This window comes from Microbacterium sp. 05N427 (assembly GCF_056397105.1).
Window position 1 is genome coordinate 300,206 of the sequence record NZ_JBFTMT010000001.1, and the last position, 114,247, is coordinate 414,452.

Here is a 114,247-nt window from a genome sequence, read left to right on the forward strand (position 1 = left end):
CTCGGGACGCTGGTTCGGTCTCGCGGTCACGGAGGCGCGGAACCACGGAGGCGCGGAACCACGGAGGCGCGGAACCACGGAGGCGCGGAACCGCGTAGCGTATCAACGTGAACCAGCCCGCCTCCCGCCGCGTCTTGGGGCTGTCCGTTCAGGAGTGGGCCCTTGTCGGGATCACCGTCATCTGGGGCGGCACGTTCCTCGTCGTGCACACCGCGATGCAACACTCCGGGCCGTGGTTCTTCGTCGGATTCCGGTTCCTCGCAGCGGGGCTGTTCGCCGTCGCGGTCTTCTGGCGCTCGCTGCGCGGCATGACGTGGCGCGAGCTCGGCGCCGGCGCGGCCATCGGCGCCGCGATCTACGGCGGCTACGGTCTGCAGACCGCGGGCCTGCAGACGATCGACTCCAGCACCAGCGCGTTCATGACCGCGTTCTACGTGCCGCTCGTGCCGCTGCTGCAGTGGCTCGTGCTGCGCAAGCCGCCGCGCGCGCTGACCCTCGCCGGTGCGGGCCTCGCGTTCGTCGGCCTGCTGCTGGTCGCCGGCATCGGATCCCGCGGGATCCGGCTCGGCGAAGGCGAGATCCTCACGCTCATCAGCACTCTGCCGATCGCGGGCGAGATCATCCTGATCAGCCTCTTCGGCAGGCGATTCGACGTGGGCCGGCTGACCGTCGTGCAGCTGCTCACCGCGGCGCTCCTCGGCTTCGCGACGATGCCCGCCGTCGGCGAGAGCATCCCCGCCTTCGACCCGGTCTGGCTGATCGCGGGTCTCGGTATGGGCCTGGCGAGCGGCCTGATCCAGCTCACCATGAACTGGGCGCAGCGCTCGGTCTCCGCGACCCGCGCCACCATCATCTACACCGGCGAACCCGTGTGGGCGGGCGTGGTCGGGCGCATCGCGGGGGAGCGGATCCCTCCGCTCGCCATCCTCGGAGCGGCCCTCATCATCGCGGGCACCCTGCTCAGCGAACTGCAGCCGCGGCGAAAGGACGGCCGCACCGTCGAAGATCCGGATCCGGGAGTCGAAGATCCGGATCCGGACGCCTCGGAGCTCGGTTCCCGAGCAGGCGCCTAGGATCCCGCGCGTAGACTGGCAGGGTCCGCCCATCCATCAGGGCGGCCGTAGAACCCGTCGAAGCGGTTGCTGAGGCTTGGTCCCTGAGGCCGCTCGAAGGGCTCGAAGCACAGGGACCCGAGGATCCGTCATGCCCGCCACCCGCACGTTCCAGCTGCGCCATGTGCAGCTCGCGCGCGCCGCCTTCGCCGCGGTCGCGGCGCTCATGATCACCTTCTCGGCGAACCACTCCGCGATCGTGGGGCTCGCGGTGTTCAGCGGATTCGCCCTGGTCACCGCGGTGATCCAGGTGCTCGCCGCCTGGCTCGTCGCGCCTGCCGGATGGCGCTGGCCGCACGTGCTGCTCGGCGCGATCGCGATCCTCACCGGCATGGCCAGCAGCATCCCCGCCTGGCGCACCACGCCGCTGTTCTTCGTCGTCGTGATCGCATGGGGCGCGCTCGGAGGGCTCGTCGAGCTCCTCGCCGGGATCCGCGCCCGTCGCCAGGCCCGCGCCGGGACAGCGCCGGCCGTCGTCGCCGACGGCGCCCGTGATGCGATCCTGATCGGATCCCTGGGCCTGGCCCTCGCCGTCGGCCTGCTGTGCGTGCCGACGACCTACGCGCTCAACTACTCCATCGCCGAGGCCGGCTCGTTCACGCTGACCGGGATCACCCTGGCCGTCGGGATCTTCGGCGCGTACGCCGCCATCGTCGCGGTCTTCCTCGGCATCGCCGGGCTCAGCCCTCGCGCCCGCACCACTGGTGCCGGCATCGACACCGCCGGCACGGCGCCGGCCGAGAACGAAGGATCCGCATGACCGAGAAGACCAGGCGCAGGGATCTGCTCCGACCGTTGCAGCTGGTCGGACTGTCGCTGCTGTGCGGCCTCTTCGCCGGTGTCGTGACGCTGATCGCCACGGGCGCGTTCACCGACAAGGTGATGCGCATGGTCGACAAGGGCACCTACGCGGCCATCCCGCCGTGGAATCTCGCGTTCATCGTGACGGGCGGGATCTTCATCGCCGCCCTGCTGATCCTGTCGATCCTGATCCTCGCCGTCGACCCCGCGGACTTCACGAAGACGCACGACCGCCCTGTGCTGTACGACGACGTCGACGAGTCCGTGGAAGCCGCGGCTGCCGGAGCGGCCGGAGCGGCCGGAGCCACCGACGCCGCGGACGCCGGAACGACCGGAACTGCCGAGTCCGCCGCCCCGTCGGGCGCCGCTGACGACGACGCACCCGGATCCGGGACGCCCTCCGCATCCTGACGCGCCCCGAACCGGCGGATCACGCCCCGATCCGGGCTCGGCGGGAATAGCCCGCACTCCGCACGGCTTGTCACGAGGGTGAGCATGACGATCGACCGCGCCACGGTGGGCTTCCGTTCCGAGCGCGGACCGGTGCTGCTCTCGCTCATGCTCGCGATGGGCCTCATCGCGATGGACGCCACGATCCTCGCCACCGCCGTGCCGAGCGTGGTGCGAGACCTCGGCAGTTACCAGCAGTTCCCCTGGCTGTTCTCGATCTACCTGCTCGCGCAGGCCGTGAGCGTGCCGATCTACTCCAAGCTCGCGGACACGGTCGGACGCAAGCCGATCGTCCTGATCGGAATCGCGCTGTTCCTCCTCGGATCCATCCTGTGCGGACTCGCGTGGAGCATGCCGTCGCTCATCCTCTTCCGACTCCTGCAAGGCCTGGGTGCCGGCGCCGTGGGCCCGATGGTGGCGACCATCGTCGGTGACATCTACACCCTGTCCGAGCGGGCGGTCGTGCAGGGATACATCGCGAGCGTCTGGGCGCTGTCTTCGGTGGTCGGCCCCGCACTGGGCGGAGTGTTCGCCCAATTCGACGCGTGGCGGCTGATCTTCTTCATCAACATCCCGCTGTGCCTGATCGCGGCATGGATGCTGCTGCGGCACTTCCACGAGCAGATAGAGAAGCGCCGGCATCGGATCGACTACGCAGGCGCCGTACTGCTGACGATCGGTCTCACCGCGATCATCGTCGGCGTGCTCGAGGGCGGGAACGCCTGGGCCTGGCAGTCGGTGCCGAGTCTGGCCTGCTTCGTCGGCGGGGTCATCGCCCTCGTCGCGTTCGCGCTCGTGGAGCGAAGAGCCGCCGAGCCGATCATCGACCTGCGGCTGATCTCGCGACGCCTCATCCTCACCACGACGCTCGCGTCGCTCGCGATCGGCGCACTGCTGACGGGCATCACGAGCTTCGCGCCCGCCTACCTGCAGGGCGCGATCGCCGTGCCGCCGCTGCTGGCGGGGCTCGCCGTGGCAGCCCTCACCCTGGGCTGGCCGCTCTCCGCCGCCAACGCGGGACGGGTGTACCTACGGCACGGATTCCGCTTCACCGCACTGATCGGAGCGTCGATCGCGACGCTCGGTGCGATCGCGCTGGCGCTTGTCGGGCCGTATCCGAACGCGTACACGCTCGCGGCGGTCGCCTTCGTGATCGGCTTCGGTCTGGGCTGGACGGCGGCGCCCACCCTCATCGTCGCGCAGGCCTCCGTCGGCTGGGGCGAGCGCGGCGCGGTGACCGGAATGAACACGTTCGCCCGCTCGGCGGGCAGCGCCGTGGGCGTTGCCGTGTTCGGAGCGATCTCGAACGCCGTCATCGCCTCCGGCGGCGGATCCGGGGATCCGGCCACGGTCGTGCGCGCCTCGACGTGGGTGTTCATCGCCGCGGCGGTGACCGCCGCACTCGTGCTGGTCGCCGTCTTCGCGATGCCGAAGGACCGCGCGGGCGACCACGCGGACGCCCCCGCTGCGGTGCCGCCCGACGCCTGAGCCCGGTTCAGAAGGCCTGCACGAGGCCGATTCGGTGTCCGTTGACACCCCGGAGCGGTCGATGCGGGCCTCGTTTGCAGCCGATGAACGGCACCGGTCGTACCGTTCTCAGGATGAAATCACCGGAAACGCTCGGATCGGCCGTGAAGAGGCGGCATCTGCACAATCCATCCTGAGAACGGTACGCGTCGTGCCGAAGAACAGCGCGCGCGGGACGCCGTGCCGGCCGAAGACCTACTTCGCGAGCGTCTCCGCAAGCCCCACGTAGGTGGCCGGGGTCAGGGCCAGCAGACGCTGCTTCGCGGCGTCGCCGATCTCCAGGCCCTGCACGAACTCGGCGAGCTCGGCAGCGCCCACGCGGTGACCGCGAGTGAGTTCCTTCAGCAGGGCGTACGGGTCCTGGATCGTGGAGCGCCCCGCGACGACCTCGGCGCGGATCGCGGTCTGGATCGCCTCGCCGAGCACCTCCCAGTTCGTGTCGAGGTCGGCGAGCAGCACGTCGCGCGAGAGCGAGATCTCGTTGAGGCCGCGGCGCAGGTTGTCCAGGGCGAGCAGGGAGTGCCCGAAGGCGACGCCGATGTTGCGCTGCGTGGTCGAGTCGGTGAGGTCTCGCTGCAGGCGGCTCGTGACGAGCGTCTGCGACAGGGACCCGAGCAGGGCTCCTGCGAGCTCGAGGTTCGCCTCGGCGTTCTCGAAGCGGATCGGGTTGATCTTGTGCGGCATGGTCGAGGATCCGGTCGCGCCCTCGACGGGGATCTGGGCGAAGTAGCCGAGCGAGATGTAGGTCCAGATGTCGGTCGCGAGGTTGTGCAGGATCCCGCCCGCGTGACGCACGTGGTCGTACAGCTCGACCTGCCAGTCGTGAGACTCGATCTGGGTCGTGAGGATGTTGAAGTCGATCCCGAGACCTTCGATGTACTCACGGGCGATGCGGGGCCAGTCCGCGTCGGGTTCTGCGGCGAGGTGCGCCGACCAGGTGCCGGTCGCGCCGGAGAACTTCGCGAGGTACTCGGATCCCTCGATCCGCGTGACCACGCGCTCCAGACGCCAGGCGAACACGGCGAGCTCCTTGCCCATGGTCGAGGGCGTCGCGGGCTGGCCGTGCGTGCGCGACAGCATCGCGGCGTCGGCGTGCTCGAGCGCGAGTTCGCGGAGCTTGGCGATCACGTCCTTCAGGGCGGGCAGCCACACCCGCTCGACCGCGCGCTTGACGGTGAGGGCGTAGGAGGCGGAGTTGATGTCCTCGCTCGTGCAGGCGAAGTGCGTGAGCTCGGCGATCGCGTCCAGGCCCAGGGCCGACAGGCGGTCGCGGACGAGGTACTCCACGGCCTTCACGTCGTGGCGGGTCACCGCTTCCTTCTCGGCGAGCCAGTCGATCTCGGCCTGGCCGAAGTCGCGATAGAGGCCCCGCAGGCGCTCCTTGTCAGCCTCGGTGAGGGGAGCGGTGCCGAACAGAGAGCGATCGGTGAGCGCGATCAGCCACTCCACCTCGACCTCGACGCGTGCGCGGTTGAGTCCGGCTTCGGAGAGGTAGTCGGCGAGCGGAGAGACCGTGGAGCGGTAGCGCCCGTCAAGAGGGCTGAGGGGCTGCACAGGAAGCGAGGCGGTCACGGGAGTCCTCCGGGAAGAGTCGTGGATCCGGACCGCCGGTGTCACGGACGTGACGGTCGGATGGCGGGTTCGAGCTGACGGAAGAGGCCGTGGCTCGCGCTCTCGATCATACCGAGCACCTCATCGAACACCCGGGCGTCGGCGTAGTAGGGGTCCGGCACGTCCAGCACGGAAGGGTTGTGCTCGAACGAGAGCAGCAGGGTCACCTTGCCTTCCTCCGACTCGTCGCGCGCCCATTGCTTCAGGATCCGCTCATGCGTGCGGTCCAGGGCCACGACGAGGTCGTTCCCGGTGAAGGACTCGTAGGTGAACTGGCGGGCGCGGTGCTTGGTCCCGTCGTAGCCGCGGCGGGCGAGGGCATCGATCGTGCGGCTGTCGGCCTGCTCGCCCACGTGCCAGTCGCCCGTGCCGGCGCTCGTGGAGACGATCCGGTCGCCGAGTCCCTGCTTCGCCGCGATGTCGCGGAAGACCACCTCCGCCATCGGGGACCGGCAGATGTTCCCCGTGCATACGAAGATGACGCGGAACGGATCCGACTCGGTCATCCCTCCATTGTGCCGCACCGGATCCGCCGCACCGTGCGCGGATTCCCGCCGTGGTGCCGGATCTCGCGATGCGCGGTGCGGTTCGTCCTCCACAAACCGGGGCGTGTCCCTGGTCCGCACGGGTTGCGCGATGCGGCCTCCGCGGCGTTGCGGCGGCAGGCAGGCTGGCGGACATGATCACCATCGCACCGGCCGCCGCACCGGGATCCTGGCGGCTCGCCGAGGCTCTGCTCCGCTGCGAGAGCGCCCGCGAGCGCATCGAGGCGACCGTCGTCGCGCTGCGGGCGATCGAGGCGGACTCCGGATGGAGCTCGAGGAGTGTCGAGTTCCTGCAGCGGGAGCTGGAGGCCCAGCGCCGGGCGCTCGCCGCGGCACGGGAGTCGCTGCCGTCGATCGACGCGGCGCTGCGGGTGGGGGTGAGCGCGGATGGCCGATGAGATCGAGATCACGCACGGCGGGGTGATCGCGGTCGATCCGGATCGGCTGCGGACGACGGCGGGCCGGGTGCGCGCCGAGGCGTGGGAGGTCGCGTGCGCGAGGCAGGATCTGCTCGAGATCCCCGGTCTCGTCGACGAAATCCCCCTCGCCGGGGGGATCCCTGCGCTGTGGTCGGCCGCGGTGCAGCTCCAGAACGTCGAGGACGCGCTGGAGCGGCTCGCCGGCGGGGTCGGCACGATGGCCGACGTGTACGAGCTGGCCGATCTGCGCGCTCGGCAGGCCATGCTCGGCGCGGGCGATGTCGCGGCCGCCCGAGATCTCCGCCGCCGCGAGGAGCGGCTTCTGGCCGGCGACGCGAGGGTGTCCGCGATCCTCGAGCGACTGCAGCAGAGCTGGCGACGGGACGTCACCGAGGGCTTCGTGCCGGAGGGCGAGCCCGGGCCGCTGCGCGGGGCGGGGGATGCGCTGCTGCTCGGGCTCAGTCCGGCACTGTTCCTGCTCCAGAGCCTGCGCGGGTGGAACGCGCGGGTGTGGGCCGAAGGCGCGCAGCGCCTCATGACCTCCGTCGCGGCCGAGAACGGCGTGGTGCGTCCGACGCCGCTCGCGCCGACGCCCGGTCTCGCGCTGATGGCGGACGGACGAAGCCCGGCGGGCGTCCGACCCCGACCGGGCGACGTGGTGATCGCTCGCGCCCCCGCCGCCACGATCTCGGCCGGTCCCTCGACGCTCGCAGGCGCGGTGTCACGCATCCCGTACGCGCGATCGTCGCAGGTGCGCGTCGAGACCTATCGGATGGAGGACGGCACGCAGCGCTTCGTGGCCTACATCGACGGCACTCGCGGCGGATCGGCCGAGGAGCCGTGGTCGTACGCCTCGAATCTGCGGATGTACTCCGATCACGCGCAGGCCGACTCCTACAAGGCTGTCGCCGAGGCGCTGCGCGATGCGGGCGCCGGTGCGGAGACCCCGGTGGACCTGGTGGGGTACTCGCAGGGCGGGATGATCGCGGGTCTGGTCGCGCAGTCCGGCGAGTTCGACGTTCGGGGTGTCGTCACGGTGGGATCCCCGTTCGAACCCGTGCTGCCGGACGACGTGCTGAGCGTCGCGATTCGTCATACCGACGATCCCGTCGCCGGCCTCGCGGGCGGCGGCAGTCCGAACGGCACGGGCTCGTCCGACAGTCTCGTCATCCGCCGCACGGTCGCTCCCGGTCACGGGGCGGACCCTCAGTTCCCGGCGCACCTGCTCGACGGCTACCTGGAGACCGTGCGCGGTGCCGAGGCTTCGGGGGATGTGCGGATGGCGAAGATCACCGAGCACTTCGCGGTGCTCGACACGGCGACGTCGATGACCTCGACCGACTACACCGCCCGACGGGTCACGGGATGAGGAAGGACTCTCGCAGGGCGGCTTCAGCGATCGCGGTCGCGCTGTCGCTGCGGACGCAGGATCGCGTTGAAGACCGCGTTGATGATGGCGATGAGGAGAGCTGCGACGATCGTCCAGCCGAAGCCGCCGAGCGCCAGGCCCCAGCCCCAGAAGCCCGTGATCCAGGCGGTGAGCCAGAGCAGGAAGCCGTTGATCACGAGCGAGATCAGTCCGAGCGTGAGGATGTACAGCGGGATCGCCACGATCTTCACCACGGTGCCGACGATCGTGTTCACGATCGCGAAGACGGCGCCGATCGCGAGCAGCGTGACGAGCAGCGGGACCATGCCGCCGGGCGGATAGGGGGTGACCGTGACTTCCAGGAGGGTGATCAGGCTCACGACCCAGATGGCGAAGGCGTTCACGATGACGCGAATGAGGAACCTCATGGTGCCGATTGTCGCATCCGCACCCGGGATCCACCCAGGAATCCGCCGGGGCGTTCCGCGAGGCGGATCCGATGTCGGAACCGCAGGGCCGGAACAGCGCGGGGCGCCGGATCTAGACTCGACGCGTGAGCGAAGAGATCCTGCCCCGCATCCGTGAAGAGATCGCGGCCCTTCCGCCGTACCGCCAGGGCAAGCAGGCAGGTGCCGACGCGTTCAAGCTGTCCAGCAACGAGAACCCGTTCGAGCCGCTGCCCTCGGTCCTCGCCGCGCTCGCCGACGCGACGCCGATGAACCGTTATCCGGATGCGACCGCGGGTGCGCTGCGCGCGCGCCTCGGCGAGCGGTACGGCGTCGCGCCCGATGCGGTGCACGTCGCGTCCGGCAGCGTCGCGATCCTGTACCAGCTCGTGCTGGCCGCGGCGACCGTCGGCGACGAGGTCGTCTACGCGTGGCGCTCCTTCGAGGCCTACCCCGGGCTGCCGCTCGTGGCCGGCGCGACCGGGGTGCAGGTGCCCCTCACCGCCGACGCCCGCCACGACCTCGATGCCATGGCGGCCGCGATCACCGAGCGCACCCGCGTGGTGATCGTGTGCACGCCCAACAATCCGACGGGCCCGATCGTCACGAGCGCCGAGTTCGCGGCGTTCGTCGAGAAGGTGCCGCAGGACGTGCTGATCGTGCTCGACGAGGCCTACGCCGAGTTCGTCACCGCGCCCGATGCCGTCGACGGCCTGGCCGAGCGGATCTTCGAGGCGCACCCCAACGTCGTCGTGCTGCGCACGTTCTCCAAGGCCTACGGGCTCGCGGGTCTGCGAGTCGGCTACGCGATCGGGCACCCGCGCGTGCTGGATGCGGCCCGCACGACCGCGATCCCGCTGTCGGTCACCGCCGCCGCCGAGCGAGCCGCGATCGCCAGCCTCGACGCCGAGGACGAGCTGCGCGCCCGCGTCGCGGTGATCGTCGAGCGTCGCACGGAACTGGTCGACGGCCTGCGCGCACAGGGCTGGGATGTCCCGGACGCCCAGGGCAACTTCGTCTGGCTCCCCACCGGCGAGGCGACCGTGGATGTCGCCGCCGCGTTCGAGGAGGCCGGCCTGATCGTGCGCGCGTTCGCCGGCGACGGGATCCGCATCTCGGTCGGCGAGGCGGAGTCGCAGCCGCGCGTGCTCGCCGTCGCCGCACACCGGGCCTGACGGACTCGCACCGCCCCTCGGGCGCGTGCGCGTGGTCGTGGCGCGTGGTCGTGGTCGCGCGACGGACGCACGACCCGGCGACGGATGCACGACCGAAGCGGCGGATCCGTCGTGCATCCGTGTCGAGATCCTGCATCCGTCGCACGGCTCGCCATCGAAGGCCGTGCGGATGCAAGGCGTCCCATGTAAAAAGCTAGGGGGACCTGGCATTAATGCATGGGACACCTGCATATCCGCGTGCCCGCATGCATCCGTGGGGATCGTCACAGCGCCCCGGTGATCGTTTGTGCGCACCCTCCACTGCAAAGGCGGAAAGCTCGGTTAGCGTAGACAAGGTGACCGACGCCGATATCCCCACCGTCCGCGTCCTCGATGCCGACGGCCGCTTCGCACCGAACCCCGCCGCGGAGGAGTACCTGCCCCTCATCGAGGCTCTGCCCGACGGCGACCTCGAGCAGTTCTACCGGGACATGGTCGTGATCCGCGCGATCGACACCCAGGCCACGAACCTGCAGCGCCAGGGCCAACTCGCGCTGTGGCCGCCGAGCCGCGGGCAGGAGGCCGCCCAGGTCGGATCCGCCCGCGCCGCCCGCCCGCAGGACACCCTCTTCCCCTCCTACCGCGAGCACGCCGTCACCCGCATCCGCGGAGTGGATCCGGTCGACATCATCAAGCTCATGCGCGGCACGTCGAACAGCGGCTGGGATCCGACGGATCCCCGCAACGGCAACACCCGCATCTACACGCTGGTGCTGGGTTCGCAGACCCTGCACGCGACGGGCCTCGCGATGGGGCTCGTCTTCGACGGCAAGTGCGGATCCGGCGACGTCGATCGCGATCAGGCCGTGATGGTCTACTACGGCGACGGAGCCTCCAGCCAGGGCGACGTGCACGAGGCGATGGTGTTCGCCGCGAGCTACCAGACGCCCGAAGTGTTCTTCCTGCAGAACAACCACTGGGCGATCTCGGTGCCGGTGAAGACCCAGTCCCGGGTTCCGCTCGTCCAGCGCGGCACCGGCTACGGGATCGAGTCGATCCGCGTCGACGGCAACGACGTGCTCGCGAGCTGGGCCGTGACCCGACGCGCGCTCGACGAGGCGCGCACCGGCGACGGTCCGCGCGCGATCGAGGCCGTCACGTACCGGATGGGCGCGCACACCACGAGCGACGACCCCACGAAGTACCGGGGCAGCGACGAGGAGCACGAGTGGTCCCTGCGGGATCCGATCGCCCGAATGCGCGCATTCCTGGAGAACCGGGGAGCCGCCGGATCCGTCTTCGCGGACGTCGAGGCCGAGGCCGCGGACGCCGCCGAGGATCTGCGTGTGCGTACGCTCCAGCTGGTCTCGCCGACCGCCGAGGCGATCTTCGACAACGTGTACAGCGACCCGCACCCGCTCATGGCGGAGCAGAAGGCCTGGCAGGCGCAGTACGAGGCTTCGTTCGGGGCTGAGTCGTGAGTGCGCGGTTCGTGTCCGTGTCGCCGCGACCCGTTCTCAGGACGGATTCCGAATTCTCGGCGGTAACGACGCGAAAGACGGTCTTTTTCAGAATCCATCCTGAGAACGGGAACGGGGAGCGCGCATGACCATCACCACGACCGGCGCGGAGGCGGACGCCGCCGAAGCCCGCATCGAGACGATGCCCTTCAGCAAGGCGCTGAACGCCGGCCTGCGCAAGGCGTTGGAGGATGACCCGCGCGTGCTCCTCATGGGCGAGGACATCGGCAGTCTCGGCGGGGTGTTCCGCGTCACCGAGCACCTGCAGCGCGACTTCGGCCCGCAGCGCGTGCTCGACACCCCGCTCGCCGAGTCGGGCATCGTCGGAACGGCGATCGGCCTCGCGATGAGCGGATTCCGTCCGGTCATCGAGATCCAGTTCGACGGCTTCGTCTTCCCCGCCTTCGATCAGATCACCACGCAGCTCGCGAAGATGACGGCCCGTCACGAGGGTCGGATCTCGATGCCGATCGTCATCCGGATCCCCTACGGCGGCCACATCGGTGCGGTCGAGCATCACCAGGAGAGCCCGGAGACGTACTTCGCGCACACTCCTGGCCTGCGCGTGGTCTCGCCGTCCACCCCGAACGACGCGTACTGGATGATCCAGGAGGCGATCGCCTCGAACGACCCCGTGATCTTCCTCGAGCCGAAGAGCCGGTACTGGCCCAAGGGCGAGGTCGACCTGTCCGCCCCTGCGCTGCCGTTGCACGCCTCGCGGGTCGTCCGCCGCGGATCCGACGTCACCCTCGTCGGACACGGTGCGATGGTCTCGACGCTGCTGCAGGCCGCCGCGCTCGCCGAGGCGGAGGGCACGAGCTGCGAGGTCGTCGACCTGCGTTCGCTGTCGCCGGTCGACTACGGACCGCTCCTCGACTCGGTGCGCTCGACGGGCCGCATGGTCTACGCGCAGGAGGCGCCGGGGTTCGTGAGCCTGGGCAGCGAGATCGCCGCGACCGTCATGGAGCGCGCGTTCTACGCGCTCGAAGCGCCCGTGCTGCGCGTCTCGGGCTACGACACCCCGTTCCCGCCCGCAAAGCTTGAGAGCACCTACCTGCCGGATCCGGACAGGATCCTCGAGGCCGTCGACCGCTCGCTGGCGTACTGATGTCGATGACCGGAGCCGTTCCGGTTCCTGGGCGAGGAGCGCAGCGACGAGACGAAGGACGCCGCCGTCGTGTGAAAGGATCCCGACCATGAGCACCCAGACCTTCACCCTCCCGGACGTCGGCGAGGGACTGACCGAGGCCGAGATCGTCACGTGGCGGGTCGCCCCGGGCGACGCCGTCGCGGTCGACGACGTGATCTGCGAGATCGAGACCGCCAAGTCGCTCGTCGAGCTGCCCTCGCCGCACGCCGGCACGGTCGGCGAGCTGCTCGTGCCGGAGGGGAAGATCATCGATGTCGGCACCCCGATCATCACGTTCGTGACGGAGGGCGCCACCCCCGCCGCGACCGCCGCCCCCGAGGCACCGGCCGCGGAGGAGGGATCCGGATCCGTCCTCGTCGGCTACGGCTCCGGTGCGGAGGCCACGTCGCGCCGCCGCCGCCCCGCCGAGCGCCCGGTGCGCTCCACGGCCGGCGTGATCGCGAAGCCGCCGATCCGCAAGCTCGCGCGCGACCTCGGCGTCGACCTCACCCAGGTCGCCCCGACCGGTGCGGACGGCGAGGTCACCCGTGACGACGTGATGCGTCACGCCGAGCAGGCGAGCGTGTTCCGCAACATCCAGACCCCGGAGTGGGGCGACGTGCGCGAGGAGAAGCTCCCCGTCCCTGAGCGAGCGTCCTTCGTCTCGCCTTCGGCTCGCTCGGCAGCCGACGAAAGGCCCGTCGGCCCCGCCCGCGGGCTCTCGCCCGCCCCGGTCGGCGCGGATGAGAGCCGCACCGAGTCCATCCCGGTCAAGGGCGTCCGCAAGGCGACCTCCTCGGCGATGGTGCAGAGCGCCTACTCCGCGCCGCACGTGACCGTGTGGAAGGAGGTCGACGCCTCGCGCACGATGGAGCTCGTCAAGCGCCTCAAGGCCTCGCCCGACTTCGCCGACGTCAAGGTCTCCCCGCTGCTGATCATGGCCCGCGCCGTGATCTGGGCTGTGCGCCGCACCCCGATGGTCAACGCCGCCTGGATCGACACCGCCGACGGCGCCGAGATCGCGGTGCGCCACTACGTGAACCTCGGCATCGCCGCCGCCACACCGCGCGGCCTGCTCGTGCCGAACATCAAGGATGCGCAGGATCTCGGCATGCGCGACCTCGCCCGTGCGCTTAACCGGCTCACCGCGACCGCGCGCGAGGGCAAGACCACGCCCGCCGACCAGCAGGGCGGCACCATCACGATCACCAACATCGGCGTGTTCGGCATGGATGCGGGCACCCCGATCATCAACCCCGGCGAGGCCGGCATCGTCGCCATGGGCACGATCAGTCAGAAGCCGTGGGTCGTCGACGGCGAGGTGCGCCCGCGCTGGGTGACGACCGTGGCCGGATCCTTCGACCACCGCGTCGTGGACGGCGACGGCATGAGCCGCTTCATCGCCGACGTCGCCGCCGTGCTCGAGGAGCCAGCGCTGCTGGTGGACTGAGACCGGGGATCCCGGCCTCACAGCCGGTCCCCGACCCCGCGTCGGTCGCTGAGCCTGCCGCGGTTCGTGAGTTTTATCGAAGGACCCAACCCACAGGGAGCTGGGGTGCTTTGCGCGTCAGCATTAGCGAGCTCTTCGAGGAGCACTCAAAGGCAGTTCTGCGCGCTGATCTCAGCCTCGGAGCTGGCCATGACATGCAGTCCTCCCGTTGGCCGCGACACGGCGGAGTCGCCCAGTCGAATGGAGTCGGCCACGTAGCCTTGGAGAGTGTCTCCGCTCAACCACGATCAGCAGCTCCTCGCGCGCCTGTGTGCCGAACGGCAGGAGCTGGGCTGGTTGGAGTTCAAGGAGAACCTTGCCGATCCTGGGCAGATCGGGGAGTACATCAGTGCGCTCGCGAATTCTGCCGTCCTGAGCGGCACTACCCATGGCTATCTGGTGTGGGGTGTGCGAGACAGCGATCATGTGGTCGTCGGGACTGACTTCGATCCTCATTCGGCGAAGGCCTCTGGTAACGAGGACTTGATTCCGTGGCTGACGCGGATGCTCAACCCGCAGGTCTACTTCGAGTTCCGTGTGATTGCAACAGGCGTTGGAGTGAACGCAGTCATTGTGGAAGTCGACGCCGCACGATCGACGCCGGTCGCGTTCAAGTCAGTTAGATACTTGCGGGTCGGTAGCTACAAGAAGCGGCTGACGGAGTATCCGGAGCACGAGAGCCGACTGTGGGACCTGCTGCGCGGCGGCAGCTTTGAGACCGGTATCGCGGCGAGCAATCTGACCGAAGGCCGCGCGCTGGACCTGATCGATATTCACTCGTATTATCAGCTTCTCCATGCGGATCTCCCCGAAACCAGACAAGGCATCGTCAACCAGATGGTGCGCGAAGGACTGCTCGGACGAACAATCTCGGGCGACTTGTTCATCACGAATCTTGGGGCGGTGCTGTTTGCGCGAGACTTGAGCTCGTTCGCTTCTGTGTCGCGGAAGGCCGTTCGCGTTGTGCGTTATGAGGATGCTTCTCGTGCGGGCGGCGTCGAGCAGCAGGTCGGCGCCCGCGGCTACGGTAGCGGATTCAGCGGTCTGTTGGACTATGTCCAGGCGCGCGTGCCGGGCATTGAGACGGTCGAGCGAGGGATCCGTAGCAACCGACAGCTCTATCCCGAACGCGCGGTGCGAGAGCTTGTCGCGAACATGCTCATACACCAGGACCTATCGATCGCCGGCAGTGGTCCGATCATAGAGATCTTCTCCAATCGGATCGAGTTCACCAATCCTGGAGTGCCCCTCATTGACGTCCGGCGGTTCATCGGACAACGCCCTCCCTCGCGCAACGAAGCTCTGGCATCCTTTATGACACGTGTCGGCATCTCCGAGGAACGTGGCTCTGGATGGGAGAAGATCGCGGTCGAGGTTGAGATGAACCAGCTCCCGGCGCCCAAGATCTCGGCCGATTCCCATCACACGAAGGTCACCCTGTACGCACCACGTCCGTTCGCAGAGATGTCGCGAAGCGAGCGCATCGACGCGGTCTATCTTCACACCGCTTTGCGATACGTCTCGGGCGAGCCCACCACGAATGCGTCGATCCGTACCAGGTTCGGAATCGCCGAACAGAATAGCTCCCAGGCGTCGCGTCTGCTCGCCGATGCGCTGGATGCTGGTCTCATCCTGATCGAGGATCCGGGGGCGGGGCCGCGCTCACGTCGGTACGTCCCGTTCTGGGTGTCTGACGTTTCTTGATGGTCGTTTGATCGAGCGCTGACGGCACACCGCCTTGCAGATTGGATGTTGGTTGAAAAGCCTGTCTGACCAGGAGATCAAGCGGACGCGCGCGTTCGTTGCTTTCTTGATCGTCGTTTGACTGGGTGGTGCCCGTGGCCGAGCAGTGATGCTTCGGGGATCTCCAGGCCCGCGCAGGATTTCAATCCCGCGTTCAACAACCGCGGCAAGCAGCAGCAAAACGGCGTATCTGCTCCTCGGACGGCACCATTCGGATATTCGTGTCCGGACGAAGGGTCCGTCCGCGGCGTCCTCGCTCAACGACCCCGGGATGGGCCTCGCCTCAGCCGTGCAGCCGCTGCGCCACGAGCCGCGGCAGCCCCACGGTCCTGGCTGAGGCCAGGGCCGTGGAGACCGCGCCGGCGAGCACGATATCGGCGCCGAGGTGCGAGCGCAGGATCGTCGGCGCCGGCAGGTCGAGCAGCGGGCGCAGCACGTCGCGCGCCGCGTCGAGCACAGGCTCGATGTCCTCGGCGATCGCGCCGCAGACGATCACGCGCTCCGGATCGTACGTGCTGCCGAGCACCGCCACGACGCGGGCGAGGTACTCGCCCGCCCCGCGCACGACCTGCGCCGCGTAGGGATCTCCTGCGGCGGCGAGGGCGAGGATCCGCTCCGGGTGCAGGCCGTTCGAGGCGAGATCGGCCAAGGCTCCACCGGCCGCGACCTCCCCTGAGGCCAGCAGCTCCCGGGCGATCCGCGTGATCGCGGGCCCGAGCCCCTCGGCGGAGCCCACGCCGCGCACGTGGTCCAGCAGCACCATCTCGCCCACGCCGCCGTGCGCGCCGTGCAGGATGTGACCGTCCACGACCGCGCCGGCGCCGAACCGCTCACCCGCGATCAGCGCGATGTAGTCGCGGCAGTCCGCGGCCTGACCGAGGTCGCCCTCGGCAGCGGCGGCGAGCACGGCGTCGTTCTTGATCTCGACGACGGGCGCCCACCCGGCCAGCAGCTCGGCGAGGCCGGGGTTGGTGCGCTCCCAGAAGCCGTCGGGGTGCGGCGGTGAAGAACCGTTCCGCGCCACCGGGGCGGCGACTCCCGCGCACAGCGCGAGAACGCGGTCGCGGGGCACGCCGCTCGAAGCGAGCGCCGCGTCGAGGTGGCGCAGGATCGCCGTGCGGCGCTGCCCCACGGTGTGCTGCGGATCCAGGTCGGCGCGCACGTGTGCGAGCGGGGTGCGCGCAAGGTCCGTCACGGTCACGCCGAGGTGCGTGTCGCCCGCGTCCAGGGCGATCACGGCGCCGAGGTCGGCGGGCAGCTCGAACCGGCGGGCAGGGCGCCCGCCTGAATACTCGCCGGCGTCGCGGGCGTTCGCGAGTTCGCGCACCACGTCCGCCCCGACGAGGGTGTCGATCGCGTCGATCGTGGTCGAACGGGTGAGCGAAGCACCGGCCATCGCCTCCGTGGCGGTGAACGGTCCGCGGCCCCACGCGAAATCGAGCACCTGGCCGAGGCTCGGTCGGCTGACGGGGGACACGGCGGAACCCACGACGGTGGAACCCACGACGGCGGCGCCTGCGTCGGCGGTGACGTCGGGTGCCGTGTCGGGCGCGGCGGCTCTCGGCATTCGTGCTTGACCTCTCGGGTGGACCTCTGTCAGAGTATCCCTTGTCCGAGTTAATTCGGGAACAAAATCTAATTTCCGGAACAAGGGTCCGCATCGCCACCTGCCTCAGGTCGCGGGAGCAGCGGATCCGCCGGAAGGGACGAGGACGATGGTGTCTGGGAAGAGAACGCGGACGGCGAGAGTGCTCGCCGTCATCACGGCATTGACCATCGCGGGAACCGCCCTTGCAGGCTGCGCGCCTGCAGACGGTCGCGAGACGGTCCGCTTCACCTTCAGCAAGCGCGAGGCGATCGACTTCATGACCAAGGTCGTGAACGACTACAACGCCTCGCAGAACAAGGTGCGGGTCGAGATCGACACGTCGGGCGTGGACGTGGTCTCGGCCAGCTTCGTGCGCGGCAACCCGCCAGACCTGATGCTGGCGAACTACAACTTCGAGGTCGCCCGATTCGTGCAGCGTTGCGCGCTGACCGACCTGTCGGACACGGAGGAGGCAGGACGCATCCGCAAGGATCTGCAGCCGCTGTTGGACCAGTACGGCGTCTGCCCCGGCAAGACGACGGTGCTGCCGTACTCGGTGATGGCCGCCTCGGTGATCTACAACAAAGAGATCTTCGCGAAGTACAGCATCCAGGTGCCGAAGACCTGGGACGAGCTGATCGCCGCGAGCGACACCCTGAAGGCGGCTGGGGTCACCCCGTTCTACGGCACGTTCAAGGACAACTGGACGATCGGTCAGGGCTGGTACGACTACGCCGTCGGCGGCGAGGTGCCGGTCGTGGACTTCTTCACCAAGATGAACGAGGAGGGCACGAACGTCGGCCCGAACTCGCAGACATCCTTCTCCAAGGACTTCGCGAAGCCGGTCGACCAGATGACGCAGCTCATCAAGAACTACACCCAGCCCAACGCCGGGAGCCAGGCCTACGTGGACGGCAACCTCGCGTTCGCGAAGGGGCAGGGCGCCATGTACCTGCAGGGGCCGTGGGCGTTCGGCGAGATCGCCAAGACGTCCCCAGACCTGCAGCTGGGCACCTTCCCGCTGCCGATGACGAACGATCCAAAGGATCTGAAGGTCCGCGTGAACATGGACCTCGCCGCGATGATCCCCACGGGATCGAAGCACCAGAATGCCGCACGCGACTTCCTCGCCTACCTCTACCAGCCGTCCGTGATCGACGCGTACAACGCCGCGCAGCTCGGCTTCGCACCGACCACCGACGCCACCATGCCGGACGATCCGCGGATCGCCGGGATGATCCCGTACTACGACGAAGGCGCGGTCTATCAGGGGGCTTCGGTGCTGGTGCCGAAGACGATCCCGGTCTTCAACTACGTCCAGGCGATCGCCCTCGGGGGCAACGTCAAGGACACCCTGAGCACGATGGACACGGACTGGGCGCGCGCTGCCTTCCTCGCCCCGAAGCTTCCGAGCGACACGAAGGGCACCGCGAAATGAGCACGACAACAACCATCGTGACGGGCGGTGACCGGAAGATCCGGCGCAGCAGCCGCCGGATCGAGCCGATCTACTATCTGTTCCTGCTGCCAACGCTGGTGCTGTTCACGCTGGCGATCACCGTGCCGGCGGTCATGGGCATCTTCTTCAGCTTCACCGACTCGATCGGAATCGGCACCTGGAGCTTCAACGGGTTCACCAACTACATAGCCGCGTTCAGCGATCCGGCCATTCTGCAGAGCTACCTGTTCACGTTCGGGTTCTCGATCGCGACCGTGATCGTGGTGAACGTGCTGGCCTTCCTGCTGGCCGTCGGGCTCGTCTCGAGGATCCGTTTCAAGACCGGCCTGCGGGCGATCTTCGTGATCCCGATGGTGATCTCAGGCATCATCATCGCGTACGTGTTCAACTTCTTGTTCTCCAACTCGATCCCGGCTCTCGGGACCGCGACGGGCATCCCCTGGCTGTCGACGAGCATCCTGGCGAATCCGGATCTGGCCTGGGTCGGCATCGTGATCGTGACCGCCTGGCAGGCGATCCCGGGCACGCTGCTGATCTACATCGCCGGCCTGCTCTCGATCCCGGGAGACGTGTACGAGGCGGCCAGCATCGACGGGGCGGGGAAGTTCCAGCAGCTCACCCGGATCACGGTTCCGCTCGTGGCCGGGTACTTCGTCATCAACATCGTGCTCGGGTTCAAGGGCTTCCTGAACGCGTACGACATCATCAAGGGCCTCACCGACGGCGGCCCCGGCACCTCGACCCGCAGCGTGGCGATGACGATCATCGCCGGCTTCAACGGCGGCGACTACGCCTACCAGATGGCCAACGCGACGATCTTCTTCATCGTCGCGATCCTGATCTCCCTGCTGCAGCTGTCCGTGACCCGCGGAAGGAACGCACTCTGATGTCCACGCAGACCGTCCTCACCACCGAGGCCATCACCACGTCGGGACGCAGGCCCCGGGTCCGTATGGAGCGCGTGAACTGGTCGGGCACGATCATCCTGATCCTGTGCACGGTCACGGTGCTGATCCCGCTGTACGTCACGATCTCGATGGCGTTCAAGACGTCGAAGCAGGCGGTCGACGGCAACGCGTTCTCGCTCCCGACCCCGTTCAGCTTCGACGGGTTTGCCCAGGCCTGGGACCTCACCAAGTTCCCGGTCGGCGCCGGGGTCTCGCTGCTCGTCACCGCGGGCACCGTGTTCCTGACCGTGCTGCTGGCCGCGTTCGCGTCGTACGCGATCGTGCGCAACTGGGACCACCGGCTGTTCCGGTACTCCTTCTTCTACCTGCTGGCGGCGATGTTCATCCCGTTCCCGGTGGTGGCGCTGCCGCAGATCCAGCTCACCGGGCTCACCCACCTGGACAATCCGTTCGGTGTGATCCTGCTCGCCACGATGTTCCAGCTCAGCTTCAGCGTGCTGCTGTTCACTGCGTTCCTGCGGTCGATCCCGCTTGAGCTCGAGGAGAGCGCCCGGATCGACGGTGCGAGCACCTGGCAGACGTTCTGGCGGATCATCTTCCCGCTGCTCGGCCCGATGAGCGCCACGGTCGGCATCTTCGCCTTCCTGTACGCCTGGAACGACTTCATGATGCCGTCGCTGATTATCTCGGATCCGGCCCTGCAGACCCTCCCGGTGCGGCAGAACCTGTTCCAGAATCAGTTCAGCAGCAACTACAACGTCGCCTTCGCCTCGTACTTGATGGCCATGGCTCCCGCGATCGTCGCCTACCTGTTCACGCAGCGCTGGGTGATGGAGGGCGTGACCCAGGGCGCCGTCAAGGGCTGACCCCGTGCGGTCCCGTGCTTCGGCAGGCTCAGCAACCGGCACCGCCCCGCGGGGCTTGCCCGGTCCCTGAGCTCGTCGAAGGCCTCGGCACCCGAACCGACCGAACCCCGAACCCCAGAAGGGAACCCCATGACCGATGCAGTCCTCGCGGCCGACACCCTCGTGACCGGATCCGCCGATGCCGCCTGGTGGCGTCAGGCCGTCGTCTACCAGGTCTATCCGCGCAGCTTCTCCGACACGAACGGCGATGGCCTCGGAGACATCCGTGGCATCGTCGAGAAGGCCGACTACCTCGCAGGGCTCGGCGTCGATGCCGTGTGGCTGAGCCCGTTCTACCCGTCCGAGCTGGCCGACGGCGGATACGACGTCGCGGACTACCGCGACGTGGATCCGCGTCTGGGCACCCTCGCCGACTTCGACGACATGATCGCCGCCCTGCACGGCCGCGGCATCAAGGCGATCGTCGACATCGTGCCGAACCACTCCTCGGATCAGCACGCGCTGTTCCAGGCGGCACTCGCCGCGCCCAAGGGCTCGCCCGAGCGCGACCGCTACATCTTCCGCGACGGGCTCGGCGCGAACGGCGAGCTGCCGCCCGCCGACTGGACGAGCGTATTCGGCGGCGCCGGCTGGGAGCCGGTCGGCGACGGCCAGTGGTACTTCCACTTCTTCGCCACCGAGCAGCCCGACTTCAACTGGGACAACCCCGACGTGCACGCCGAGTTCCTGACCACGCTGCGGTTCTGGTCGGATCGCGGGGTCGACGGCTTCCGCATCGACGTCGCGCACGGCCTGAGCAAGGACCTGCCTGAGGTGCTGCCGAGCCAGGCCGAGCTCGACGCGATGGACACGACCGACGGGCAGCACCCGCTGTGGGACCGCGACGCCGTGCACGACATCTACCGCGAGTGGCGGCGGGTGTTCGACGAGTACGACCCGGCGCGCATCGCGGTGGCCGAGGCGTGGGTGGCCACGGCCGAGCGTCGCGCGAAGTACGCGACTCCTGAGGGGCTCGGCCAGGCGTTCAACTTCGACCTGCTCGAGGCGGACTTCGACGCCGCGCAGTTCCGGCACATCGTGACCGACAATCTGGCGCAGAGCGAGGCGACCGGATCCAGCTCCACCTGGGTGCTCTCGAACCACGACGTGGTCCGTCACGCCACCCGCTACGGGCTGGAGCCGCTGAACGGACGCGACGTCAAGCAGGGGTCCGCGTGGATCCTCGCCGGCGGGCCTGCGGACCAGGTCGACCTGGAGCGGGGCGGACGCCGCGCGCTCGCCGCATCGCTGTTCCTCCTCGGCCTGCCCGGCAGCACCTACCTCTATCAGGGCGAGGAGCTCGGGCTTCACGAGGTCGCCGACATCAAGGCGGAGGACCGGCAGGATCCCGCGTTCTTCCGCGGCGCCGATCCCGACCGCGACGGGCTCGGCCGCGACGGCTGCCGCGTGCCGCTGCCCTGGGCGCGCTCCGGATCCTCGTTCGGGTTCGGCGCCGCCGGCGCCCACATCCCGCAGCCCGACTGGTTCGCGGACTACGCGGTCGAGGCCGAGGATGCGGATCCGGCGTCCTCGCTGAACGCCTACCGGCGCGCACTCGCCCTGCGCCACGAGCTGCAGACCGGCGAGAGCCTGGACTGGATCGAGACGGGCCGCGACGACGTGCTCCGCTTCGTGCGCCCGAACGGATGGCAGGTCGTGACGAACTTCGGCACCGAGCCGTTCGCGCTCGCCGCCGGCGCGGAGCCGGTGCTCGGCACCCTCGTCGACGGCGCGGTGGCCGGCGAGAGCACGGTCTGGCTGCGCGGCTGAGCGGATCCGCTTCCGAACGCCCCTGCGCTGCGGGACGAGCCACCGGAGGCGGGCGGACAGGGGAGGGGCCGACGCGAATGTTCGCGTCGGCCCCTCCCTTCGTTCAGCGCGAGCGCCCGCCCAGCGGTGCTCGCGTCGCGGAGACGCCGCTGTTCGTCTCGAAGGACACGGCCAGCACCGGAGAGGCGGGCGTGCCGGTGAGGCTGTCGCCCGTGCCGCTCGCGGTGGTGCGGACCGGGAAGCCGACGTCGGTCCGCCCCGAGCCCACGGCCTTCTCGGTGCTGCCGAGGACCTGCGCGCCGTCCCAGAGGAACACCCGGGCCGTCCCGGCCCGCGGCGTCTGCAGCGCGACCTTCGCGATGCCGCCCGAGACGGAGGACGAGAGCACCTTGAGCGCGTGGTCCGCCGGGGACGAGCCGCCGAGGGGCACCTGGTCGCCGGCGGACTGCAGGATCGACTGCGGCGAGGAGACCGACCGCGCCGCGGTGTCGGGCAGCGTCGGGTCCTTGGGGCTGGCACCCGCGTCGGCGATGCCGTCGAGCGTGATGATGCCCCAGCGCCACGGGTCCGCCCGCATGCCGGGGAACGTCGACCAGCCGACGCGGTTCTGCGCGGCCTTGTTCTGGGTGTCCGAATCGTTCACGACCACGTTGAACCCGACGTGGGCCGGGTCGAGGTTGTCGGGCAGTACAGAGAACGGGATCTTCACCTCGAGGTCGTAGCCGGCGTACTCGGCGGCGGTCTGCGCCATCCGGACCGCCACCTCCATGCCGGGGGCGGTCACGGCCGCCTGGCCCTGCCAGTTGTCCCTGTCCCGTCCCACGCCAGGGGCGCCGGTCATCGTGTCCATCGAGGGCATGATGCCGCCGATGAACGTGTGTGCGGTGTTGGGCGCGTCCCCGCGGGGATCGACGTAGATCTCGACCGAATCGGTGCGGCGCTGGCGCTTGTTGTCCGCGGCCGGGAGGATCGTCCCCCGGATGTCGTCGGCGACCGAGATGAACAGGTAGAGGTTCGCGTCGTCGTGGGTGATCCAGGTCTTCGCGCTGATCGAGGCGGTGGTGCCGCCCATCGGGGATCCGTCCCAGATCGTCTCCACGGGGATCGGGTCGCCGGGGTACTCGTCGTCCCGGCGGATGCCGTCCAGCACGGGGGCGACGTCGGCGCGCTGCACCGCATAGGCGGGCACGAGGTTCATGGTGACCGATCGGGCGGCGGTGCCGGCATCGCTCACCGCGCGGACGGTCACGGGCCAGTTGCCGCCGTTGCTCGCACGGTTCGCGGTGGGGATCGCGGTGTCGGTGTTGGCGACGTCGAAGGTGAGCGTGGCTGTCGCCCCGGCCCCGAGCCCTGCATAGGGCAGCTCGGCCGGCGATGCGGAGAACCCGGCGGGGAGCTCGAGCGAGACCGAGCCGGAACGGACCTGGTCGGAGAAGTTCTGCACGACCACGTCCAGCGGACGCGTGCGGCCCTGTCCGACGGGGAACAGCTCGGGGACGAGCACGTCGAGGTGCTTCATCCCGAGTCCGGCGGTCCACTCCCGGAACAGGCGGATCTCGGGCAGCGGGCTGATGGTCGCCTCGACCGCCCCGGCCACGCGGAGTTGCGCGAACGTGGTGCCGGAGGCGCCGCCCGCGGTGAGCGTCGCTTCGACGCGCGCCTGGGTGCCCACCGGGTCGGATCCGGCGGTGACCTGGAACGTGAGGCGCTGGGAGCCGCCCTTCTTGAGGGCGCGCACGGACTGGGATCCGCTCACCGTCCACCCGCTGGGGACCGCCAGCGTCACGGCGCCGCCGGCGAGCTTCGCATCATCCGGCGCGGTGATCGTCACGTCGACGGCGAGGCTCTGACCCGCGACCGCCTCGAATCGCGCGGGGCGCACGTCGATGAGGGTGCCGAAGGGGAGGCCGCCGTCGATCGGCAGCGCCGCACCGCGCAGCGCGGCGTCGCCGCCGGAGCGGGGATCCGCGAGCGGGGTGCGGGAGTGGATGACCGTGAACCACGAGGTGGAGATCTTGGCGGGGTCGGTGGGGCTCGCGGCCATCTCGGCCCAGCCCTGCGTGACATAGGCCCAGCGCGCGAGGTCGAGCATCTGGGACCAGCGGCGGCCGTTGCGGGTGCTGGGGGTGCCGTTCCAGCAGCCGAAGACGACGTCGGATGCGACGGACGGGGTGTAGCCGGCGGCGACGCCGCCCTCGCCGTTCGCGCCCGTGCCGTTCGCGCCGGCGCGGAGGATGCGCCGCGGCTGCCAGGCCGCGAAGCCCTCGGCGAGATGCTCGGGGAAGCGGCCGGGGTCGCCGGCCGCGAGGTAGGCCTCGACGGCGAACATCGCCGCCTGCTGGTGGTTGCCGTGGTTGCCTTCGACGGCGGACGGGTTCATCGTGACGATGACATCGGGCCGGGTCGCGCGCACCACGCGCACGATGCGGCCGAGGACCGCGTCGCCGCCCCAGACCTGATGCGACAGCGGAGCGCTCGCGGTGTAGTAGAAGTCCAGGCCGTCCAGGTTGAAGACGTGCTCGATGCCCGCGTATCCGACGGCCTTGCGCTCCTCGGCCTCGCGCATCATGCCCAGCGGCGGCCCCTCCTCGAGCCCGACGGCGTTGCCGCCGCCCTCGCCGCGGGTGACCGTGATCACGCCGGCCTTCATGTCGAAGAACTCGTTCCACTGACCGAACACGCCGAGGTTGCCCGCCTCGTCGTCCGGGTGCGCCCCGATGAACAGCACGTTGAGCTTCACGGCGCCGCCCGGGGCCGCGAGCGCCTGTTCCGCCGCGCTCAGCGGCGAGACCTGGAAGGCGGCGCCGGCCGCTGCGGCGACGCCGAGCACGCCTCCGGCCTTGAAGAGGGTGCGGCGGGACATCGCGCGCTGGGTCAGGGGGAGTCGATCGTCCATGAGTCGTCCTTCCGCGCGAGCGGACGTCGACGTCACGTCCCGCGCATTCGGTGGAGAGGGGAAGCGGTACTTTCTTTCTGTGTAGAAATAACCGCTAACAGCAATTCCACAGGTGCCGGGGATGGGCGTCAACGCCGGAAAATATCTCCGCCGCCGCGTCCCTTGCGGAACGGGCGGCGGAGGTCACGCCTCTACGGCGTCGTCCGCGAGCATCACCGCGCCGCGCAGCGACGCATCGGGCCCGAACTCGGACAGCAGCAGTTCCGGCGCATAGGGGAGGGCGGCGTCAAGGCGCTCCGACAGCGGCTGGAACAGGGCGGATCCCGCCCGGGTCATCCCCCCGCCCACGACGATCCGCGACGGATCGCAGGTGAGCGCCGCGGTGATGAGATGCCGGGCGATCTCGTCGACCGTGCCCGACCACATCTCGTCGGCTGCGGGGCTCGTGCCGAGCGCCGCGATCAGTCCAGGGACGTCGGAGGCGGGCACGTGACCGTCGGCCGCGACCCTCCTCTCGAGACCGCTGCCACCGGCGAACTCCTCCAGGGTCGGGACGCCCGCGCGCCACTCGGACACCGCGCCCACGATGCCGTATCCGATCTCGCCCGCGGCGCCGTGGGCGCCGCGGAGCACCCGGCCGTCCAGCACCGGGGCGATCGCGATGCCGGTGCCGAGATTGACGTAGAGCCCGACCCTCGTGCCCCGCAGCGCGCCGTCTCTGGCCTCCGCCAGGGCGGCGGCCTTCACGTCGTTCTCGATCGCGACCGGGACGGCTCCGAAGGCGTCCCGGAAGCGGCCGGCGAGGTCGAGCTCGGACCAGCCGACGACGTTCGGGGCGAGGTCGACCCTGTCGTCGAACACGATCCCCGGGGTCGACACCCCCACCGCGTCGACGACGCCTGGCTCCGCCAGGCGCGCGGCGGCCGCGAAGGTCCGCTCGAGCACGCTGACGGCGGGCTCGTCCTGGCCGATCCGCAGGCGCTCGTCCCTGCGCGAGCCATCAGCGGACTCCACGCGGAGCGCGACCTTGGTGCCGCCGAAGTCGATTCCGAGAACGCTCATCCGGCGCGACATCCGCCCGATCACGCCTGAAGGGCGGCCGTCGCCTCGACCAGCCGGTCGGCGACGGCGTCGAGGTGATCGCGCTTGGCGTCGCGCCAGCGGCGCAGCTCCTGCTCGGTCTCCTGCCGGGCTGCGGCCATGCGGGCGACCTCGCTCGGGGCGGCGCCACCGGTCGAGGTGCGCACGGCGACGAAGTTGTCGGCGTCGAGCGCACGGGCGACGTCGTCGGTCGTGAGGGAGACCTCGCGACCCGTCACCTCCTGGGCGACCTCGCGCACGCGGTCGGTGGAGACGGATCGCACGTCGGTCATCCCCGCGGCGTCGGCCTCGCGGACGATCCGGGAGACGACGGTGTGCGCCTGGGTGAAGGTGAGCCCTCCGTCGCGCACGAGCGTGTCGGCCAGCTCGGTGGCGTTCGCGAACGACGCCAGTGCGCGCTCGCGCATCACGTCGGTGTTCACCTGGATCGTCCCGAGCACGCCGGTCAGCAGGTTCAGGACGTCGGTGAGGGTGTCGACTGCGCGCCACGCGTAGGGCTGGAGGTCGTCCTCGGTGTCGACGATGTCGCCGAACGGAGTGTTGTGCATCATCGTGAGCACGGTCGCCGCGCTCGCCGACGCCGCCGACAACAGGGACCGCGAGTGCTCGATGGAGACCGGGTTGCGCTTCTGCGGCATGATCGACGAGATCTGCACGTAGGGGGCCGCGACCCGGTACAGGCCGAACTCCGCTGTGCACCAGGTGAGGAAGTCGACGCAGCTGCGCCCGGTGTCGATCGCCATGAGCTGCAGCGCGATCGCGGAATGCGCGATGTAGTCGGTCGCGGCGACGGCGTCGTAGGAGTTCTCCACGAGCCCGCCGAAGCCGAGCAGGCGCGCCATGTTCTCGCGGTCGATCGCGAAACCGGTGCCGGTGAGCGCCGCGCCGCCCATCGGGGAGAAGTCGAGGCTCTCGTACGCCTGCTCGACGCGGCGGATGTCGCGCCCGAGCACGTCGGCGATCGCCAGGAAGCGGTGCCCGAGCACGGAGGGCTGCGCCGGCTGCGTGTGGGTGTGCTCGAGGGTGAGGGTGTCGGCATGCTCGGCGCCGAGCCGGATCAGCGTCGCATAGAGCTCGCCGGCGGCGTCGAGCACCTTCAGCAGCTGGCGCCGCATGACCATGCGGTACAGGGTCATGCCCATGTCGTTCCGGCTGCGCGCCGTGTGCAGGCTGCCGGTGACCTCTCCGCCGATCCGCATGAGCTCGTGCTCGACGGTGAAGAACAGGTCCTCGAACTCGCCGGTGTACTCGCTGGCCGCGAGGGCGCCCAGGTCGAGCCCGTCGATGGCCGACGCGATGGTCGCGGCCTCCGCATCGCCGAGGATGCCGGCGTCGTGCAGCATCACCAGGTGCGCCCGGTGGATCTGGATCATGGACGGCAGCAGCATCCGCTTGGCCTCGTTGTACGCGGGGCGCAGCACGGCCGTGGTGTAGCTCTCGCCGGGGAAGGATGCGCCGTCGCGCTGGACGATCTCGTCGCGGTTCATTCTCTATCTCTCTCTGAAGGGTCTGTGGGCGGCGGTCAGAAGGCGGGCGTCGCCGCTTCCCTGGCTTCCATGCGCCGGGTGACGATCAGCACGACCAGCACCAGGAGGACCTGGATCATGCCGTACACCGAACCGGTGCCGATGTTGCCCTGGTAGTTCTCGTTGTTCACCGCGATCGACAGGGGGATCCACTCGGGCGTGTAGATCAGGATGCTCGCCACGAACTCGCCGACGCCGTCGACGAACGCCAGCAGCGCGCCGGCCATGATGCCGCGCGAGATGAGCGGCAGCACCACGCGGCGGAACGCGTACCACCAGCTCGCGCCGAGGCTGCGGGCCGCATCCTCCAGATTCGGGTCGAGCTGCGAGAAGGACGCGACGGTGGATCGGAAGATCAGCGGGTTGAACCGCACGAAGTACGCGAGCGGCAGGATCGCGAACGTGCCGACCAGCACCTGCCCGAAGGCGAAGGGCGAGGGACTCGAGAACGCGGTGATGAGGTTGATGGCGACCACGGTGCCCGGCAGCGCCCAAGGCAGCATGATCGCGATGTCGAGCGCGAGCTTGCCGCGGAACCGCATCCGGCTCATCACGTAGGCCGCGCCGGCGCCGAGGATCATGGCGCCGCCGACGGCGATCACGCTCATCAGCAGGGAGTTGGTCACCGGGCGCCAGAACTCGAAGCCGCTGAACAGCTGGCCCCACCACTCGAGGGTGTACTGCGTGGGCAGCGCACTCATCCGCCAACCGCCCTTCGCCGTGACCGAGAGCACCGCGATCATCAGGATCGGCAGCACCAGGAACAGCGTCACGGGGACGGCGACGACGAAGAGCAGCACCCGGAGGGGCGTGGAGGCCACGGTCGACCGCTTGCGTCCGCCGCCCTTGGACTGGGTGCGGTACACCTTGCGCTGCTCGTAGGAGCGGATGATCGCGAGGAACACGATCGAGATCACCGCGAGCGTGGTCGAGATGATCGACGCGAGCCTCATGTCGCCGTTGGTCTTGGCGATCACGATCTGCTGGGTCATCACGTCGGTGTACTGGAAGAGCAAGGGGGCGGTGTACGACGACATCGCGGACATGAAGGTGATGAGCGAGCCCGCGACCAGCGCCGGCGTGAGCATGGGCAGCACGACCTTGGCCCAGATGCGCGCGGTTCGCGCCCCCATCGAGGCCGCCGCCTCCTCGAGCGACGCGTCCGAGTTCGCGAGCGCCGCCGAGACCGTGAGGAAGAAGTAGGGGTACATCGTCATGGCGTGCACGATGAGCACGCCGGCGACGCCCTGCAGCCAGAAGGCCTTCTGATCGACGCCGAAGAGCTCGTGCAGGGCGAACGGGATCCGTCCGCCGACACCGAACAGGAGCTTGAACGACCACACGCCCATGAGCGGGGGCAGCGCGATCGGGAGCAGCGCCAGCACCTGGAACACGCGTCGGCCGGGGAACTCCCAGCGCGTGAGCAGGATCGCCACACCGGTGCCGAGCACTCCCGCGCACAGCACGGACAGCAGCGACAGCACGATCGATCCGCCGATCGCGGAGGTCTGCGTGGGGTTCGCGAAGAAGTCGCCCCAGGCCTTGAAGGAGAACCCGAGGATCTCCGCCTTGTCCTGCGAGACGCTGCGTCGTGCGGTCGCGATCATCGGCCCGATGACGTAGCCGAGCAGGACGACGAGCAGGAGGGCGAGGGTGAGGGCCGTCGACCAGCGTCGGCGGATCCAGGACGGGCGCTTCGACGGCCCTACGAAGCGCTGGGCGTTGGTGAGCGTGACCATCAGCTGTCCGCCGGTACGCAGTACGCGGCGTCCTCCGGCAGCACCACCCGCAGGGCGTCGCCGCGCGTGGGGCGCATGTGGGACCCGGTGAGGTCGACCTTGATGCGGCCCACCGCGGTGTCGAGCTCGCAGGAGAGCGAGTGCCCGATGAAGTCGACGTCCGCCACCGTGCCGGAGACGGCGTTGGCGTCGTCGGCGGCGCCGGCGAGGCGGACGTTCTCGGCGCGGATCGTCGCGATCACGTCCGATCCGACGGCGAAGTCGACGCCTGGGGCGGCCGAGCCGGTGCGCACCGCGAGAGTGCTGCCGTCGGACAGCGTGAGCTCGGCGCGGTCGCCGTCGCTCCGGCGCACGGTGGCGCGGAGCAGGTTGTTGCGTCCGAGGAATCCGGCGACGAACGCGGTGAGCGGCCGGCTGTACACCTCGTCTGGGGTGCCCACCTGGTGCACGACGGCCGTGTTCATGACGGCGATGCGCGTGGACATCGCCAGCGCCTCCGCCTGGTCATGGGTGACATAGACCGAGGTGATCCCGGTCTCGGCGTGCAGGTCGCGCAGAGCGCTGCGCATCTCGAGCCGCAGCTTCGCGTCGAGGTTCGACATCGGCTCGTCGAGCAGCAGGAGCTGCGGACGGAAGACGAGCGCCCGGGCGAGCGCGACGCGCTGCTGCTGCCCGCCCGAGAGCTCGTCCACGCGTGCGTTCGCCTGGGCCGAGAGGCCCACCTGCTGCAGGACGTCGGAGATCCGACGGGCGGCCTCGGCCTTCTGCACCCCGCGCACGTCCAGCCCGAAGCCGACGTTGCGGCTCACGGACATGTGCGGGAAGAGGGCGTAGTTCTGGAACACCAGGCCCACGTCGCGCTTGTTCGCCGGAGCGTACGTCACATCACGATCGTCGAAGTGGATCGTGCCGCTGTCGGGTTCCTCGAACCCGGCGATCATGCGCAGCGTCGTCGACTTGCCGCAACCCGACGGGCCGAGGAGGGTGAAGAACTCCCCGTCGTCGATCGTCAGGTCGATGCCGTTCACGACGGTGCCGGAGCGGGCGAACGATTTGCGGAGCTGGTGCAGAGAGACCGAGACCATGCGTCAGATCAGCCCTTGTCCTTGATGTTGTCGGCCCAGTAGGTCATCCACTCGCTCTGGTGGTCGGCGAACACCTTCCAGTCGATCTTCATCTCGTTGATCTTGAACTCCTTCATCCAGGTCGGCTGCTTGTCCTTCGGGATGTCCATCGCGGGGATCTGGTAGTAGTCGGTCGCGAGCTTCGCCTGCATTCCGGGCTCCATCAGGAAGTCCATGAACGACTTGGCGGCGGACGCCTGCTTCGTGTTCTTGATGATGCCGACGCCGTCGACGAGCACGGGAGCGCCCGACTTCGGCATGATGTAGCCCCACGGGCGGTTGTTCTTGAGCGGCTGGATCAGCGCGTCCTGCATGTTCCAGACCGTGACCTGACCGGTGCCCTGGTCGAGCTGGGTGTACATGTCGTCGGGGTTGGCGGCGTACGAGACGGTGTTGGCGTCGATCTTCTTCAGGAGGTCGTAGCCGGCCTCGGGCTTGCCGTCCTTCGCGAACGCCGAGTAGACCATCGAGGCGTAGATCGTGCGCATCGTGCCGGAGGGCATGACGTCGCGGATGACGATCTTGTCCTTCCACTCGGGACTGGCGAGATCCGCCCAGTCCTGCGGAGCTGTCTTCTCGGTGAGGAGGTCGGAGTTGTAGATGATGACCTCTGGCAGCAGCATCTCCGCCGTCCAGCGGTTCTCGGGGTCCTTGTACTTGTCCGGAACGCCCTTGTCGTTCTTCGGCGTGTACGCGTCGAGCAGCCCCTCGGAGGCGGCCTGCTCGAACTGCTGCTGGGTGCCGCCCCAGAGGAAGCCCGCCTGCGGGTTCCCCTTCTCGGCGCGGACCCGGTCGAGGTTGTCCTGTGCGCCGGCGATGACCGTCTGCACCTTGCCCTTGTATTCGGGGAACTTCTTCTCGAACTCGCCCACGACCCAGGCGACCTCGTCCTTGTCGCGCCCGGTGTAGATCGTGAGGCCTTCGCTGGGCGCATCCGTGGCGGACGCCGTGGTCTGGGTCGGCTTCGCAGCGCTGACATCGCCGGCGCAGCCCGAGAGCAGCAGTGCTCCGGCGGAGGCGAGGCCCGCGGCGGCGAGCAGGGGTCGGGTGATCTTGTGTGCCTTCATTTGTCTTCCTCGTCGAAGTGGTGCGGCGGGTGCCGCGGATCGGGTGGGTTCGGGGGAATGGGGGATGCGATCAGAGGCCTCCCGTGAGCAGCTGCTGCCAGCAGCGGTTCACCGCCGAGTCGAGCACCGCGTTCGGATTCGCGCGGGCGGCTCTGACGTCGGGGGCGAACGGGAGATTCCTGCGGACGGGCTCGAGCATCTCCGCGTGGTCCTCCGGACGGAAGGCCCGCGCGTGCCCGCCGAGCAGGATCACGTGCGGATCGAGGATGGCGGTGATGACCGCGATCGCGTGGGAGAACGAGGCGAGGATCTCCGTGCGGAGGGTCTGGGCCGCGGGGTCGCCGGCGTCCGCCAGCGCGAGCAGGCGGTCCACGGCCTGGCCGCCGACGTCGTGGCCGGCGGCCTCGAGCCGTGCCGCGATGGCGATCGTGGAGGTGGAGTCCTCGAAGTCGGTGCGATCGGTGGCGCTGAGCGGGAACAGCCCGATCTCGCCCGCGGCGCCATGGTCGCCCTCGATGAGACGGCCCCCCGCGATGATGCCGGCGCCGATGCCCCGCTCGCCGAGGTACAGATAGACCGCGTTGCGACCGGCGCGCACATCGAGGCTGCGGCGCTCGGACGCCATCATGAGGTTCACGTCGTTGTCGATCGTGACGACCGTCCCGAAGCGGTCGCGCAGCATGGTGCGCAGCGGCACCACCGACTCCCAGCCCAGATCGGGAGCCGCGCTCACATCGCCGGTCTCGGCATCGACCACTCCTGGCACGGCGACGCCGATGCCCAGGAGGTGCGGCGTGCGCTCGACCAGGCCCGCGACGAGCTCGATGATGGCGGCGGGGTCGACCCGGCCCGACGTCGCGGGGGAGACCGTCTCGGCGATCACGCCTCCGTGCAGGTTGATGCTGCGCGCCCGCAGCGAGTCCGAGGCGCACGAGACGGACAACAGGGCGCCGTAATCGCGGACCACTTCGAGCTGCACGGGCGGCCGGCCGATCGTCTGGGACTGGTTGCCGACCTCGCGTACCACGCCGTCATCCAGAAGGCTGCGCACGAGACGGGTGATGAGGGACGAGCTGACGCCGAACTGCTCGACGAGGTCGGTGCGGCTCTTGCGCTGCTCGTGCAGGGCGCCGACGATGCGGGCCCGCTGCGTGCGGCGGTCGTCGAGGGCGAGCGTGGGGCGCGCCATCATCGCGCCGCCACGGGGAGCAGCTCGGTCTCGTAGTCCGCGGACGTACGGTGCCCGCCCTTCACGCGGATGAACCATTCGCGATCCTGGATCCGCATCCCGCGTCCGGAGGCCAGCACCCAGTACGGGCCCTTCACGGTGAGCTGCGTGCGATGGCAGTCGAGGGCGGCCGCCTTCGCGTCGAGGTGCGCGGAGACGTCGAACTCGACGTCGATCTCCTCGTCGTCGTGCACGCCGTCGGGATACTCGGCCGGATCCGGATCGACCCACAGCCCGAGCTCGTCGGCGTGCCCGGCCAGAGCGGTGAGCTCGTCGACGATCAGGCGGCGGGGCACGGCCGTCCAGTAGACGGAAGGCACGTCCCAGATCGGGCCGTCCAGGGCGGTGCCGGGGTCGGCGGCGAGCTCGACGCCGCGCATCGCGACGCGGTGCGTCTGGATGTGGTCGGGGTGCCCGTAGCCGCCGTTCGGGTCGTAGGTGATCACGGCCTGAGGGTGGACCTCGCGGATGATCTCCGCCATCAGCAGGCCCGCCTCGTCGAGGTCGGCCTGCCAGAACGCGTCGGGGCGGTCGTTGGCGGCGATCCCCATCCGCCCGGAGTCGCGGAAGCGCCCGGGCCCGCCGAGGTAGCGGTGGTCCTGGACGCCGAGCGCGGTCATCGCGGCGGCGAGTTCGCGCGCACGCTCCGGGCCGAGCGCGTCGTCCTGGTCGACGTGCAGATGCGCCAGCTCCGCGACGGCGATCCTGCCCTGCTCGCCCTGCGTCGATGTCACCACGGTCACGCCGTGCCCTTCGGCGACCAGCCGCGCGATCGTTCCCCCCGTCGCGCAGCTCTCATCGTCGGGATGAGCGTGCGCGAGCAGGACGTGGGATCCGTTCGCCATTGGTGATCTCCTCTGATCTCGGGCCCTGCGTCGTCGGCCAGGCGAATTAGATTCTGACAGCAAGAATCAAAGTGGAGCCAGACCGGAAAATAAGTCGGAAGCCCACCCCGACCCGTTTTGATAATGATTCTCATTTAACGTAAGGTCGAGGGCATGACCAAGCCCCTCGCCGCCCTCGCGCTCGCCGCCGCCTCGCTCCTCGCCCTCACCGGATGCTCCGCGACGACGGATCCCGGGTCCTCGGGTGCGGCGGGCGGGAAGATCGCCGTGACCGCGGGCACCAACGTGTGGGGCGACGTCGCGAAGGAGATCGGAGGCGACCACGTCGAGGTGACGTCGATCATCGCGTCGCTCTCGCAGGATCCGCACGACTACGAGGTGACGGCGGCCGACCAGCTCAAGGTGAAGAACGCGCAGCTGATCCTGGAGAACGGCGGCGGCTACGACGCCTTCCTTCCGGACATCGTCGCCAAATCCGGGAACAAGGCTCCGGTCGTCTCTGCGGTGACGTATGCGGCGACCTGGCCGAAGGGTGAGGACGGGGCGAAGGCGGTCGACGGGTTCAACGAGCACGTCTGGTACGACACCGCCGTCGTGGAGGAAGTCGCCAAGAAGGTGGCCGGCGAGCTGACCGCGATCGACCCGGCGCACAAGGCCGACTTCGAGAAGAACCTCAGCGCGTTCGAGGGCGGGCTGAAGGGCCTGAACGACGAGCTCACGGCGGTGCGCGGCAAGCACGCGGGAGCCAAGATCTTCGTCACCGAGCCGGTGCCGCTGTACATGACGGAAGCCGCCGGTCTCGTCAACGTCACGCCGGAGGAGTTCAGTCACGCCGTCGAGGAGGGGCAGGACGTCCCTCCTGCGACACTGCTCGCGGCGACGAAGCTGGTCCAGTCCGGCGACGTCAAGGCACTGTTCGCCAACGCGCAGGCCGGCGGCGCGGAGACGACCAAGGTCATCGCCGTGGCGAAGGAGAAGAGCGTGCCCGTGCAGGAGGTCACTGAGCTGGTCCCTGACGGCAAGACGTACCTGGCCTGGATGAAGGAGAACATCGCGACCATGTCCTCTAACCTCGACAAGTGACTTCTCCCGCTGACACCCCGGCCGCGGCGCCGCTGCTGCGGATCCGGGGAGCCGCGATCCGACGGGACGACCGCGAACTGTGGAGCGGCCTGGATCTCGATGTCGTCCCCGGGGAGCTCGTCGCGGTCCTCGGCCCGAGCGGATCCGGCAAGACCACCCTGCTCCGCGCCATCCTCGGCCTGCAGCAGCTCTCCGCAGGCGTGATCGAGGCGCTCGGCCAGCCGGTGCGCCGCCGGGGCAGCCGCCGGATCGGTTATCTGCCGCAGGCGCGCCCGCTGCCCGCGGAGACGTCGATGCGCGGGCGTGACCTCGTGGCGCTCGGGGTCGACGGGCACCGGTTCGGCTTCCCGATCCCGCGGCGCGGCGACCGGGCGAAGGTCACCGCCCTGATCGAGTCCGTGGGGGCCGCGTCCTTCGCGGACCGTCCCGCGGGCACCCTCTCCGGCGGCGAGCAGCAGCGGCTGCGCGTCGGGCAGGCGCTCGCGGACGATCCGCGGCTGCTGCTCTGCGACGAGCCGCTGACCAGCCTCGACCTCGCCAACCAGCAGGCCGTGGTCGGGCTCATCGACGCGCACCGGCGCACGGGCGCCGGCGTGCTCCTGGTCACCCACGACATCAACCCCGTGCTCGAGATCGTCGATCGGATCCTGTACATCGCGAACGGCCGGTTCACGCTCGGCACCCCGCTGGAGGTGCTGACCACGACCGTGCTGTCGGATCTCTACGGGGCGCCGGTGTTCGTCTCGAAGGTCGGCGGCAGGCTCGTCGTGGTCGGTGCGCCCGACGCGGAGAGCGCCGCGCACTATCACGACGGCACGGCGCACGACGGTGCAGGGGAGCTCGCATGAATCTCGGCGACATCGGGCAGGCCATGTTCGGCGGCCTGCCGCAGTACGGGGAGATCCTCGCGCTCGTGATGAACTCGGTGTGGGCCGGCGCCGTGCTGGGCCTCGTGGGCGGACTCATCGGCGTCTTCGTGATGCAGCGCGACATGGCTTTCGCCGTGCACGGCATCAGCGAACTGTCCTTCGCCGGTGCCGCCGCTGCCCTGCTGATCGGCGTCGATGTGGTCCTCGGCTCGATCGTGGGATCGCTGATCGCGGCCGGGATCATCGGCTGGCTCGGCGCACGTGCGCGCGATCGCAACTCGATCATCGGCGTGCTGATGCCCTTCGGGCTCGGCGTCGGGATCCTCTGCCTCTCGCTCTACAGCGGTCGCGCCGCCGGGCGCTTCAGCCTGCTCACCGGGCAGATCGTGTCGGTGCAGTCGGAGCAGCTGGGCTGGCTGATCGCGATCTGCGCGATCGTGCTGATCGGGCTCCTGCTCATCTGGCGTCCGCTGCGGTTCGAGTCGCTCGACCCGCAGTCCGCGGCGGCCCGCGGCGTGCCTACCGTGGGCGTCTCCTTCGCATTCATGCTCCTGCTCGGACTCGTGGTCGCCGTCGCGGTGCACATCATCGGCGCCCTGCTGGTGCTGGCCCTCGTCGTGACGCCGGCGGCGGCCGCCATGCGGGTGCGCTCCGGCCCGGTCGCTGTGCCGGTGCTGGCCGCGGTGTTCGGCATCGTCTCGGCGGTCGGCGGCATACTGCTCGCCGTGATGGGCACGCTCCCTGTGAGCCCGTACATCACGACGATCTCGTTCGCGATCTACCTCGTCTGCCGCATCGTCGGCGCGCGTCGGGAGCGCGTGGTGCGCCTCGCGCCCCGCGCCGCGGAGAGGGTCGCCTGAACCCCTGTCCGTCGTCGTCCGCCCCGTCGTCGCCGAATGCAGGACGACGCCGCCATCCGTAGGAGCGACTGACGCGCTGAGCCGTGTTTCGCGCGGGATGCGGCGGCACAGAGGGCGTCGTCGGCAGGCCGGTCCTGCGGATGGCGGCAGGCTCCTGCATCCGGTCGGCGGATCGTCGAGGAGGAGTGGTCGTCAGGCCCCGGCGTCGCCGTACATCGCGGCCACGTCCTGCGAGCTCAGCCAGCGGGAGTAGGTCGGATCCTGCGGCCAGCCGTCCGGCACGTCCTGCCACTGCTCCTGCCGCCCGTACGGGAGCACGTCGGAGATCGCGAAGGCGACGCTGAACCGTTCCGCGCCGCGGCCGTTCGTGTGCCATGTGCGGTAGACGTCGTCGCCGTCGCGCAGGAACACATTGAAGCCGAAGCCCTCACCGGGTCCCGAATCCATGTCGGCGCCGAAGCTCGACTCCGAGGAGGAATACCAGGTCATCCGATTGCCGACGCGCTTCTTGTATGCGAGGACCTCGTCCATCGGCCCGTTCGTGATGAGGACGAAGCGGGCGTCCTGCACCTCGATGTGGCCGGTGCGGGTCCACTGCGAGGTGAGGCCGGTGCAGCCGGGGCACTGCCAGCCGGCGCCGTCGGTCCACATGTGGTGGTACGCGACGAGCTGACTCTTGCCCTCGAAGACGTCGGCCAGGCTCACGCGGCTGCCGTCCTCCGCGATCAGGGTGTACTCCGGGAGCTTGACCGCGGGCAGGCGGCGCCGCGCGGCGGCGATCGCGTCCTGCTCCCTGGTCGCCGCCTTCTCGCGCACGCGCAGCTTCGCGAGCTCGTCGCGCCAGGTCTGCTCGTCGACGACAGGGGGCAGAGCGGTCATGACATCCTCCGATGGTCGGTTCCGGTCGATACCGTGACGCCGATGTTCACGACGTCCACATCTGCTATGTTCACACCGTACACATCATGTGGAGTCGCGACAAGAGGGGGATCCGATGGCCTATCACCACGGGGCTCTCGCGACGGCCCTCGTGCAGGCCGCGGTCGAGCTCGCCCGGGAGGGCGGTCCCGCCGCGGTGACGATCCGCGAGGCCACCCGCCGAGCAGGTGTCTCGCCGAACGCCGCCTACCGGCACTTCCCGAACCGCGCCGCACTGCTCGACGCGACCGCTGCGGCGATCCAGCAGGGACTGGCGGTCGCGATGACCGACGCCCCTGATCGCTCGGCCGCAGAGCGGCTGCACCGGATCGGCGCCGCCTACGTCGACTTCGCCCTGGATGAGCCCGGCTGGTTCGCCGTCGTCTTCTTCGGAATACGCCCTCCGGATCCCGCGACGGTGCGGCAGGCGCCTGCGTTCCTCGCGCTGGCCGCCGCGCTCGACGATCTCGTCGCCGCTGGTGACCTCGCCGCAGCGGGCCGCGACGACGCCGCCTGGGCGTGCTGGGCCACCGTGCACGGCTTCGCGGAGCTGTGCCTGCGCGGACCGCTCGCGGGCGTGGAGCGGGCGGAGCAGCGCCGTCGCGGAGGCGTCGCGATCCGCGCCGTGATTGCCGGGATTCGATCCGGCGGCGCCTGACCCCCGGCGCGTACGGGCATCCGGACGCGGTGCCGACGAGGCATGCGATCAACGGCACGATCGTTCCGCGCCCTGCCGCGTTCTCGCCCTGTCGGCTCCGCGGAACCGCGGGTTAGGATCGTCAGGACTCGCGCGGATCGCGGCCCCCGCACCCAGGGACGCCGGACGACGCGATTCTCCCTCCGCATCCATCCTTCCCGGCGCCTCCCCCCTGCCTGGGAGCAGGAGGGGCGAACAGAAAGGCGCGGCACGTGGCCGAGGCAACTGAGGACCGAGCAACCGAGGACAAGGCGCAGCAGGGAGATTTCTTCGACCAGCTGCTGGACAACCCGACGACGCAGCAGTCCTTCACGGTCGGCTTCCGCGGCTATGACAAGACCGAGGTCGACGCGCACCTGACCGCCCTCAAGGAAGAGCTGCGCCGCGCCGCGGAGTCCGGAGCGAAGACCGACGCGCACCTGCGCAGCGAGCTCGACAAGGCGGCGGAGAAGCACCGCCAGGAGCTGGCGAAGGCCACCGCCGCGCACGACAAGCGCGCGACCAAGCTGGAGTCCGACCTCGCGACGGCGAACGCGAAGGTCACCGAGTCGGCGCAGCAGATCCAGTCGCTGAGCACGGCGCTCGCCGGATCCCAGGAGGACATCGACGAGGCCACCTCGCGCTCGCAGTTCGAGACCGTGCTGCGCGTGGCGGAGGAGCAGGCCAGCATCCTGATCCAGAACGCCGCGGTGCAGGCGGAACGGCTGCTCGAGGCCGCCCGCGACGAGGCGGCCGCGAAGCGTGCCGAGCTCGACGCGGACGTTGCCCGGATCACGGCGCAGGCCCAGCGCGACGCCGACCAGGTGCGCCTGAAGATGGAGACCGAGTTCACCGCGCACACCGCGCAGGTCGAGCGCGAGGCCGCGCACGCGGCGGAGAAGGTGAACCACGCCGAGCAGGAGGCTCACTCGATCCGCACCGAGGCGGAGAAGGGTGCGGCGGCTCTGCGCGCGATGGTCACCCGGGAGACGACCGATCTGCGGGTCTCCGCCGAGCGTGAGGTGCGCGAGATGAACGCCCGCGTGCTCGAGATGGAGGAGTCCCTCACGCGCCGTCAGGACGATGCGCAGCAGGAGTTCCTGGTGCTGCACAACCAGGCTGTCGCGCACGCGGAGCGGATCACCGCCGACGCGAACGAGCAGGTCTCCTCGTCGCTCGCGCATGCCGAGCGGATCTCGGCGAAGGCCGAGGACTACGAGCGTCTGATGCGCTCGCAGGCGAGTGCGATCGAGGCGGAGGCCCAGGTGCGGGCACGTGAGACCCTCGACCGTGCCAGGACCAAGTCGCAGAAGATCGTCGACATGGTCACCGCGCACACCGCGAACGTCGTGCGCGACGCCGATGACCGCGCGCGTCAGCTGCGCTGGCAGCAGCAGCAGCTCACGAGCTTCATGGCCGAGGTGCGCGAGCTGATCCGTCCCGACGGTGCCCTCGGCAGCGAGGCATCCGGATCCGCTCCTGTGGAGGCCGAGGCCGAGGGGGCCGAGGCAGAGGGGGCCGAGGGCGAGCAGGACGCCGCGGCTCCGAAGGCTCAGGCCTGACCTCACCCGATCGACCGGAAGGCCGCATCTCCTCGCGGGATGCGGCCTTCCGCGCGTCCAGCGACGGGAGAAGCTGCTCCCAGCCGCGGGCCAGGGGGCGGCTCTAGACTCGGGGCATGGCCCAGCGGAACACGTGGCAGCGCGAACGCGTGCGCGAGGAGCTCTCCGACGCGCGCGGATTCGTGAGCGCGCAGTCTCTGCACCAGGCCCTGCGCGAGGCCAACACCGGCATCGGTCTGGCCACCGTCTACCGCGCCCTGGCCGGACTCGCGGCCACCGGTGAGGCCGATTCGCTGCAGAGCCCGGAGGGCGAGGCGCTCTACCGGGCATGCAGCAGCGAGGGCCACCACCACCACCTGATCTGCCGCTCCTGCGGGATGACCGTCGAGATCGAGGCCACCGACGTCGAGCAGTGGGCCCAGCGCACCGCGGCCCTGCACGGCTTCCGCGATGCGGAGCACGTGGTCGACATCTTCGGACTGTGCGCGAGCTGCGCCGACGCCGCCGCGCAGGAGTGATCGTCGCGTGACCCTGACGACACCCGGCCGCCGCGCGACCGCCACGCGAGAAGAAGCGGCGACTCCGCACGCGCTGCGCACGCCGCCGCCGCGGCTGTCCGGCCGTACGGCGCTCATCGGCGCGGCGATCGGCGCTGCCGTGGTGGCCGTCCTCGTCGCGATCGACGTTTTCGCGCCGCAGCTGTTCTCCGCCCGGCTGCCCAACCGGCTGCAGGACGGGCTCACGCTCTCCCTGAGCGTGCTGTTCGAGGCGCTGCCGTTCGTGATCCTCGGCGTCCTGCTCTCGATCGTGGTGCAGGTGTGGCTGCCCGCGGGCGTGATCGAGCGGATCCTGCCGAAGCGCGGCTGGGCCCGGCGCGCCGTGCTGTCGCTGCTGGGCATGCTCATCCCGGTGTGCGAGTGCGGCAACGTTCCTTTCGCGCGCGGACTCATGATGCGCGGCCTGGGTCCCGCGGAGGCGCTCACCTTCCTCATCGCGGCCCCCATCGTCAACCCGATCGTGATCCTCACGACGCATGCGGCGTTCGGCTTCGACGGTGGGATCCTCGTGGCCCGTCTCGTCGGCGGCTACCTCGTGGCCAACCTGATCGGCTGGGTGTACAGCCGGCATCCGGATCCCGACGCGCTGCTCACCGCACGCTTCCGCGACACGTGCGAAGTCGTCGTGCACGAGCAGGGATCCGGTGTCCGCCGGAGCCTGGCCCAGTTCCTCGTCGAGCTGCGCGCCGTGATGCCCGCGCTGATCATCGGGTCCGCGCTCGCCGGCGCGGTGCAGGTGCTCGTGCCGCGCGACGTGCTGCTCGCGATCGGCTCCAACCCGCTGCTCTCCGTCGTCGCGATGATCGCCCTCGCCATCTCGGTGGCGATCTGCTCGAACGTCGACTCGTTCTTCGCGCTCTCGTTCGCCTCCACGTTCTCGCCGGGCGCGATCGTCGCCTTCCTCCTGGTCGGTCCACTGGTCGACATCAAGATGATGGCGCTGCTGCGCACGACCTTCACCGCGCGCACCCTCGCCGGGATCGTCGGCATCGTGATCCTGTTCGGCTTCGCTCTGGGAATCGGGGTGAACGTCTTTGCCTGAGACGACCACCGCGCACCGGCCTTCCCGCGCACAGGCGCTCAGCAGCCGCTGGCTCGGGGCGGGCCTCGCCGCCGGGCTCGCCGTCGCCACGCTGGTGCTCGCGTTCTCCGGGCGGCTCACGCTGTACATCAGCCCCGAGACGGTGTGGTTCGCCGTCGCCGCCGCGATCGCGACGCTCGTCGGCGCGGTGTGGTCCTGCATGCTGCCGCTCGGCGCGGAGCAGGATCACGGGCACGACCACGGAGACGCCGGACACGACCACGATCACGCGCCCGCCGCATCCGGCCGCCGCATGCTGGGCGTCGTGGTGGGGGCGACCGGCGGGGTGATCGCGACCGGCGTCGTCGCCGGTGCGCTGCTGCTTCCGCCCGCCTCGCTCTCGGTCGACATGGCGATGCAGCGCGCTCCCGTGGGCAACGTGCTGTTCGCCGGCGCGGACAACGTCGCGCTCGGGGCGAACACCGACACCCGCACGTTCGGCGTGGGCGGCTGGGCCAGCGTGTTCGCCACGGGCAGCCGGCCGGAGAAGTACGACGGATCCACGGTGACGCTCACGGGCTTCCTTACGCCCAATGGATCCGCGAAGGATCAGGCGCACCTGACCCGCATGGTCATCACGCACTGCGTGCTCGACGCGCAGCCGGCGTCGGTGCCGGTGCAGATCAGCGGGTGGCAGGGCCAGTACGCTGTGGGCGACTGGGTTCAGGTGAAGGGGACGGTCCGCGCGACCGCGGACGGAAAGCTCTCGATCGTGCCGGCCAGTGTGTCGAAGATCTCGGAGCCGAAGGACCCCTATGAGCACTGACGACGCGGATCACCCCCTCACCCGCGCCGAGCTGCGCGCCCGCCGCGCGGCCGAGGAGGCAGCGGACGCCGTCGAGTCGGCCACGCCGGGGAGCCCGGAATCGGGAGAGCCCGCCGCGCCCGATGCTCCGAGCGCGGCCGAGGTTCCGCCCGCCGCAGAGACCCCGAGCGCGCCTGAACCCCCCGAGGCTCCGCGAGCCGCGGGGGCGCCGCCCGCTCCGGGCGTCCCCGCTGTGCCGGCCGCTCCGGGCGTCCCCGCCGTGCCGCCCGCGGATGAGCCGGTCACGCGCTCTGCCGCGCCCGCGGAGGTCTTCGACCGGGCGCCCGGTCCTCGGCGCACGCCGAACGGCGGATCCGGCCCGTCGAGCGTCCCTGCGGGCGCCTCCGGGTCCGACGTGGACCTGAGCCCCGTGCCGGCCGCAGAAGCGATCGCGAGTTCGGAAGCCGAACCCGTCGCGGCGGACGCGGTCGCCGACGCCGCGCCGGATCCTCGGCTCGAGGCGCCGGAATGGCAGCCGCACCCCACACCCGCGACAGCCACGCGCCGCCGCCGGTTCCCGCTGATCCTCGGCGCGGTGATCGGGGTGCTCGTCGTCGTGGTCGCCGCGTTCGGCGTGATCACGCTGCTGCAGGGGCCGCGCGTCAGCAGCGTGAAGATCGACGCACAGTCGGCGATCGACGCCTCCGGCACCCGCATGATCATCACGGCCAGCCAGCCGCTCGCGAAGGTGGACCCGAAGCAGGTCTCCGTGAGCCCCCACGCGCCGTTCACGGTCGACACGTCGGGGCGCAACCTCGGGATCCGCTTCACCGTGCCGCTCGACGACGATACGAACTACACCGTCACCGTGAAGGACGCGACAGGCACCGACAAGCAGCGTCAGAGCACCCTGCAGGCGAGCTTCCAGACGCCGAAGTCCACGATCTTCCTGCTGCAGCGCAAAGCCAAGGGTGACGACACCATCTTCATCACCGACCTGGGCGGCAAGAATGCCGTCCCGATCGTGCAGCACGAGAAGATCGACGACTTCCGCGCGACCGCGGATCATCTCGTGGTGGCGACCGAGAAGGACGGTATCTCGGAACTGCTGGTGATGGACCGGAAGGGCAAGAATCAGCGTGCGCTCACGCTGCCCGGCCCCGGGTTCCTGTCGAACCTGCAGGTGTCGGAGCGCGGCAACCTGGTCGGCTACACGTTCACCGACAAGGGCATCAGCGCGACCAGCGGCCGGGCGAGCATCCTGGTGACGCAGTCGCTCACCGGCGACGGGGAGCCGCAGACCGTCAAGGTCGGCGACAAGATGCCGAGCATTTCGCAGTGGGCCTTCGTGCCCGACTCCTCCTCAGTCCTGTTCATCGACTTCAGCGGCGCCCTGTACGTCGAGGATCGCGCCGACACGAAGGCGGCTCCGACCGCGCTCGGCTCCGCGCAGACCGTCGAGGGCATCAGCCGCGGCACCTACACGGCGATCGTCAGCCGCGGCAACGACCTCGTCGAGCTGAACCTCGCCGACGGATCCGAGAAGCCCCTGGCCGCCTCCACACCCGACTTCGGGGTGCCGGGCACCATCGCACCGTTCCCCGGAGGGACGCTGCGCCAGGTTGCGACCCGCGACGCGACCGGACTTCCGACGGGGCAGATCGTCACTCGCGTGAGCGACGACGGCAAGGCCACGAAGCTGTTCAGCGTCACCGGATCCGATGCCATCATGCAGGCCTGTCCCTCGCCGAGCGGGCAGTACAGTGCGATCGTGGTGGCTCCGAAGCTCGTGAAGAACCCGTACGACCAGTCGCTGCTGCCGTTGCCGACCACGTTGCAGACGCACATCATCGACACGGAGACCGGCAAGGAGCTCGTGGTGCTCGCCGGCTTCGACCCGTCGTGGTGTGCGCAGGCGCCCCACCGCTGATGACGGACGCGCGGATCCCCTCCGCCGGCGACGGCCTGCGCGCCGCTCGACGGGAGGACCTGCTGGCACTGCCGCTCGAGGTGGCGCCACGCCTGCTCGGCGCCCGGCTGCGCACGGTCGTGGACGGCGCGGAGGTGCAGCTGCGGATCACCGAGGTCGAGGCCTATCACGGCAAGGACGCGGGCCCGGTTCCCGACCCCGGCTCGCACGCCAGGATGGGCCGCACCGCACGCAACGCCACGATGTGGGGCGAACCGGGGCATCTGTACGTCTACCTCAGCCACGGCATCCACTCCTGCGTGAACGTGGTGTGCGGGCCCGACGGGGTGGCCGGGGGTGTGCTGCTCCGGGCAGGCGAGGTGGAGCTCGGCATCGACGTGGCGGCGGAGCGGCGGGGGATCCGTCCCGCCGCTGGTCCCGCCGCTGGTTCCGAACTCAGTCGATTCGGTATCGAGCGGCCGGGAGTGAGCGCGAACAGCCACGTATCGACTGAGTTCGGAACGCTGTCCGGCCGTGAACGTCGCGATCTCGCCCGAGGCCCTGGCCGATTCGGTCAAGCCTCGGGGCTGCGGCACCCCCGCCACGACGGCATCGACGCGCTCACGGGCGCCGAGTGGGCGGGAGCCCGCGCCGAGCTGTGGCTCGCGGATCCGCTCGACGAGGTCGCATCCGGCCCGCGGGTGGGCGTCGCCGGCCACGCCGGAACCGACGCATTCCCGTGGCGGTTCTGGATCCCCGGGGATCCGACGGTGTCCCCGTTCCGCTGGGGGCGGGGCGCCGCCGAGGCCGCCGCAGAGGCCGACACGCCCGGTATCGGATCCGTGCTAAAGTAGCTCTTTGTCTGCGCACACTCCTGTGCGCAGTTCGTATGCCTCCTCCACTTTCGGTCCCTGAGCTTGTCGAAGGGCGGCGAGGAGAGAGGCGTGCAGACAAGGGATCTTGGGTGGGGCCGTCCGGCCTCACGGTAGAGAAGGAGTCATCATGGCAGCAGTGTGCCAGGTGACCGGTGCTGTTCCCGGCTTCGGTCACAACATTTCGCACTCGCACCGCCGGACGAAGCGCCGCTTCGACCCGAACGTGCAGAAGAAGACGTATTTTGTTCCGTCGCTCGGTCGCAAGATCACGCTCAACGTGTCCGCCAAGGGCATCAAGGTGATCGACGCCCGTGGCATCGAGAAGGTTGTCGCTGACCTCCAGGCGAAGGGTGTGAAGCTCTAATGGCCAAGAAGGCACAGGACATCCGTCCGATCATCAAGCTGCGTTCGACGGCAGGCACCGGTTACACCTACGTGACCAAGAAGAACCGTCGCAACACCCCCGACCGCCTCGTGCTGAAGAAGTACGACCCGGTGGTTCGCAAGCACGTCGAATTCCGAGAGGAGCGTTGATCCATGGCTAAGAAGAGCAAGATCGCACGCAACGAGCAGCGCAAGGTCGTCGTCGAGCGTTACGCCGAGCGTCGTGCCGAGCTGAAGAAGACCCTGGTCGACCCGAACGCGACCGAGGAGGCCCGCGAGGCCGCCCGCGTCGGCATGCAGAAGCTTCCGCGCAACGCGTCGCCGGCCCGCGTGCGTTCGCGCGACGCCATCGACGGTCGACCCCGTGGTGTCCTCACGAAGTTCGGCATCTCGCGTGTCCGCTTCCGTGACATGGCGCACCGTGGCGAGCTGCCCGGCGTGACCAAGTCGAGCTGGTAAGCAGTCTTCTTCCCTGAGCCTGTCGAAGGGTTCAGGGAATCAGGGGCGGGGATCTTCGGATCCTCGCCCCTTCTGCGTGCCCGGATCCAGAGAGCCCGATCGGCGAGTGGAGGATCCAACGTGTGACTGGAGTGACGGATGAGGCGCGACACGCCGCCGTAAAACGTCAAAACCCGCGAAATGACGCGGAAAACCAGGGTTTGGTTGATACATTCAAGGCGGTCGTTCGACCAACGGGGGGCATCCGCCCATCCGGAACTCTGATACGAAGCGACGGGATCCCGTCGCTGGAGGATGAAATGGCTGACAAGTCCATCACCAAGACCGAGCTCGTCGCGAGCATCGCCAGCGCCACCGGCCAGAGCCAGGCTGCCGTCTCCGGCGTTCTCGACGCCCTGTTCGCCACGGTCTCGGACGCTGTTGCCAAGGGCAGCAAGGTCTCGATCCCGGGCTGGATCTCCTTCGAGCAGGTCGCGACCGCTGCCCGCACGGGCCGCAACCCGCAGACCGGCGCCGAGATCAAGATCCCGGCCGGCAAGCGCGTCAAGGTGACCGCTGGTTCCAAGCTCAAGGCTGCCGTCAAGTAATTCCGGCCTCGCCTCGAAAGGCCGTCCCTCCCTGGAGGGGCGGCCTTTCGCGTGCCGTGCCTCCGGTTCGGGGCGTACTTCTCCGTTTTGGGGCGCACGGCGACCATGGAATCGGGGATGCCGCGCCCCAAAGCGTAGGAACGCGCCCCGAACTCGAGGCGCCCAGCCCCGTCCGGGTCCTTGGGCCCCTGCTCCCGGCGGACCCCGAGCGACACCGGAATAGGGTGGAGGGGTGAATCGCCCCGCCACCGGGGTCCGCCCCGAGACCGGGTCGGATGCCGCCCGCTCAGCCCTGCCCGCCGGATCCCCGACCCTGCGCATCGCCGGTCCCGTGATCCTCGTCGGGGCCGCGATCCTCGCGGTCGTCGCCGGCCTCGCGTTCGGCGGAGGCGCGGCACCGAACCTGCTGCTCGACCCCGGTCCTGTGGTCCGCTGGGGCCTCCCCGTCGTCAAGGCGATCAGCAACCTGGGCGCGGCGGCGATGCTCGGATCCCTCGTGCTCGGGCTCTTCTCGCTGCGCAGCGGGGCCCGCTCTTTCGAGATCGCCCTGGACACCGCCTCGATCGGAGCCGCGGTCTACACGATCGCGAGCGCCGTGGCCGGTCTGTTCACGTTCCTGCAGACCCTGGGAGTGAAGCTCAGCGCGGGGCCGGAGTTCGGTGCGCAGCTCGGCCGCTTCCTGCTCGAGCTCCCGCTCGGTCAGGCATGGCTGATGACCGTGCTCGCGGGGGCCGTCATCACGATCGCCGCCTTCGCCTTCCGCGGCTGGACCGCCACGCTGCTCACGGCGATCCTCGCCGCCGCTTCCTTCATCCCGCTCGCCACGCAGGGCCATGCGGGCGAGCTCAGCGGCCACGATGCCGCCGTGAACTCGCTGTTGCTGCACACGATCGGCGCGGCCGTGTGGATCGGCGGCCTCGTGCTGCTGATCGTGCTGCGCGGATCCCGCAGCGAGCTCGCCGACACCGGCCGCGCGAACGCGAAGGCTGCGAAGACCCCGAAGGGACCGAAGAAGACGAAGGGCACGGTCGGCTTCGCAGACGTCGTGCGCCGATACTCCTCCCTCGCCCTCGCCGCCTACGTCGTGGTCGCCGTCTCCGGCGTGGCCCGCTCGATCGTCGCCGTGGGCGACTGGGCCGGCCTGCTCACGCCGTACGGCGGCCTCATCATCGCGAAGGCGGTCGTGCTGATCCTGCTCGGCGCCCTCGGCGCCCGCTACCGCACGCGCCTGATCCCGAAGCTCGACGCGGGCGGATCCGGTCCGTTCTGGACCCTGGTGCTGCTGGAGCTCGCGCTCATGGGCATCGCCTCTGGCCTCGCCGCCGCGCTCTCGCGTACCGCCCCGCCGACCGGGCTCGAGGTGGCGACCGTGCGCACGCCGGCCGAGATCCTCACCGGATCCCCGTTGCCGCCCGAGCTCACCCCGCTCCGCTGGATCACCGCCTGGAACCTCGACCTCATCTGGGTGACCGCCGCTGCGTTCGGGATCGTGCTGTACGCGGTCGGCGTGCTGCGCCTGCGCGCACGCGGCGACGCCTGGCCGATCCATCGCACGGTCTTCTGGATCCTCGGCCTGCTGGGGCTGGTGTGGGTCACCGGTGGCGCGATCAACGCGTACCAGGAGACCCTGTTCAGCGTGCACATGCTCGGGCACATGATGCTGTCGATGGCGATCCCGCTGCTGCTCGTCGCCGGAGCGCCCGTCACGCTCGCCCTGCGCGCGATCGACAAGCGCGACGACGGAACCCGGGGTGGCCGGGAGTGGATCCTGTGGGCTGTGCACTCGCCGTTCTCGCGCGTGGTCACCAACCCGTTCGTGGCGGCGGCGATCTTCGTGCTGTCGCTGTGGGCCTTCTACTTCACCGACCTCGTGCGCTGGGCGATGACCGATCACATCGGGCACGAGTGGATGACGATGCACTTCCTCATCTCCGGATACCTGTTCGTGCTCAGCCTGGTCGGGGTGGATCCGGTTCCGCGGCGGCTGCCTTACGCGGGAAGGCTCATCACGCTCATCGCCGTGATGGCCACGCACGCGTTCTTCGGCATGGCGATCATGATGCAGTCGGGGCTGATGGTCGCCGAGTGGTTCGGGGCGATGGGGCGCACGTGGGGAGCGACGCCGCTGCAGGATCAGTACGTCGGCGGCGGCGTGGCGTGGTCGGTGGGGGAGATCCCGACACTGATCCTCGCCATCACCGTCGCGATCCAGTGGAGCCGCAGCGACGCGAAGGTGCAGAAGCGTCAGGACCGCGCCGCCGATCGCTCAGGCGACGCCGAACTCGGCGAGTACAACGCGCGGCTCGCCGAGCTCGCCGAGAAGGACCGCCGCGCCGCCGCCCGCGGGCGCTGAGCCCGCCCTTCGTCTCGCTGCGCTCGCTCAGGGACCGGCGGCGGTCCCTGAGCGAGGAGCGGAGCGACGAGACGAAGGGCGCTGCGCTCGCTCAGGGACCGGGGTGCGGCGGGGTCGGCCCTTCGTCTCGCTGCGCTCGCTCAGGGACCGGGGTGGGGGCGCTGCGCTCGCTCAGGGAGCGGCGGCGGGGCGGCGGGGTCAGCCCTCGGAGCCGGGCGGGGGAGCCGATTGTTCGGGCGAGGTGATGCTGATCGAGGCGGATCCGTCGGGCAGGAACCGGATCGTGCCGTCCACGTCGAACTGCACGTCCTGGTCGACGTGCGACACGGATCCGTCGTACAGCGACTTCACCTCGAGCTGCACGTGCGCGGTGGCAGGGGCAGCCGCGATCTTCCAGCCCTCGCCGTCCGGCTGCAGGGCGATGTCGGGGCTCTTGACCAAGCTCCAAGTGGGGCCGTCGATGACCCGGTTCGAAACGCTGATCCCGAAGGGGCAGCCGGTGGGCTGCAGCACCTGCTGCGTCGTGCACTGGCTGAGGAATTCGTTCACGCGCTGCTGCACGACCTTGACGAAGGCCTCGGTGGGCATGGCCTGCACATCCAGCGGTACGTCGGCGAGCGGCTTGTCGGACAGCACGCCCATGCCTTTCGCGGTCGCCGTCGACGTCGTCACCGACACCGAGTAGAGCCCGGGGGAGAACACGAGCATGGGCACCGGATCGAGCGGCGACGACTCCACGCCCTGCGCTGCGACCTGGCGGCGGTCGATCTCGAAGCCGTTCACCGAGAACCGGTCGGATCCGCGCACGGTGAGCGAGATGACGGCGAGCGGGCTCTGTGCGAACGCCCACGCGGGGGCGACGCCGATCCAGCCGTCCTGGGCGACACGGAACGTGGAGGATCCGACGTGCCCCCCGGCCTTGTACTGCACGGTGACCGACGTGACATCGCCGTCGGGGTGCTCATCGGTCACGGTGATGTCGGTGAGCGTGCCGAGGGCGTCGCGACGCAGCAGCGCGTCGGAAGCGGAGCGGAACGCGTCGCTGTCGAGGTCGCCGTGCGAGAGTGCGACGCCCGGCAGCCGCAGCGCGTCGGCGGCGCGTCCCTCGCTGAGCAGCGTCAGATAGCGGGTGACGAACGCGGAGGGGCTGTAGAACTCGCGATACGCGGTGAGCCCGCCGGCCGCGAGAGCGGCCACCAGCACGGCGCCCACGACCGCGAGCAGTGCGAGGTCGGACCAGAGCGGGGCGCGGCGTCGCGCAGCCCGCGCCCGGCGCGACCGCGCGCCTGGCGCCTGCACCCCCGCCGACTGCACCATGGCGCCAGTCTACGAAGAGCAGCCTGCGGGAACCCCGAGTGGCCCGGCTTCGTCTCGAAAAGGACCGGTAGACTCCGTAGACCGTGAGCACGCCGACCCTCTCCGCCGAACAAGAAGAACTGTTCCGGCTGATCGAGGACACCCGCGAGCACGTGTTCATCACAGGGCGGGCCGGTACCGGCAAGTCGACCCTGCTGCAGCACTTCGCCTACAACACCCAGAAGCAGATCGCCGTCTGCGCACCCACGGGCGTCGCGGCGCTGAACGTCGAGGGGCAGACGATCCACTCGCTGTTCCGGCTGCCGATCGGTCTCATCGCCGACGGTGAGATCGACCAGTCGGATGCGACTCGCAAGATCCTGAACGCGATCGACACGCTCGTGATCGACGAGGTGTCGATGGTCAACGCCGACCTGATGGACGCGATCGACCGATCGCTGCGCCAGGCGCGAGGGCGCAGGGCGGAGGCGTTCGGCGGCGTGCAGGTCGTGATGTTCGGGGATCCGTATCAACTGGCACCCGTGCCGCCGCGCGGAGACGAGCTGCGCTACGTCCAGGATCACTACCGCTCGTTCTGGTTCTTCGACGCGAAGGTCTGGACCGGAGGCTCAGGGACCGACGACGGGCTGCTGGACATCGGGACGCACGGCGCGACGCTGCATGTGCGCGAGCTCGTGCACATCCACCGGCAGTCCGACGCCGGGTTCAAGGCGATGCTGAACGCCGTGCGCTACGGCCGGGTGACCGCCGAGATCGCCGGGGCGCTCAACGACGCAGGCGCGCGGACGCCGCCGGATCCCGCGCCCGGCGAGATCCCGATCATCACGCTCGCGACGCGCAACGACATCGTCAACGGCATCAACGCCCGCCATCTCGCGGCCCTGCCCGGCAAGGTGCAGAAGGCGAAGGCCGACATCTCCGGCGACTTCGGCCGGGGCGAGGCGAACTACCCGGCCGACCAGGAGCTGCAGCTCAAGGAGGGGGCGCAGGTGATGTTCCTGCGCAACGACATCTCCGCGATGCCGGATCCGCCGCGCTGGGTGAACGGCACGATCGGGACGGTCGTGCGGATCCTCGGTGATGCCGTGCGCGTGGAGATCGACGGCGAGGAGGTCGACGTCGAGCCGGCGGTCTGGGAGCGCTACCGCTACATCTACAACCCGGGCACCAAGACGCTCTCGCGCGAGGTGGTCGCCGAGTTCACCCAGTTCCCGCTGCGGCTCGCGTGGGCGGTCACGATCCACAAGTCCCAGGGCAAGACGTACGACAGGGCCGTCGTGGATCTCGGATCCGGTGCGTTCGCCCCCGGGCAGACCTACGTCGCGCTGTCGCGGCTGACCTCGCTCGACGGGCTGTATCTGTCCCGCCCGCTGCGCCCCCGCGACATCCGCGTCGACGAGGACGTGCGCCGCTTCATGCGGGCCGCCTGGGAGGCCCGTCAGGGCGACTCCACGCCACAGCTGCCGTAGCGTCCTGAAGGAATGGTGGGGTTCGTGTCGTCGAAGGGGGCAGGCGTGACCGATCGCGCACGCGCACGCGGCCGCATCGGTGCCGCGGTCGCCATCGTGATCGGCGTGCTGGCCGCGCTGCTGGTGGTCTGGCCCCAGGCGTTCGGCGCGCAGCGCCTCTTCGGCGTCGCGCAGCTGATCGCTTTCCGTGCGCCACTCGCGCTCGGGCTGACGCTCGTCGCGGTCGTCGTCGGATCCATCGTGCTGCTGCTGCGCCGGCGCGCGGCACGGGTGCGGCGCGCGTTAGGGGTGCTCGCGATCGTCGTCGCGCTCGCCGCGGGCGGGAACCTCGCCGTGCTCCTCGCCCGCGGAGAGGCTGAGGCCGGGACCGCCGGATTGCGCGACGGCGATCTCACCGTGCTCGTCTGGAACGCCCAGGGCGGCGCGACCTCGCCCGCCCAGGTCGCCGAACTCGTGCTCTCCGTCCGCGCCGACGTGGTCAGCCTGCCCGAGATGGACGACGACGCCGTGGCAGAGGTCGCGACGCGGGTGGGCGCCGGCGGCATCCGCATGACGGCGGGCACGACCAGAGCCGTTGCGGAGACCTCGACCCCGTCGTGGATCCCGACCTCGCTGCTCGTCGCCGATCGCCTGGGCGCATACCGTCTCGACGCCTCCGCAGGCACGACCCAAGGGCTGCCGAGCGGCGTCTGGCGTCCGGTCGACGGAACGGGGCCCACGATCATCGCCGCCCACCCCGCCGCACCGCTGACCGACGGCATGGACGACTGGCGCGCGGGGCTCGACTGGGTGGGCGCCCAGTGCCGCTCGCCGCAGCCCGACCTGATCCTCGCCGGTGACCTCAACGCCACGGTCGACCACGTGAATCTTGGCGGATGCCGCGACGCGGCTGTCGAGGCCCGCGCGGCGGCGACGGGCACGTGGCCATCCATGGCCCCGTCCTGGCTCGCGGCTCCGATCGACCACGTGCTCGTCGGTCCGGCCTGGGGCGTTCGCGAGGTGCGGGTGATCGACGCGACCGGGGGCACCGATCACCGTGCGCTCGTCGCGGTGCTGTCGAAGGGCTGAGCTGGACGGGCTCGCCGTCAGCCCCTGACGTGCGCCGCGAGGGACTCGGCGATCTCGCGGAGGTCGAGGCGGCTCTGCGCCGTCCCGAGTACGAGGTCGAATGCGGTCTCGGTGTCCATGTCGATGCGGACGCCGTTGAGCTCGAGGAACGTCAGCGTGAGGATCCACGAGAATCGCTTGTTGCCGTCGTAGAGCGGATGGTTCTGGGCGAGAGAAGACATCAGCGCGGCGGCCTTGACCTCGATCTCCGGGTACGCCTCGACGCCGAACATCGAGCTCGCGGGGCGGGAGAGGGCGGAGGAAAGCAGCCCGATGTCGCGGACTCTCAGTCCGAGCGCGTCGAGGACTCCCACGGCCTGAGGGAGCTCGACGTATCGGATCATGCGTCCTCGAGCTTCGTGATCAGCTCGGCGTAGCGGTCGGCGACGCCGAGCGCGATCGACACGGCCTCTGTGGTCGTGACCTCCTCGCGCACGAACCTGTCGGCCGCTTCGATGAGCAGCGCGTGCTTGGAGGTGTGACGCTGTGCCGCGAGCTCGCTCAGTTGCGCGTCCAGCTCTGCCGGGATCCGCACTGTCATGGCCATACCAGAATGGTACCATCGCTCCACGGCCGCGCCGATGGCCGGATCTCCACCCGTCCACCCGAGGATCTCCACCCGCGGGTGGTGCCGGCGGATCCGGGATCCGAGGAGCATCGAGGACATGAACCTCACGCTCCTCTCCAACGTCCTGCTGATCCTCGTCGCCGTCGGCGTGATCGCCGTGCGGCAGATGACCTGGCGCCCCGTGCTCGGGGGCCGCGATTGGATGTTCCCCGGCCTCGCCGCCGTGGTGGGCGCCGCGCTGCTCCTGCAGTCCCTGAACGGACGCGCGCTCGGCGTGATCGATGTCGTCGCATTCCTCGTCGAGGTCGTGATCGCTCTCGGAGTCGGCCTGGGGATGGGCGCGATCGCCCACATCCGGCCGATCGCCCGTCCCGCCGGATATGCCGCCGACGCGTCGGGTCTGTCAGGGAAGGCGGCGGCCAGGGCGCTCGCCGATTTCGAGACCCGTACCGGGGCGTGGGGACTCGCGCTCTGGATCGTGCTGATCGGAGTGCGGGTGGGCCTGACGTTCGCCTTCGAGAGCCTCGGATCCCACCTCGGCATCTCGACCGGGATGATCCTCCTCGTTCTCGCCGCGAACCGCGCCACCCGGATCCTCGTGCTGCACAACAGGGTGGAAGGTCTGCGCCGCACTCACGCGCAGGGCGGATCCGCGCGCATCATGGTCTCGTGAGCTCGTTCCGCCTGCCGCCCGTCGCGGCGACGACCCCCTGGAGCGCCGGCATCAACCTCGCCGGCGCTCTCGCCGTGACCTACGGGCTGTGGCGCGGTGCCCCGCACCTCGCGCCCTGGGTGGTCGCGGCCGTGGCGGTGGGGCTCGTCGCGTGGGTGGCTCGCATCCTGCTCGCGACGCGGTGGGGAGCGCGGACAGACGGCGTCCGCGACCTGGAGCCCGCCGCCGCGCCACGGGGGCGGACCCGCGCACGCGCGCTCGGCGCGAGCCTGTTGGCGGTGATGCTGCTCGTGGGCGCGCTGACCGCGATCCCCACGCAAGGGCTCGGCGTCGCGCTCCTCGTCGTCGCGGTGCTCGTCGTGACCAGCGACCCCGCATCGGCGCCTCTGGTCTGGGGCACGGCAGTGCTCGCCGGAGCCCTCGGGATCGCTGTCGGAACGGTGCTCGTGCTCGTCGGTCTCGGAGGACCCGGAGAGGTGAACGTGCTCGGCCTGCTCGCGGTGATCGCCGGGCTGGTGCTCGCGGTGTTCGTCGGGTTCGGACGCCGGGCGCAGCGCGTGCTGCTGGCGGAGCGGGAGCGCGCGAGCGCCGAGGCGCTGCGGGCGCAGGCCGCGGCCCACCGCATCGCGATCGCACGCGACCTGCACGACGTGCTCGCGCACAGCCTGGGCGGCCTCGTAGTGCAGCTGGATGCGGTCGAAGCCCTGCTCGACGCAGGTGACACCGAGAAGGCGTCCGCTCGGGTGGCGGCGGCGCGCGGACTCGCGGTCGAGGGGTTGGGCGAGGCCCGCGAGGCGGTACGGGCGCTGCGCGAACCGGAGCCCGAGACCGGATCCGTCTCCGCGGATCCGGTCGCGCCGGCGGCCGTCGAGACGCGGATCCGCGCGCTGGTCGGTGCGCATCAGGGCGTCCGGCTCGACGTCACCGGCGTCTCGCATCCCACGTCCGCCGCGCTCGCCGAGGCGCTCGTCCGCGCGGTGCAGGAGGGGCTCAGCAACGCGCGCAAGCACGCGCCGGGCGCAGCGGTGCGAGTCGGACTCGTCTGGCATCCTGACCATGTGGAGTGCACGATCGAGAACACCGTCCCCGCGGCACCGGCCGAGGACCGCGGGCTCGCCGCGACCGGGGGCGGCTACGGGCTGCGCGGTGTGCGCGAGCGCTTCGCCGTGCTCGGGGGCACGGTCCAGGTTGGCGTGGTGCCCGGGGCGTCGAAAGGCGCGGAGGCTAGCCCGGCGAACGATCCTGACACCGACGCCCCCGACCGTTTCGTGCTGCGGGCGGAGGCTCCGGCATGACCGCGCGGATCCGTATCGTGCTGGCCGATGACCAGGCGATCATCCGCGACGGACTGGAGACGGTGCTGAACCTCGTCGAGGACTTCGAGGTGGTCGGTACCGCTGCCGACGGAGCCGAGGCCGTGGCGCTCATCGCCGCCGAGCACCCCGATGTCGCCCTCATGGATCTGCGGATGCCGGTGCTGGACGGAGCGGCCGCGACCCGGCGGGTCACCGCCGAGACGCCGGAAACCGCCGTGCTGGTGCTCACGACCTTCGCCGATGACGCCGACATCGTCGCCGCGCTGCGCGCCGGTGCGCGCGGATACCTCACCAAGGATGCGGGACGCGCGGAGCTCGCCGCCGCGATCCGCGCGGTCGCCGCCGGGCAGTCCACGTTCTCCGCGCCGGTGCGCGACGTGCTGCTGGGACGGATCGACGCCGCCGCAGCGGGGACGAATGCCGCGGGGGCCGAAGCGGCAGAGACGCCCGCCATGGAGCCGGGAACGACCGCCGTCACCGAACACGACGCGGATCCCGCCTCGGCGGACGCTCTCGCTGCGCGCTTTCCCGCACTCACCGCGCGGGAGCGCGAGGTCTACGCCCTCATCCTGCAGGGGCGGTCGAACGGCGAGATCGCTCAGACGCTCTACGTCGGGGTCGCCACCGTGAAGACGCACGTCAACGCGCTCTTCGCCAAGCTCGGTGTTCGCGACCGCGCGCAGGCGATCGCGAAGGGGCTGGGGCGCGCCTGAGACGGCGCGAGCACTCGGAGATCCGACATCACGATCTTCACCCGATATCCGAGATCATCCTCAGGGATGACGGCGCCCTGAGAAGGGCCGCTTACAATCGTGAGGAATGTCAGGGGGGCGAATGCGTGGGATCACAGGGCGTCGAGTGGGGGCGCTGGTCGCTGGTGTCGTTGCGGCGACGCTCGCGCTGAGCGGCTGCTCGGGCAACGCGGAGACCCCTTCGTACACCCCCAAGCCGCAGGTGCAGGGCGAACTGCCGTCCGACATGAAGGACCAGATCAAGGCGGCGGTCACGCGCGCCATGGCGCAGAGCGGCTCGAGCGGCGCGATCGTCGGCGTGTGGGCGCCGTGGGGTGGTTCCTACGTCACCGGCCTCGGCACGGTGTCCGCTGAGGACAAGTCGCCGGTGAGCGCGGACATGTCCTTCCGCATCGGCGACGTCACCCGGCTGATGACGTGCGATGTGCTGTACGCGCTGGCCGACACGGACAAGGTCAAGCTCGACGCCTCGATCACCGAGTACGTCTCCGGTGTGCCGGATCTGCAGGACGTCACCCTCCTAGACCTGTGCAACGGCACCGGCGGGATCGGGTCTTCTCAGGCGACGGCGATGCCGATGATGCTGAGCAACCCCGAGCGCGAGTGGGATCCGAAGGAGCTCGCCTCCTACGGCCTCGCTCAGAACCGAACCCCTCCGCACACCGGCTACCGCGATTCCGACGCCGGCTACCTGCTGCTCGGCCAGGCGCTCGAGCGCGCCTCGGGGCAGACCGCCGCACAGCTCATCCGACAGTATGTGACCGCCCCGCTCGGGCTGAACTCGACGTCGCTGCCCGGATCCAGCGCAGCGGCCCCCGCTCCGTCGCCCGCTCTGAACGGGTCGTACACCGCCCAGGTCAACGGCGCCTACCAGTGCGGGAAGCCCACCGACATCACCGTGAGCTCGTCGAGCAACGGCTACACCGACTCCGGAGCGGTCTCCACGATCGAGGATCTCGGCCGGTACGTACAGGCCGAGGCCGCGCAGGCGCTGCGTCTGAAGAAGACGCCGAAGCGCTTCGGCACGCCGCTTCCGATCGCCGACGGCGCACCGAGCTGGTACCAGTCCACCGGCGGGGCGAAGCTGGTCGGATCCATGATCGGCCAGCACGGCGGCACGCCAGGCTATCTGACGGCGGCGTACTCCGACCCGACCACCGGCTTCACCATCGCCGTAGTGCTGAACGACTCCACGGCCGGCGACACGTTCATCGGAGATCTCGCGTTCGAGCTCGCAGCGATCGCCTCCAAGGCGCCCGTCGGCAAGGGCGGGACCGCACCGGAGTTCGCGCTGCCGTTCACCTCGGACGACTACGCTAAGGCGGTCGACGGCGCGGCCATCTGCCCGCTGCCGCAGGGCTGACCGGTCCGCTCGACGCCTCCCCGCGCTTCGGCGGCCACGCAGGCCCAGGCACGCGCACGACCCGAGGAGCAGCCATGGCGATCGTCGACAACGGCATCTATGTGGACGGCGTCCGCACCGACACCCCGCACACGCTGGATGAGACCTTCGAGCTCCTGCACGCCCGCGAGGGCATGGGCTGGATCGGGCTGTACCGCCCCAGCGAGGAAGAGGTGCGTCAGGTCGCCGCGGAGTTCGGGCTGCACGAGCTCGCGGTCGAGGACGCGCTGACCGGGCATCAGCGCTCGAAGCTCGAGCGCTACGGGGAGACGCTCTTCATCGTCCTGCGCCCCGCCCGCTACCTCGACGTCGCGGAGGAGGTCGAGTTCGGCGAGCTGCATGTGTTCGTGGGCCCCAACTTCGTCGTCACCATCCGGCACGCCGAGACGCCCAGCCTGAGCCGGGTGCGCGGACGGATGGAGCACGATCCGGAGCTGCTCGCCCGCGGCCCCGAGGCCGTGCTCTACGCGATTCTCGACGAGCTCGTCGACGAGTACTCGCCGGTGCTCGCGGGCCTCGAGAACGACATCGACGAGATCGAGGCGCAGCTGTTCCTCGAGGAGTCCGACGTGACCCAGCGCATCTACGAGCTCTCCAGCGAGGTCATCGACTTCCAGAAGGCGACCCAGCCGCTGCAGCCGATGCTGGAGAACCTGCTGCGCGGATCCGCGAAGTACGCGGTGGACTTGGAGCTGCAGCGCTACCTCCGCGATGTGCTGGACCACATCCTGACCCTGTCCGAGCGGGTATCGACCTTCCGCGCCAACCTCGACAACGCGCTCACCGTGGAGGCGACGATCGTCGCCCGGCGCCAGAACGAGGAGATGCGCCGGATGACCGAGGAGAGCGTCCGTCAGGGCGAGGAGGTCAAGAAGATCTCCAGCTGGGCGGCCATCTTCTTCGCGCCGACGATCGTGGCCGGCATCTACGGCATGAACTTCGAGGTGATGCCGGAGCTGAAGTGGGCCGCCGGCTATCCGATGGCGATCGGGCTCATGGTCGGCGGGGCGTTCGTGCTGTACCTGGTCTTCAAAAAGCGCGGCTGGCTGTAACCGGCAGCCGTCCATCCCGGGTTCAGGTCGCGATCTCGGCGCCAAGCGACGCCGGGAAGCGCCGAAGTCGCGACCTGAACGGGAGCATCGCGACCTGAGCGGCGGCGTCCGAACCCTGTCAGCGCCCGAACCCGGTCAGCGCGATCACCGCGAGGGCGGTGGCGGTGACCAGGATCCACAGGATCGCGCCGAGCACGAGCGGCCGCCAGCCGGCTCGGCGCAGCGCGGTGACGTCTGTGGACAGGCCGATCCCGGCCATCGCCGTCGCGATCAGGAATCCGCTGGCGTGCACCATGGCTTCGCGAGGACCTGCCGGGATCAGCCCGAGGGATCCGATCACCGCGACGACGAGGAATCCGACGAGGAACCAGGGCACGAGTCCGATCGCTCCGCGCAGCGTCATCCGTCGCCTCTCGGCGGCACGTCGCGACTCGATCACCGAGAGCCCGATCGAGATCGGGATGATCATGAGAGTGCGCACGAGCTTCACCACGACCGCGTAGCCGAGCGCCGCCGCGCCGAAGACGCCGGCCGCCGCGACGACCGAGCTCGTGTCGTTCACGGCGGTGCCGGCGAGCAGCCCGAAGGTGTGCGGATCCATGCCGAGAGCATGGCCGAGCAGCGGGAAGAGCACCACGGCGAGGATGTTGAAGACGAAGATCGTCGACACCGCGTACGAGACCTCGGCGCTCAGCGCACCGATCACGGGCGAGACCGCCGCGATCGCGGAGGCGCCGCAGATGCCCGTGCCGACGCCGATCAGGGTGCGCAGGCGCCGCGGCACCCGCAGGGCTCTCCCGATGATCCACGTGCCGACCAAGCACACGGTGAGGGTCGACAGCATCACCGGCAACGACTCCGCCCCCACGCGCAGGATCGCGTCGAGCGACAGCTGCGCGCCCAGGAGCACCACCGCCACCTGCAGCAGGAACTTCCCGGAGTACTCCACTCCGGGCTGGAAGCGCGCGCCCGGCCGGCGGATCACGGCGACCACCACACCGATCACGATCGCGGGAAGGGCGGATCCGAGCACCGGGACCGCCGCGCCGATCAGGGTGGCGACGGCGGCGATCGGCACGGTGAGCGCCAGTCCCGGCAGCACGTCCGCGCCCCGCAGCGCGAGGCGGAGCGGGAACGTGCGGGCGGGGCGGAACATCATGGATCCAGCCTCGTCCGCGCTCTGCGCCCGCGGTATCCCGCGGCACTCGATAGGGGTACAGTCAAGAACTGTGGCGAGTACGGTGACAGACGGATCTATGCCGGACATCGGATCGCTCGAGCTGCTGGTCGCGGTCGTGCGCACCGGCTCGATCTCGGGTGCGGCGCGGGAGACCGGCGTGACCCAGCAGTCGGCGTCCGCACGGCTGCGCGCGGTGGAGCGCCAGCTCGGGCTGTCGCTGTTCCACCGTGCTCCGTCGGGCACACGGCCCACGCTCGAGGGCGAGGTCGTCGCCTCCTGGGCGGACGACGTGCTGGCGGCGGTGGGACGATTCCGCGCGGCGACGCGCACACTGCGCGGCGAGAGCACGGCACGGCTCACGGTCGCCGCGAGCCAGACGGTCTCGGCGCGCCTGCTGCCGCAGTGGCTGGTCGCGCTGCGGCGGCGACAGGTCGCCGCAGGGCGCACCCCGACGGCGGTGCAGCTGCTGTCCGGCAACAGCACGGATGCCGAGGCCCTGGTGCGCGACGGGCGGGCCGACCTCGCGTTCATCGAGTCGTCCGAGGTGCCCACGGATCTCGGCGCCACGACGGTCGACCACGACGAGCTCGTGCTCGTCGTCGCCCCCGAGCGGGCGTGGGGCCGGGACGGACCCGTGCCCTTTGAGGAGGCCGCGGACGAGGCGCTCGTCGCGCGCGAGCAGGGCAGCGGAACCCGGCGCGCGTGGGAGGACGAGGTGCGCCGAAGGATGGGCCGGGATGCGGCGGAGCCCGCGGTGGTGCTGCCGACCTCGGCCGCGGTGCGCTCGGCGGTCGCGGACGGGTTGGGTGCCGCCGTGATGTCCCGCCGCGAAGCCGCCGACGACATCCGGCTCGGCCGGCTCCGCGCGGTGCGGACGACCGGGGAACCGGTCATCCGCCCGATCACGGCGCTCTGGCGCGGGGGATCGCGGGATCTCTCCGTCGTGGGCCGGGAGCTGATCGAGGTGGCGGTGGCGACGGCACAGGAACAGGCGGCGCCCTTCGTCTCGCCTTCGGCTCGCTCAGGGACCGGCCCGACACCACCTGCTGGCGGCCGCTCGGCACGGTAGTCTCGCCTCGTACTCGGGAGGAATCGGATGCCGCCGTTCGTGCTCATCGGCCTTGCGGCCGTGATGCTGTGGTCTGTGGTCTCGCACCGCTTCGAGCGCTGGGGCGTGGCGGGTCCCGCCATGCTGCTCGTGCTGGGTGCCGCGACGACGGTCTGGAACATCGAGGCCTACGGGGCGGCGATCGACTCGCCGATCACAGAGAAGGTCGTCGAGATCATTCTCGCGATCCTGCTGTTCGCAGATGCCACCGAAGTGCGCGGCGGGATCTTCGGCGGTGAGGGTCGGGTCATCGCGCGCCTCGTCCTGATCGCGCTGCCGCTGTCCCTCATCCTCACGGCGATCGCCAGCGGCTGGCTGATCCCGGAGTCGTTCGCCGTGATCGGCGTGATCGCCTGCGTGATCATGCCGACGGACTTCGCACCCGCGACGCGTCTGCTGCGATCCCGGCTGCTGCCCGAGCGGATCCGGTCGATCCTGAATGTGGAGAGCGGCTACAACGACGGTCTCGTCTCGCCGATCTTCGGTATGGCGCTCCCGATCGCCGTCGTGCTCTCGCCGATCATCCGCGGCTTCATCGAGACCGGATCCGACACGCTCACGATCGAGGACAAGGATCTGGGTCACAGCGTCGACAAGTTCCTCGAGGCGTTCCTCAATGCGGTCCCCGCGACGCTCGTGGCGGTGGCGATCGGAGTGGTGCTCGGAGGCCTGGTCGGGTTGGCCCTCCGCGTCACGCGCGCCCGGGGAATCGCGGACGAGGGCGGGGCGCGCTTCGCGATGGTGCTGCTGCCGCTGATCGCCTATGGCATCGCGACGATCCCCGTGCTCGAGGCGAACGGCTTCGTGGCGGCGTTCGTCGCGGGGCTCATCTACCGCGTCACCCGCACGCGCGGCATGGAGGAGCGCGTGATCCCGCACGCCGAACTGCTGCTCGTGGAGGAGGTCGGCACCCTCACCGCGAACTTCGTCTGGTTCATGCTCGGCGGCGCCGCCCTCATCGTCTTCACGACGCCCTTCGACTGGCAGATCGTGCTCCTCGTCCTGCTGGCGCTCACGGTGCTGCGCCTCGGGCCGGTGTACCTGTCACTCCTGCGCAGTTCGGTGTCCCGCGTCGACCGCGTCAAGATCGGCCTGCTCGGCCCGCGCGGCACCGCCACGATCGTCTTCGGCCTGCTCGCGTACAACGCACTCCCCGAGGAGGACGGCAGTCTCGTGCTCACGATCATGGTCGTCACCGTGGTCGGCAGCATTCTGCTGCACGGCGTCGCCGCCCCGTTCGCCCTGCGTGCTCTCGATAAGCGACGCGTGGCGCGAGCCTGACCGGCGGGAGATCCGCCCGGTCAGGGGGCCGAGAGCCCGAGGTGCTTGTAGAGAAGTTCCATCGCGGGCGGGATACCGCCGGACAATGCGCCGCTGACATGTTCCGCGCCAGGGACCACAAAGTACGACGTTGTGAAGCCGGCCTGCTCCGCGAGCGTCTTGTTCTTCTCCACTCCAGGCGTGAACGCGACATCCCTCGCTCCGACGGTGAAGACCGCGAGGTGGTCCGCGTAGGCCCCCGGATGCTCCGCGATCCCGGCGGCGGGCTTGTTCGCGTCGAACTTCGCGAAGTCCCCGTCGAAGATCTTCGCGATGCGATCACGCGATTCTTCGGCGCCAGGGTAGACGTCGGGGGATATCGCGATGATGTTGGTCCAGAGATTCGGTTGATGAGTCGCCCAGGTGAAAGCGCACGCGCCGCCGTTCGAGTAGCCCATGATCGTCCAGTCCTTGTGGTCGAGCATGACGTTGAGGTTCTTCGTCGCGTAGGCGGGGATGTCGACGTTGAAGTAGGTCCACACTCCTCCGATCGCTGTGGAATCGACGCACATGGGATCCAGCCCTGAGGTGCCCAGCTGGTCGGCCACGATGACGATCGGCGCCAGTCCGTTGTTCTTCGCGGCCAGCGCGTCGAGGCTCGCCGCGAGATCGGTCGCATCCGGATATCCCGGGTAGCCCATCATCATGACGACGAGGGGGAGGCGCGGGGGTGACTTCGTCTGCGCCGCCGGCGGCAGGTAGAGAATTGCCGGGCGGGCGGCGAAGTTCCGGCTCGACGGGATCGCCTTGTCGCCCGCGAGTTTCGAGACCGTGCCCTTCTTCGGCATGTCAGCCGGCGGCTTCCAGGTCCGGTACAGCGGGCCAGCGATCGGGGTGGTCGGTGCGGGTTTGGGGAGGTTCTTGGCATCCTGAGCGGTCGAGAACCCGAACATCGAGCCGATCGTCCGGTTGATGCCGAAGGCGGCGTTGACACCCAGGGTCGTGGTCAGAAGCGACAGGATGATCACCAGCACGGCGACGACCTTTCGCCACGCGCTGCGCTCCCACACGGACACGATGCCGATCAGCGTCGCGGCGAAGCCTGCGGGGACCCAGAAGGAGCAGGCGAACGGCAGCTGTCCGCCGAAGGCGTTCGTGGCGTTGGCCCAGAGCACCAGCGCCACTCCGCCGCCGATCCCCGCGGCGAGTGCGAGGACGATGCGCCACAGCCAGGCGGGCGTGGGGCGGCGGATCAGGAGCACGACGACGCCGACGACGGTCAGGCCCCAAACGATGAGGGGGAGCGGCCCGTCGATGACGGCGAGCGCGAAGAACCAGTTCATCGAAGGCTCCTTGTCCAGTGGCCGATATGTCAGGGCGAGGCAGCAGTGACTATAGTCGCCGGATTTCGCACGCTCCTGTGCCGTCCCAGCGAGGTCAGCCCGCACGCCGGACGGAGCCCGCGGTGCTCAGCTCTCGGAAGGCTGCCGCGTGTACACCCCGCGCACGAGGGGGGAAGGCTCCGCATCGGCGGGTACGGCGGTGTCCAGCTCGAAGGCGAGCCGATCGCCGTCCGCACGCAGCCGGGTCACGGTGCGGCCGCGATCGGAGCGGCGCTCGAGCACCAGGGCATCGCCCTCCCAGGTCGCGGTGCCAGGGGTCGCGGGCGTGAAGCCGTAGGTGTCGAACCACCAGAATCCTGCTCCGGCGACCACTGCGTGCGCCACGAGCGGCGCGTCTTCGGCCCCGTCGCGCGATTCGACGTAGTCAAGGAGGATGCCGTCGGGGCCGGGCTCGACGCTCAGGGCGCCGCGGGCGGATCCCGCCGAGGTCCAGGCCGTCGGGAAGAGCTCCTCCGTCCCCGTCCAGTCGCCGAGCAGTCCCCTGAGCCGTGGATCCGGTGCCATGTCTGCGAGCCTACGCGGTGCCCGTACCGCGTTGCCAGGGCGCAAAGAACCGCGAATCTTTGCGCGTAAGATCGCGAAAAGCCAAGGGTCTCCGCCGCCCATCTCAGTACTCTGAGCAGGTTGTCCGGGCGAGGTCGCCTGGAGTCCCGTCATTGCAGACGGGTACAGAGGAGGTAGCTATGGCAGTCATCGGCATCGTGCGCGAGCCTGCGGGCGAGTCGCGCGTGGCCGCGACCCCGGCGACGATCGCGTCGCTGCGGAAGCTCGGTCACGACGTGGTCGTGGAGCGCGGAGCAGGATCCGACGCGTCGTACCCCGACGAGGCCTACGCGGCCGCGGAGGCGACGCTGGTCGGGCGCGAACAGGCGTGGGGAAGCGAGATCGTCCTGGCGATCACGCCACCCGATCCGGAGCGGATCGCCCTGCTCTCCGACGGGGCGACGTTCATCGCGCTGCTCTCGCCGGCGCTGCGCCCCGACCTCGTGGAGTCCCTCGCGCAGCGCGGCATCACCGCGCTCGCCCTCGACGCCGTGCCGCGCATCTCGCGCGCGCAGTCGATGGACGTGCTGAGCTCGATGGCGAACATCGCCGGCTACCGTGCCGTGGTCGAGGCCGCGCACGAGTTCGGCCGGTTCTTCACCGGCCAGGTGACCGCCGCCGGCAAGGTGCCGCCGGCCAAGGTGCTCGTTGCGGGAGCCGGCGTCGCCGGCCTCGCGGCGATCGGCGCCGCATCGAGCCTGGGCGCGATCGTGCGCGCCACGGATCCGCGTCCCGAGGTGGCCGACCAGGTCACCTCGATCGGCGGCGATTACCTGCCGGTCGACGTGGCCGTGTCGACCTCCGCCGACGGCTACGCCAAGGCCACGAGCGAGGACTACGACCGCCGCGCCGCCGAGATCTACACCGAGCAGGCCGCCGACGTCGACATCATCATCACCACGGCCCTCATCCCGGGACGCGCCGCGCCCCGGCTGATCACCGCGTCGGACGTGGCCGCGATGAAACCGGGCAGCGTGATCGTCGACATGGCGGCGGGCCAGGGCGGGAACGTGGAGGGATCCGTCGCCGGGGAGCGCATCGTCACCGGTAACGGCGTGATCATCCTCGGCTACACCGACCTCGCCTCCCGCCTGGCCGCCCAGGCCTCGCAGCTGTACGGCACGAACGTCGCCAACCTCGTCGCCCTGCTCACCCCGGGCAAGGACGGCGTGCTCACGATCGACTTCGATGACGTCGTGCAGCGTTCGGTCACTGTCGTGCGCGACGGCGCCGTGACCTGGCCGCCCCCGCCCGTGCAGGTCGCGGCCGCCCCCGCCAAGGCGGGCGCCGCGGCGCCCGTCGAGATCCCCGCCAAGAAGAGCATGTCGGCGGGGCGCAAGGCCCTGCTCGTCGTGCTCGGCATCGCCGCGCTGTTCGCGGTGAACGCGTTCGCTCCCGCACCCCTGCCGCAGCACTTCACGGTGCTGACGCTCTCGGTGGTGATCGGCTTCTACGTGATCGGCAAGGTGCACCACGCGCTGCACACACCGCTCATGTCGGTGACCAACGCCATCTCCGGCGTCATCGTGGTCGGCGCCATGCTGCAGATCACCGATTCGAATCCCATCGTCCAGGTGATCGCGGCGATCGCGGTCCTGCTCGCGTCCATCAACATCTTCGGAGGGTTCGCGGTCACCCGCCGCATGCTCGCCATGTTCACGAAGGGCGGCCAGAAGTGACCGTCGGGGCTCTCTCCACCGCCGCATACATCGTTGCGGCCCTGCTGTTCATCCTCAGCCTCGCCGGTCTCAGCCGGCACGAGACCGCGCGTTCCGGCGTGATCTTCGGCATCTCCGGCATGGCCATCGCCCTCGTGGCGACCGTGTCGCTCACCGTCGCGCACGCCTGGTCCGGCGGCGCCGTGATCGGCCTGGTCTTCCTGCTCGTCGCGGTGCTCGTGGGGGCCGGGATCGGCCTCTGGCGCGCCAAGGTCGTCGAGATGACGGGCATGCCGGAGCTCATCGCGCTGCTGCACAGCTTCGTCGGTCTCGCCGCGGTGCTGGTCGGCTGGAACGGCCACCTCGCGCACGCGGAGATCGCACCCTCGCTGGTCGGTATCCACAACGCCGAGGTGTTCATCGGCATCTTCATCGGAGGCGTGACCTTCACCGGATCCATCGTCGCCTACCTGAAGCTGTCGGCGCGGATCTCCTCCAAGCCGCTCATGCTGCCGGGCAAGAACCTACTGAACGTCCTGGCACTCGTCGGGTTCCTGGTGCTCACGGTGTGGTTCGTGATCGATCAGCAGCTGTGGTTGCTCATCGCGATCACCGTGCTCGCGTTCGCACTGGGCTGGCACCTGGTCGCCTCGATCGGCGGTGGCGACATGCCGGTCGTCGTCTCGATGCTGAACAGCTACTCCGGCTGGGCGGCGGCCGCCGCGGGCTTCCTGCTCAACAACGATCTGCTCATCGTCACCGGTGCGCTGGTCGGATCCAGCGGTGCCTACCTCTCGTACATCATGTGCAAGGCCATGAACCGCTCGTTCCTGTCCGTCATCGCCGGCGGCTTCGGGATCGCGGCCCCCACGAGCTCCGACGAGGAATACGGCGAGCACCGCGAGATCACGGCGGAGAGCGCGGCCGAGATGCTCACCGCGGCGAAGAGCGTCGTGATCACGCCGGGCTACGGAATGGCTGTCGCGCACGCGCAGTATCCCGTCGCGGATCTCGTGCGGCGTCTGCGCGAGCGGGGTGTCGGCGTGCGCTTCGGGATCCATCCCGTGGCTGGCCGGCTTCCCGGCCACATGAACGTGCTGCTCGCCGAGGCGAAGGTGCCGTACGACATCGTGCTGAGCATGGAGGAGGTCAACGACGATCTCGCGTCGACCTCCGTCGTACTCGTGATCGGTGCGAACGACACGGTCAACCCCGCGGCATCGGAGGATCCGGGCAGCCCCATCGCCGGGATGCCGGTGCTGCGCGTCTGGGAGGCCGAGAACGTGATCGTGTTCAAGCGTTCGATGGCCGCCGGTTACGCGGGCGTGCAGAACCCGCTGTTCTACCGCGAGAACGCGCAGATGCTGTTCGGCGACGCCAAGCAGCGCGTCGAGGACATCATCGCCGCTCTCTGATTTCGGTTCGACGTGCGCACTTGGCCGCATCTGCCCGTCCGATGCGGCCAAGTGCGCACTTTCACCCAGGAGCGTTCCTGAGAGAAGTCGATGGATCCGGTGAACGGATCGGGAACCTTGGCCGGGGGCCCTTTCGCCAGGGAGCGCGCGGGCCTACCGTCGGTGCGGGACCCGATGCCGGGAGAGCCTGGCGTCCTCCGCGGCACCGAGGCCCCTTCCCCTCACGAAAGGCTCCTCGATGTCCCCTTCTCGACTCGGCACGGCCGGGGCGCTCGGCGCTCTCGTCCTGGCCGTCGCGGCCGGCGTCTCGGCCGGCGCCCTGCCCGCCGCCGCCTCCGCGCACCCCGCTGCTGCGGCATCCTCCCCGATCCAGCACGTCGTCGTGATCTTCGGTGAGAACGTCTCCTTCGACCACTACTTCGCCACCTACCCGAAAGCCGCGAACACCGCGGGCGAGACGGTTCAGGGTACGGGGGCCGCGGCCTCTTCGTTCACGGCGGCCAAGAGCACGCCGTCCGACATCGCCACGCTCGCGAATGCCGGCCTGCTCGCACCGAACAACCCCAACACGGCGCAGCCGAAGCGGCTCACCCCCGGTCAGGCCGTCACCTGCGACCAGGATCATGAGTACCTCGCCGAGCAGAAGGCGTATAACGGCGGTGCCATGGACCGCTTCGTCGAGAACACCAGCACTGACACCTGCGGAAACCCGGGCGATCCCCGCTACGCGACGCCGGGCATGACGATGGACTACTACGACGGCAACACCGTCACCGGGCTGTGGAACTACGCCCAGCACTACGCGCTCAGCGACAACAGCTTCTCCGACACGTTCGGCCCGTCCAGCCCCGGTGCGCTGAACCTCGTCTCGGGCCAGACGCACGGCGTGATCAGCGTGGATCCGTTCACCGGAGCGCAGACCGCGGTGCCCGACGCCTACACGGTGAAGAGCCCGAACGCGCAGGGCGTCGGCACCATGACGGAGGATCCGGATCCCGCCTTCGACGACTGCTCCGACAACAGCCATGCGAAGAGCTACGCGCTCGCCGCGATGCAGGGCCGCAACATCGGCGACCTGCTGAATGAGAAGAACGTGTCGTGGGGCTGGTTCCAGGGTGGATTCACGCCGCAGAGCACCAAGACGATCAAGGGGGTCGACTACGCGCAGTGCACGACGTCGCACACGAACATCGCCGGCGTCTCGTCGACCGACTACAACCCGCACCACGAGCCGTTCCAGTACTTCGCATCGACCGCCAACCCGCACCACCTCGCACCGGCCTCCGACGCCGAGATCGGGCACGCCGGCCAGGCCAACCACCAGTACGACATCACCGCCTTCAACAAGGTCGTCGACACCGACAACATGCCGGCGGTCTCGTACCTGAAGGCCCCGAACTACCAGGACGGTCACGCGTCGTACTCCGACCCGATCGATGAGCAGGCGTTCGTCGTGAACGAGATCAACGCGATCCAGAAGTCGAACAACTGGGGCTCGACGGCGATCGTGCTCGCGTACGACGACTCCGACGGCTGGTACGACCATGTCGCGGCGACGGTGACCAACGCGTCGAACGACCCACAGAACGATGCGGCCTGGTGCCTCGACGCGGCGGCCTCCGGCACACCGGTCCTCGGTGGCTACGCCGACCGCTGCGGGCCCGGGCCGCGTCAGCCGCTCCTCGTGATCTCGCCGTTCGCGAAGAAGAACTTCGTCGACCACACCGTCACTCAGCAGTCGTCGATCTCGCGGTTCATCGAGGACAACTGGGGCCTGGGCCGGTTGGGCGACGGATCGCTGGACGCGGTCGCCGGGTCGCTCGGCAACATGCTCGACCTGTCCCACCCGCGCAAGGATGCGTCGCTGACGCTGGATCCGGCCACCGGCACGATCGTCCCGCCGGCCTACTGCGCCGGAAACAACGGCAAGCACCTCGGCCAGGGCGGCGGCTGCAGCTGACCTCGCGCTGAGCCGGGGTCACTCCCGGAGTCGGGCTCCGCTCTCGTCGAGGGCGGAGCCCGATCGGGCCCAGTGCCGGCACGACCGTCGCCGGTACGACCGTCGCCGGTCGCGACTGCCGTCGGCGATCGCCCCGGCTCAGCCGGCGTGGCGCTCGACGATCGCGGAGGCGGCCACCGCCGGCATGGCGCCGTAGAGGAATCCGCGCGCCCCGCCCAGGCGCGATGACGCGAACGCATCGGCGACCGCGGCCGGGGCATGCCGCACGAGCAGCGACGCCTGCAGGGCCACCGCGAGCGCCTCGGTGAGCCGGCGCGCACCGGCCTGCGCATCGGCGGATGCGGGATCCCGCTGCGCTGCCCGGAGAAGCCGCTCGGTGTCTGTGACGTGCCCGTCGAGCCGCGCATCCGCGCCCTCCGCGAGGCGCACCTCGGCGAGCAGGGCGTCGGCGGTCTCGGGCTCGCGGGCGATCGCGCGCAGCACGTCGAGCGCGATGACGTTGCCGGATCCCTCCCACACCGCCATGACGGGCTGCTCGCGATAGCGCCGGGCGAGCGGGAACGCCTCGGTGTAGCCGTTGCCACCGAGGCACTCCAGCGCCTCGTACGCGTGACCGGGGCCGCGCTTGCAGATCCAGTACTTCAGCACCGCGGTCGCCAGTCGCCGGAACGGCTCGTCCGCCGCGGGGGCATCCGCGTCGTAGGCGGCCGCGACGCGCAGGGATGAGGTGATCGCGGCCTCGGCCTCGACCGCGAGATCGGCGAGCACCTGCGTCATCGCGGGCTGCTCGGCCAGCAGCCCACCGAACGCTGAGCGGTGCTGCGCGTGCCAGATCGCCTCGGCCGTCGCCTGTCGCATACCGGCGGCCGAGCCGAGCATGCAGTCCAGCCGGGTCTGGTTGACCATCTCGATGATCGTGCGGACGCCGCGGCCCTCCTCGCCGACCAGCCAACCCGTCGTGGCGTCGAACTCGACCTCGCTCGAGGCGTTCGCCCGGTTGCCGAGCTTGTCCTTGAGGCGCTGGATGAGGAACGGGTTGCGGGATCCGTCGGGCAGCACGCGCGGCACGAGGAAGCAGCTCAGCCCGCCGGGCGCCTGCGCGAGCACGAGGAAGCCGTCCGACATCGGCGCGGAGCAGAACCACTTGTGCCCGGTGAGGATCCAGGATCCGTCACCGGCCGGCGCCGCGGACGTCCGGTTCGCGCGCACATCGGATCCGCCCTGCTTCTCGGTCATCGCCATCCCGAACAGGGCGGAGGTCTTGCCGGTTGCGAGTGCGGGCGAGTAGTCCCGGGAGAACAGGCGCGGGATCCACTCTTCCTGCAGCCCGGCTGATGCGAACTGCTGCAGCGCCGGCACCACCGCGTGCGTCATCGAGACGGGGCAGGCGTGCCCCGGCTCCGCCTGTGCGAAGAGCAGGAACTGCGCGGCCCTGGCGACCTGTGCGCCCGAACGCTGATGCGCCCAGGCGGCGGTGTGCGCCCCGGCGGCGACGGCAGCCGAGAGGACGCGGTGGTATGAGGGGTGGTACTCGACCTCGTCGATGCGTCGTCCCCAGCGATCGAACGCCACGAGCTCGGGCTCATGCACGTTGGCGAGCTCTGCGTCGTGCTGGAACGCGGCGGATCCGACCAGCTCCCCGGTCGCGACCAGCTCCGGCACGGCCCACGACGCGCCGTGACGCCGTACGCCCTCGACGAGTGGCAGATCGAAGGAGAACTCGTCGATGCCTTCGCGCGGCGGCGCCTGGTTCGTGACGGTGTGCGTCGCCATGCGGATCCCCTTCGATCGTCTGGTTTCGACCGTACGCCGTGGGCGGATCAGTCGGTGCCGCGCGCTAGCCACTCGGAGCGGAGCAGACCCATCCGCACGATGTCCTCGTAGTGGCCGCGCACCCAGGCGTGCTCGCGCTGGCGCCCCTCGACGACGAAGCCCGCCTTCTCGTAGATGTGGAGCGCCGCCGTGTTCGATGCGATCGCCTCGAGGTGCACCCTGCGCAGGTTCGCCCGCACGAACGCGAACTCGATGATCTGCGCGATGGCCTCCGTGCCGATGCCTCGGCCGCGTGCCGACGCGGCGAGAGCGATGCCCACCTCCGCCGTCCCGGTGAAGCCGTCGATGTCGAACAGGCTCACGGTGCCGACGGGTTCTCCCTCGACGTCGATCACGAAGCCGAGGTTGCCGTTCGGATCCGCGTCGTACTCGGCCACGCGCGCCTCCCAGCCCTTTCGCGTCATCGCCGCGGGGCGGAGCGGACTGCGCTGCTCCCAGCTTTCGAGCTCCGCGGCGAGGGCGTAGAGCGCGTCGTAGTCGGCTTCGGTGCGGGCACGGAGGGTGATGGCGGGACGCGGGGACATGGGGACACGCTACCCGCGGGCGCGGACATCCGGGCCCCGCAGGCCTGCGCGAACCGGTCCATGGCGGACCTTGTCAACCCCCGGAAGGCGGCATAGCCTGCCGACAGAGAGACGGGATCCGGCCTCGTCGTGAGAGATCGGCGCCGACGAGGGCGTCGACGAGGGCGTCGCCGGCCGGATCCGCCGCGAAGGAGGACGAGATGGGCCACGACGAGGACGAGGACAAGGTCGAGGAGCAGGAGGCCACCGCCGGCGGCCCGCCCGTGGACGAAGACGACGGGGGCCTGATCCCGCCGCCGGAAGTGGACACGATGCTCGGTTTCGAGGGGTCGATCGAGGGGCTCTGACGAAGGGCGCTGTCCTCGGTCGGTGATCCGGGCGCAGCGCTCGCGAACAGGATCCGCCTAGATGACCGCGTGCGCCCGTACCGGGAAGGTGCCGAACCCGGACACGGCGGGCGGAGCGGCGGTGAACCGCGCGCCGCGGGCCGGGAGCGATCCCAGATCGGCCAGGTGCTCGACGACCGGGATCCCCGCGGCGAGCAGGATCGAGTGCGCGGGACGCTCGCCGCCGGATTCGGTGTCGTCGATGTTGAGCGAGTCGATGCCGACCAGTGCCACCCCGGCGTCGGCGAGGAACTGCGCGGCCTCGCCGGTGAGGAAGGGCGCACCCCGGCCGTACGTCGGGGTGCCGAAATGCCGGTCCCAGCCCGTGTGCAGAAGTACGGCCGTGCCGCGCAGGTCGCGGTCGGCGAGGGTCGCGGATCCGATCCCGCGGCTTTCGGACGACCAGGTGTCGGTGAGGTGGAAGACCTCGGCGGGCAGGTCGACGAGCTTCTCGAGCGGGAGTGAGGAGAGGTCGCCGCCGTCGGCGTAGCGATGGAACGGCGAGTCGATGTACGTGCCCGTGTTGCCGATCATCGTGATGACGTCCATGGCGAACTCGGTGCCCTGCGCGTACTTCGCGCGGGAGTCATCCCGCGTGAGGAACGGCGTGATCTCGGGCGCCGGCAGGCCGGGGTAGGTGATCAGACCCGCGTGGATCGCATGCGAGAGGTCGACGATCCGCCGCTCGGGGGCCACGGCCGGGGCGTCGACGCCCCGGCTGCCGCGGTGCTGTTCGGCGACGATCCGGAGGTCGCTCAGCACGACCGAGTCCACGAGCGCGAGGCCCAGATGGCGGACCAGGAGCAGGCCGATCGCGTCGGCGTCGAGGTCGGGCGAGGGCAGATCGAGGCGGAACCCCTCGCCCTGGATGCCGCCGCCGTTCGCGAAGGCGATCTCGAAGTCGAAGTGCGCGCGGTACTCGAGGGGTTCGGTCATCCCGCCAGTATGGCGAGGATCCGAGGGGAGCGGGCTTGCGGCGGAACGGCGCTGTCACGAAAGGACCCGCACCTGCCAGGGCGGGTGCGGGTCCTTCCGATCTTCGAGAGCGGGGCTCAGTGGAACAGGCCCAGCTTGCCGAACTTCTCGGCGAGCAGGTAGTACACCGTGATGCGGCTCTTGGTGCGGTCCGCCTTCATGGTCTCCTTGACCTCGTCGAGTGCGGCGTCGAGTACCGCATCCGACTCGGTGAGGCCGAGCTTGTTCTTGAGGAAGTTGGTCTTGACGGTCTCGACCTCGTCCTGGTCCGAGAACGCGACGTATGCCGAGTCCTGGCTGCTCATCACGAGCCGGTAGGTCTTGAGGAGGCCCTCGATCGCAGCATCATCGGCGTTGGGGCGGTAGATCTTGACGTCAGCGGCCCAGTCAGCCATAGGTGAACTCCTTTACGTCCGGCCCGGCTCGATATGCCGCGCTCGCCAGAGATCGTAGACGTCCTGACCGAACAGCGAAAGACGCACCGCGGAACTGAGGTCGTGATCGGTGGGCGGCGGATCCCGGACGGGTCTTGACCGTCAATAACTTAAGCACTTAAGTTAGTGACATGGCCGACTTCTCCCACCTGCTGCATGAACTGGTGATGACGATGGATGCGCAGGGGGAGCGCAAGCTCGCTCCGTTCGGGTTGTCGATGCGCCGATTCGTGACCCTCACGATCGTCGGCGAGCACCCGGGCGTCGTCGCGCGAAGGCTCGCCGAGGCGGTCGGGGTCACCGAGGCGGGGATGAGCGGCATCATCCGCGACCTCGTCGACGCCGGACTCATCCGCGCCGAGGGGGTTCGCGGAGCAGGACGCGCCAAGCCGGTCGTGCTCACGCGCGCCGGCGAGCGGCGTCTGGCGGAGGCGACGGCGGCGCTCGGAGGATCGTTCGATGACGTCGTGCGCGCCGCGGGAGAGGATCCGGACGACCTGTCCGCCCGGCTCGCCCGTGTGATCGCCCAGCTGAACGCGGACCCCGCGGACTGAGCCGCGCCGAGGGCAGACAGGATTCAGAGTTTCGGAAAGGAACACCGTGGACACCATTCACTCCCAGCCGGCCGCGCTCGTCGCGGCCATGTTCGCGCTCGTCCTCTGGGCCGCGCGGATCGTCGTGTTCGCACGGCTGCACACGATGCGCCCGCCGGCGCACCTCCTAGGCGACACCGTCAGCGACTACGCGAACGGGCCGACCCTTCGGCTGTTCCGGGTGATGAGCGTGATCACTGCGGGAGCGTGGACCGCGACGGCCTTCGCCGTGCTGCTCGGGCTCGGCTCATGGGACTACCGGATCCCTTGCTTCGTGATCCTGCTGGTCGCCGCCGTCACGCCGTTGCTCATGATCGCCGCTCCCATCCCGCCGCGGGGGACCCGCCTCGGCGTGCAGGGGATCGTGCACTACGCGCTCGCGATCATCAACTTCGCGGCGGCCTACAGCCCGGCCGATCGGATCGCCGCGCTCGTGCAGCGCATCGCGGCGCAGGCCGGCTCGCCGTTGCTCGCCGTCATCGGCGGAGTGCTCGGCGTACTCGCCATCGTGATCCTGGTCGCGCTCATCGCCCTGATCGCGAGTCTCGTTCTGCCCAAGCTCCGCCGGATCGTGGGCCTCACCGAGCGCGCGTTCCTGTGGTCGGTCGTCGTCTTCTACACGCTCTTCACCGCGGCGCTGGTGTTCGGCTGAGCGCGCCGGGATCGTCCCGACGCCTCTCGAGGGCATCGGGCCCGGCCGTACCGTAGGCTGACCACGAATGCGGTGCCCTCGACGTCGTCGAGGGAGCCTGGGGCCGCACTCCTGAGGGGTCGTCGTACCGAGGACTCCCGCTCGACTTTCATGCACTGGGGGCTTGAAATGACGTCATCGCGTGTCGAGAAGAGCGGGGTATCGCGTCGCACCGTTGTGAGATCCGCCGTCTGGTCCGTCCCGGTCATCACGGCGGCGGTCGCGATGCCGCTGGCCTCGGCATCGGCCCCCATCGCTCAGCAGAACGTGCAGATCGGGTCGAGCTGCTGGGAGGTGAACTTCGGCGGCGTCCTGCTCTCCTACCCGCAGTACACGATCACCGCGATCGGGAACCCGGTGAAGGCGGGATCCTCGTTCCTGCTCACCGGCGGGGGCGTCGGCAACCTCCTCGTCGGGGTGGCCGCGGGTGCGGGCGTGCTCACCCTCCTCAGCTCGACCGAGATGAGGTTCGTGCTGACCCAGGACATCGCCGCAGGGCAGTCCGCCGGGCTCAAGGTCGAGGGCCTGCGCAGGCCGCAGACCTCGGATGCGTACATCCTCGCGATCGAGAACGTCATCGGCAATGCGAACAGTAACCGCGCCGATGACGCCTCCGGGCAGAACCTCTGGGGCCGCTTCTCCGACTTCCTGGGGTTCGTCGTCGGCATCTGCGGCTGACGGATCTGGGAAGCGGGGGGAGGCGCCGGTCGGCAGGGCGAGGGCGGGCGCGGCGAGGGCGCCGGGGGTTCAGGCGGCGCCGAGGCTGGCGCTGATCCCGCTGGCGGCCTCGATGACGTGCGTCGCGAGTGAGGTGAGGCGGGAGAGGGGCATCTCGAACTCGAGGGCGGAGACGCTCACGCCGCCGATCGCGCGCCCCCCGGCATCGACGATGCACGCTCCGACGCAGCGCAGTCCCACTTCGTTCTCGCCCTCGTCGATCGCCCACCCGCGCTTGCGAGTCGCATCGAGGTCGGCGAGGAGTGAGCCCAGAGTGCGGTGTGTGCCCGGCGTGACGGGCCGCATGCCGGTCCGCTGGAGGATCTGCTGCACCTCGTCATCGCTGAGTCGGGCCAGGACCGCCTTGCCGATCGATGTGGAGTGCAGCGGCACGCTCCCGCCGACCCGCGAGACCATGCGATAGGACCCGTGTCCGTCGAGTTTGGCGGCGTACACGACCTCGTCCGCGTGGATCACTCCGAGGTGCACCGTCATCCCTGTCATCTGGCGCAGCCGTTCCAGGTGCGGCCTGGCCTGCAGGACGATCTCGGCGTCGTCGCGCAGCAGACCGGAGATGGCATGCATCTTCGGTCCCGGGTGGTAATGGCGTTCCTCGTCCTGGTAGACCCATCCGCCCTCGCCGAGGTCGGCGAGGATTCGGTGCACCGTGCTGTATGACAAGCCCGTCGCACGGGAGAGGTCGGAGAGGCGCTCGTTGGAGATGACCGCTTCCAGCACGGAGAGGCCCTTCAGCAAGGCGGAGAGGGGCGGCTCGGAGGCGGTCTTGTCGGAGGCTGCCATGATCAGAATTCTGTCACTTGATGTCCACCACCCTGACATGATCCATGTCGTCGTAGGCGGCGTTCTCGCCGGCCGTGGCCCAGACGAAGCTGTACGGGCCGGTCCCGGCGCCGAAATGCATCGACCAGCTCGGTGAGACGACGAGATCGCGATCGGCGACGACGAGATGGCGACTCTCGTCGACTTCGCCCATCATGTGGAAGACGCGGTCGGCGGGATCCATGTCGAAGTAGAGGTAGCACTCCGTGCGACGGTCATGGGTGTGCGGCGGCATGGTGTTCCAGGTGCTGCCGCGGTGCACCGTCGTGAAGCCGAAGGCGATGCTCGCGCTTGCCGTGCGGCCCTCGATGATGCACTGGTTCAGGGTGCGGCTGTTCGCTGTCTCCGCGGAGCCGAGCTCGACGACGTTCATCTCGTCGTGGCTGATGCGTGCGTTCGGATGCGTCTGGTGCACCACGGCGGTGAAGACGTAGAACGCCGCCGGGTCGGCCGGATCGTCGGACGAGAACGACACGTCCCGTGTCCCGCGTCCGAGATAGAGGGCCTCGGTGTGCGAGAGCGGGTAGGCGACGCCGTCGGCAACGACCGCACCAGGGCCGCCGATGTTGAGGATTCCGGCCTCGCGGCGCTGCAAGAGGAACTCTGCCCTGACTTCGTCCGGAGCCGGCAGCTCGACCGGGTCGGCGAGGGGCACGACTCCGAAGGCGAGAATGCGGTCCGCGTGCAGATAGGTGCCGCGGGCCTCCCCGGGCTGGAACAGATCGCCGTCGAGGAAAGCGCGGCGCAGCTGTGCGGTGTCCATCGCTGCGACGGCCTCTGGGCTGTGCGCGTAGCGGGTGTGAACGGTCATGCGAAGGTGTCCTTCCTGAGGTGTGCGGTCTCTCGCCAGGCGGCGAGCGCTTCCATGGTCAAGCCCTGCCCCCATGGCTGCGGGCGGTCGTCGCGGATGACGGAGTAGCCGAACGGGATCAGCTGGAGGATGGTTCCGGCGCTGACCCTGGTGAGCAGACCGTCTTCCACGTAGGCGAGCGAGCCGAGCACGGCCCGCTCGCCGGCCGCGGCGAGCCGGTCCCGGACGATCCCGTCGCTGAGCGCGGCCGTGCGTAGGAGCGCTGCGCCGAGACCCGCGGCCGCGGAGGTCTCAAGAATTCCCCTCGTCTCGGGGGCGTCGTCGAGGAGCACGTCCCACACGCCATGGTCGGGCTGCCGGCGGGCCGCGCTCTCCAGCAGGCGGACGAGGCGCTCGCGTACCTCGGCGGATCCTGTGGCGGCGAGGATGTCAGCCCCCGAGAGGGCGAACCAGGCGTTCGCGCGCCCCCAGTGGCAGGGGATCCTGATGCCGTGGTGGGTTCCGTGCGCGAGCAGCCCCGTCGTTTCATCCTGGAGCAGCTCGGCGTGTGCGATCCACTGGCGCTGAGCCTCGACGACGAGGTCTTCCCGGTTCAGGACCGCGCCGGCGCGCAGCAGGAACTGCCCCGCCATGTAGACCGTGTCGGCCCACACCCCTCCGGGCCAATGCTCCAGGGCCCCGCCGGCGTCCCGCGTCGCCTCGGGCGCCGACTCGTACCAGGCCAGGCACTCGTCCAGCAGACGCCGATACTCGGGACGGGGGTCGCGGCGGTGCAGCTCGGCGAGGGCGGCACCGGGGGCGAGGTTGTTCACGTGTTCCAAAGTGGGCGGGGCGTCGCGGTACTCCGCCATGAAGGCCGCGACCTCCGCAGGATCGTGCTCTCCGCGAGCACGCGACAACCGCACCAGCGCGAGCAGGCACACGCCCTCGCCCCAGAACCAGCGCGACAGCCCTTGGTTACGGGTGGCGTCGCGCACCGCGTGCTCGAGATCGCCCTGCACCAGGGTGAACGCCTCGCGCGTGAGTGGGGCGAGCGCCGGCTCGGCGAGCTCGGAGGAGGAAAGGTCTTCCCCGGCCATTCAGCTCACCGCCTCTGCGGCGGCGATCGCGCCGGCGATGTCGAGCACGAGCTCCGAACCGGCCCAGGACACGGTGGCGCGCTCGTCGCCGAAGCCCAGGGTCACCGCGGGGTTCGTCAGGTGCGGATCCTCTTCCGGCCGACCGTCGTGGAAGCCGGCGGGTGCGCCGTCGATGAGGAAAGGGTCGTCGAACGACAGCTCCAATCGCGCGGCACTCTTGCGGCGCCAGTCGACGCTGTCACCGTCGCCCCACTCCGGAGTCGATGCCGCGACGTGCCTCATCCACTCCGAGAAGGCGCCGTCCACGGCGTGCCGTCCGGAGACGGCCACCCAGGCTGCTCCGCTGCGGGCGGGGAGCCATTCCTGATGCGCGGTGTCGCCCGTGGTGACGGGCCGAACGCCGCCGGGCGTCGCGACGGCGACGTATCCGTCTCCCCTGCGGCCGAAGATCCAGTCCCCGGTGACGACGACATCGTCGAACTGCTCGGCGGGGAACCACAGATGCGTATAGCCTGCGGGGTCCGTCGGCGTGAAGCGCTGAAGATGCACCACGGCGTTGCCGTGCTGATGCACCCGGCCGAGCACTCGATGCCCCACCCACCCGTTGGGACGGGCGCTGGATCCTGTGTCGGCGTTGGCCGGGTGCGTGACGAACACTTGAATCTCTCGTCCCAGCGTGACGCCCCACAGGTGCTCCTGCAGCCCCGGGAGGCCGGCGCGATAGTCCTGGACGCTCGACACCATCCCGTCGGGAGTGCGATGGATCCGGAGGTCGGAGCGGTATGGACGCTCCAGCAGGTCACGCTCGAACGCGAGCCTGCCGCGGTAGACCTGGCGCCCCTCCCACTCGTCGGGGATCTCCGTCACGAGCGAACGGACGACACCGGGGATCGCATAGCGGCGCGCGAGCGCCAGTGCCGTCACGGGCAGCACGGCGTCGTTGAGCGTGCCGACTCCGCCGATGAGCCGCAGGATCGGCGAGGTCTCCTCGAACCGGCTGCTGCGCAGGGTGTGCACGTAGGAGCGCCCGTGCGCCGCGCCGTGGATGCCGCGCCAGGAGTTGGATGCGAGCGTCACCAGGATCTTGTCCAGCAGCGTACGCGCGGCCCGTGTCAGATTCTCGTCGGCGCAGAGCTCGACGAGGGCGGCGAGCGCGTAGGAGTCGATCGCGAGGTACGCGTTGGAATCGAACTCGCTGAAGCCGCCCTGCAGCTTGCGCGTGATCCACGCGGCGGCGCGCGCCCGTCCATCCTTCGCGTGCTGAGCGCCGAGGCGGCCGTCGACGGGGAAGACGTCCTCGTCGAACGCCTCTCCGGCGAGGGCCTCGGCGACGTGCCAGACCAGCTGGTGGTTCTCCGTGAAGTAGCACATGGCATCGAGGCCGGGCTGCGTGATCCAGTACTTCATGCCGATCAGTGCCTCCCTCACCGTCTCCCGGAGGCCTGCGTCCCAGTTCTCGGCCGGGATCCACTGCCAGGCGAAGAGCAGGGCGACGACTTCGAAGTCGGCGCAGTCGCCGCGCGTGAGCACCCGGTGCAGCGCTGAGGCGAGGTCGTCCGCCGTCACGCGGGTCGCGGGGTCGAGGGAGTGGCGGGCGAGCACGCCCGCCACCCCGGTCTCTCGGCCGCTCCTGCCGATGTGGGTCAGGATCTCCCGGCGCCAGTCGGCGGGAGATCCTTCCGCACGCTCCGTGCTCGCCTCCGGCAGTCGCGCGACCCGGAGCATCACGGTTTGCGGGCAGCGCGGGTCATCGATGCCCACCTCGACCACAGACTCGCCGGAGCTCAGCATCGAGGCGCCGGCGGAGCGCGCGACATCCGCGCCCTCGTCCTGCTCCTCCCTCGCACCGGACAGGGAGTACTCCGCGATCCCGCCGGAGTCGGTGCGGATCCGCTGCCAGCCCTGATCGCCGACTCGCACCCTCAGCGCGACTCCTGCGGGTCCGGTCAGCTGCGCACGATCGTCGCTCAGCGCCCAGGATGTCGAGGCGATGCTGGTGAGAACGGTCTCCGCGAGACGGGCTGCCGACTCGTCCGCCCCCGGTGACGGCAGCACGACCCGCACGGGGAGCCCGACGACGCGCAGCCGTGCGATGTGACGGCACTCCCGGAAGGCCACCTGCCAGGTCGCGAGGTGGACCGTGGTGGTGCGGGAGGGGATCCGCACGCGGACGCTGTGCCGTTCCGGCTCCATGTACGACACCGAGCCTCCCCGGAGGACGACATCCCCGTCGAGCCAGAGGATGAACGGGCCTGTGGTGTGCACCTCGAGGGTCCGCCATTCGGATTGATCCACCTCTATCACCGTGGTGGCGAGCGACGCCCGGTATTCCGGGGTGAAGCAGAAGGCGGACCAGTCCAGGAAACCATCCCACCCGGTGCGCGCTCGCGCCCATGACGACTCATGGTGCACGCCGAACGCCTCCCAGCCGATCTCCGCACCCTCCGACGGCGTCGGCAGCGCCTGGCCGTCATCGACGGGATGCGCCGCGAGCAGCCTCTCCTTGAAAGCGCTGACGTCCGGACCGTTGGTGAGGATCCACCGTCCGTCGCCCCACGGCTCTCCGGCGGATGCCAGGAATGCGTCCAGGTCGGTGCAAGGGATCGCCCAGGCGGGCGAGATGAGCCAGTCCCGCACGGTTCCTTCGGCGTCGGTCAGGTGTACGGTGCGGTCTGTCGCGCCCGTGTCAGTCATGGAAGGAGATCTCCTGTTGGTGCTCGGTCTGCTGGTCATCGGTGGTCCGTGAGGGCGAATGTCGGGCGGTGCAGCTGCCTGACCGGAGGGTCTGCCCGTCGGTTCCGACCCGCCCTCCGCAGCGCGGGCAGGTGTCCGGATCCTTAGTGGTGACATATGAGTCCATCAGTCCTGGCCTCTCGTTGCGGGGTGATGTCGTGGAGTGTGATGTCGTGGAGTGTGAGGTGGTGGCGGGCTGCTGTCCCGCCACCACCCGTTCATCGCGCCGCCCGGGAAAGGTCAAAACTCGAGTGGGCGATGTCTGGTCGCTCGGCTGATGCGAGCGGGGCTATTTGCCGCCGGTGTTGGCGATTCCCGTCGCGATCTGCCGCTGGAAGAACAGGTAGATGATCAGGACGGGAAGGATCGATACGACGCTCATCGCGAGGATGAGGTTGAACGGGACCGTCTCCTCGGCGTTGAATCGCGCCAGCGCGACCGGGAGCGTATACACGTCCGAGCTCTGGGCGACGATCAAAGGCCAGAGGAAATCGTTCCAACGCCACATCACGGAGAAGATGGCGACGACGGCGAGCGCCGGCGTGCACAGCGGGAGGACGATGCGCAGGAACGTGCGGAACTCACCGGACCCGTCGACGCGGGCGGCCTCGATCAGTTCGTCGGGGATGCTCAGCATGTACTGGCGGAGCAGGAACACGCCCGTGGGAGTCGCGGCCGCGGGGATGATCATGCCCCATAGGGTGTTCACCAGCCCGAGACCGGCGACGACCTGATAGACGGGGATCAGGATGACCTGAAGCGGGATCATGATCGTCGCGAGCGTCAGCACGAACAGGAACGTCTTGCCGCGGAAGTTGTACTTCGCCAGCGCGTAGGCCGCCATCGAGTTGATGGCGAGGGTGAGGGCGGTCGCCGCGATCGTGACCACGACGCTGTTGCGCAGATAGGTCGTGAAGTCGAAGCGGGTGAGGGCCTCGGTGAAGTTCGTCAACGCCCAGGAATCCGGAAGGAAGCCCGGCGGACGCGCGGCGAGTTCCGTCGGAGACTTGAACGCGCCGAGCAGCGTCCACAGCACGGGGATCAGGGCGACGAGGGAGCCCGCGGTGAGCACGACCACACGAAGCACATCCGAGAGCCGGGTCTTGCCGAGGGAGGTCCAGGTGCGACGGGGCGCACCCGCGGGTTGAGCGCTCATACCGCTTCTCTCTTCCTGCTGATCAGCCAGTTGATGATCGTGATCACGAACACCACGAGGAACAGCAGGACGCCGCCGGCCGACGCGATGCCGTAGCGGATCGGCGATTGGAACCCGTTCTCGTAGATGTACTGCACGATCAGCATCGTCGCGCCGACGGGGCCGCCGCCGGTCAGGGTGTAGATGAAGTCGAACGACTGGAACCCATGGATCGTGGCCAGCACGACGACAACGACGATGCTCGGCTGCAGCATCGGGAGCGTTATCGAGCGGAACTGGGTCCACGCCGACGCACCGTCCATACGGGCGGCTTCGTACAGGGTGGGATCGATCGACTGAAGCCCGGCCAGGAGGATCAGCATGTAGAAGCCGACCTGCATCCAGATCCCGACGGCGACGATCGCGACCATCGCCCAGGTGCTGTCGACCAGCCACGGGATCTCCCCGACCCCGAGCCAGCTCAGCCAGGTGTTGACCGCACCGCTCTTGCGCTCCAGCATCCAGCCCCAGACGAGACCGACGACGACCGGGGAGATGAGCACGGGGATGAAGAAGGCGCTGCGGAAGAAGACCTTGAAGCGCTTCTGCGCCTCGATCAGTACGGCGAGTCCGATGCCCAGCACCGTCGACAGCAGCACGAAGGCGATCGCGTAGACGACCGTGTTTCGCGCCACCGACCAGAACTGGGCGTCAGTGAGGATGGTCGTGTAGTTCCCCAGCCCCACGGGCTTGAACGTGCGGCCGTTGCTGGAGGCGTACATCGACATGTTGAAGCCGTTGAGTGCAGGCCAGACGGTGAACATCCCGAAGATGAGCATGTTCGGGAAGAGGAAGATGTACGGCGCGAGGCGGAGCCCCCAAGGGGCCCGCTTGCGCCGGTTCAGCGCAAGCGGGACGGCGACGGTGGTCATTGCTTCGTCTCCGCCACCAGCTGGTCGATCTTCGTGGACAGATCCTTGATCGCCGCGGAGAGATCCTTCTGGCCCGCGACCACCGCCGAGATCTGGTTGACCAGCTCGGTGGCCGATCCGGTGAAGGCCGGGTTGCCGATGGTGCTGAAGTCCGCCTCGGGGGTGCGCTTGAGTTCGGCGTTGAACACGTCCATCGCGGCTTGCGTTTTTGCGTCACCGTACTTCACGCCCGACTTCGCGAGGTCGGCGCGGGTCGGCAGGGATCCGGCAGCGGTGACGAACGTGGTCTGGTTCTCCGCAGAGTTCATGAACTTGACGAACTCGGCCGCGAGGGCGGGATTCTTCGACTCCTTGAACGCGGCCATGAACTTGCCGCCGGGGAAGCCGCCGCACTCCTTGGCGCAAGCGTTCGGGGCCACAGCCCAGTTGAAGCTGGCGTTCTGCACGAATTGGCTGACCTGCCAGTTGCCGGACAGGTACACGGGCGTGTCCCCGGTCAGGAAGATCTCGTTCGCCCCCTTGTACTTCGAACCCGAGCCGAGCCAGAAGTCCTTCGGCATCTTGTCGTCCTTCATCAGATCGACGAGCGGGCTGAGGGCCTTCTCCGCCTTGGCGGCATCGAGCGTGTTGCCGTCCGGACCGACAAGGGTGGTGCCGTACTCGCTGAGGACCGTGGAAAGCCGGTGACCGGACTTGTCCATCGCGAACGCGTAAGGGACGCCGGTCGCAGCCTGAACCTTCTTCGCGGCGGTGAGCAGCTCGTCCCACGTCCACGGCTTCTTCTCGTCGGGCAGCGCGACGCCGGCCTTCTTGAACAGGTCGACGTTGATGAACGGCGCGTTGATCGTGAGGTCGGAGGGGACGGCGATGAGTTGTCCCTTCGCGTTGGTCGCGGCGGCACGGGACCCCTGCAGGAATTCGTCCTTGAAGCCGGCCCCGGTGTAGTCGTCCAGGGGCAGCAGGTCATCACGGAACTCGCTGAGCGAGGAGAGCCGCACGACGTCGGGTGCGTTGCCGCCGGTGAGGCGGGCCTGGACGGACTTGATCAGGTCGCCGAACGCGAGGATCTCGAGGTTGACCTTGACGTCGTACTTCTTCTCGAACTTCGCGATCAGGTCACGGGTCCCCTTCTCGTCGGGGCCGTCGGTGAAGTAGACGTAGTTGAGGGTCTTGCCTGCGAAGTCCTTCGGATTCACCGAATGCGCGGGCGTGGGAGCAGCGTCGCTCTCGGCCGGACCCGGCGCACACGCCGTGGCGAGCAGCGCGATGGAGCTGAGTCCGACGATCAGGGGAAGCAAACGCGAACGTAGGCGAGCCACGGGTCCTCCTAGGGTGCGGGACGAGCCTCGATGCTCGTCCGTGTGGTTTGGTCCTCGGGTCAATGAGACGTATTGACCTCGACCCCATCTTGGACAATAGTTTCCCTGAAAGGAAAGCATTTTCTGTACAACAGAATTAATCTGGCCCTGCGGTCGGAGGACAGGGAGACGCGGTGGAGCACGAGGTTCGCAGCGGGAGGTCGCGAGCGCTAGAAGGTCGTCACGCACTGGTGACGGGGGGTGGATCGGGGATCGGGCTGGCGTGCGCACGACGACTGGCGTACGACGGTGCACGCACGACGATCCTCGGGCGAGCCAGCGCCGTGGACGCGGCTGCTGCGTTGCGCGCGGAAGGACTGGACGTGGACGCGGTGGAGTGCGATCTCTCGGACGTCGCCGCGACACGAGACCTCGCGGGCCGCCTCGCTGTCGAGGACCCGATCGACGTGCTGGTGAACAATGCCGGGATCATCTACCGGGAACCGGCCGCGACACACGATCCGCGGGAGTGGGAACGGGTGCTCGACGTCAACCTCAGAGCGGTCTGGGCCCTCACCCAGCCGCTCGGCGCGGCCATGGTCGAGCGCGGATTCGGAAGGGTCGTCACGATCGCTTCCCTGCTCTCGTTCCAAGGTGGCATCAACGTCGTCTCGTACGCGACGACGAAGCACGCCGTCGTCGGCATGACCAAGACCCTTGCCAACGAGTGGGCCGCGCGCGGGGTCACGGTGAACTGCATCGCGCCGGGCTACATCTCGACGAACAACACGACGGCACTGCGTGAGGACGAGGCGCGAGAGGCCGAGATCCGTTCCAGAATCCCGGCGGGGCGCTGGGGTACCCCCGAAGAAGTCGCGCACGCCGCGGCCTTCCTCGTCGGGCCCGACGCCGGCTACGTCAACGGGCACACCCTCGTCGTCGACGGCGGCTGGCTGGCACGATAGCCGCACGCCGTTTGCCGTCGTAACCGGCGTTCTTGTGGCGCGAGCTCGCGGATGAGCCATGTGGAGGGGCTGACGGGAATCGAACCCGCGCTATCTGCTTGGGAAGCAGAAGTTCTGCCATTGAACTACAGCCCCGCACGTCGATGACGCCTGGCCAGCATAACAAACGCGCGCGGGATCCCGGACGCGCGCCGTCCCCAGCGTCGGTGCTGGGGATGTCGGCGCCCCCTCATGGTGTCGGCGCCCCCTCGTGGGTGCGTCCTTGCGAGGGGGCGCGGGTGCTGGGAGGGGGCGCCGACTCGTGGGGGTGTCCCTGAGAGGGGCGAACGCCCGGTGAGGGAGCCGTACTCGCGCCGTCCCCAGCTTCGGTGCTTGGGAACGTCGGCGCCCCCTAGTGGTGTCGGCGCCCCCTCGTGGGTGCGTCCGTACGAGGGGGCGCGGGTGCTGGGAGGGGGCGCCGGCCCGCAGGCCTGCCGGGGCGAGGGGGCGCCGGCCCGCCGACCTGCCGACGCAGGCGGCGGCATCTCGGTGCGGTCACGATCGCGCCGGATCCGCCGACCCGGTCCGAAGCTATGCATCAGCTCGGAATAGGGTGGAAGGCGATCACGGCTGTCGCGCCCTCACGGACCGGCAGCCACATCCATGCAGAGACCGGAGAGCTCACCATGAACAAGGCAACCCTGACCCGTATCGGCGGCCTCGCCGCAGCGATCGTCCTCACCGCGACCATGACCGCCTGCTCGGGCGGCCAGAGCGTGGCCGACGCGTGCAAGATCGCCAACACCGAGATGAACAAGGCCACCTCGAGCATCTCGAGCGACGTCAACTCGGCCATGCAGCAGGCCACCCAGGGCGAGAAGGTCGACTTCGCGGAGATCTTCGCGCCCGTGCAGAAGGGTCTCGAGGAGGCCGGCAAGAAGGTCACCAACGAGGCCGTGAAGGCGCCGCTGACGGCGTTCGCGACCGAGTTCAACGGCTTCGTGAAGGTCTTCGACGGCTTCGAGATGCCCGACCTGAAGAACATCGACGCCACCGACCCTGCCGCGATGGACAAGCTCAAGCAGGCCCAGGACAAGGCCCAGGAGATCTCGACCAAGGCACAGGACGCCAGCGCGAAGCTCACCGAGCAGGGCAAGAAGCTGCAGGAAGTCTGCAACAAGGGCTGATCGGGCCGCATCCTCGGATCGAGGGTGCGCAGCTAGGGCGTCGCGGGAGAAGAATCCTGCGGCGCCCTTTCGCGTCGGCTCGGAGGTGCGCGCCCAGGAAGTTCCTTCTTTATCAGCTGATTCTCTTCCCTTGCATAGGGGTTTCACGGTATTCCTGGAACTTGTGTGCGCCAGATCGGCGCATGACGTACGCATCGCCCGGGAACCGTCGTGGCGATGCCTGGAGGGAGAATCGATGTCAGAAAAGAGCGCACACGCACGACGACGTGCAGTGGCGACGACTTCGGCGTTCGTGCTCGCCGCCGCTGGGGTGGCGACGTTCGGGGCCGTTCCCGCGAGTGCGGCGCCGCCGAGCGCTGCGCCGCCGAGTGCCCAGGCGGCGGGCGCGAGCTCCTCCGCGGCGGCGAACGGCATCGCGGGCAAGAGCGGCGCCAGCGATCATTACATCAACTACGTGGCTCCTCGGGCCGAGGCGTTCACGGACGCGTCCGACGACCAGCCGGTCGCCGACCTGGGGGGCGGCGCGAGCACGCGGAAGGCGGTCAGCGACGCCGCGTTCGATCGCGCCAAGGAGAACGACCAGAAGCACGCACAGGGCAACCCGGTCGCGGCCGAGCAGCTCGCCAAGACCGAGGCGGAGGCGGTGCAGACCGGCGAGAGCCCGAAGAACCTCAAGCACGCCGACAGCACGCAGCAGGCCAAGCTCCTGACCATCCTCGTCGAATTCGACGGCACGGAGGACTTCTCCGGCCTGCAGGTGCCGACCGGGTTCGGAGCGACGGACTGCAAGCCGGGCGATGTGCAGGGCCCGACGCTGCACAACAACATCCCGAATCCCGCAGACGCGGCCCACAAGGACAACAACACCATGTGGGTGCCCGACTTCTCGAGCGACTTCTACAACAGGATGCTCTTCTCCGACGACGGCATCACCGAGCGGGTGCGGACCGACCTGACGGGCCTGGACGGCCAGCCCGGCTTCGACATCTCCGGCCACACCATGAAGAAGATGTACGAGGAGATGTCGCGCGGCGCCTACTCGCTCTCCGGTGAGGCCACGGCCTGGGTCAAGGTCCCGCACTCCGAGGGGTACTACGGGGCCACCGTCTGTCACATCGACCCGAAGACCGGCGAGTACACGGCCGGACCCATGCAGGACATGCAGGGTCACCCCGACAACCCGCTCGGCCCTGGCCAGCTGCCCATCGACGCCGTCGCGGCGCTCGCGCAGCAGAACCCGGACTTCCCGTGGGCCGACTACGACCTGGAGGACCAGGGCGACCGCGACGGGGACGGCAACGTCCACGAACCGGACGGCATCGTCGACCACGTCGTGCTCGTGCACGCCGGTGAGGACAAGTCCGGCGGCGGCGGCAAGGAGGGCACCTACGCGGTCTGGGCGCACTCGTCCGACGTCGCGGGTGGCGCCACGATTCCCGGCACCGACTTCAAGATCCAGAACTACATCGTTCAGCCGGAGAACTCCGGCGTCGGCGTGTTCGCCCACGAGTACGGTCACGACCTGGGCCTTCCGGATCTGTACGACACGTCGAACGCGGGCAACTCCGACATCGACTTCTGGGACCTGATGAGCTCGGGTTCGCACTCGGGACCGATCTTCCAGTCGATGCCGACGCACATGGGCATCTGGGACAAGTGGGTGCTCGGCTGGGTCGACCCCGTGGAGATCAACCCGGGCGACGGCACCAAGACCATCAAGGTCGGCCAGGCATCCCGTCCCGCGAACGGCACGGAGGACGGCGTCAAGATCAACCTGCCGGACAAGCGCATCACCCTCGCCGAGCCGCACAGCGGATCCGAGATGTGGTACTCGAACGCCGATCAGGATTGGGCCGACGCGCAGCTGAAGCGCTCGATCGACAACGTGCCGGCCGGCGCGACCTTCTCGATGTGGAACGACTACGTCATCGAGGAGGACTGGGACTTCGGCTTCGTCGAGGTCTCGACCGACGGCGGATCCACCTGGACCGAGCAGAAGGTCTACGACGAGTCCGGTGCGCTGGTCTCGACGGATGACGGCTACAGCGACCCGAACGGGCGGATGAAGGACTTCGGCAACAAGAAGTACGGACTCACCGGTTCCACGGACGGCTGGCGTCACGATCACATCGACCTGTCGGCGTACGCCGGTCAGAACATCCAGGTGCGTCTGCGCCAGGCGACCGACGCGGCCTACGAGGATCGCGGCTGGTTCTCCGACGACTTCGCCCTGACGGCCGGCGGCGCCGACGTCTGGACCGATGACGTGGAGTCCGGCGACAACGGCTGGACCGCGACCGCAGGCACGTTCACCGACACCACGGGGGCGGGCTGGGTGCGCGACACGGGCACGCAGATCAAGGCGCAGTACTACCTGGTCGAGTGGCGCAACTTCGACGGCTTCGACGAGGGCCTGAAGTACGGCTACACCACGGTGTACAGCGACGCCGGATGGAAGGTCGAGAAGGTTCCGTACAACGCGCCCGGCGCGCTGGTCTGGTACCGCGACACCGCCTACGGCGACTCCAACCAGGTCACCTCGAACCTGACCAACCTGCCGAGCTACGGGGCGAAGGGCGGCCTGCTCCTCGTGGACAGCCACTTCGACCCGCTGCGTCGTACGGGGGCTGCGGCCGAGATGGATCCGTCCACGACGAAGAACATCTCCAGCCGTGCGCAGTCGTCCAACGCCGCGTTCGGTCTCACGCCCACTCTGCCGTTCAAGGACTGCCTGGTGGACGTGGACTTCAACGAGGCCTGCACCGACATCGCGGCCCAGACGCCGGTGAAGTCCTTCACCGACGACCAGGGCTGGGTGGCCGGGCTGGAGGTCCGCGACGGTCAGCTATTCAACCGCCTGCGCGACGCCTCGGTGGTCGTGCCCTCGGTCGACGGCGCGCCCTACAGCACGCGCGTCGTCAACCCGGACGGCACCCCGGCGACGGATCTGTACGGTCATGACCTCGGGTTCACCACGCTCGGCACCGGCAACCCTGCGGATGCGGGCGTCGGTTACGGCACCGTCGTCACCGTGAAGAAGTCGTTGCAGAACAACACGGCAGCGCTCCTCACCGTTCGTGCTCCGCTCTCCGAGGATCCGGCGAAGCCGGACGCGCCGGCGATCACGTCACCGGCGAACGGTGCGAAGCTCGACGAGGCGCCTGCCTCCGTCAGCGGCACCGGCGTCCCCGGGGCGGATGTGGTCGTCACTCTCGACGGCGCGGAGGTCGCGGCCAAGGCCGGTGCCGCCAAGGCCGCTGCCGCGAAGGCAGCGGCGCCCGCGGCGGAAGCCGCGAGCGCGACGGTCGTGGACGAGGACGGCACCTGGTCCGTCGCACTGCCGCCGTCGGTCGCCTCGGGATCGCACACGATCTCCGCGGTGCAGACCTACGGCGGCGTCAGCAGCGCGGCCGCGGAGAGCACCTTCGTGGTGGCCGACGTGGTGACCCCGACGCCGACCCCGACCCCGACGCCGACCACCCCGGGCGGCGGGGATCCCGGCACGGGCGGCAACCACGGCGGCACCCACAACGGCAACCTCGCCGCCACCGGTCTCAACGGCGATGCGCTGCTGACGACCGGCATCATCGGCGGAGTGCTCGTGCTGCTCGCCGGTGCCTTCCTGGTGATGTCCCGCCGACGTCGGCGCCTTCAGGGCGACACGACGGCCGACCCGATGAGCTGATCGGACCGGCAGGAATGTTCCGGAGCGCCGGTCCCGATGTCCGCATCGGGGCCGGCGCTCCCACGTTCACGGGGGCGCGCCCGGTGTCGTGCCCCACCTCGTGAGGATCTCGTGAGGGCCGCTTCGGCACGCCGTGTGAGGATTCCGTGAGGGGCGCCCGGTGGCGCGGGAATCCGGCCCTAGGCTTCGTCGTGTGAGCAGCCAGTCCGTCATCGGCGCGAAGAGCGCAGCACCCGCGAGGAGCCCCCTCCGGCTCGCGCTGATCGTGGGCGCTCTCGGCGTCGTCTTCGGCGACATCGGCACCAGCCCGATCTACGCCCTGCAGACGGTGTTCAACCCTGATGATCCGCACCCGATCCCGCTCACGACGGACAACCTGTACGGGATCGTCTCGCTCATCGTGTGGTCGGTGATCCTGATCGTCACAATCACCTACGTGCTGCTCGCGATGCGGATGGACAACGACGGCGAGGGCGGCATCATGGCGCTGCTGACCTTGCTGCGCCGCTGGGCGCCGAAGGGACGCACGCGCACGGTCGCGGTCCTGTCCGGTCTCGCCGTGCTGGGAGCCGCGCTCTTCCTCGGCGACAGCATGATCACTCCGGCGATCTCGGTGCTCTCCGCGGTGGAGGGGTTGAAGACCATAAATCCGGGCCTGGAGGAGTGGATCGTCCCCATCACCGCCACGATCCTGCTGATCCTCTTCCTCATCCAGAAGCTCGGGAGCGCCGTGGTCGGACGGCTGTTCGGGCCGATCATGGCGGTCTGGTTCATCGTCATAGGAGTCCTCGGGATCGGCGGGATCACGCACGACCCGCAGATCCTGCTGGCTCTGCTGCCGACCTATGCGGTCGAGTTCATGGTCGGCCACTTCGACATCGCGTTCTTCGCGCTCGCCGCCGTGGTCCTGTCCGTCACCGGCGCCGAGGCGCTCTACGCCGACATGGGCCACTTCGGCCGCAAGCCGATCTCTTTCGCCTGGCTGTTCCTGGTCTTCCCGGCCCTGGCGCTCACCTACCTGGGGCAGGGCGCGCTGCTGCTGGAGGACAAGGCGAACATGTCCGCGCCCTTCTTCCTGCTCGCGCCCGAATGGGGTCGGATCGCGCTCGTCGTCCTGGCCACCATGGCGACCGTGATCGCCTCGCAGGCGGTGATCTCCGGCGCCTTCTCGGTGGCAGCTCAAGCGTCCGGACTCGGCTACCTGCCGAGGCTGCGCGTGACGCACACGTCGTCCGAGACGCACGGGCAGATCTACGTGCCGTGGATCAACTGGCTGCTCATGGTGTCGGTGATCACCCTGGTGTTCGTCTTCCGCAGTTCGGCGTCCCTCGCGTTCGCGTACGGAATGGCGGTCATCGGCACGATCACGATCACGACGCTCCTCTTCTTCTACCTGGCTCGGCGACGCTGGAAGACCCCCGGCTGGATCCTCGGGATCGGCGCCGTGATCCTGCTCGCGGTCGACCTGCTGTTCCTCGCCGCCAACGCCACCAAGTTCGTGCACGGAGCCTGGCTGCCGCTCGCGATCGGTCTCGCCGCGTTCATCGTCATGACGACCTGGCAGCGCGGACGGGCGCTCATCACCGCGCGCCGCACCGAGGCGGAGGGGTCGCTGGCCGACTTCGTGAGCAATCTGCGCACGCACCCGAAGCTCATCGACCGCGTGCCCGGCACGGCCATCTTCCTCAACCCCGGCGGCACCACGACACCGCTCGCGCTACGCGCCAACGTCGAGCACAACCACGTGCGCCACGCCAGGGTGATCATCCTGTCCGTGGACATCCAGAACGTGCCCCGCGTCACGCGGACGAAGCGCTGCACGGTCGACGACCTGGGGGATCCGACCGACGGGATCCTTTACATCTCCGCGAGGTTCGGCTATGCCGAGAAGCCCGATCTGCCCCGTGCCCTGCGCACCATCCCGCCGCACAAGACGCAGGGCTGGCTCGACCTGGACAACGCCACGTACTTCCTGTCGAAGATCGAGCTGCGCGAGGGGCGCAGAGGAGGAATGGCGCGGTGGCGCAAGCGGCTGTTCCTGGCGGCCTCGCACATCACGACCGATGCGAGCGACCACTTCGGGCTGCCCCGCGACCGGGTGATCGTGATGGGGTCGCAGATCGAGCTGTGAAGCGGATCGGGCCCTTCGAAAGTGGGTGCGATCACTCGCCCATACTTGCGCGTTGCGCTAGTATGATCTCGTGAGGTTCGCGGATCGAGACGTCGAGGAATTCTGGCTCGGCGGTCCTCCGCCCCGGCGTGTGCCGCCGGACGTTCGCAAGCGTCTGGTGCGCAAGCTTCAGATGCTGGACGCGGCCGGCGAACTCCACGACCTGAGGATCCCGCCCTCGAATCATCTGGAGAAGCTGCACGGTGACCGAGCGGGCAGTTACAGCATCCGTGTCAATGACCAGTGGAGGTTAGTCTTCGACTGGGAGGGAGGAGAAGCAGATCATGTCTCGTTCATCGACTATCACTGACGACCTGTCCACGCCGGGGGAGATCTTGCGTGAAGAGTTCCTCGAACCGCTCGGTGTGAGCCAGTACGAGCTTGCCAAGCGGATCCGTGTCGACCAGTCGCGTATCTCTCGCATCATTCGCGGTCGGCAGGCGATCACTGCGGACACCGCCCTGCGTCTGGCCGCGTTCTTCGGCACCACTCCGCAGTTCTGGATGCGTCTGCAGGAAGGGTACGACCTCGCCCGTGCTCGGGCGGAGACCCCGCTCGACGCCATTCATCCGCTCAGCGCCTGACCGAGCTCCAGGCGCTGAACCTCAGGGACCGAACGGGAAAATCGCGCAGCCGACGGCTCAGACGACGGCGAGCGCGTCGATCTCGACGAGCATCTCCTCGCGGGGCAGGCCCGTGAACACCGTGGTGCGCGAGGGGAGCACGCCGCTCGGGGTGTGCGTCGTGACGAACTCGCCGTAGGCCTCGTTCATGATCGGGAAGTCCTCGCGCTTGGTCAGGTAGACGCGCAGCATCACCACGTCGTCGAAGGTCGCTCCCGACGCCTCGACGATCGCCCGCACGTTCTCGAGCGTGCGGATGGTCTGCGCGGCGACATCGCCCTGGAAGAGGTACTCGCTCGTCGCCGGATCCACCGGGCCCTGGCCAGACACCTGCACGATCGGGCCCTTGCGCACTCCCTGTGAGAACACGTGTGCGGGGGCGGGGGCGTCGGTCGTGAGCACGCGCGTCTTCTGGTTCTGCTCGGTCATGGTCGATCCTCTCGGTCGGGGCGGGCGGGGCGCGGCGCCCAGCCCAGGTCTGCGGATGCCGCCTGCGTCGCCTCGACCAGCTGCGGCAGCAGCGCCAGCACCTCGTGCGCGGGTAATGACATGGTCGGCACCGATACCGACGCCGCGGCGACCACGGCGCCGCTGCCGTCGCGGATGGGTGCGGCGATGCAGTTGATGAAGCTCTCATGCTCGCCGCTGTCGCGGGCGAAGTCGTCGGCGCGCACGCGTTCGAGCTCGGCGAGGAAGTCCGCCGGGTTCGCGATCGTGCGCTCGGTGTACGGCACGTAGTCGATGTCCTCGGCGATCTCCCGCCGCGTGGACGCAGGCAGATCGGCGAGCAGCACCTTCGCCACCGCCGTGCTGTGCAGTGGGGCGCGCAGGCCCACGCGCGAGTACATCCGGATGCCCGTGCGCGCCTCGAGCTTGTCGATGTAGACGACATCGCCCGACTCGTAGGCGGCCAGATGCACCGTCTGTCCCGTGCGGTCGTTGAGCCGCTCGAGATGCGGGCGGGCCACCTCGCGCACATCGCGCTGGGCGAGGGCGGCGCCGGCGAGGTCGAACAGTCGGCTTCCGAGCCGGTAGCGATGCTGCACGTCGTGGGTCACGAAGCGCTGCGCCTCGAGCGTCTGCAGCAGGCGCAGCACGGTCGACTTGTGCACGCCGAGCCGTTCGGCGCACTCGTCCAGGGTGCGCGCGCCGTCCTGCAGGGCGACGAGCAGGTCCAGGGCGCGGGTCACGGTCTGGTTCATCGGGGACTCCTCCGCGGATCCTGACGTGCGGACGCCCGGACCGATCCTTCGTGAGAAGTCGTGGAGGAGACGTCGGACGCGGGCATGGATCGAGGATATCCGGCGGTGCAATTCGATGCAACGCTGATTGCATCGAACGCAACCGGGCGGCATCATGGAAGGGTGGAGACGTCTTCGAGTGGTGCCCGCCCGCTGTCCGTGCAGGACAAGTCCTTCCCGCCGTCCGCGCACGGACGCACGAGGGCGCAGTTCCTGGCGACGGAGCCCGCCCGTTCCGATTTCGCGACGCCTGTGCTCACGCTCGACGCGGGGGCGATGGCGCACAACGTCGCGCGTATGGCCGACTGGGCGCAGGAGGCCGGCGTGCTGCTGGCCCCGCACGGCAAGACGACGATGGCCCCCGCGCTCTGGCGGCAGCTGCTCGACGACCGTCCCCGGGGCGCCGGTGCGTGGGGCCTCACCCTCGCCACGCCGTGGCAGGCGCAGGTCGGCCGCGCTCACGGCGTGCGTCGCATCCTCGTCGCGAACGAGGTGGTGGACCCGATCGGGCTGCGCTGGATCGCCGACGAGCTGGCGGCGCACCAGGACGTCGAGATCCTGAGTTGGGCGGACGGGGTCGATGTCGTCCGCGCGATGGAAGCGGCCCTGAGCGGGCGAGTGCTCCGGCCCCTCCGCGTGCTCGTCGAACTCGGCGGAGCCGGCGGGCGCACGGGCGCCCGCGATCGCGCCACCGCGCGCACGATCGCAGAGGCCATCGCGGCCTCGCCCGTGCTCGAGCTGGCCGGCGTCGGCGGCTATGAGGGCGCTCTCGCGCACGACTCCGGTGACGCCGCGATCGCTCGGGTCGACGCGTACCTCGCAGAGCTCGCGGATCTTCATCGCGAGCTCGCCGACGCCGGACTCTATCCGGGAGGCGTGCGTCCCGTGGTCACCGCCGGCGGCAGCGCCTATTTCGACCGCGTCGGCGCCGTGCTGCCGCCGCTGTGCCCTGACGCGGACGTCGTGGTGCGCTCCGGCGCGTTCCAGATCCACGATGACGGCTTCTATGCGGGGATCAGCCCGATGGGCCGCACGATCGGCGATGCGCCGTTCCGCTCCGCGATGCATGTGTGGGCGCGGGTGCTGTCGCGGCCCGAGCCGGGGCTCGCGCTGCTCGACTGCGGACGCCGCGACGCCTCGTTCGACGAGGGACTGCCGGTCGCCCAGCGCATCGCAGGACGGGCGCAGGACGACGACGTGCTCGCGGGCAGCAACGTGTCCGCGCTCAACGACCAGCACCTGTTCCTCCGTCTCGGCGAAGAGGCCGTCGCCTCCGGCGCGGCGGCGCGGCTGCAGGTGGGAGACGTCGTGCGACTCGGCCTGTCGCACCCGTGCACGGTGCTCGACAAGTGGCGCCTGATCCCCGTCGTCGCGGACGCCGATGCGCCGGATCCCGCCGTCGTCGACGCCGTGGAGACCGTGTTCTGAGCATGACCCCCGCCTCCTCCGCACCGATGCTCCTCCGGCATGCGACCGTCGTCGACGGGACCGGATCCCCTCGACGCATCGCGGACGTCCTGCTGCGCGGCGACCGGATACAGGTGATCGCCCCGGCCGGCTCCCTGACCGCGGGCGATGGCACCGAGGTCTGGGAGGCCGAGGGCCTTGTGCTCGCCCCCGGCTTCATCGACATGCACGCGCACTCGGATCTCGCCGTGCTCGCCGACCCGTCGCACATCGCCAAGGTCGGCCAGGGGATCACCACCGAGGTCATCGGCCAGGACGGCATCGGCTACGCGCCGGTCGACGACGCGATCCTCGACGGCGTGCGCCGCCAGATCGCCGGCTGGAACGGGCACCCCGGGCTGGCGATCGGCTGGCGCGACATGGCCGGCTACCTCGACCGGCTCGCTCAGGGCACCGCCACCAACACCGCGGTTCTCGTGCCGCAGGGAAACCTGCGTCTGCTCACCGTCGGATCCGGCAGCCGAGCGGCGACGGGATCCGAGCTCGCCGACATGCGTGCGATCCTCGCCGACTCGTTGTCGGCCGGGGCGGTCGGGCTCTCCAGCGGCCTCACCTACGTGCCGGGGATGTACGCCGACACCGCAGAGCTGACCGCGCTCTGCGAGGTGGTCGCCGAGTCCGGCGGCTTCTACGCTCCGCACACCCGGTCCTACGGTGCGGGAGCGCTCGACGCCTACGCGGAGGTCATCGGCATCGCCCGGGAGACCGGCTGCGCCCTGCACCTCGCGCACGCGACGCTCAACTTCGCACCGAACGCGGGCGCGGCGCCGCGGTTCCTGGACCTCATCGACCAGGCGCTCGCCGACGGCGTCGACATCACGATGGACAGCTACCCCTACCTGCCCGGCGCGACCACTCTCGTGGCCCTCCTGCCCAGCTGGATCGCCGCCGGCGGTCTCGACGCGCTGCGTGACCGGCTCGCGGCCGGCGCCGACAGGGACGCCCTGGTGCAGGCCCTCGACGTGGACGGCTGCGACGGATTCCATGGTGAGCGCGCCGACTGGACCTTGATCCAGGTCTCCGGCGTGGGAAGTCCGGAGCTCGCCGGCCTGGTGGGTCGCACGATCGCTGAGATCGCCGCGTCGACCGGCGAGGAGCCGGTGGACGCCGTCATCCGGATACTCCTCGCCGACGGGTTCGCGACCGGGGTGCTCATGCACATCGGGCACGAGGACAACGTGCAGGCCATCATGCGCCACCCGCGTCACACCGGCGGCAGCGACGGGATCCTCGTCGGCGACCGCCCGCACCCGCGCTCATGGGGGACCTTCCCGCGCTACCTCGCCCGCTACGTGCGCGAACTCGGCGTGCTGACGCTGGAGGAGGCGGTCCGCCACCTCAGCGCCACCCCGGCCCGGAGGCTGCGCCTCGCTGATCGTGGCCTCGTGCGCGAGGGCTTCGTGGCAGACCTGGTGCTGTTCGATCCCGAGCGGATCCAGGACCGTGCGACGTTCGAGCAACCACGCCGGACGGCGGAGGGCATATCGGGCGTCTGGGTCAACGGCCGGCTCGCGGTCCACGACGGCGAACGCACCCAGAGCGTGTCGGGCCGGAGCCTGCGCGCGACGAAGGAGAGGACGCGATGAGCGCTGACATCGAGAACGACGCCGCCACGATGGACGACGTGATGGCGGTGCTGCGCCGAGACGCGGCGCTCGCGCTGCCGCGTCTCGCGCACATCCCGGATCCGCTGCCGTTGCTGGCGGCCCTCGCCGCGGGCGGGATCCATGTCGTCGAGTTCGCCTTCACCACGCCAGCGGTGACCGGACTCATCGCCGCGAGCGCCGAGGCCTCCGGAGTGCACGTCGGTGCGGGCACGGTCACGACCGCGGGCGAGGCGCGCGACGCGATCGCCGCGGGCGCCGCGTTCCTGGTGACCCCCGCCGTGATCGCCGAGGTGGCAGAGGTCGCGGAAGCGCACGGCGTACCCGTGATCATGGGCGCGTTCACGCCGACCGAGGCGCTCACCGCCGCGAGGCTCGGAGCTGCGGCCGTGAAGATCTTCCCCGCCGACACCGTGGGCGCCGGGTACTTCCGGCACCTTGCGGGGCCGTTCCCGCAGCTGCCCCTGGTCGCCTCTGGCGGTCTGCACGAGGGCAACGCGGCAGACTACCTGCGTGCGGGCGCGATCGCGGTGACGGCCGGATCCAGCGTCGTCTCGGCCGCCGACGTCGCTGCAGGCGACTGGGACGCGGTCACCGCGAAGGCGCGGGCCTTCCTCGCCGCCGCGCGCGGCTGACGCGCCTTCGCGACCCCCTACGCCAGGTTCGCCGTGAGCCGGGCGATCTGCGCCGCGCGCTCGGCGCGGTCGAACGTCTTGCCCGGCACGCCGGGGACCTGCTGCCACGGGCGGGGGCCGGCCTTCGGGCGGTACTCGATCCCTGCCGCGTCCAGACGGGCGAGATGGCCCTCGAGGCGTTCGGGGAACGAGTCCACGGCATCCGGATCCTGTCCGCTCCACAGCGCCTCCGCGAGACCGCACAGCCGCGGGAAGAGCTGGTAGTCGCGGCGGCGGGCCGAGTCGACGTGCTCGGCCCAGAGGTTCGCCTGCCCGCCGAGGATGCGCCCGCGGTGCTCGGGCTCGAGCGCGTCGGGGATCGGATCGAAGGCGCGCACGTGCGCGACCGTGGTCACGAGGCCGGTCGGGATCGGCTCGTCGGGGGAGTCGGACTGCCGGTAGTCGAGGTACACGGTGTCCTCCGGGCACATCACCACATCGGACCCGCGTCGCGCCGCGATCACCGCGCCCGCCGTGCCGCGCCAGGAGGCGACCGTCGCTCCGGTGACGGTGCCGCCCTCGAGGATCTCGTCCCAGCCGTACAGACGGCGCCCCCGGGAGCGGACGTGCTCGTCGATGCGGGCGATGAACCAGCTCTGCAGCTCGTCCTCCGTGGCGAGACCGCGTTCGCGCATGAGCTCCTGCGTGCGGGCATCGGCCCGCCATTCGTCCTTACGGCACTCGTCGCCTCCGATGCCGATGACCTCGGAGGGGAAGATCTCGATGATCTCGTCGAGCACGTCGCAGAAGAAGGCGACGGTCGACTCCTCGACGTTGAGCGCGTGCGGGTTGATGCCCCATCCGGTCCAGGGGGCGAGCGGCTCGGCGACCAGGCCGAGCTGCGGATACGCGGCGATCGCCGCCTGCACATGGCCGGGCAGCTCGATCTCGGGCACCACGGTGATCCCGCGCGCGGCCGCGTAGGCGACGATCTCGCGCAGATCGTCCTGCGTGTAGAAGCCTCCGTGCGGCATGCCGTCCTGCGTGGATCCAGGACCGGATCCGCGCTGCGACGACGGCCGCCACCCGCCGACCTCCGTCAGCCGGAGGTACGCGCGGATCTGCGCCCGCCAGCCCTGGTCATCGGTGAGGTGCAGGTGCAGGATGTTGAGCCGGTGCATCGCGAGCTGGTCGATCACCCGCAGCACCTCGACCGTCGGCGCGAAGTGCCGCGCGACGTCGAGCATGAGGCCGCGCCAGCGGTATCGCGGTGCGTCCTCGATGCGCACCGCGGGCAGGCCCACGGGGGACTCCGGGGCGATCGGCGCTCGCCGGAACGCGCGCGACGGCAGCAGTTGCAGGAGAGTCTGCACCGCGTGGTGCGCGCCTCGCACGTCGGCCGCGGCGATCCTGATGCCGCTCTCGTCCACCGTGAGCGCGTATGCCTCCTCCGCGAGGAGCGGATCGACGGCGAATGCGACGGCGGGGGAGCCCCCGTCGTCAGCGGGCCCATCCAGTCCGAGGGACAGGCCGAGCCCCGCGCGCAGCGCCTCCTGCAGTCGCTCCGCCGCCGCGCGCAGGGGTCCTGCGACGCGAATCAGGGTGGCCGCGGAGAGCAGGAACTCACCGGATCCGGCCTCGACGCGGGACGGCTGGGGCAGAAGGTTCAGCACAACGGCTCCTCGACTTGGTTGCGCATGCTGCAACGCAGCGTGCGTGACGTGGAACCAGCCTATTCCCGCCGGGCGGCAGAGGGGGGAAGCGGCCGACGGGTCCGCCGCCTCCGGCGCCTCGCGCATAATGAGTCTGACCGATCTGAACGGAGGTGCGCGTGGCTGTGGAGAGCGAGCCGCCTCGCGCCCTGAACATCCGCGACGTGGCACGCGAGGCCGGAGTCTCGTACCAGACGGTGTCGCGGGTGTTGAACGGCAGCGACCGGATCAGGGAGAAGACGCGCGAGCACGTGCAGTCGGTCATCGACCGGCTTGGCTACCGCCCGAACCCCGTCGCGCGAGCGCTGTCAACGAGCCGATCCCGCACGATCGGCGTGCTCACGGCGCACAGCGCGCTGTACGGACCGGCCACAGCCATCACCGCCATCGAGTTCGCGGCGCGTGACGCCGGCTACCGGCTGTCCATCGCCAATCTGCGTTCGGGCGAGCCCGAGTCCGTGCGCGCCAGCATCGACGATCTGCTCAGTCACGCGGTCGAGGCGATCATCGTGATCGCGCCGCAGCAGGAGGTCCTGAGCGAGGTCGGCGGGATGAGCGTGGACGTGCCCATCGTGGCGCTCGGACCGAGCGGTGAGCGTCATTCGATGGCGATGGATCAGATCGCGGGCGCCAGGGCCGCGGTCGGCCATCTCGCGGATCTCGGGCACGAGTTCATCGTTCACCTCGCCGGTCCGCAGAACTGGACCGAGGCCGAGGCGCGCATGGTCGGCTATCTGCGCGAGCTCGACGCCCGGGACCTGCGCGTGCGTGCCCCGCTGCTGGGGGACTGGACCGCGCAGTTCGGGTACGAAGCGGGCCGGAGCCTGCTGCGGATGCCGGACTTCACGGCGGTCTTCGCCGGCAACGACTCGATGGCGCTCGGCTTCCTGCACGCCTGCCGCGAGCTCGGCGTCAGGGTGCCGGAGGACGTCAGCGTGGTCGGGTTCGACGACATCCCGGAGGCCGCGCACTTCTTCCCGCCGCTCACCACGGTCCGGCAGGACTTCGTCGAGGTGGGCCGACGGACCATCCGGATGCTGCTGGCGCAGCTCGGCGGCGACGAGCTGCCGCAGGAACCCCTGATCCCGAGCTTGATCGTGCGCGCATCGACCGCAGCGCCCCGCTCCTCCTGACGACGCAGGCGATAGCTGCCGGGGCCGCCCGATCGGATGAAGATTCCGCATCGTCTCGAATGTCCTCTTGACAAATGTGACCGGTTCGCCAGAGGATCACTCGTGCGGGTGTGATCGGTCACAGCCGCGGCGACGACGGGGTCGGATTCCGAACCTCTCGCCGTCCGAGCGCATGAGGTCGGCGGCCACCGGCCCTGTGCGAAACAGCACCACGAACCGACGTCCGCAGTGATGCGGTCGTCACCTCGACCCACGCCCTCGTTCTCGAGGCGCAGGTCCGAAACGGGCCGTCCGATCGCTCCATCGGCGCGCTCTCTGCTGTCCTGAGCGCGCCATGGCGGCCGCTCGACGAAAGGAATCACATGAAGTTCAAGAGACTGGTCGTCGGCATCGCAGCCGCCGCGACCCTCGCCCTCAGCCTGACCGCGTGCGCGGGAACCCGTGGCGGCGGTGGAACCTCGACCGAGGATCCCGGCGCCAACAAGGGCGCGCTGGTCGGTGTCGCGATGCCGACGAAGACGTCGACCCGGTGGATCCACGACGGCGACGCCGTCAAGGCGGGGCTGGAGAAGCTCGGCTACAAGGTCGACCTCGAGTACGCGGACGACGACATCCCCACTCAGGTGCAGCAGATCTCGAACATGCTCACCAAGGGCGCGAAGGTCCTCATCATCGCCTCCGTCGACGGCACGGCGCTGTCCAGCCAGCTCGACCAGGCCGCGTCGAAGGGCGTGAAGGTCATCGCGTACGACCGGCTCATCAACGGCAACAAGAACGTGGACTTCTACACGACCTTCGACAACTACAAGGTCGGGGTGCAGCAGGCGACCAGCCTCCTGGAGGGCCTCGGAGTGCTCGACAAGACCGGCAAGGACACCGGAGCCGCGGGGCCGTTCAACATCGAGCTGTTCGCCGGAAGCCCGGATGACAACAACGCCACGTTCTTCTTCAACGGCGCGATGGACACCCTCAAGCCCTACCTCGACAAGGGCGTCGTGAAGGTCGGCAGCGGTCAGACCGGTTTCACCCAGGTCGCCACCCAGGGCTGGCAGGCCGACGTGGCCAAGAAGCGCATGCAGGACCTCATCGCCTCGACGTACTCGAACGGCCAGACCGTGAACGGCGTGCTCTCGCCCTACGACGGCCTCTCCATCGGCATCATCTCCGCCCTCACCGGCGCCGGCTACGCGACCGACAAGCTCCCGATCATCACCGGGCAGGACGCGGAGATCCCGTCGGTGAAGTCGATCATCGCGGGACAGCAGTACTCGACGATCTACAAGGACACCCGCAAGCTCGCGGGCGAGGCCGTGAAGATGGCCGACGACGTGCTGAACGGCAAGAGCCCCGAGGTCAACGACACGAAGTCCTACGACAACAAGACCAAGGTCGTCCCGACGTTCCTGTTCGAGCCGGTCGTGGTGACGAAGGACAACTACAAGGAAGCCGTTCTCGACACGGGCTACTACACCGCGGACCAGCTCAAGTAACCCCTCCCTCGACAGGGTGGCTGCGGACGCTCCCGCAGCCACCCTCTCTGACGAAAGGAGAGCGAGATGAGTGACAACATCCTCGAGATGCGCGGGATCACCAAGACGTTCCCGGGCGTGAAGGCCTTGCAGGACGTGTCGATCACCGTGCAGCGCGGCCATGTGCACGCGATCTGCGGCGAGAACGGCGCCGGCAAGAGCACCCTCATGAAGGTGCTCTCGGGCGTCTACCCGCACGGATCCTACGACGGCGAGATCCTCCTGGACGGCGAGCCCGTCGCCTTCCGGAGCATCAACGAGTCCGAGCACGCCGGCGTGGTGATCATCCACCAGGAGCTGGCGCTGAGCCCGTACCTCTCGATCGCGGAGAACATCTTCCTCGGCAACGAGCGCCAGTCCGGCGGCTGGATCGACTGGAACACCACCAACCAGGAGGCGGCGAAGCTGCTGACGAGCGTCGGGCTCAAGGAGAACCCCGCCACGAAGATCGCCGACATCGGCGTCGGCAAGCAGCAGCTCGTCGAGATCGCGAAGGCGCTCTCCAAGAGCGTGCGGCTGCTGATCCTCGACGAGCCGACCGCCGCGCTCAACGACGACGACTCCGCCCACATGCTGGAGCTGATCACGCACCTGCGCGATGAGGGCATCACGTCGATCATCATCAGCCACAAGCTCAACGAGATCCGCGCGATCGCCGATGAGGTCACCGTCATCCGCGACGGGCGCAACATCGAGACCCTGGAGATGCGCACCGACGACGTGAGCGAGGACCGGATCATCCGCGGCATGGTCGGGCGGGATCTGGCGAGCCGGTTCCCGGACCGCACGCCGAAGATCGGCGACGAGCTGCTGCGTATCGAGGACTGGACCGTGCACCACCCGCTCGACCACGAGCGCAAGGTCGTCGACGGCGCGAACCTGTTCGTCCGCGAAGGCGAGATCGTCGGGATCGCCGGCATCATGGGCGCCGGACGCACCGAACTCGCGATGAGCGTGTTCGGCCGCAGCTACGGCGTGAACATCTCGGGCCGGGTCTACAAGCGCGGGGCCGAGATCTCCACGAAGACCGTGTCGGAGGCCATCGACCATGGCCTCGCCTACGCGACCGAGGACCGCAAGAGGTTCGGGCTGAACCTCATCGACGACGTCGAGCGGAACATCACGATCGCCGCGCTGGACCGGATCGCGAAGGTCGGCTGGGTGAACGAGAGCAGGGAGCGCATCGTCGCGGAGTCGTACCGCAAGAGCATGAACATCAAGACGAGCTCCGTCGAGGCGGTCGTCGGCAAGCTCTCGGGCGGCAACCAGCAGAAGGTCGTGCTCTCCAAATGGATGAACACGTCACCCGACGTGCTGATCCTCGACGAGCCCACCCGCGGCATCGACGTCGGGGCGAAGTACGAGATCTACGGCATCATCAACAAGCTCGCGAGCGAGGGCAAGGGCGTCATCGTGATCTCCAGCGAGCTGCCAGAACTGATCGGTCTCTGCGACCGCATCTACACCCTCGCCGAGGGGCGCATCACCGCGGACGTCCCGCGGACGGAGGCCACGGCGGAGAACCTCATGCGTTTCATGACCCAGGAGAAGGAGGTGGGCTCCGTATGAGCGGCTCATCCATCACCCCCCCGACGAACTCGCTGCGCAACGCGTTCGAGTTCCTCACCGGCCAGCTGCGGCAGATCGGCCTGTTCATCGCGCTGATCGTCATCGTGATCTTCTTCCAGATCACGACCGGCGGCATCACGCTCGCGCCGATCAACGTGTCGAACCTGATCATCCAGAACAGCTACATTCTGATCCTCGCGATCGGCATGGTCATGGTGATCATCGCCGGACACATCGACCTGTCGGTCGGATCCGTCGTCGCCTTCATCGGAGCCGCCGCGGGCGTGCTGATCACCAAGATGGGCGTGCCGTGGCCGGTCGCCGTCGTGCTGTGCCTCGTGCTCGGCGCGCTGATCGGCGCCTGGCAGGGCTTCTGGATCGCGTACTTCAAGATCCCGGCGTTCATCGTGACCCTGGCGGGAATGCTCACGTTCCGCGGACTCACCGAGATCACGCTGCAGAACACCGCGATCTCGCCGTTCCCGGACGGGTTCCGCGCGATCGGCGCCGGCTTCCTGCCGGATCTCGGAGGCGGGCAGACGATCGTCGAGCCGCTCACGATCATCCTCGCGGTGCTCGTCGTGCTGGGAATGGTCGGCTTCGGGATCCGCGGCCGGATGACCCGGCGGAAGTTCGCGGTGGAGGACGAGCCGCTGTGGTGGTTCGTCGCGAAGCTCGCCTTCACGAGCCTGCTGATCGCTTTGGTCGCCTACCTGCTGGCGAGTTACAACGGTACTCCGATCGCGCTCGTGATCCTCGGCGTGCTGACCGTGGTCTACTCCGCGATCATGGCCCGCAGCGTCTGGGGACGGCACATCTACGCGATCGGCGGCAACCCGCTCGCCGCGAGCCTGTCCGGGGTGAAGACGCCGCGCGTCACGTTCACGCTGTTCATCAACATGGGCGTGCTGTCCGCGCTCGCCGGCCTCGTGTTCACGTCGCAGCTGAACCTCGCCAGCCCCCGCAACGGTGACGGATTCGAGCTCGACGCGATCGCGGCCGTGTTCATCGGCGGTGCGGCGGTCACCGGCGGCATCGGCAGGATCACCGGTGCGATCATCGGCGGTCTGATCATCGGCATCCTGAACAACGGCATGTCGATCCTCGGCGTCGGCACCGAGTACCAGGCCCTCATCAAGGGCCTCGTGCTGCTCGCCGCGGTCGCGTTCGACGTGTTCAACAAGCGCCGCTCGGGGCGCTGACCCGCGAGAAACCAGATCCAGCATGAGACCTACCCGCAGAAGATATGTCTCATGCTGGATCTGGTTTCTCACCCGCGACGGTGCGGGCGACGGAGTCATGATGTAATCTGGTTACATCATGAGCCTTGTCCGCACCCAGATCTCGCTCAGCGACGACGATCGCCGAGTGCTCGACGCCGCCGCGCGACGCACGGGGCGATCGATGAGTGCGCTCATCCGCGATGCGATCCACACGACCTATGGGCGGACGGAAGAACCTGACCGGATCCGTACCCTGATCGACATGACGTTCGGCGTCGTCGAGATCGAGATGCCCGGTGAGCGGCTGGTCGATTCGCTGCGCTCCGGCGGACGGCTCCCAGCGCCTTCAGCGTCGGCATGAGCTGCTTCATCGACACCTCGGTTCTCATCGATCACAGCCGTGGCGTGCAGGAAGCGCGAGCGGCCCTGATCGATGCCGCCGCAGAGGGCCCGCTGCACTCGAGCGAGATCGTCCGCGCCGAGCTGCTGATCCTCATCCACGAGCGGGAACTCACCCTCGTGGAACCCCTCCTGAACGCCATCGTGTGGCACCCGGTGGATCGGCCGGTCGCCGAGCTCGCCGGTGCGCTCGGTCGCCGATGGCTTCCGGCGTTCAACGGCATCGACGCCGCGGACTTCCTCATCGCAGCGACGGCGACGTTGCTCGACGCGCGGCTGCTGACCCGCAACGTGAAGCACTTCCCGATGTTCGACGGTCTTCAGTCTCCGTACTGCGGTGCGGGAGCAGTACCCGATCCTGATTGCCAGGGTCGACCTCGCGCATGAGCTCACCGCGTTCCGGACTCGCGTGTCCGCCACGCATCTCGAAGGGCACACGCTGATGCGCAACGGATCCGCGTCCTCGGCATCCGGATCCCGCGGGAATCCGCACATTTCGGGCGCGAACTTCCCAGCCTGCACATAGCTTCGGGGAACGTGCCCGAAACGATGCTCTGGTTCTCTAGGCGCAGGGATACCCGGGGTGCTAGCGTCCCCCTGTCATCCCCCACACCCGACGATGAGACAGGGGAACAGAGTGACCCAGAATCCGCTCGAGACGGACACGTCCTTGCAACGCGCGATCGACTATCAGGAGCATGCGCTCCAGGCCGGTGGCGTCTCCAAAGCGGGCTCGACGCTGATGGCCGTGGCCGGCAGCGCGCCCGCCTACTCCATCGCGGCTAGCACCGCTCTGCTGATCGGCGCCGCGGGCGTCGGCGCACCCGCCGCCCTCCTGTGGTGCGGCATCCCGATGCTCGGCATCGCGTTCGCGTTCAGCCATCTCGCCCGCGTCGACAGCCACGCCGGCGCGTCGTTCTCCTGGGTGGCGCGTGGCCTGCACCCCGTGCTCGGCTTCTTCGCCGGCTGGGCGCTGGTGATCTCGGCGACCGTGTTCATGGTGGCCGGCGCTCTGCCCGCCGGTCAGATGACCGTCGCCCTCTTCGCGCCGGAGCAGGCGAACAACACGCTGCTCGTGACGCTGGTCGGATCCGTGTGGTTCCTCGTGATGGCGGCGGCCGTCATCTTCGGCGTGCATACGACCGAGAGGGCGCAGTGGATCATGTCGGTGGTCGAGGTCGGGATCCTGGTGGTGTTCGCCGCCATCGCGATCCCCCGCGCGATCTCGACCTATCACCACGGCGAGACGTTCTCGTGGGACTGGTTCGGCTTCGGGCACCTGACGACCGCCGGGGTCTTCGTCTCGGCCGCGTTGATCGCGGCGTTCTACTACTGGGGCTGGGACGTCACGGCGAACCTCGGCGAGGAGACGAAGAACGCGCACAAGACCACCGGCATGGCCGGGATCCTGGGCATCGTGATCGTCTTCATCCTGTTCGAGATCTACACCACGACGACGCTCGTGATGCTCCCGGGCAAGACCATCGAGGACAACAGCGGCAATGTACTGAGTGTGCTGGGCGATGCGATCATGCCCGGAATCGGCGGCAAGATCCTCATCATCGCGGTCGCGCTCTCCACGATCGCGACACTCGAGACCACGCTCGTGCAGGTGAGCCGCACGCTGTTCGCGATGGGGCGCGACCGCACGATCCCGTTCGCCTTCGGCAGGATCAACCGCAAGTGGAAGACGCCGGTGTTCGCGACCCTCGTCGTGGTCGTCGTGTCCCTGCTGCTGTTCGTGCTGGCCAACGTGTTCGGCGACAGCGTGGGGCAGATCCTCGGCTGGGCGGTGTCGTCGATCGGCCTGCAGATCGCGTTCTACTACGCGCTCGCGGGTCTCGCCGTGGTGATCGGCTTCCGGAAGGTGATCTTCAAGTCCGTGAAGAACGTCATCCTGATCGGCATCTGGCCACTGGTCGGAGCCCTGTTCATGATGTACATCTTCTTCACGTCCATCCCGAACAACGAGCCGGTTGTGAACATCCTCGGACTCGGCCTGATCGCGCTCGGTGTCGTGCCGCTCGCACTCTTCTACCGCAAGGCGAAGGACACCTACTTCTCCCGGCGTCCGCTCGAGGTCCCGGAGGACTTCTCGGCTTAGGCGGATCCGACACAGCGCAGGGCGGGCGTTCGCGTCCGCCCTGCGCTGTGTCGGTGCGGCCGCTGCGCCGGCCTCGCGCAGCCCCTGTGCCGCGGTCCGTCGCGGGTACGGGTCGCCGCCCTCGCCGCCAGGCCTACCGGAATGTCGGTGACGCGGGGGAGGATGGGGGCATGCCCACCATCCCCTTCACCGCCGCGCCCGTGTCCGCGCAGGACGCGGCGACGAAGCGGCGGGGCCTTCTGAAGCCCGTCCTTCTGAGGCGCGGCGGCGACAGGGTGCGGAAGGCGGTGATGTCATGATCGTCGCCGGACTGATCCTGCTGTCGGTAGGACTCGCCGACGTGCTGCGCCGCTTCCTGAGCGGGCGCGCGCTGTGGATCGGGATCGCGGTGGCCGGCGTCCTCGTTCTGGTGCTCGCCACCCTGGGCGGCGCATACCTCTACGCCGTGGTCGGCCTCGCGCTCGCGGCGTTGTGGGTGTGGCTGCTCCCGCTCGACGGACGGCCCCGGCTGTCGTTCTGGCCGGCGGTGCTGCTGGCGGTCCTCGTGGTCGCGCTGGTCGCCTTCCTGCCCGCCCGTGTGATGACCGGGCTCTTCGCGGGGCGCTGGCTGGCGACGCCGTTCGGACCGATCGGATTCGACCTGCTCATCCTCGGTCTCGGCGTCTTCGCCGTGCTGCTCGAGACCGGCAACGTGATCGTCCGCGCGGCACTGCTGGGCGAGCGGGCCGAGATCCCTGCGGATGTGGAGCCGGACCACGAAGCGCCGGGTATGAGTGCTGGTGCACGCGCCGGTGCGGTGGCGGGGCTCTTGCCCGTCCCGTCCGCTGCCGTCGATCCCGGAACCCCGACCGCGTCCGAACCCACCCCGCCGGCTCCCACGGCGGATCACGGCTTCCGCGGCGGACGCCTGATCGGGCCGCTCGAGCGCGTGATCGTGCTGCTTCTCACGCTGTTCGCGGCCTATCCGCTGCTCGCGGCGTTGTGGGTGTGGCTGCTCCCGCTCGACGGACGGCCCCGGCTGTCTCCGTCCCCGAGTCGCGCGAACTCTCCTGAAGGAGGACCCATGACCGAGCAGCCCCGGTTCACGCTGGACAGCACCCTCGGCGAGATCCTCGACGACCCCGGGGCGCGGGCCGTGCTGGACGAGATCGTGCCCGGCGTCTCGACGCACTCCCTGGTGTTCCTCGCCCGCGGGATCACCCTGGCCGACGGCGCCGCGCGGCTCGGGTCAGTCGAGCCGGAGCGTCTCGCCGAACTCGACGCGCGGCTGCGCGCGCTGGGGTGAAGCGGTCCGGGACCACGGCCGCGCCTGCGCGCTCCCTAGACTGACCGGGATGTCCGAGCACCACGCCCCGCGTTCGACGCACCATACGGTTCACTCCGTGGCGCCGACGGATCCCGAACCGGTGCGCCCCGAGCCGGGGCCGGTCTGGCGGCGAGTCCTGCATCTGCCGCTGTTCTGGGCGCTGGTGTGCGGCGCCCTGGCATTGCCGGGATACCTCGGTGGACACCTCGAGTTCCTGTCGTTCCTCTTCACGCTCGTGGGCGGCTGGCTCTGCGGCTTCGCGTTCGTGAACGCGACGCTGCGGATGCCGGCCCGCCGCGGACTGATCGCCCACATCGCCGGCGCCGCGGGCGCGGGGCTGCTGCTGTGGCTCCTTGCCGAAGCGGCTCCCGCGCTGCTGGCGCCCCAGCCCACCCCCGCGCGCGCGTTCCTCGCCGTGCTGCAGATGGGGGCAGCGCCGGCCGCCGGCTGGGTCTGGCTCGGGCTGATCAGCCGGGTCACGGCGATGATCGGCGCCCGGGACGCCGCGAAGGCGCCGCCCGCTCCGCTGTGGGAGGCCGCGGATCGCGGATCGCTCGCGCGCTTCCGAGGGGTGCCGCTCACCACGCGAGCGCTCGTGCTCTGGTGCGTCCTCACCACGGCCGTCGTGGCGGGCATGGTCCTGGCCATCCTGATCGTCACCGGCGCGACGATCCTGAACGTCGGGCCGAAGCTCTTCCTCCTGCTGTACGTCGTGGTGCCCGGCCTCCCCGCCTACCTGCTGATGTCGTGGCTCCTTCGTCGTCGCGCGGTCGACTGCGCCGTGCGCTTCGACGCGGACCGTCTGCGGATCGAGGTCGCCGGAGCCGAGCAGGGGATCCGCTATCGCGAGCTCGAGCGACTGGTCTGGCGGGCGGAAGGCGACTTCGCACGGATCGAGGCGCGCGGATCCGGCGTCGACGTGACGCTCATCGCCGGGATCGCGCGCACGCCCGGTGGCACGGTTCCCGCGCTGCCGACGCTGTCCCGCCGCGTGGTGCAGCTCATGGAGGAGGCGGGGCTCAGGTCGCGGACGCTGCGTGGCGGGCGGGCGCTGATCTTCGAACGCGTGCCTGCCGTGCGCGTTCCGGGCTGAGCAAGACGAAACGCGGTGCTCTCGGAAGAGCACCGCGTTCCGTCTCCAGCCGGGGTGTGGTTCAGCTCCTGCGGCCGCGGGCGAGCGCCCACGCGCCCACACCGACGCCGACCAGCACGACCGCGCCGATGCCGAGTCCGATCCACAGACCCGTGTCTGTGCCGGTGGCCGCCCCTGGTGTCTCGGAGGTCGCCGACGCGGCAGGGCCGCAGATCGGCTTCGCGGATCCGGCCGCCGCGGGCGTCGCGGTGCCGTCCGGTGCATACGCGAACGTGTAGCTGCCGGAGATCGGGTGCCCATCGGAGGACACCACGCGCCAGAGCACCTCGTACGTGCCGGCGCCTCCGAGCGCGATCGGCGAGGACACGACCGGCCCGTTGAGGTCGGGGCACGCGGTCTCGTAGTACTTCTTGTCGGGCCCGATCACCTGGATGATCGTCGCTCCTTCGGTGCCGAGCGGATCCGCACTGAAGGTGAGCGCGACCGAGGACAGGCTCTTCACGGTCGACCCCTGGGCCGGATCCGTGTTCTCGAGCGTGTCGTGCGCGCTCGCCGCCGTGGCGCCGGCGGTGGCCAGGACCAGCCCGACCCCGATCGTCGCCGCGAGTGCGGTGAGCCGGTGGCGCATGCTCATGCGTCGCCCTTCTTCCTTCGGCCCAGCGCGAAGCCGCCGAGCAGCGCGCCGCCCGCAGCGACGACGAGCGCGGCGATGCTGAGGCCCAGCGCGAGACCGCCCTGACCATCGGCGGGCGTCTGCGCCGACGCGACCGGTGCGGTCGTCGCGGTTGCGCCGCCGTGGTGGTCAGCGGGGGGAGCGTCGTTCACCCACACCACGGGCGCGGGCTCGAGCGTGTCGTCCTTGGCCGCTTCCTCCGGCGTTGCAGACCACTCCACGACCTTGCCGTCGGAATAGGTCTGCGTCGCGGGGATCACGATGCGGCCCGTGTCCGGCACCGGTCCGAGCGACAGCGTGAACGTCTGGAACTGGCCAGGCGCGATCCCGCCGGCATCGGCGGTGAAGGTGACCTCCGTGGTGGCCTCGCTGATGGTGTTGCCCTCGACCTTCACCGGCTTGGGCAGTGCAGTCTTGGTCGCGGCTCCCGTCCAGCCCGCGGTGGGCTGGTAGCTGACGCTCGTGAACGGGGTGTCGGCGGGCAGGTGGATCTCGAGCTTGACCGTGCTGGCGGTCGTGGATTCGTTCGGAACCCGGAACGTGACGTAGGTCCAGGATCCGGCCTCGGCCTGGTTCGGGGTCGCGGTCACGTGCGCCGAGGCGGCCAGGGGTGCAGCGAGGGCGAGCACGGCGCCGGCGGCGAGGCCGACGAGGACGCGGGTAGCAGTGGTGTTTCGCATGGAGTTCGTTCTTTCTGAGGTCGTCTGTGGTGCACCACGGGCGCGCAGCGAGCGGCCCGTCAGGGGTGCGGGTGAGGGAGGTCAGGCCGCGAGCGGCGGACCCCTCCTCGACACGACGGTCAGAACGAAGAGAGAGCGGAGCGTCTGCCCGGCGGCCGGCGGCGCAGCCGGGACGCGGTGCGCGGGCGACGGCGGAGCGGTGAGCAGCCGTGCCACGAGGTTCCAGCCGGTGAGCTCGAGCAGCGCGCGCAGCGTCTGCTCGCCGCGGCCGAGGGCCAGCACCGTGAGCACCGCGGCGATCGCGTGCGCGACCCACATCGCGGGCTGCAGGTGCAGGGCGTGCCCGGCGTCGACGGCGGTGGCGCCGAGGGCGCCGGAGAGCTCGGCGCCGTGCAGGTGCCCGCCGGCGACCGCGGATCCGGATCCGGATCCCACGCCGATCAGCAGCAGCCCGTGGAACGCGATCTGGCTCAGCCCCACGGCGAGCGACAGGCGGGCCCAGCTCAGCGTCCGCCCTGCCAACGCGATGCAGACGGGCGCGGCGAACAGCAGCGCGAGCACCACCCCGATCATCGGGGCGGGCTCGCCATCGGCCGTGGAGTGCGAGACGGAGGCCACGAACGTCGCGACCAGGGCGGCGATCAGGCCCCGGACCGTGCGACCTGCGCGCGTTCCCCACACGAGCCCCAGCTTATCTGCCCCGTTTCGGGGCGCAGAACCGTCATTCGGGGCGCAGCAGGCCGCTCGAAGCCGGTGGCGCGCGCCCCGAAACGGGCGTTCGCGACCCGAACGCGGGGGAGGGGGAGCAGCCGGATCCGCGCTGGTAGCCTGATCCGGTGTCGAACCCATCCCTGACGACCGCGGCACCGGCCATCGACCCCACGTTCGAGAACGTGTGGGATGAGCTGGTCTGGCGCGGACTCGTCCACGTGTCCACGGATCCGGAGGCGCTGCGCGCCCTTCTCGCAGGTCCCGCGATCACGTATTACTGCGGCTTCGACCCGACGGCGCCGAGCCTGCACCTCGGCAACCTCGTGCAGCTGCTGACGCTGCGCCGCATCCAGCTCGCCGGGCACAAGCCGCTCGGGCTCGTGGGCGGATCCACGGGCCTCATCGGCGACCCCCGCCCCACGGCGGAGCGCACGCTGAACACGCGCGAGACCGTCGAGGACTGGGTCGGGCTCCTGCGCGCGCAGGTCGAGCGCTACCTCAGCTTCGAGGGCGACAACGCGGCACGGATCGTGAACAACCTCGACTGGACCGCGCCGATGAGCGCGATCGACTTCCTGCGCGAAATCGGCAAGCACTACCGCGTCGGCACGATGCTGAAGAAGGATGCGGTCGCCGCGCGCCTGAACTCCGATGCCGGCATCAGCTACACGGAGTTCAGCTACCAGATCCTGCAGGGCCTGGACTACCTCGAGCTGCACCGTCAGTACGACTGCGTGCTGCAGACCGGCGGAAGTGACCAGTGGGGCAACCTCACCAGCGGGACGGATCTCATCCACCGCGTCGAGGGAGCCTCGGTGCACGCGATCGGCACCCCGCTGATCACGAACAGCGACGGCACCAAGTTCGGCAAGAGCGAGGGCAATGCGATCTGGCTCGACGCCGAGATGTGCAGCCCGTACCGGATGTACCAGTTCTGGCTGAGCACCGCCGACGCCGATGTGATCGACAGGCTCAAGGTCTTCACCTTCCTCACCCGTGCCGAGATCGAGGAGTACGCGGCGCTCGTCGAGTCCGAGCCGTTCCGCCGCGCCGCACAGAAGCGTCTCGCCCTCGAGGTCGTCGCCACCGTGCACGGCGACGAGGCGACCGCCGCGGTGATCGCCGCGTCGGAGGCGCTGTTCGGACAGGGCGACCTGTCGGCGCTCGACGCCGCAACACTGCGCACAGCGCTCGAGGAACTGCCGAACGCGCAGGTGGCCGCCGGATCCACCGTCGTCGACGCGCTCGTGGCGACCGGGTTGGTCTCCAGCGCCTCCGAGGCCCGGCGTGCCATCGCGCAGGGCGGTGTCTCGGTCGACGGCGAGCGGGTGGAGTCCGACGACGCGACCGTGCCGCTCGGGCTGCCCGGCGGGGTCTCGGTGCTGCGGCGCGGCAAGAAGACGCTCGCAGGCCTGCTTCCCGCCTGACTCGCGCGCGGATCCGATCCGCCGACGCCCCCTCTGGCTATCCGCGCCCCCTCTGGGGTGCGCAGGTTAGAGGGGGCGTCGAAGTTTCGGAGGGGCGCCGACGGCTGGCACGCCCTGCATGCGCCAGCCTTGTGATCCGTCCCGGGTACGGTCGGACCATGCCGTTCACGCCGAGTCACGCGATCGTGGCGCTGCCCTTCATCCGTACGCCGCTCGTGCCCGCGGCGATCGCGATCGGAGCCATGGCGCCTGACCTGCCGCTGTTCACCCGCGGACTGATCGTCGACTACTCGGTGACACATGACCTGCGCTGGCTGCCGGTCACCGTGCTCCTGGCGCTTGCGTTGCTCGTCCTCTGGCGGATCGTCCTGCGGCCGGCCTGCCGACTGCTCGCGCCGCGCTTCATCGGTGCGCGACTCCCGCAGGAGTGGGACCGAGGTCCCCGCGCCGTGCTGACGGAGATCTTCGGAACCGTCGCGCGGGCGGTCCTCCTCGTACTCGCTCTCGCCCTCGGCGTCGTCACGCACATCCTCTGGGACGCGTTCACGCATGAGGGGAGGGCCGGCACCTCACTGATCCCCGCGCTCGACGAGCAGTGGGGGCCGCTCCTCGGTTACAAGTGGCTGCAGTACGGATCCGGGATCGGCGGCGTTGTCGTGCTCGCGATCGCCGGTGCGCTCTGGATGCGTCGCCGCACGCCGGGGCAGGTGCATCCGGCGCCGCTCGCGATCCGGCTGAGCTGGTGGCTGTCGCTGCCGGTGATGCTGGTGGTCGCGGTCGTCCTCGGGTTCGTCGCGTACGGACCACTCACGGAGGAGTTCACCGTGCAGCACCTCGCCTATCGCACGCTTCCCCTCGCATGCGGAGTCTGGGGCGTCCTGACCCTCGCGGTGATCCTGGTGATGCGCGCCGTGCGCACACGACGCATGGGGTCATCGGGCGCATGAATCCGCGGTGAACGGACGCGGAACCGCGCGCGACACGCCCGAGAGGGCGCCCGGATTTGCCGGAACCCCGGGATCCACGTAACTTATTACTTGTTCGCCCCAAGCGGTAGAGCGAAGGGCCGGAAGGCCTGACTCCCCAAGCGGCGAACACCACCCACCTTCTTCTCCGGAAGTCGGTTCCTCTTCTCGCAGGTTCTCCCTGCGGTGGGGGGTCAAGCGCGTGCGCTTGAGAGGGTGACCGTCCGCCAGGATCGTCGATTTGACAAGCTGGCCGGGAGGGATAAGCTAGAGAAGTTGCCTCGGAAACGAGATAACGGATCCGGTTCTGAACCTCACGGCGTGTCGATTTGACAGCCTGAGCGACACGGATAAGATAGAGAAGTTGCCCTGAAGGGAAGGCCGAGAGGCCGGAACGCAGGAGCATCCGATCCTTGAGAACTCAACAGCGTGCACTTGTCAAATGCCAATTTATTCCTCGTTCCAGCTTTTTTGGTTGGTTTGAGAAATTCCTTTGGATCAAAGACCAACTCCTTTTGGGGTTGGCATTCGGATGAAGTCAGCAATGATGTCATCTCTTTGGTCAGTTTCAAACTCGCTGCTTACCGGTTTTCCCTGGTGGGTATGCATTGTTCTGGCCTATCAGCTTGTTGGTG

At 69.4% G+C, this 114,247-nt stretch carries 103 protein-coding genes, 1 tRNA gene and 1 rRNA gene (1 of these 105 only partly in view); 68 read left to right on the top strand and 37 right to left on the bottom strand.

All coding sequences use genetic code 11. The annotated features are described in order from the left end of the window. Positions 1-107 precede the first annotated feature (107 nt). The 4 genes from AC1DG4_RS01480 to AC1DG4_RS01495 all read left to right on the top strand — a co-directional run bounded on the left by AC1DG4_RS01480 (position 108) and on the right by AC1DG4_RS01495 (position 3,851). Positions 108-1,073, top strand: coding sequence for a DMT family transporter (locus tag AC1DG4_RS01480; protein WP_477377572.1), 966 nt, complete (start codon positions 108-110; stop codon positions 1,071-1,073). Positions 1,074-1,203: 130 nt separating this feature from the next. Further along, positions 1,204-1,872 carry an acyl-CoA synthetase gene (locus AC1DG4_RS01485; RefSeq protein WP_477377570.1) on the top strand — a complete coding sequence of 223 codons (669 nt, stop codon included), beginning with the start codon at positions 1,204-1,206 and terminating at the stop codon, positions 1,870-1,872. Continuing rightward, a complete protein-coding gene (locus AC1DG4_RS01490; protein ID WP_477377568.1) occupies positions 1,869-2,324 on the top strand; it encodes an amino acid transporter in 456 nt (151 codons plus the stop codon). The genes AC1DG4_RS01485 and AC1DG4_RS01490 overlap by 4 nt, the downstream gene beginning before the upstream one ends. A gap of 84 nt (positions 2,325-2,408) precedes the next feature. Beyond that, positions 2,409-3,851 carry an MFS transporter gene (locus AC1DG4_RS01495; protein WP_477377566.1) on the top strand — a complete coding sequence of 481 codons (1,443 nt, stop codon included), beginning with the start codon at positions 2,409-2,411 and terminating at the stop codon, positions 3,849-3,851. A gap of 234 nt (positions 3,852-4,085) precedes the next feature. Here AC1DG4_RS01495 and purB read toward each other — a convergent pair whose 3' ends face one another. Next, on the bottom strand, positions 4,086-5,462 hold the full coding sequence (gene purB / locus AC1DG4_RS01500) for an adenylosuccinate lyase (RefSeq protein WP_477377564.1): 1,377 nt from the start codon (positions 5,460-5,462) through the stop codon (positions 4,086-4,088). A 41-nt stretch (positions 5,463-5,503) separates the two neighbouring features. Further along, entirely contained in the window at positions 5,504-6,007 is a 504-nt protein-coding gene (locus AC1DG4_RS01505) for a low molecular weight protein-tyrosine-phosphatase (RefSeq protein ID WP_477377562.1), read from the bottom strand. A gap of 173 nt (positions 6,008-6,180) precedes the next feature. On the opposite strand from AC1DG4_RS01505, the gene AC1DG4_RS01510 reads away from it, so the two are divergent. Both AC1DG4_RS01510 and AC1DG4_RS01515 read left to right on the top strand, forming a co-directional pair. Beyond that, the gene (locus tag AC1DG4_RS01510) at positions 6,181-6,444 is read left to right on the top strand and encodes a hypothetical protein (protein WP_477377560.1); all 264 of its coding nucleotides are present in this window, start codon (positions 6,181-6,183) and stop codon (positions 6,442-6,444) included. Then, a complete protein-coding gene (locus AC1DG4_RS01515) occupies positions 6,434-7,834 on the top strand; it encodes a lipase family protein (protein ID WP_477377558.1) in 1,401 nt (466 codons plus the stop codon). The genes AC1DG4_RS01510 and AC1DG4_RS01515 overlap by 11 nt, the downstream gene beginning before the upstream one ends. 23 nt (positions 7,835-7,857) lie before the next feature. On the opposite strand, the gene AC1DG4_RS01520 is transcribed toward AC1DG4_RS01515, so the two are convergent. Then, positions 7,858-8,262 (bottom strand): phage holin family protein, encoded by a 405-nt coding sequence (locus AC1DG4_RS01520; protein ID WP_477377556.1) that lies wholly within the window; start codon positions 8,260-8,262, stop codon positions 7,858-7,860. A 125-nt stretch (positions 8,263-8,387) separates the two neighbouring features. Here AC1DG4_RS01520 and AC1DG4_RS01525 point away from each other — a divergent pair, with 125 nt between their 5' ends. The 5 genes from AC1DG4_RS01525 to AC1DG4_RS01545 all read left to right on the top strand — a co-directional run bounded on the left by AC1DG4_RS01525 (position 8,388) and on the right by AC1DG4_RS01545 (position 15,276). Then, entirely contained in the window at positions 8,388-9,455 is a 1,068-nt protein-coding gene (locus tag AC1DG4_RS01525; protein ID WP_477377554.1) for a histidinol-phosphate transaminase, read from the top strand. A 335-nt stretch (positions 9,456-9,790) separates the two neighbouring features. Further along, positions 9,791-10,915, top strand: a complete 1,125-nt coding sequence (locus AC1DG4_RS01530) for a thiamine pyrophosphate-dependent enzyme (protein ID WP_477377552.1) — start codon at positions 9,791-9,793, stop codon at positions 10,913-10,915. 124 nt (positions 10,916-11,039) lie between these two features. After that, positions 11,040-12,062, top strand: a complete 1,023-nt coding sequence (locus AC1DG4_RS01535) for an alpha-ketoacid dehydrogenase subunit beta (RefSeq protein ID WP_477377550.1) — start codon at positions 11,040-11,042, stop codon at positions 12,060-12,062. An 88-nt stretch (positions 12,063-12,150) separates the two neighbouring features. Next, positions 12,151-13,533: a dihydrolipoamide acetyltransferase family protein gene (locus AC1DG4_RS01540; RefSeq protein WP_477377548.1), complete on the top strand. Its 1,383-nt coding sequence runs from the start codon at positions 12,151-12,153 to the stop codon at positions 13,531-13,533. 267 nt (positions 13,534-13,800) lie between these two features. After that, a complete protein-coding gene (locus AC1DG4_RS01545) occupies positions 13,801-15,276 on the top strand; it encodes an ATP-binding protein (RefSeq protein WP_477377546.1) in 1,476 nt (491 codons plus the stop codon). A 322-nt stretch (positions 15,277-15,598) separates the two neighbouring features. Here AC1DG4_RS01545 and AC1DG4_RS01550 read toward each other — a convergent pair whose 3' ends face one another. After that, positions 15,599-16,882: an ROK family protein gene (locus tag AC1DG4_RS01550; RefSeq protein ID WP_477377544.1), complete on the bottom strand. Its 1,284-nt coding sequence runs from the start codon at positions 16,880-16,882 to the stop codon at positions 15,599-15,601. Positions 16,883-17,033: 151 nt separating this feature from the next. Between AC1DG4_RS01550 and AC1DG4_RS01555 the strand changes: the two genes are divergently transcribed. The 4 genes from AC1DG4_RS01555 to AC1DG4_RS01570 all read left to right on the top strand — a co-directional run bounded on the left by AC1DG4_RS01555 (position 17,034) and on the right by AC1DG4_RS01570 (position 21,945). Then, on the top strand, positions 17,034-18,341 hold the full coding sequence (locus AC1DG4_RS01555; RefSeq protein WP_477377542.1) for an ABC transporter substrate-binding protein: 1,308 nt from the start codon (positions 17,034-17,036) through the stop codon (positions 18,339-18,341). Continuing rightward, a complete protein-coding gene (locus AC1DG4_RS01560) occupies positions 18,338-19,249 on the top strand; it encodes a carbohydrate ABC transporter permease (RefSeq protein WP_477377540.1) in 912 nt (303 codons plus the stop codon). The genes AC1DG4_RS01555 and AC1DG4_RS01560 overlap by 4 nt, the downstream gene beginning before the upstream one ends. After that, a complete protein-coding gene (locus tag AC1DG4_RS01565; protein ID WP_477377538.1) occupies positions 19,249-20,136 on the top strand; it encodes a carbohydrate ABC transporter permease in 888 nt (295 codons plus the stop codon). The genes AC1DG4_RS01560 and AC1DG4_RS01565 overlap by 1 nt, the downstream gene beginning before the upstream one ends. Before the next feature lie 129 nt (positions 20,137-20,265). Then, on the top strand, positions 20,266-21,945 hold the full coding sequence (locus tag AC1DG4_RS01570) for a glycoside hydrolase family 13 protein (protein WP_477377536.1): 1,680 nt from the start codon (positions 20,266-20,268) through the stop codon (positions 21,943-21,945). Positions 21,946-22,048: 103 nt separating this feature from the next. Here the strand turns inward: AC1DG4_RS01570 and AC1DG4_RS01575 are convergent, their stop codons facing one another. From AC1DG4_RS01575 to mshB, 8 genes are all read right to left on the bottom strand, one after another. Beyond that, positions 22,049-24,841: a PIG-L family deacetylase gene (locus AC1DG4_RS01575; RefSeq protein WP_477377534.1), complete on the bottom strand. Its 2,793-nt coding sequence runs from the start codon at positions 24,839-24,841 to the stop codon at positions 22,049-22,051. A gap of 183 nt (positions 24,842-25,024) precedes the next feature. After that, entirely contained in the window at positions 25,025-25,903 is an 879-nt protein-coding gene (locus AC1DG4_RS01580; protein ID WP_477377532.1) for an ROK family protein, read from the bottom strand. Positions 25,904-25,923: 20 nt separating this feature from the next. Continuing rightward, complete coding sequence (gene argH, locus AC1DG4_RS01585; RefSeq protein WP_477377530.1) at positions 25,924-27,429, bottom strand: argininosuccinate lyase; 1,506 nt, start codon at positions 27,427-27,429, stop codon at positions 25,924-25,926. Between the two features lie 35 nt (positions 27,430-27,464). Beyond that, complete coding sequence (locus AC1DG4_RS01590) at positions 27,465-29,207, bottom strand: ABC transporter permease (protein ID WP_477377528.1); 1,743 nt, start codon at positions 29,205-29,207, stop codon at positions 27,465-27,467. After that, positions 29,207-30,292, bottom strand: a complete 1,086-nt coding sequence (locus tag AC1DG4_RS01595) for an ABC transporter ATP-binding protein (RefSeq protein WP_477377526.1) — start codon at positions 30,290-30,292, stop codon at positions 29,207-29,209. The genes AC1DG4_RS01590 and AC1DG4_RS01595 overlap by 1 nt, the downstream gene beginning before the upstream one ends. Positions 30,293-30,300: 8 nt before the next feature. Next, the gene (locus tag AC1DG4_RS01600; protein ID WP_477377524.1) at positions 30,301-31,398 is read right to left on the bottom strand and encodes an extracellular solute-binding protein; all 1,098 of its coding nucleotides are present in this window, start codon (positions 31,396-31,398) and stop codon (positions 30,301-30,303) included. 70 nt (positions 31,399-31,468) lie between these two features. Next, positions 31,469-32,590 carry an ROK family transcriptional regulator gene (locus AC1DG4_RS01605; RefSeq protein ID WP_477377522.1) on the bottom strand — a complete coding sequence of 374 codons (1,122 nt, stop codon included), beginning with the start codon at positions 32,588-32,590 and terminating at the stop codon, positions 31,469-31,471. After that, the gene (gene mshB, locus AC1DG4_RS01610) at positions 32,587-33,471 is read right to left on the bottom strand and encodes an N-acetyl-1-D-myo-inositol-2-amino-2-deoxy-alpha-D-glucopyranoside deacetylase (RefSeq protein ID WP_477420384.1); all 885 of its coding nucleotides are present in this window, start codon (positions 33,469-33,471) and stop codon (positions 32,587-32,589) included. The genes AC1DG4_RS01605 and mshB overlap by 4 nt, the downstream gene beginning before the upstream one ends. 153 nt (positions 33,472-33,624) lie before the next feature. On the opposite strand from mshB, the gene AC1DG4_RS01615 reads away from it, so the two are divergent. Genes AC1DG4_RS01615 through AC1DG4_RS01625 form a run of 3 tightly spaced genes read left to right on the top strand, consistent with a single transcriptional unit; the run spans position 33,625 to position 36,283 of the window. Beyond that, positions 33,625-34,554, top strand: a complete 930-nt coding sequence (locus AC1DG4_RS01615) for a metal ABC transporter solute-binding protein, Zn/Mn family (protein ID WP_477377518.1) — start codon at positions 33,625-33,627, stop codon at positions 34,552-34,554. Continuing rightward, positions 34,551-35,402 (top strand): metal ABC transporter ATP-binding protein, encoded by an 852-nt coding sequence (locus AC1DG4_RS01620; protein WP_477377516.1) that lies wholly within the window; start codon positions 34,551-34,553, stop codon positions 35,400-35,402. Before AC1DG4_RS01615 ends, AC1DG4_RS01620 begins: the two co-directional genes overlap by 4 nt. Then, on the top strand, positions 35,399-36,283 hold the full coding sequence (locus tag AC1DG4_RS01625) for a metal ABC transporter permease (protein ID WP_477377514.1): 885 nt from the start codon (positions 35,399-35,401) through the stop codon (positions 36,281-36,283). The genes AC1DG4_RS01620 and AC1DG4_RS01625 overlap by 4 nt, the downstream gene beginning before the upstream one ends. Positions 36,284-36,475: 192 nt before the next feature. Here the strand turns inward: AC1DG4_RS01625 and AC1DG4_RS01630 are convergent, their stop codons facing one another. Beyond that, positions 36,476-37,162 (bottom strand): DUF899 family protein, encoded by a 687-nt coding sequence (locus AC1DG4_RS01630; protein ID WP_477377512.1) that lies wholly within the window; start codon positions 37,160-37,162, stop codon positions 36,476-36,478. A gap of 115 nt (positions 37,163-37,277) precedes the next feature. Here AC1DG4_RS01630 and AC1DG4_RS01635 point away from each other — a divergent pair, with 115 nt between their 5' ends. The 12 genes from AC1DG4_RS01635 (at position 37,278) to AC1DG4_RS01690 (ending at position 48,389) form a co-directional block, all read left to right on the top strand. After that, the gene (locus tag AC1DG4_RS01635; protein WP_477377510.1) at positions 37,278-37,859 is read left to right on the top strand and encodes a TetR/AcrR family transcriptional regulator; all 582 of its coding nucleotides are present in this window, start codon (positions 37,278-37,280) and stop codon (positions 37,857-37,859) included. Positions 37,860-38,110: 251 nt separating this feature from the next. Beyond that, a complete protein-coding gene (locus AC1DG4_RS01640; RefSeq protein ID WP_477377508.1) occupies positions 38,111-39,439 on the top strand; it encodes a DivIVA domain-containing protein in 1,329 nt (442 codons plus the stop codon). Positions 39,440-39,555: 116 nt separating this feature from the next. Further along, positions 39,556-39,957, top strand: a complete 402-nt coding sequence (locus AC1DG4_RS01645) for a Fur family transcriptional regulator (protein ID WP_477377506.1) — start codon at positions 39,556-39,558, stop codon at positions 39,955-39,957. 94 nt (positions 39,958-40,051) lie between these two features. Continuing rightward, on the top strand, positions 40,052-41,038 hold the full coding sequence (locus tag AC1DG4_RS01650; RefSeq protein WP_477378066.1) for a permease: 987 nt from the start codon (positions 40,052-40,054) through the stop codon (positions 41,036-41,038). Next, on the top strand, positions 41,031-41,843 hold the full coding sequence (locus AC1DG4_RS01655; protein WP_477377504.1) for a TIGR03943 family putative permease subunit: 813 nt from the start codon (positions 41,031-41,033) through the stop codon (positions 41,841-41,843). The genes AC1DG4_RS01650 and AC1DG4_RS01655 overlap by 8 nt, the downstream gene beginning before the upstream one ends. After that, entirely contained in the window at positions 41,833-43,752 is a 1,920-nt protein-coding gene (locus tag AC1DG4_RS01660; protein WP_477377502.1) for a TolB family protein, read from the top strand. The genes AC1DG4_RS01655 and AC1DG4_RS01660 overlap by 11 nt, the downstream gene beginning before the upstream one ends. Continuing rightward, on the top strand, positions 43,752-44,585 hold the full coding sequence (locus tag AC1DG4_RS01665) for a DNA-3-methyladenine glycosylase (protein WP_477377501.1): 834 nt from the start codon (positions 43,752-43,754) through the stop codon (positions 44,583-44,585). Before AC1DG4_RS01660 ends, AC1DG4_RS01665 begins: the two co-directional genes overlap by 1 nt. A gap of 148 nt (positions 44,586-44,733) precedes the next feature. Beyond that, complete coding sequence (rpmB, locus tag AC1DG4_RS01670; protein ID WP_045271470.1) at positions 44,734-44,970, top strand: 50S ribosomal protein L28; 237 nt, start codon at positions 44,734-44,736, stop codon at positions 44,968-44,970. Continuing rightward, positions 44,970-45,140 (top strand): 50S ribosomal protein L33, encoded by a 171-nt coding sequence (rpmG, locus tag AC1DG4_RS01675; protein ID WP_045250846.1) that lies wholly within the window; start codon positions 44,970-44,972, stop codon positions 45,138-45,140. The genes rpmB and rpmG overlap by 1 nt, the downstream gene beginning before the upstream one ends. A gap of 3 nt (positions 45,141-45,143) precedes the next feature. Next, positions 45,144-45,449 carry a 30S ribosomal protein S14 gene (gene rpsN, locus AC1DG4_RS01680; protein WP_477377499.1) on the top strand — a complete coding sequence of 102 codons (306 nt, stop codon included), beginning with the start codon at positions 45,144-45,146 and terminating at the stop codon, positions 45,447-45,449. A gap of 299 nt (positions 45,450-45,748) precedes the next feature. Further along, positions 45,749-46,036 carry an HU family DNA-binding protein gene (locus AC1DG4_RS01685; protein WP_045250850.1) on the top strand — a complete coding sequence of 96 codons (288 nt, stop codon included), beginning with the start codon at positions 45,749-45,751 and terminating at the stop codon, positions 46,034-46,036. A 331-nt stretch (positions 46,037-46,367) separates the two neighbouring features. Continuing rightward, positions 46,368-48,389 (top strand): bifunctional copper resistance protein CopD/cytochrome c oxidase assembly protein, encoded by a 2,022-nt coding sequence (locus tag AC1DG4_RS01690; protein ID WP_477378064.1) that lies wholly within the window; start codon positions 46,368-46,370, stop codon positions 48,387-48,389. A gap of 198 nt (positions 48,390-48,587) precedes the next feature. Here AC1DG4_RS01690 and AC1DG4_RS01695 read toward each other — a convergent pair whose 3' ends face one another. Beyond that, positions 48,588-49,706: a hypothetical protein gene (locus AC1DG4_RS01695; protein ID WP_477377497.1), complete on the bottom strand. Its 1,119-nt coding sequence runs from the start codon at positions 49,704-49,706 to the stop codon at positions 48,588-48,590. A gap of 83 nt (positions 49,707-49,789) precedes the next feature. Between AC1DG4_RS01695 and AC1DG4_RS01700 the strand changes: the two genes are divergently transcribed. Both AC1DG4_RS01700 and AC1DG4_RS01705 read left to right on the top strand, forming a co-directional pair. Then, on the top strand, positions 49,790-51,175 hold the full coding sequence (locus AC1DG4_RS01700; RefSeq protein ID WP_477377495.1) for an ATP-dependent DNA helicase: 1,386 nt from the start codon (positions 49,790-49,792) through the stop codon (positions 51,173-51,175). 45 nt (positions 51,176-51,220) lie between these two features. Further along, positions 51,221-52,243, top strand: a complete 1,023-nt coding sequence (locus AC1DG4_RS01705; protein WP_477377493.1) for an endonuclease/exonuclease/phosphatase family protein — start codon at positions 51,221-51,223, stop codon at positions 52,241-52,243. A gap of 17 nt (positions 52,244-52,260) precedes the next feature. On the opposite strand, the gene AC1DG4_RS01710 is transcribed toward AC1DG4_RS01705, so the two are convergent. Both AC1DG4_RS01710 and AC1DG4_RS01715 read right to left on the bottom strand, forming a co-directional pair. Beyond that, entirely contained in the window at positions 52,261-52,626 is a 366-nt protein-coding gene (locus tag AC1DG4_RS01710; protein ID WP_477377491.1) for a type II toxin-antitoxin system death-on-curing family toxin, read from the bottom strand. Beyond that, positions 52,623-52,949 carry a CopG family ribbon-helix-helix protein gene (locus AC1DG4_RS01715; protein ID WP_477420414.1) on the bottom strand — a complete coding sequence of 109 codons (327 nt, stop codon included), beginning with the start codon at positions 52,947-52,949 and terminating at the stop codon, positions 52,623-52,625. Before AC1DG4_RS01715 ends, AC1DG4_RS01710 begins: the two co-directional genes overlap by 4 nt. Between AC1DG4_RS01715 and AC1DG4_RS01720 the strand changes: the two genes are divergently transcribed. The 5 genes from AC1DG4_RS01720 to AC1DG4_RS01740 all read left to right on the top strand — a co-directional run bounded on the left by AC1DG4_RS01720 (position 52,948) and on the right by AC1DG4_RS01740 (position 58,045). Next, entirely contained in the window at positions 52,948-53,523 is a 576-nt protein-coding gene (locus AC1DG4_RS01720; RefSeq protein ID WP_477377489.1) for a hypothetical protein, read from the top strand. The genes AC1DG4_RS01715 and AC1DG4_RS01720 overlap by 2 nt on opposite strands. Then, complete coding sequence (locus tag AC1DG4_RS01725) at positions 53,520-54,818, top strand: sensor histidine kinase (RefSeq protein WP_477377487.1); 1,299 nt, start codon at positions 53,520-53,522, stop codon at positions 54,816-54,818. Before AC1DG4_RS01720 ends, AC1DG4_RS01725 begins: the two co-directional genes overlap by 4 nt. Next, a complete protein-coding gene (locus tag AC1DG4_RS01730; RefSeq protein WP_477377485.1) occupies positions 54,815-55,552 on the top strand; it encodes a response regulator in 738 nt (245 codons plus the stop codon). Before AC1DG4_RS01725 ends, AC1DG4_RS01730 begins: the two co-directional genes overlap by 4 nt. Positions 55,553-55,673: 121 nt before the next feature. Beyond that, the gene (locus AC1DG4_RS01735) at positions 55,674-56,954 is read left to right on the top strand and encodes a serine hydrolase domain-containing protein (RefSeq protein ID WP_477377483.1); all 1,281 of its coding nucleotides are present in this window, start codon (positions 55,674-55,676) and stop codon (positions 56,952-56,954) included. A 74-nt stretch (positions 56,955-57,028) separates the two neighbouring features. Continuing rightward, a complete protein-coding gene (locus AC1DG4_RS01740; RefSeq protein WP_477377480.1) occupies positions 57,029-58,045 on the top strand; it encodes a magnesium and cobalt transport protein CorA in 1,017 nt (338 codons plus the stop codon). Positions 58,046-58,163: 118 nt separating this feature from the next. On the opposite strand, the gene AC1DG4_RS01745 is transcribed toward AC1DG4_RS01740, so the two are convergent. Continuing rightward, positions 58,164-59,204, bottom strand: a complete 1,041-nt coding sequence (locus AC1DG4_RS01745) for a YeiH family protein (protein WP_477377478.1) — start codon at positions 59,202-59,204, stop codon at positions 58,164-58,166. Between the two features lie 97 nt (positions 59,205-59,301). Here AC1DG4_RS01745 and AC1DG4_RS01750 point away from each other — a divergent pair, with 97 nt between their 5' ends. Next, positions 59,302-60,294 (top strand): LysR family transcriptional regulator, encoded by a 993-nt coding sequence (locus tag AC1DG4_RS01750; RefSeq protein ID WP_477377476.1) that lies wholly within the window; start codon positions 59,302-59,304, stop codon positions 60,292-60,294. A gap of 27 nt (positions 60,295-60,321) precedes the next feature. Continuing rightward, entirely contained in the window at positions 60,322-61,614 is a 1,293-nt protein-coding gene (locus tag AC1DG4_RS01755) for a cation:proton antiporter domain-containing protein (protein WP_477377474.1), read from the top strand. A 20-nt stretch (positions 61,615-61,634) separates the two neighbouring features. Here AC1DG4_RS01755 and AC1DG4_RS01760 read toward each other — a convergent pair whose 3' ends face one another. After that, positions 61,635-62,936, bottom strand: coding sequence for an alpha/beta hydrolase (locus tag AC1DG4_RS01760; protein WP_477377472.1), 1,302 nt, complete (start codon positions 62,934-62,936; stop codon positions 61,635-61,637). 126 nt (positions 62,937-63,062) lie between these two features. Further along, a complete protein-coding gene (locus tag AC1DG4_RS01765; RefSeq protein ID WP_477377470.1) occupies positions 63,063-63,500 on the bottom strand; it encodes a hypothetical protein in 438 nt (145 codons plus the stop codon). Between the two features lie 179 nt (positions 63,501-63,679). Here AC1DG4_RS01765 and AC1DG4_RS01770 point away from each other — a divergent pair, with 179 nt between their 5' ends. From AC1DG4_RS01770 to AC1DG4_RS01780, 3 genes are all read left to right on the top strand, one after another. Next, entirely contained in the window at positions 63,680-65,218 is a 1,539-nt protein-coding gene (locus AC1DG4_RS01770; RefSeq protein WP_477377468.1) for a Re/Si-specific NAD(P)(+) transhydrogenase subunit alpha, read from the top strand. Further along, positions 65,215-66,612 (top strand): Re/Si-specific NAD(P)(+) transhydrogenase subunit beta, encoded by a 1,398-nt coding sequence (gene pntB, locus AC1DG4_RS01775; RefSeq protein ID WP_477377466.1) that lies wholly within the window; start codon positions 65,215-65,217, stop codon positions 66,610-66,612. Before AC1DG4_RS01770 ends, pntB begins: the two co-directional genes overlap by 4 nt. A gap of 238 nt (positions 66,613-66,850) precedes the next feature. Beyond that, the gene (locus tag AC1DG4_RS01780) at positions 66,851-68,572 is read left to right on the top strand and encodes a phospholipase C (RefSeq protein WP_477377464.1); all 1,722 of its coding nucleotides are present in this window, start codon (positions 66,851-66,853) and stop codon (positions 68,570-68,572) included. A gap of 138 nt (positions 68,573-68,710) precedes the next feature. Here the strand turns inward: AC1DG4_RS01780 and AC1DG4_RS01785 are convergent, their stop codons facing one another. Both AC1DG4_RS01785 and AC1DG4_RS01790 read right to left on the bottom strand, forming a co-directional pair. Then, positions 68,711-70,345, bottom strand: a complete 1,635-nt coding sequence (locus AC1DG4_RS01785) for an acyl-CoA dehydrogenase family protein (protein WP_477377462.1) — start codon at positions 70,343-70,345, stop codon at positions 68,711-68,713. Positions 70,346-70,392: 47 nt separating this feature from the next. Further along, positions 70,393-70,929, bottom strand: coding sequence for a GNAT family N-acetyltransferase (locus tag AC1DG4_RS01790; protein ID WP_477377460.1), 537 nt, complete (start codon positions 70,927-70,929; stop codon positions 70,393-70,395). 200 nt (positions 70,930-71,129) lie between these two features. Between AC1DG4_RS01790 and AC1DG4_RS01795 the strand changes: the two genes are divergently transcribed. Next, positions 71,130-71,276, top strand: a complete 147-nt coding sequence (locus AC1DG4_RS01795) for a hypothetical protein (RefSeq protein WP_477377458.1) — start codon at positions 71,130-71,132, stop codon at positions 71,274-71,276. 57 nt (positions 71,277-71,333) lie between these two features. Here the strand turns inward: AC1DG4_RS01795 and AC1DG4_RS01800 are convergent, their stop codons facing one another. Both AC1DG4_RS01800 and AC1DG4_RS01805 read right to left on the bottom strand, forming a co-directional pair. Next, positions 71,334-72,251: a cyclase family protein gene (locus AC1DG4_RS01800; protein WP_477377456.1), complete on the bottom strand. Its 918-nt coding sequence runs from the start codon at positions 72,249-72,251 to the stop codon at positions 71,334-71,336. Positions 72,252-72,367: 116 nt separating this feature from the next. Further along, on the bottom strand, positions 72,368-72,685 hold the full coding sequence (locus AC1DG4_RS01805; RefSeq protein WP_477377454.1) for a DUF2853 family protein: 318 nt from the start codon (positions 72,683-72,685) through the stop codon (positions 72,368-72,370). 170 nt (positions 72,686-72,855) lie between these two features. Between AC1DG4_RS01805 and AC1DG4_RS01810 the strand changes: the two genes are divergently transcribed. The 3 genes from AC1DG4_RS01810 to AC1DG4_RS01820 all read left to right on the top strand — a co-directional run bounded on the left by AC1DG4_RS01810 (position 72,856) and on the right by AC1DG4_RS01820 (position 74,686). After that, on the top strand, positions 72,856-73,278 hold the full coding sequence (locus AC1DG4_RS01810; RefSeq protein WP_477377452.1) for a MarR family winged helix-turn-helix transcriptional regulator: 423 nt from the start codon (positions 72,856-72,858) through the stop codon (positions 73,276-73,278). A 46-nt stretch (positions 73,279-73,324) separates the two neighbouring features. Then, a complete protein-coding gene (locus AC1DG4_RS01815) occupies positions 73,325-73,969 on the top strand; it encodes a hypothetical protein (RefSeq protein WP_477377450.1) in 645 nt (214 codons plus the stop codon). A 216-nt stretch (positions 73,970-74,185) separates the two neighbouring features. Further along, complete coding sequence (locus AC1DG4_RS01820) at positions 74,186-74,686, top strand: hypothetical protein (RefSeq protein WP_477377448.1); 501 nt, start codon at positions 74,186-74,188, stop codon at positions 74,684-74,686. A 69-nt stretch (positions 74,687-74,755) separates the two neighbouring features. Here AC1DG4_RS01820 and AC1DG4_RS01825 read toward each other — a convergent pair whose 3' ends face one another. The 7 genes from AC1DG4_RS01825 to AC1DG4_RS01855 all read right to left on the bottom strand — a co-directional run bounded on the left by AC1DG4_RS01825 (position 74,756) and on the right by AC1DG4_RS01855 (position 83,574). Further along, positions 74,756-75,526, bottom strand: coding sequence for an IclR family transcriptional regulator (locus AC1DG4_RS01825; protein WP_477377446.1), 771 nt, complete (start codon positions 75,524-75,526; stop codon positions 74,756-74,758). Positions 75,527-75,539: 13 nt separating this feature from the next. Further along, positions 75,540-76,376, bottom strand: coding sequence for a 5-dehydro-4-deoxy-D-glucuronate isomerase (gene kduI, locus AC1DG4_RS01830; RefSeq protein WP_477377444.1), 837 nt, complete (start codon positions 76,374-76,376; stop codon positions 75,540-75,542). Beyond that, positions 76,373-77,455 carry a glycoside hydrolase family 88 protein gene (locus tag AC1DG4_RS01835; RefSeq protein WP_477377442.1) on the bottom strand — a complete coding sequence of 361 codons (1,083 nt, stop codon included), beginning with the start codon at positions 77,453-77,455 and terminating at the stop codon, positions 76,373-76,375. Before AC1DG4_RS01835 ends, kduI begins: the two co-directional genes overlap by 4 nt. Then, on the bottom strand, positions 77,456-80,149 hold the full coding sequence (locus AC1DG4_RS01840; protein ID WP_477377440.1) for a hypothetical protein: 2,694 nt from the start codon (positions 80,147-80,149) through the stop codon (positions 77,456-77,458). Between the two features lie 328 nt (positions 80,150-80,477). Beyond that, on the bottom strand, positions 80,478-81,344 hold the full coding sequence (locus AC1DG4_RS01845) for a carbohydrate ABC transporter permease (RefSeq protein WP_477377438.1): 867 nt from the start codon (positions 81,342-81,344) through the stop codon (positions 80,478-80,480). After that, positions 81,341-82,255: a carbohydrate ABC transporter permease gene (locus AC1DG4_RS01850; protein WP_477377436.1), complete on the bottom strand. Its 915-nt coding sequence runs from the start codon at positions 82,253-82,255 to the stop codon at positions 81,341-81,343. The genes AC1DG4_RS01845 and AC1DG4_RS01850 overlap by 4 nt, the downstream gene beginning before the upstream one ends. Beyond that, a complete protein-coding gene (locus tag AC1DG4_RS01855) occupies positions 82,252-83,574 on the bottom strand; it encodes an ABC transporter substrate-binding protein (RefSeq protein ID WP_477377434.1) in 1,323 nt (440 codons plus the stop codon). The genes AC1DG4_RS01850 and AC1DG4_RS01855 overlap by 4 nt, the downstream gene beginning before the upstream one ends. A gap of 230 nt (positions 83,575-83,804) precedes the next feature. Between AC1DG4_RS01855 and AC1DG4_RS01860 the strand changes: the two genes are divergently transcribed. Next, positions 83,805-84,518: an SDR family oxidoreductase gene (locus tag AC1DG4_RS01860; protein WP_477420382.1), complete on the top strand. Its 714-nt coding sequence runs from the start codon at positions 83,805-83,807 to the stop codon at positions 84,516-84,518. 61 nt (positions 84,519-84,579) lie between these two features. Here AC1DG4_RS01860 and AC1DG4_RS01865 read toward each other — a convergent pair. Beyond that, positions 84,580-84,653: transfer RNA gene (locus tag AC1DG4_RS01865), tRNA-Gly, on the bottom strand. Positions 84,654-85,183: 530 nt separating this feature from the next. On the opposite strand from AC1DG4_RS01865, the gene AC1DG4_RS01870 reads away from it, so the two are divergent. The 5 genes from AC1DG4_RS01870 to AC1DG4_RS01890 all read left to right on the top strand — a co-directional run bounded on the left by AC1DG4_RS01870 (position 85,184) and on the right by AC1DG4_RS01890 (position 92,123). Further along, on the top strand, positions 85,184-85,684 hold the full coding sequence (locus AC1DG4_RS01870; RefSeq protein WP_477377430.1) for a hypothetical protein: 501 nt from the start codon (positions 85,184-85,186) through the stop codon (positions 85,682-85,684). Between the two features lie 235 nt (positions 85,685-85,919). After that, on the top strand, positions 85,920-89,369 hold the full coding sequence (locus tag AC1DG4_RS01875; protein ID WP_477377428.1) for an immune inhibitor A domain-containing protein: 3,450 nt from the start codon (positions 85,920-85,922) through the stop codon (positions 89,367-89,369). A gap of 193 nt (positions 89,370-89,562) precedes the next feature. Next, positions 89,563-91,500 carry a potassium transporter Kup gene (locus tag AC1DG4_RS01880; protein WP_477377426.1) on the top strand — a complete coding sequence of 646 codons (1,938 nt, stop codon included), beginning with the start codon at positions 89,563-89,565 and terminating at the stop codon, positions 91,498-91,500. Positions 91,501-91,570: 70 nt separating this feature from the next. Continuing rightward, positions 91,571-91,849, top strand: a complete 279-nt coding sequence (locus AC1DG4_RS01885) for a type II toxin-antitoxin system RelE/ParE family toxin (RefSeq protein ID WP_477377424.1) — start codon at positions 91,571-91,573, stop codon at positions 91,847-91,849. Beyond that, positions 91,824-92,123: a HigA family addiction module antitoxin gene (locus AC1DG4_RS01890; RefSeq protein WP_477377422.1), complete on the top strand. Its 300-nt coding sequence runs from the start codon at positions 91,824-91,826 to the stop codon at positions 92,121-92,123. Before AC1DG4_RS01885 ends, AC1DG4_RS01890 begins: the two co-directional genes overlap by 26 nt. Positions 92,124-92,180: 57 nt before the next feature. On the opposite strand, the gene AC1DG4_RS01895 is transcribed toward AC1DG4_RS01890, so the two are convergent. Then, positions 92,181-92,591: a RidA family protein gene (locus tag AC1DG4_RS01895; RefSeq protein WP_477377420.1), complete on the bottom strand. Its 411-nt coding sequence runs from the start codon at positions 92,589-92,591 to the stop codon at positions 92,181-92,183. Beyond that, positions 92,588-93,364: an IclR family transcriptional regulator gene (locus tag AC1DG4_RS01900; protein ID WP_477377418.1), complete on the bottom strand. Its 777-nt coding sequence runs from the start codon at positions 93,362-93,364 to the stop codon at positions 92,588-92,590. The genes AC1DG4_RS01895 and AC1DG4_RS01900 overlap by 4 nt, the downstream gene beginning before the upstream one ends. Before the next feature lie 162 nt (positions 93,365-93,526). On the opposite strand from AC1DG4_RS01900, the gene AC1DG4_RS01905 reads away from it, so the two are divergent. The 3 genes from AC1DG4_RS01905 to AC1DG4_RS01915 are packed head-to-tail and all read left to right on the top strand — an operon-like array spanning position 93,527 to position 97,109. Then, positions 93,527-94,831, top strand: a complete 1,305-nt coding sequence (locus AC1DG4_RS01905; RefSeq protein WP_477377416.1) for a type III PLP-dependent enzyme domain-containing protein — start codon at positions 93,527-93,529, stop codon at positions 94,829-94,831. Between the two features lie 2 nt (positions 94,832-94,833). After that, positions 94,834-96,456, top strand: a complete 1,623-nt coding sequence (locus AC1DG4_RS01910) for an N-acyl-D-amino-acid deacylase family protein (protein WP_477377414.1) — start codon at positions 94,834-94,836, stop codon at positions 96,454-96,456. Further along, complete coding sequence (locus AC1DG4_RS01915) at positions 96,453-97,109, top strand: bifunctional 4-hydroxy-2-oxoglutarate aldolase/2-dehydro-3-deoxy-phosphogluconate aldolase (RefSeq protein ID WP_477377412.1); 657 nt, start codon at positions 96,453-96,455, stop codon at positions 97,107-97,109. The genes AC1DG4_RS01910 and AC1DG4_RS01915 overlap by 4 nt, the downstream gene beginning before the upstream one ends. Before the next feature lie 17 nt (positions 97,110-97,126). Here AC1DG4_RS01915 and AC1DG4_RS01920 read toward each other — a convergent pair whose 3' ends face one another. Then, the gene (locus AC1DG4_RS01920) at positions 97,127-98,761 is read right to left on the bottom strand and encodes a beta-N-acetylhexosaminidase (RefSeq protein ID WP_477377410.1); all 1,635 of its coding nucleotides are present in this window, start codon (positions 98,759-98,761) and stop codon (positions 97,127-97,129) included. 158 nt (positions 98,762-98,919) lie between these two features. On the opposite strand from AC1DG4_RS01920, the gene AC1DG4_RS01925 reads away from it, so the two are divergent. From AC1DG4_RS01925 to AC1DG4_RS01970, 10 genes are all read left to right on the top strand, one after another. Continuing rightward, positions 98,920-99,933, top strand: a complete 1,014-nt coding sequence (locus tag AC1DG4_RS01925; protein WP_477377408.1) for a LacI family DNA-binding transcriptional regulator — start codon at positions 98,920-98,922, stop codon at positions 99,931-99,933. Between the two features lie 362 nt (positions 99,934-100,295). Then, positions 100,296-101,423: a multiple monosaccharide ABC transporter substrate-binding protein gene (gene chvE / locus AC1DG4_RS01930; protein ID WP_477377406.1), complete on the top strand. Its 1,128-nt coding sequence runs from the start codon at positions 100,296-100,298 to the stop codon at positions 101,421-101,423. 66 nt (positions 101,424-101,489) lie between these two features. Continuing rightward, positions 101,490-103,031 (top strand): multiple monosaccharide ABC transporter ATP-binding protein, encoded by a 1,542-nt coding sequence (mmsA, locus tag AC1DG4_RS01935; protein ID WP_477377404.1) that lies wholly within the window; start codon positions 101,490-101,492, stop codon positions 103,029-103,031. Continuing rightward, positions 103,028-104,233 carry a multiple monosaccharide ABC transporter permease gene (gene mmsB / locus AC1DG4_RS01940; protein WP_477377402.1) on the top strand — a complete coding sequence of 402 codons (1,206 nt, stop codon included), beginning with the start codon at positions 103,028-103,030 and terminating at the stop codon, positions 104,231-104,233. The genes mmsA and mmsB overlap by 4 nt, the downstream gene beginning before the upstream one ends. 118 nt (positions 104,234-104,351) lie before the next feature. Beyond that, positions 104,352-104,615: a ribbon-helix-helix protein, CopG family gene (locus AC1DG4_RS01945; protein ID WP_477377400.1), complete on the top strand. Its 264-nt coding sequence runs from the start codon at positions 104,352-104,354 to the stop codon at positions 104,613-104,615. Continuing rightward, positions 104,612-105,040, top strand: a complete 429-nt coding sequence (locus AC1DG4_RS01950; RefSeq protein ID WP_477377398.1) for a PIN domain-containing protein — start codon at positions 104,612-104,614, stop codon at positions 105,038-105,040. Before AC1DG4_RS01945 ends, AC1DG4_RS01950 begins: the two co-directional genes overlap by 4 nt. Before the next feature lie 250 nt (positions 105,041-105,290). Then, a complete protein-coding gene (locus AC1DG4_RS01955) occupies positions 105,291-106,757 on the top strand; it encodes an APC family permease (protein WP_477377396.1) in 1,467 nt (488 codons plus the stop codon). A 170-nt stretch (positions 106,758-106,927) separates the two neighbouring features. Beyond that, positions 106,928-107,056 (top strand): hypothetical protein, encoded by a 129-nt coding sequence (locus AC1DG4_RS01960; protein WP_477377394.1) that lies wholly within the window; start codon positions 106,928-106,930, stop codon positions 107,054-107,056. After that, positions 107,053-108,042, top strand: coding sequence for a hypothetical protein (locus AC1DG4_RS01965; RefSeq protein WP_477421032.1), 990 nt, complete (start codon positions 107,053-107,055; stop codon positions 108,040-108,042). The genes AC1DG4_RS01960 and AC1DG4_RS01965 overlap by 4 nt, the downstream gene beginning before the upstream one ends. Positions 108,043-108,091: 49 nt before the next feature. Continuing rightward, positions 108,092-109,156 carry a hypothetical protein gene (locus tag AC1DG4_RS01970; protein WP_477377389.1) on the top strand — a complete coding sequence of 355 codons (1,065 nt, stop codon included), beginning with the start codon at positions 108,092-108,094 and terminating at the stop codon, positions 109,154-109,156. 61 nt (positions 109,157-109,217) lie between these two features. On the opposite strand, the gene AC1DG4_RS01975 is transcribed toward AC1DG4_RS01970, so the two are convergent. The 3 genes from AC1DG4_RS01975 to AC1DG4_RS01985 form a co-directional block, all read right to left on the bottom strand. Then, positions 109,218-109,790, bottom strand: coding sequence for a copper resistance CopC family protein (locus tag AC1DG4_RS01975; RefSeq protein WP_477377387.1), 573 nt, complete (start codon positions 109,788-109,790; stop codon positions 109,218-109,220). Then, complete coding sequence (locus AC1DG4_RS01980) at positions 109,787-110,509, bottom strand: YcnI family copper-binding membrane protein (protein ID WP_477377385.1); 723 nt, start codon at positions 110,507-110,509, stop codon at positions 109,787-109,789. Before AC1DG4_RS01980 ends, AC1DG4_RS01975 begins: the two co-directional genes overlap by 4 nt. Positions 110,510-110,590: 81 nt before the next feature. Beyond that, the gene (locus AC1DG4_RS01985) at positions 110,591-111,190 is read right to left on the bottom strand and encodes a hypothetical protein (protein ID WP_477377383.1); all 600 of its coding nucleotides are present in this window, start codon (positions 111,188-111,190) and stop codon (positions 110,591-110,593) included. 155 nt (positions 111,191-111,345) lie between these two features. Here AC1DG4_RS01985 and tyrS point away from each other — a divergent pair, with 155 nt between their 5' ends. From tyrS to AC1DG4_RS02000, 3 genes are all read left to right on the top strand, one after another. Further along, a complete protein-coding gene (tyrS, locus tag AC1DG4_RS01990; protein WP_477377381.1) occupies positions 111,346-112,647 on the top strand; it encodes a tyrosine--tRNA ligase in 1,302 nt (433 codons plus the stop codon). 158 nt (positions 112,648-112,805) lie between these two features. Beyond that, entirely contained in the window at positions 112,806-113,594 is a 789-nt protein-coding gene (locus tag AC1DG4_RS01995) for a DUF4184 family protein (protein WP_477377379.1), read from the top strand. Positions 113,595-114,006: 412 nt separating this feature from the next. Continuing rightward, positions 114,007-114,247: ribosomal RNA gene (locus AC1DG4_RS02000) — 16S ribosomal RNA — on the top strand; it runs 1,269 nt beyond the window's last position.

Coding starts and splice junctions, on each gene's coding strand:
- AC1DG4_RS01490 (WP_477377568.1), top strand. CDS start 1,869: ATGACCGAGAAGACCAGGCGCAGGGATCTGCTCCGACCGTTGCAGCTG.
- AC1DG4_RS01910 (WP_477377414.1), top strand. CDS start 94,834: ATGACCCCCGCCTCCTCCGCACCGATGCTCCTCCGGCATGCGACCGTC.
- argH (WP_477377530.1), bottom strand. CDS start 27,429: ATGAACCGCGACGAGATCGTCCAGCGCGACGGCGCATCCTTCCCCGGC.
- AC1DG4_RS01590 (WP_477377528.1), bottom strand. CDS start 29,207: ATGGTCACGCTCACCAACGCCCAGCGCTTCGTAGGGCCGTCGAAGCGC.
- AC1DG4_RS01800 (WP_477377456.1), bottom strand. CDS start 72,251: ATGACCGAACCCCTCGAGTACCGCGCGCACTTCGACTTCGAGATCGCC.
- AC1DG4_RS01595 (WP_477377526.1), bottom strand. CDS start 30,292: ATGGTCTCGGTCTCTCTGCACCAGCTCCGCAAATCGTTCGCCCGCTCC.
- rpmG (WP_045250846.1), top strand. CDS start 44,970: ATGGCCAAGAAGGCACAGGACATCCGTCCGATCATCAAGCTGCGTTCG.
- AC1DG4_RS01580 (WP_477377532.1), bottom strand. CDS start 25,903: ATGAGCGTTCTCGGAATCGACTTCGGCGGCACCAAGGTCGCGCTCCGC.
- mmsB (WP_477377402.1), top strand. CDS start 103,028: ATGAGCGGCTCATCCATCACCCCCCCGACGAACTCGCTGCGCAACGCG.
- AC1DG4_RS01645 (WP_477377506.1), top strand. CDS start 39,556: ATGGCCCAGCGGAACACGTGGCAGCGCGAACGCGTGCGCGAGGAGCTC.
- rpsN (WP_477377499.1), top strand. CDS start 45,144: ATGGCTAAGAAGAGCAAGATCGCACGCAACGAGCAGCGCAAGGTCGTC.
- AC1DG4_RS01915 (WP_477377412.1), top strand. CDS start 96,453: ATGAGCGCTGACATCGAGAACGACGCCGCCACGATGGACGACGTGATG.
- AC1DG4_RS01510 (WP_477377560.1), top strand. CDS start 6,181: ATGATCACCATCGCACCGGCCGCCGCACCGGGATCCTGGCGGCTCGCC.
- mmsA (WP_477377404.1), top strand. CDS start 101,490: ATGAGTGACAACATCCTCGAGATGCGCGGGATCACCAAGACGTTCCCG.
- AC1DG4_RS01850 (WP_477377436.1), bottom strand. CDS start 82,255: ATGACCACCGTCGCCGTCCCGCTTGCGCTGAACCGGCGCAAGCGGGCC.
- AC1DG4_RS01660 (WP_477377502.1), top strand. CDS start 41,833: ATGAGCACTGACGACGCGGATCACCCCCTCACCCGCGCCGAGCTGCGC.
- AC1DG4_RS01845 (WP_477377438.1), bottom strand. CDS start 81,344: ATGAGCGCTCAACCCGCGGGTGCGCCCCGTCGCACCTGGACCTCCCTC.
- AC1DG4_RS01505 (WP_477377562.1), bottom strand. CDS start 6,007: ATGACCGAGTCGGATCCGTTCCGCGTCATCTTCGTATGCACGGGGAAC.
- AC1DG4_RS01625 (WP_477377514.1), top strand. CDS start 35,399: ATGAATCTCGGCGACATCGGGCAGGCCATGTTCGGCGGCCTGCCGCAG.
- AC1DG4_RS01790 (WP_477377460.1), bottom strand. CDS start 70,929: ATGTCCCCGCGTCCCGCCATCACCCTCCGTGCCCGCACCGAAGCCGAC.
- AC1DG4_RS01960 (WP_477377394.1), top strand. CDS start 106,928: ATGCCCACCATCCCCTTCACCGCCGCGCCCGTGTCCGCGCAGGACGCG.
- AC1DG4_RS01805 (WP_477377454.1), bottom strand. CDS start 72,685: ATGGCTGACTGGGCCGCTGACGTCAAGATCTACCGCCCCAACGCCGAT.
- AC1DG4_RS01560 (WP_477377540.1), top strand. CDS start 18,338: ATGAGCACGACAACAACCATCGTGACGGGCGGTGACCGGAAGATCCGG.
- AC1DG4_RS01685 (WP_045250850.1), top strand. CDS start 45,749: ATGGCTGACAAGTCCATCACCAAGACCGAGCTCGTCGCGAGCATCGCC.
- AC1DG4_RS01765 (WP_477377470.1), bottom strand. CDS start 63,500: ATGGCACCGGATCCACGGCTCAGGGGACTGCTCGGCGACTGGACGGGG.
- AC1DG4_RS01720 (WP_477377489.1), top strand. CDS start 52,948: ATGAACCTCACGCTCCTCTCCAACGTCCTGCTGATCCTCGTCGCCGTC.
- AC1DG4_RS01520 (WP_477377556.1), bottom strand. CDS start 8,262: ATGAGGTTCCTCATTCGCGTCATCGTGAACGCCTTCGCCATCTGGGTC.
- AC1DG4_RS01605 (WP_477377522.1), bottom strand. CDS start 32,590: ATGATGGCGCGCCCCACGCTCGCCCTCGACGACCGCCGCACGCAGCGG.
- AC1DG4_RS01515 (WP_477377558.1), top strand. CDS start 6,434: ATGGCCGATGAGATCGAGATCACGCACGGCGGGGTGATCGCGGTCGAT.
- AC1DG4_RS01710 (WP_477377491.1), bottom strand. CDS start 52,626: ATGATCCGATACGTCGAGCTCCCTCAGGCCGTGGGAGTCCTCGACGCG.
- AC1DG4_RS01570 (WP_477377536.1), top strand. CDS start 20,266: ATGACCGATGCAGTCCTCGCGGCCGACACCCTCGTGACCGGATCCGCC.
- AC1DG4_RS01730 (WP_477377485.1), top strand. CDS start 54,815: ATGACCGCGCGGATCCGTATCGTGCTGGCCGATGACCAGGCGATCATC.
- AC1DG4_RS01810 (WP_477377452.1), top strand. CDS start 72,856: ATGGCCGACTTCTCCCACCTGCTGCATGAACTGGTGATGACGATGGAT.
- AC1DG4_RS01950 (WP_477377398.1), top strand. CDS start 104,612: ATGAGCTGCTTCATCGACACCTCGGTTCTCATCGATCACAGCCGTGGC.
- AC1DG4_RS01630 (WP_477377512.1), bottom strand. CDS start 37,162: ATGACCGCTCTGCCCCCTGTCGTCGACGAGCAGACCTGGCGCGACGAG.
- AC1DG4_RS01795 (WP_477377458.1), top strand. CDS start 71,130: ATGGGCCACGACGAGGACGAGGACAAGGTCGAGGAGCAGGAGGCCACC.
- AC1DG4_RS01890 (WP_477377422.1), top strand. CDS start 91,824: ATGTCTCGTTCATCGACTATCACTGACGACCTGTCCACGCCGGGGGAG.
- AC1DG4_RS01695 (WP_477377497.1), bottom strand. CDS start 49,706: ATGGTGCAGTCGGCGGGGGTGCAGGCGCCAGGCGCGCGGTCGCGCCGG.
- AC1DG4_RS01965 (WP_477421032.1), top strand. CDS start 107,053: ATGATCGTCGCCGGACTGATCCTGCTGTCGGTAGGACTCGCCGACGTG.
- AC1DG4_RS01535 (WP_477377550.1), top strand. CDS start 11,040: ATGACCATCACCACGACCGGCGCGGAGGCGGACGCCGCCGAAGCCCGC.
- kduI (WP_477377444.1), bottom strand. CDS start 76,376: ATGACCGTTCACACCCGCTACGCGCACAGCCCAGAGGCCGTCGCAGCG.
- AC1DG4_RS01900 (WP_477377418.1), bottom strand. CDS start 93,364: ATGAACCAGACCGTGACCCGCGCCCTGGACCTGCTCGTCGCCCTGCAG.
- AC1DG4_RS01945 (WP_477377400.1), top strand. CDS start 104,352: ATGAGCCTTGTCCGCACCCAGATCTCGCTCAGCGACGACGATCGCCGA.
- AC1DG4_RS01540 (WP_477377548.1), top strand. CDS start 12,151: ATGAGCACCCAGACCTTCACCCTCCCGGACGTCGGCGAGGGACTGACC.
- AC1DG4_RS01995 (WP_477377379.1), top strand. CDS start 112,806: ATGCCGTTCACGCCGAGTCACGCGATCGTGGCGCTGCCCTTCATCCGT.
- AC1DG4_RS01770 (WP_477377468.1), top strand. CDS start 63,680: ATGGCAGTCATCGGCATCGTGCGCGAGCCTGCGGGCGAGTCGCGCGTG.
- AC1DG4_RS01485 (WP_477377570.1), top strand. CDS start 1,204: ATGCCCGCCACCCGCACGTTCCAGCTGCGCCATGTGCAGCTCGCGCGC.
- AC1DG4_RS01550 (WP_477377544.1), bottom strand. CDS start 16,882: ATGCCGAGAGCCGCCGCGCCCGACACGGCACCCGACGTCACCGCCGAC.
- chvE (WP_477377406.1), top strand. CDS start 100,296: ATGAAGTTCAAGAGACTGGTCGTCGGCATCGCAGCCGCCGCGACCCTC.
- AC1DG4_RS01780 (WP_477377464.1), top strand. CDS start 66,851: ATGTCCCCTTCTCGACTCGGCACGGCCGGGGCGCTCGGCGCTCTCGTC.
- AC1DG4_RS01755 (WP_477377474.1), top strand. CDS start 60,322: ATGCCGCCGTTCGTGCTCATCGGCCTTGCGGCCGTGATGCTGTGGTCT.
- AC1DG4_RS01495 (WP_477377566.1), top strand. CDS start 2,409: ATGACGATCGACCGCGCCACGGTGGGCTTCCGTTCCGAGCGCGGACCG.
- AC1DG4_RS01980 (WP_477377385.1), bottom strand. CDS start 110,509: ATGCGAAACACCACTGCTACCCGCGTCCTCGTCGGCCTCGCCGCCGGC.
- AC1DG4_RS01665 (WP_477377501.1), top strand. CDS start 43,752: ATGACGGACGCGCGGATCCCCTCCGCCGGCGACGGCCTGCGCGCCGCT.
- AC1DG4_RS01565 (WP_477377538.1), top strand. CDS start 19,249: ATGTCCACGCAGACCGTCCTCACCACCGAGGCCATCACCACGTCGGGA.
- AC1DG4_RS01575 (WP_477377534.1), bottom strand. CDS start 24,841: ATGGACGATCGACTCCCCCTGACCCAGCGCGCGATGTCCCGCCGCACC.
- AC1DG4_RS01760 (WP_477377472.1), bottom strand. CDS start 62,936: ATGAACTGGTTCTTCGCGCTCGCCGTCATCGACGGGCCGCTCCCCCTC.
- AC1DG4_RS01870 (WP_477377430.1), top strand. CDS start 85,184: ATGAACAAGGCAACCCTGACCCGTATCGGCGGCCTCGCCGCAGCGATC.
- AC1DG4_RS01750 (WP_477377476.1), top strand. CDS start 59,302: ATGCCGGACATCGGATCGCTCGAGCTGCTGGTCGCGGTCGTGCGCACC.
- AC1DG4_RS01970 (WP_477377389.1), top strand. CDS start 108,092: ATGTCCGAGCACCACGCCCCGCGTTCGACGCACCATACGGTTCACTCC.
- AC1DG4_RS01615 (WP_477377518.1), top strand. CDS start 33,625: ATGACCAAGCCCCTCGCCGCCCTCGCGCTCGCCGCCGCCTCGCTCCTC.
- AC1DG4_RS01825 (WP_477377446.1), bottom strand. CDS start 75,526: ATGGCAGCCTCCGACAAGACCGCCTCCGAGCCGCCCCTCTCCGCCTTG.
- AC1DG4_RS01740 (WP_477377480.1), top strand. CDS start 57,029: ATGGCGATCGTCGACAACGGCATCTATGTGGACGGCGTCCGCACCGAC.
- AC1DG4_RS01875 (WP_477377428.1), top strand. CDS start 85,920: ATGTCAGAAAAGAGCGCACACGCACGACGACGTGCAGTGGCGACGACT.
- AC1DG4_RS01895 (WP_477377420.1), bottom strand. CDS start 92,591: ATGACCGAGCAGAACCAGAAGACGCGCGTGCTCACGACCGACGCCCCC.
- AC1DG4_RS01735 (WP_477377483.1), top strand. CDS start 55,674: ATGCGTGGGATCACAGGGCGTCGAGTGGGGGCGCTGGTCGCTGGTGTC.
- AC1DG4_RS01840 (WP_477377440.1), bottom strand. CDS start 80,149: ATGACTGACACGGGCGCGACAGACCGCACCGTACACCTGACCGACGCC.
- AC1DG4_RS01785 (WP_477377462.1), bottom strand. CDS start 70,345: ATGGCGACGCACACCGTCACGAACCAGGCGCCGCCGCGCGAAGGCATC.
- AC1DG4_RS01745 (WP_477377478.1), bottom strand. CDS start 59,204: ATGATGTTCCGCCCCGCCCGCACGTTCCCGCTCCGCCTCGCGCTGCGG.
- AC1DG4_RS01600 (WP_477377524.1), bottom strand. CDS start 31,398: ATGAAGGCACACAAGATCACCCGACCCCTGCTCGCCGCCGCGGGCCTC.
- mshB (WP_477420384.1), bottom strand. CDS start 33,471: ATGGCGAACGGATCCCACGTCCTGCTCGCGCACGCTCATCCCGACGAT.
- rpmB (WP_045271470.1), top strand. CDS start 44,734: ATGGCAGCAGTGTGCCAGGTGACCGGTGCTGTTCCCGGCTTCGGTCAC.
- AC1DG4_RS01715 (WP_477420414.1), bottom strand. CDS start 52,949: ATGTCCTCGATGCTCCTCGGATCCCGGATCCGCCGGCACCACCCGCGG.
- AC1DG4_RS01975 (WP_477377387.1), bottom strand. CDS start 109,790: ATGAGCATGCGCCACCGGCTCACCGCACTCGCGGCGACGATCGGGGTC.
- AC1DG4_RS01635 (WP_477377510.1), top strand. CDS start 37,278: ATGGCCTATCACCACGGGGCTCTCGCGACGGCCCTCGTGCAGGCCGCG.
- AC1DG4_RS01835 (WP_477377442.1), bottom strand. CDS start 77,455: ATGGCCGGGGAAGACCTTTCCTCCTCCGAGCTCGCCGAGCCGGCGCTC.